Source organism: Deinococcus apachensis DSM 19763, assembly GCF_000381345.1.
Taxonomy (GTDB): domain Bacteria; phylum Deinococcota; class Deinococci; order Deinococcales; family Deinococcaceae; genus Deinococcus; species Deinococcus apachensis.
The window spans coordinates 1-114,517 of the sequence record NZ_KB906402.1 but is presented as its reverse complement, the minus strand read 5'-3'; the positions used below and the strand labels follow the sequence as shown (position 1 = coordinate 114,517).

The 114,517-nt window shown below is 70.2% G+C and carries 95 protein-coding genes and 1 pseudogene (1 of these 96 cut by a window edge); 46 read left to right on the top strand and 50 right to left on the bottom strand.

The features are described 5' to 3' along the window. The 4 genes from F784_RS0110300 to F784_RS0110285 form a co-directional block, all read right to left on the bottom strand. Positions 1 to 494: the 5' portion of a carbohydrate ABC transporter permease gene (locus tag F784_RS0110300; RefSeq protein WP_019586649.1), read on the bottom strand. The gene continues 448 nt to the left of window position 1, outside the view; only the first 494 of its 942 coding nucleotides appear in the window; its start codon is at positions 492 to 494; its stop codon lies beyond the left edge, outside the window. A gap of 239 nt (positions 495 to 733) precedes the next feature. Next, positions 734 to 2,038: an ABC transporter substrate-binding protein gene (locus F784_RS0110295; protein WP_019586648.1), complete on the bottom strand. Its 1,305-nt coding sequence runs from the start codon at positions 2,036 to 2,038 to the stop codon at positions 734 to 736. Positions 2,039 to 2,382: 344 nt separating this feature from the next. After that, a complete protein-coding gene (locus tag F784_RS0110290) occupies positions 2,383 to 4,005 on the bottom strand; it encodes a catalase (protein ID WP_019586647.1) in 1,623 nt (540 codons plus the stop codon). Between the two features lie 191 nt (positions 4,006 to 4,196). Continuing rightward, positions 4,197 to 5,033, bottom strand: coding sequence for a hypothetical protein (locus tag F784_RS0110285; RefSeq protein WP_019586646.1), 837 nt, complete (start codon positions 5,031 to 5,033; stop codon positions 4,197 to 4,199). Positions 5,034 to 5,117: 84 nt separating this feature from the next. On the opposite strand from F784_RS0110285, the gene F784_RS0110280 reads away from it, so the two are divergent. Both F784_RS0110280 and F784_RS0110275 read left to right on the top strand, forming a co-directional pair. Beyond that, complete coding sequence (locus F784_RS0110280) at positions 5,118 to 5,507, top strand: hypothetical protein (protein WP_019586645.1); 390 nt, start codon at positions 5,118 to 5,120, stop codon at positions 5,505 to 5,507. Between the two features lie 47 nt (positions 5,508 to 5,554). Beyond that, complete coding sequence (locus F784_RS0110275; protein ID WP_019586644.1) at positions 5,555 to 5,785, top strand: hypothetical protein; 231 nt, start codon at positions 5,555 to 5,557, stop codon at positions 5,783 to 5,785. Between the two features lie 149 nt (positions 5,786 to 5,934). Here the strand turns inward: F784_RS0110275 and hutH are convergent, their stop codons facing one another. From hutH to hutU, 4 genes are read right to left on the bottom strand one after another with little or no spacing between them, the layout of a single operon-like run. After that, a complete protein-coding gene (gene hutH, locus F784_RS0110270) occupies positions 5,935 to 7,449 on the bottom strand; it encodes a histidine ammonia-lyase (RefSeq protein ID WP_019586643.1) in 1,515 nt (504 codons plus the stop codon). After that, positions 7,446 to 8,666: an imidazolonepropionase gene (gene hutI / locus F784_RS0110265; RefSeq protein ID WP_019586642.1), complete on the bottom strand. Its 1,221-nt coding sequence runs from the start codon at positions 8,664 to 8,666 to the stop codon at positions 7,446 to 7,448. The genes hutH and hutI overlap by 4 nt, the downstream gene beginning before the upstream one ends. Beyond that, positions 8,659 to 9,570, bottom strand: a complete 912-nt coding sequence (locus tag F784_RS0110260; protein WP_019586641.1) for an arginase family protein — start codon at positions 9,568 to 9,570, stop codon at positions 8,659 to 8,661. The genes hutI and F784_RS0110260 overlap by 8 nt, the downstream gene beginning before the upstream one ends. After that, positions 9,567 to 11,246, bottom strand: a complete 1,680-nt coding sequence (gene hutU, locus F784_RS0110255; RefSeq protein ID WP_026332402.1) for a urocanate hydratase — start codon at positions 11,244 to 11,246, stop codon at positions 9,567 to 9,569. The genes F784_RS0110260 and hutU overlap by 4 nt, the downstream gene beginning before the upstream one ends. A gap of 108 nt (positions 11,247 to 11,354) precedes the next feature. Here hutU and F784_RS0110250 point away from each other — a divergent pair, with 108 nt between their 5' ends. After that, positions 11,355 to 12,107 carry an IclR family transcriptional regulator gene (locus tag F784_RS0110250; protein WP_019586639.1) on the top strand — a complete coding sequence of 251 codons (753 nt, stop codon included), beginning with the start codon at positions 11,355 to 11,357 and terminating at the stop codon, positions 12,105 to 12,107. A 127-nt stretch (positions 12,108 to 12,234) separates the two neighbouring features. On the opposite strand, the gene F784_RS0110245 is transcribed toward F784_RS0110250, so the two are convergent. After that, the gene (locus F784_RS0110245) at positions 12,235 to 12,939 is read right to left on the bottom strand and encodes a TetR/AcrR family transcriptional regulator (RefSeq protein WP_019586638.1); all 705 of its coding nucleotides are present in this window, start codon (positions 12,937 to 12,939) and stop codon (positions 12,235 to 12,237) included. 220 nt (positions 12,940 to 13,159) lie between these two features. Between F784_RS0110245 and F784_RS0110240 the strand changes: the two genes are divergently transcribed. Together F784_RS0110240 and F784_RS0110235 are read left to right on the top strand one after the other, a co-directional pair. Continuing rightward, positions 13,160 to 14,023, top strand: a complete 864-nt coding sequence (locus F784_RS0110240; protein ID WP_019586637.1) for an SDR family oxidoreductase — start codon at positions 13,160 to 13,162, stop codon at positions 14,021 to 14,023. A 68-nt stretch (positions 14,024 to 14,091) separates the two neighbouring features. Further along, positions 14,092 to 14,982: an aldo/keto reductase family oxidoreductase gene (locus F784_RS0110235; protein WP_019586636.1), complete on the top strand. Its 891-nt coding sequence runs from the start codon at positions 14,092 to 14,094 to the stop codon at positions 14,980 to 14,982. A 78-nt stretch (positions 14,983 to 15,060) separates the two neighbouring features. Here F784_RS0110235 and F784_RS0110230 read toward each other — a convergent pair whose 3' ends face one another. Both F784_RS0110230 and F784_RS0110225 read right to left on the bottom strand, forming a co-directional pair. Next, positions 15,061 to 15,969: a LysM peptidoglycan-binding domain-containing protein gene (locus F784_RS0110230; protein WP_019586635.1), complete on the bottom strand. Its 909-nt coding sequence runs from the start codon at positions 15,967 to 15,969 to the stop codon at positions 15,061 to 15,063. A gap of 984 nt (positions 15,970 to 16,953) precedes the next feature. Continuing rightward, complete coding sequence (locus tag F784_RS0110225) at positions 16,954 to 19,176, bottom strand: ATP-binding cassette domain-containing protein (protein WP_019586634.1); 2,223 nt, start codon at positions 19,174 to 19,176, stop codon at positions 16,954 to 16,956. Positions 19,177 to 19,573: 397 nt separating this feature from the next. Between F784_RS0110225 and F784_RS0110220 the strand changes: the two genes are divergently transcribed. Further along, positions 19,574 to 21,277 carry a glycoside hydrolase family 15 protein gene (locus F784_RS0110220; protein WP_019586633.1) on the top strand — a complete coding sequence of 568 codons (1,704 nt, stop codon included), beginning with the start codon at positions 19,574 to 19,576 and terminating at the stop codon, positions 21,275 to 21,277. Positions 21,278 to 21,367: 90 nt separating this feature from the next. Here the strand turns inward: F784_RS0110220 and cobA are convergent, their stop codons facing one another. Further along, entirely contained in the window at positions 21,368 to 22,903 is a 1,536-nt protein-coding gene (cobA, locus tag F784_RS0110215) for a uroporphyrinogen-III C-methyltransferase (protein WP_019586632.1), read from the bottom strand. Positions 22,904 to 23,174: 271 nt separating this feature from the next. Between cobA and mutY the strand changes: the two genes are divergently transcribed. Continuing rightward, the gene (mutY, locus tag F784_RS0110210; RefSeq protein WP_019586631.1) at positions 23,175 to 24,212 is read left to right on the top strand and encodes an A/G-specific adenine glycosylase; all 1,038 of its coding nucleotides are present in this window, start codon (positions 23,175 to 23,177) and stop codon (positions 24,210 to 24,212) included. A gap of 87 nt (positions 24,213 to 24,299) precedes the next feature. Here mutY and F784_RS0110205 read toward each other — a convergent pair whose 3' ends face one another. From F784_RS0110205 to F784_RS0110190, 4 genes are all read right to left on the bottom strand, one after another. Then, positions 24,300 to 24,779: a hypothetical protein gene (locus F784_RS0110205; protein ID WP_019586630.1), complete on the bottom strand. Its 480-nt coding sequence runs from the start codon at positions 24,777 to 24,779 to the stop codon at positions 24,300 to 24,302. Positions 24,780 to 24,867: 88 nt separating this feature from the next. After that, positions 24,868 to 25,245: a roadblock/LC7 domain-containing protein gene (locus F784_RS0110200; RefSeq protein ID WP_019586629.1), complete on the bottom strand. Its 378-nt coding sequence runs from the start codon at positions 25,243 to 25,245 to the stop codon at positions 24,868 to 24,870. A 24-nt stretch (positions 25,246 to 25,269) separates the two neighbouring features. Then, entirely contained in the window at positions 25,270 to 25,803 is a 534-nt protein-coding gene (locus F784_RS0110195) for a GTP-binding protein (protein WP_019586628.1), read from the bottom strand. Continuing rightward, positions 25,800 to 26,465: a hypothetical protein gene (locus F784_RS0110190; RefSeq protein ID WP_019586627.1), complete on the bottom strand. Its 666-nt coding sequence runs from the start codon at positions 26,463 to 26,465 to the stop codon at positions 25,800 to 25,802. The genes F784_RS0110195 and F784_RS0110190 overlap by 4 nt, the downstream gene beginning before the upstream one ends. 581 nt (positions 26,466 to 27,046) lie before the next feature. Here F784_RS0110190 and F784_RS0110185 point away from each other — a divergent pair. Then, positions 27,047 to 28,888, top strand: a complete 1,842-nt coding sequence (locus F784_RS0110185; protein ID WP_019586626.1) for an N-acetylmuramoyl-L-alanine amidase — start codon at positions 27,047 to 27,049, stop codon at positions 28,886 to 28,888. Between the two features lie 260 nt (positions 28,889 to 29,148). On the opposite strand, the gene F784_RS0110180 is transcribed toward F784_RS0110185, so the two are convergent. From F784_RS0110180 to F784_RS26120, 4 genes and pseudogenes are all read right to left on the bottom strand, one after another. After that, positions 29,149 to 31,095, bottom strand: coding sequence for a pectate lyase family protein (locus F784_RS0110180; protein ID WP_019586625.1), 1,947 nt, complete (start codon positions 31,093 to 31,095; stop codon positions 29,149 to 29,151). Between the two features lie 266 nt (positions 31,096 to 31,361). Next, positions 31,362 to 31,643, bottom strand: a pseudogene (locus tag F784_RS27800) (discoidin domain-containing protein); the annotation flags it as partial. Then, the gene (locus F784_RS26810) at positions 31,531 to 32,055 is read right to left on the bottom strand and encodes a glycosyl hydrolase (RefSeq protein ID WP_211211893.1); all 525 of its coding nucleotides are present in this window, start codon (positions 32,053 to 32,055) and stop codon (positions 31,531 to 31,533) included. The gene F784_RS26810 and the pseudogene F784_RS27800, both read right to left, overlap by 113 nt. Before the next feature lie 136 nt (positions 32,056 to 32,191). Then, positions 32,192 to 32,335, bottom strand: coding sequence for a hypothetical protein (locus F784_RS26120; protein ID WP_157465172.1), 144 nt, complete (start codon positions 32,333 to 32,335; stop codon positions 32,192 to 32,194). A gap of 434 nt (positions 32,336 to 32,769) precedes the next feature. Here F784_RS26120 and F784_RS0110160 point away from each other — a divergent pair, with 434 nt between their 5' ends. The 4 genes from F784_RS0110160 to F784_RS0110145 all read left to right on the top strand — a co-directional run bounded on the left by F784_RS0110160 (position 32,770) and on the right by F784_RS0110145 (position 39,056). Then, complete coding sequence (locus F784_RS0110160; protein WP_019586623.1) at positions 32,770 to 35,775, top strand: ATP-binding protein; 3,006 nt, start codon at positions 32,770 to 32,772, stop codon at positions 35,773 to 35,775. A 102-nt stretch (positions 35,776 to 35,877) separates the two neighbouring features. Next, the gene (locus F784_RS0110155; RefSeq protein WP_019586622.1) at positions 35,878 to 37,722 is read left to right on the top strand and encodes an SIR2 family protein; all 1,845 of its coding nucleotides are present in this window, start codon (positions 35,878 to 35,880) and stop codon (positions 37,720 to 37,722) included. Between the two features lie 65 nt (positions 37,723 to 37,787). Beyond that, a complete protein-coding gene (locus tag F784_RS0110150; RefSeq protein WP_019586621.1) occupies positions 37,788 to 37,991 on the top strand; it encodes a hypothetical protein in 204 nt (67 codons plus the stop codon). 174 nt (positions 37,992 to 38,165) lie between these two features. After that, positions 38,166 to 39,056, top strand: a complete 891-nt coding sequence (locus F784_RS0110145; protein ID WP_019586620.1) for a glutaminyl-peptide cyclotransferase — start codon at positions 38,166 to 38,168, stop codon at positions 39,054 to 39,056. 171 nt (positions 39,057 to 39,227) lie between these two features. On the opposite strand, the gene F784_RS0110140 is transcribed toward F784_RS0110145, so the two are convergent. From F784_RS0110140 to F784_RS24560, 4 genes are read right to left on the bottom strand one after another with little or no spacing between them, the layout of a single operon-like run. Beyond that, a complete protein-coding gene (locus F784_RS0110140) occupies positions 39,228 to 41,201 on the bottom strand; it encodes a LamG-like jellyroll fold domain-containing protein (RefSeq protein WP_019586619.1) in 1,974 nt (657 codons plus the stop codon). Next, a complete protein-coding gene (locus tag F784_RS24570; RefSeq protein WP_019586618.1) occupies positions 41,198 to 41,464 on the bottom strand; it encodes a tetratricopeptide repeat protein in 267 nt (88 codons plus the stop codon). Before F784_RS24570 ends, F784_RS0110140 begins: the two co-directional genes overlap by 4 nt. Continuing rightward, entirely contained in the window at positions 41,424 to 42,383 is a 960-nt protein-coding gene (locus tag F784_RS24565; RefSeq protein WP_026332399.1) for a tetratricopeptide repeat protein, read from the bottom strand. The genes F784_RS24570 and F784_RS24565 overlap by 41 nt, the downstream gene beginning before the upstream one ends. Next, on the bottom strand, positions 42,380 to 43,291 hold the full coding sequence (locus F784_RS24560; RefSeq protein WP_019586617.1) for an AAA family ATPase: 912 nt from the start codon (positions 43,289 to 43,291) through the stop codon (positions 42,380 to 42,382). Before F784_RS24560 ends, F784_RS24565 begins: the two co-directional genes overlap by 4 nt. A 74-nt stretch (positions 43,292 to 43,365) precedes the next feature. On the opposite strand from F784_RS24560, the gene F784_RS26115 reads away from it, so the two are divergent. Continuing rightward, positions 43,366 to 43,725: a hypothetical protein gene (locus F784_RS26115; RefSeq protein ID WP_019586616.1), complete on the top strand. Its 360-nt coding sequence runs from the start codon at positions 43,366 to 43,368 to the stop codon at positions 43,723 to 43,725. A 158-nt stretch (positions 43,726 to 43,883) separates the two neighbouring features. On the opposite strand, the gene F784_RS24550 is transcribed toward F784_RS26115, so the two are convergent. The 3 genes from F784_RS24550 to F784_RS0110105 are packed head-to-tail and all read right to left on the bottom strand — an operon-like array spanning position 43,884 to position 49,623. Continuing rightward, on the bottom strand, positions 43,884 to 44,477 hold the full coding sequence (locus F784_RS24550; RefSeq protein ID WP_019586615.1) for a hypothetical protein: 594 nt from the start codon (positions 44,475 to 44,477) through the stop codon (positions 43,884 to 43,886). After that, entirely contained in the window at positions 44,477 to 48,865 is a 4,389-nt protein-coding gene (locus F784_RS22850; RefSeq protein WP_019586614.1) for an alpha-2-macroglobulin family protein, read from the bottom strand. Before F784_RS22850 ends, F784_RS24550 begins: the two co-directional genes overlap by 1 nt. A gap of 50 nt (positions 48,866 to 48,915) precedes the next feature. Then, positions 48,916 to 49,623 (bottom strand): DUF1175 family protein, encoded by a 708-nt coding sequence (locus tag F784_RS0110105; RefSeq protein WP_019586613.1) that lies wholly within the window; start codon positions 49,621 to 49,623, stop codon positions 48,916 to 48,918. Positions 49,624 to 50,266: 643 nt separating this feature from the next. Here F784_RS0110105 and F784_RS0110100 point away from each other — a divergent pair. The 4 genes from F784_RS0110100 (at position 50,267) to F784_RS22845 (ending at position 55,394) form a co-directional block, all read left to right on the top strand. Continuing rightward, complete coding sequence (locus tag F784_RS0110100) at positions 50,267 to 52,012, top strand: ABC transporter ATP-binding protein (protein WP_019586612.1); 1,746 nt, start codon at positions 50,267 to 50,269, stop codon at positions 52,010 to 52,012. A 243-nt stretch (positions 52,013 to 52,255) separates the two neighbouring features. After that, on the top strand, positions 52,256 to 52,576 hold the full coding sequence (locus F784_RS0110095; RefSeq protein WP_019586611.1) for a hypothetical protein: 321 nt from the start codon (positions 52,256 to 52,258) through the stop codon (positions 52,574 to 52,576). A 429-nt stretch (positions 52,577 to 53,005) separates the two neighbouring features. Then, positions 53,006 to 54,172 carry an MFS transporter gene (locus tag F784_RS0110090; protein WP_019586610.1) on the top strand — a complete coding sequence of 389 codons (1,167 nt, stop codon included), beginning with the start codon at positions 53,006 to 53,008 and terminating at the stop codon, positions 54,170 to 54,172. Positions 54,173 to 54,428: 256 nt separating this feature from the next. Beyond that, positions 54,429 to 55,394, top strand: coding sequence for an SMP-30/gluconolactonase/LRE family protein (locus tag F784_RS22845; protein WP_019586609.1), 966 nt, complete (start codon positions 54,429 to 54,431; stop codon positions 55,392 to 55,394). Between the two features lie 6 nt (positions 55,395 to 55,400). Here F784_RS22845 and F784_RS0110080 read toward each other — a convergent pair whose 3' ends face one another. The 3 genes from F784_RS0110080 to F784_RS0110070 all read right to left on the bottom strand — a co-directional run bounded on the left by F784_RS0110080 (position 55,401) and on the right by F784_RS0110070 (position 58,161). Next, positions 55,401 to 56,525: an NAD(P)/FAD-dependent oxidoreductase gene (locus F784_RS0110080; RefSeq protein ID WP_019586608.1), complete on the bottom strand. Its 1,125-nt coding sequence runs from the start codon at positions 56,523 to 56,525 to the stop codon at positions 55,401 to 55,403. Further along, positions 56,522 to 57,343, bottom strand: coding sequence for an SDR family NAD(P)-dependent oxidoreductase (locus tag F784_RS0110075; RefSeq protein WP_019586607.1), 822 nt, complete (start codon positions 57,341 to 57,343; stop codon positions 56,522 to 56,524). The genes F784_RS0110080 and F784_RS0110075 overlap by 4 nt, the downstream gene beginning before the upstream one ends. Positions 57,344 to 57,522: 179 nt before the next feature. Continuing rightward, positions 57,523 to 58,161: a redoxin domain-containing protein gene (locus F784_RS0110070; protein WP_019586606.1), complete on the bottom strand. Its 639-nt coding sequence runs from the start codon at positions 58,159 to 58,161 to the stop codon at positions 57,523 to 57,525. Between the two features lie 100 nt (positions 58,162 to 58,261). On the opposite strand from F784_RS0110070, the gene F784_RS0110065 reads away from it, so the two are divergent. Further along, a complete protein-coding gene (locus F784_RS0110065; protein WP_019586605.1) occupies positions 58,262 to 58,669 on the top strand; it encodes an META domain-containing protein in 408 nt (135 codons plus the stop codon). Positions 58,670 to 58,866: 197 nt separating this feature from the next. Here F784_RS0110065 and F784_RS24545 read toward each other — a convergent pair whose 3' ends face one another. Both F784_RS24545 and F784_RS24540 read right to left on the bottom strand, forming a co-directional pair. Beyond that, the gene (locus F784_RS24545; RefSeq protein WP_157465169.1) at positions 58,867 to 59,190 is read right to left on the bottom strand and encodes a hypothetical protein; all 324 of its coding nucleotides are present in this window, start codon (positions 59,188 to 59,190) and stop codon (positions 58,867 to 58,869) included. Positions 59,191 to 59,202: 12 nt separating this feature from the next. Continuing rightward, a complete protein-coding gene (locus F784_RS24540) occupies positions 59,203 to 59,490 on the bottom strand; it encodes a TMEM175 family protein (protein ID WP_083939184.1) in 288 nt (95 codons plus the stop codon). 77 nt (positions 59,491 to 59,567) lie between these two features. Between F784_RS24540 and F784_RS22835 the strand changes: the two genes are divergently transcribed. Both F784_RS22835 and F784_RS0110045 read left to right on the top strand, forming a co-directional pair. Then, positions 59,568 to 59,942 carry a DinB family protein gene (locus F784_RS22835; protein ID WP_019586602.1) on the top strand — a complete coding sequence of 125 codons (375 nt, stop codon included), beginning with the start codon at positions 59,568 to 59,570 and terminating at the stop codon, positions 59,940 to 59,942. 148 nt (positions 59,943 to 60,090) lie between these two features. Further along, on the top strand, positions 60,091 to 61,008 hold the full coding sequence (locus F784_RS0110045) for an aldo/keto reductase (protein WP_019586601.1): 918 nt from the start codon (positions 60,091 to 60,093) through the stop codon (positions 61,006 to 61,008). A gap of 14 nt (positions 61,009 to 61,022) precedes the next feature. Here the strand turns inward: F784_RS0110045 and F784_RS0110040 are convergent, their stop codons facing one another. Further along, the gene (locus F784_RS0110040) at positions 61,023 to 62,828 is read right to left on the bottom strand and encodes a putative bifunctional diguanylate cyclase/phosphodiesterase (protein WP_019586600.1); all 1,806 of its coding nucleotides are present in this window, start codon (positions 62,826 to 62,828) and stop codon (positions 61,023 to 61,025) included. Between the two features lie 274 nt (positions 62,829 to 63,102). On the opposite strand from F784_RS0110040, the gene F784_RS0110035 reads away from it, so the two are divergent. After that, positions 63,103 to 63,639, top strand: a complete 537-nt coding sequence (locus tag F784_RS0110035) for a hypothetical protein (RefSeq protein WP_157465168.1) — start codon at positions 63,103 to 63,105, stop codon at positions 63,637 to 63,639. Between the two features lie 447 nt (positions 63,640 to 64,086). Further along, positions 64,087 to 65,133, top strand: coding sequence for a zinc-dependent alcohol dehydrogenase family protein (locus F784_RS0110030; protein WP_026332397.1), 1,047 nt, complete (start codon positions 64,087 to 64,089; stop codon positions 65,131 to 65,133). 105 nt (positions 65,134 to 65,238) lie between these two features. On the opposite strand, the gene F784_RS0110025 is transcribed toward F784_RS0110030, so the two are convergent. Continuing rightward, positions 65,239 to 66,366, bottom strand: coding sequence for a cytochrome P450 (locus F784_RS0110025; protein ID WP_019586598.1), 1,128 nt, complete (start codon positions 66,364 to 66,366; stop codon positions 65,239 to 65,241). Between the two features lie 330 nt (positions 66,367 to 66,696). Between F784_RS0110025 and F784_RS0110020 the strand changes: the two genes are divergently transcribed. The 3 genes from F784_RS0110020 to F784_RS27565 are packed head-to-tail and all read left to right on the top strand — an operon-like array spanning position 66,697 to position 69,673. Beyond that, positions 66,697 to 67,647, top strand: a complete 951-nt coding sequence (locus F784_RS0110020) for a tyrosine-type recombinase/integrase (protein WP_019586597.1) — start codon at positions 66,697 to 66,699, stop codon at positions 67,645 to 67,647. A 56-nt stretch (positions 67,648 to 67,703) separates the two neighbouring features. Continuing rightward, positions 67,704 to 68,819 (top strand): EAL domain-containing protein, encoded by a 1,116-nt coding sequence (locus tag F784_RS22830; protein ID WP_019586596.1) that lies wholly within the window; start codon positions 67,704 to 67,706, stop codon positions 68,817 to 68,819. After that, positions 68,816 to 69,673 (top strand): sensor domain-containing diguanylate cyclase, encoded by an 858-nt coding sequence (locus F784_RS27565; protein ID WP_019586595.1) that lies wholly within the window; start codon positions 68,816 to 68,818, stop codon positions 69,671 to 69,673. Before F784_RS22830 ends, F784_RS27565 begins: the two co-directional genes overlap by 4 nt. 448 nt (positions 69,674 to 70,121) lie before the next feature. Here the strand turns inward: F784_RS27565 and F784_RS27560 are convergent, their stop codons facing one another. Continuing rightward, positions 70,122 to 72,818 carry a GAF domain-containing sensor histidine kinase gene (locus F784_RS27560; protein WP_169405671.1) on the bottom strand — a complete coding sequence of 899 codons (2,697 nt, stop codon included), beginning with the start codon at positions 72,816 to 72,818 and terminating at the stop codon, positions 70,122 to 70,124. A 121-nt stretch (positions 72,819 to 72,939) separates the two neighbouring features. On the opposite strand from F784_RS27560, the gene F784_RS0110000 reads away from it, so the two are divergent. The 5 genes from F784_RS0110000 to F784_RS0109985 all read left to right on the top strand — a co-directional run bounded on the left by F784_RS0110000 (position 72,940) and on the right by F784_RS0109985 (position 76,701). Continuing rightward, positions 72,940 to 74,037: a DHH family phosphoesterase gene (locus F784_RS0110000; RefSeq protein ID WP_019586593.1), complete on the top strand. Its 1,098-nt coding sequence runs from the start codon at positions 72,940 to 72,942 to the stop codon at positions 74,035 to 74,037. A 161-nt stretch (positions 74,038 to 74,198) separates the two neighbouring features. After that, positions 74,199 to 75,194: a peptidoglycan-binding domain-containing protein gene (locus F784_RS0109995; protein ID WP_245557816.1), complete on the top strand. Its 996-nt coding sequence runs from the start codon at positions 74,199 to 74,201 to the stop codon at positions 75,192 to 75,194. 54 nt (positions 75,195 to 75,248) lie between these two features. Continuing rightward, positions 75,249 to 75,482 (top strand): hypothetical protein, encoded by a 234-nt coding sequence (locus tag F784_RS27070; RefSeq protein WP_019586591.1) that lies wholly within the window; start codon positions 75,249 to 75,251, stop codon positions 75,480 to 75,482. Further along, the gene (locus tag F784_RS22815; protein WP_019586590.1) at positions 75,479 to 76,342 is read left to right on the top strand and encodes a peptidoglycan recognition protein family protein; all 864 of its coding nucleotides are present in this window, start codon (positions 75,479 to 75,481) and stop codon (positions 76,340 to 76,342) included. The genes F784_RS27070 and F784_RS22815 overlap by 4 nt, the downstream gene beginning before the upstream one ends. Before the next feature lie 92 nt (positions 76,343 to 76,434). Continuing rightward, positions 76,435 to 76,701: a hypothetical protein gene (locus tag F784_RS0109985; RefSeq protein ID WP_019586589.1), complete on the top strand. Its 267-nt coding sequence runs from the start codon at positions 76,435 to 76,437 to the stop codon at positions 76,699 to 76,701. 39 nt (positions 76,702 to 76,740) lie between these two features. Here the strand turns inward: F784_RS0109985 and F784_RS0109980 are convergent, their stop codons facing one another. Then, positions 76,741 to 76,950 (bottom strand): hypothetical protein, encoded by a 210-nt coding sequence (locus F784_RS0109980; RefSeq protein ID WP_157465165.1) that lies wholly within the window; start codon positions 76,948 to 76,950, stop codon positions 76,741 to 76,743. A gap of 127 nt (positions 76,951 to 77,077) precedes the next feature. Between F784_RS0109980 and F784_RS0109975 the strand changes: the two genes are divergently transcribed. The 3 genes from F784_RS0109975 to F784_RS0109965 all read left to right on the top strand — a co-directional run bounded on the left by F784_RS0109975 (position 77,078) and on the right by F784_RS0109965 (position 81,046). Continuing rightward, complete coding sequence (locus F784_RS0109975; protein WP_019586587.1) at positions 77,078 to 77,857, top strand: ABC transporter ATP-binding protein; 780 nt, start codon at positions 77,078 to 77,080, stop codon at positions 77,855 to 77,857. Then, complete coding sequence (locus F784_RS0109970; RefSeq protein ID WP_019586586.1) at positions 77,854 to 79,380, top strand: hypothetical protein; 1,527 nt, start codon at positions 77,854 to 77,856, stop codon at positions 79,378 to 79,380. Before F784_RS0109975 ends, F784_RS0109970 begins: the two co-directional genes overlap by 4 nt. A 268-nt stretch (positions 79,381 to 79,648) precedes the next feature. Further along, on the top strand, positions 79,649 to 81,046 hold the full coding sequence (locus F784_RS0109965) for an alpha/beta hydrolase family protein (RefSeq protein WP_019586585.1): 1,398 nt from the start codon (positions 79,649 to 79,651) through the stop codon (positions 81,044 to 81,046). Between the two features lie 127 nt (positions 81,047 to 81,173). Here the strand turns inward: F784_RS0109965 and F784_RS0109960 are convergent, their stop codons facing one another. From F784_RS0109960 to F784_RS0109950, 3 genes are read right to left on the bottom strand one after another with little or no spacing between them, the layout of a single operon-like run. Continuing rightward, a complete protein-coding gene (locus tag F784_RS0109960) occupies positions 81,174 to 82,013 on the bottom strand; it encodes a carbohydrate ABC transporter permease (protein WP_019586584.1) in 840 nt (279 codons plus the stop codon). Beyond that, positions 82,010 to 82,924 carry a carbohydrate ABC transporter permease gene (locus F784_RS0109955; protein ID WP_019586583.1) on the bottom strand — a complete coding sequence of 305 codons (915 nt, stop codon included), beginning with the start codon at positions 82,922 to 82,924 and terminating at the stop codon, positions 82,010 to 82,012. The genes F784_RS0109960 and F784_RS0109955 overlap by 4 nt, the downstream gene beginning before the upstream one ends. A 9-nt stretch (positions 82,925 to 82,933) precedes the next feature. Then, positions 82,934 to 84,214, bottom strand: coding sequence for an ABC transporter substrate-binding protein (locus F784_RS0109950; RefSeq protein WP_019586582.1), 1,281 nt, complete (start codon positions 84,212 to 84,214; stop codon positions 82,934 to 82,936). Positions 84,215 to 84,401: 187 nt separating this feature from the next. Here F784_RS0109950 and F784_RS0109945 point away from each other — a divergent pair, with 187 nt between their 5' ends. Both F784_RS0109945 and F784_RS24525 read left to right on the top strand, forming a co-directional pair. After that, the gene (locus F784_RS0109945; protein ID WP_019586581.1) at positions 84,402 to 85,598 is read left to right on the top strand and encodes an ROK family transcriptional regulator; all 1,197 of its coding nucleotides are present in this window, start codon (positions 84,402 to 84,404) and stop codon (positions 85,596 to 85,598) included. A gap of 158 nt (positions 85,599 to 85,756) precedes the next feature. Next, on the top strand, positions 85,757 to 88,594 hold the full coding sequence (locus F784_RS24525) for a sensor domain-containing protein (RefSeq protein WP_019586580.1): 2,838 nt from the start codon (positions 85,757 to 85,759) through the stop codon (positions 88,592 to 88,594). Between the two features lie 67 nt (positions 88,595 to 88,661). Here F784_RS24525 and F784_RS27795 read toward each other — a convergent pair whose 3' ends face one another. Together F784_RS27795 and F784_RS0109935 are read right to left on the bottom strand one after the other, a co-directional pair. Further along, positions 88,662 to 89,081 carry an antibiotic biosynthesis monooxygenase family protein gene (locus F784_RS27795; RefSeq protein WP_425387108.1) on the bottom strand — a complete coding sequence of 140 codons (420 nt, stop codon included), beginning with the start codon at positions 89,079 to 89,081 and terminating at the stop codon, positions 88,662 to 88,664. Then, the gene (locus F784_RS0109935) at positions 89,082 to 89,597 is read right to left on the bottom strand and encodes an endonuclease V (protein WP_019586579.1); all 516 of its coding nucleotides are present in this window, start codon (positions 89,595 to 89,597) and stop codon (positions 89,082 to 89,084) included. Positions 89,598 to 89,761: 164 nt separating this feature from the next. Here F784_RS0109935 and F784_RS0109930 point away from each other — a divergent pair, with 164 nt between their 5' ends. The 8 genes from F784_RS0109930 to F784_RS27555 all read left to right on the top strand — a co-directional run bounded on the left by F784_RS0109930 (position 89,762) and on the right by F784_RS27555 (position 95,817). Beyond that, positions 89,762 to 91,447: a M3 family oligoendopeptidase gene (locus F784_RS0109930; RefSeq protein ID WP_019586578.1), complete on the top strand. Its 1,686-nt coding sequence runs from the start codon at positions 89,762 to 89,764 to the stop codon at positions 91,445 to 91,447. Positions 91,448 to 91,775: 328 nt separating this feature from the next. After that, complete coding sequence (locus F784_RS22805) at positions 91,776 to 92,222, top strand: DUF2239 family protein (protein ID WP_019586577.1); 447 nt, start codon at positions 91,776 to 91,778, stop codon at positions 92,220 to 92,222. 66 nt (positions 92,223 to 92,288) lie between these two features. Then, positions 92,289 to 92,633 (top strand): GIY-YIG nuclease family protein, encoded by a 345-nt coding sequence (locus tag F784_RS26110; RefSeq protein WP_157465163.1) that lies wholly within the window; start codon positions 92,289 to 92,291, stop codon positions 92,631 to 92,633. Positions 92,634 to 92,870: 237 nt separating this feature from the next. After that, a complete protein-coding gene (locus F784_RS0109915; protein WP_019586575.1) occupies positions 92,871 to 93,320 on the top strand; it encodes a helix-turn-helix transcriptional regulator in 450 nt (149 codons plus the stop codon). A 4-nt stretch (positions 93,321 to 93,324) separates the two neighbouring features. After that, positions 93,325 to 93,735, top strand: a complete 411-nt coding sequence (locus tag F784_RS0109910) for a VOC family protein (protein ID WP_019586574.1) — start codon at positions 93,325 to 93,327, stop codon at positions 93,733 to 93,735. A 40-nt stretch (positions 93,736 to 93,775) separates the two neighbouring features. Beyond that, positions 93,776 to 94,174, top strand: a complete 399-nt coding sequence (locus tag F784_RS0109905; RefSeq protein WP_019586573.1) for a hypothetical protein — start codon at positions 93,776 to 93,778, stop codon at positions 94,172 to 94,174. 78 nt (positions 94,175 to 94,252) lie between these two features. After that, the gene (locus tag F784_RS0109900; RefSeq protein WP_051086963.1) at positions 94,253 to 94,738 is read left to right on the top strand and encodes an iron chaperone; all 486 of its coding nucleotides are present in this window, start codon (positions 94,253 to 94,255) and stop codon (positions 94,736 to 94,738) included. 155 nt (positions 94,739 to 94,893) lie between these two features. Beyond that, positions 94,894 to 95,817: a LysM peptidoglycan-binding domain-containing protein gene (locus tag F784_RS27555; RefSeq protein WP_019586571.1), complete on the top strand. Its 924-nt coding sequence runs from the start codon at positions 94,894 to 94,896 to the stop codon at positions 95,815 to 95,817. Positions 95,818 to 95,905: 88 nt separating this feature from the next. Here the strand turns inward: F784_RS27555 and F784_RS24520 are convergent, their stop codons facing one another. Beyond that, on the bottom strand, positions 95,906 to 96,595 hold the full coding sequence (locus tag F784_RS24520) for an ArsR/SmtB family transcription factor (protein WP_157465162.1): 690 nt from the start codon (positions 96,593 to 96,595) through the stop codon (positions 95,906 to 95,908). Positions 96,596 to 96,637: 42 nt separating this feature from the next. Between F784_RS24520 and F784_RS0109885 the strand changes: the two genes are divergently transcribed. Together F784_RS0109885 and F784_RS26610 are read left to right on the top strand one after the other, a co-directional pair. Next, positions 96,638 to 97,894, top strand: coding sequence for an MFS transporter (locus tag F784_RS0109885; RefSeq protein ID WP_019586569.1), 1,257 nt, complete (start codon positions 96,638 to 96,640; stop codon positions 97,892 to 97,894). Positions 97,895 to 98,224: 330 nt separating this feature from the next. Next, positions 98,225 to 98,380: a hypothetical protein gene (locus F784_RS26610; RefSeq protein WP_019586568.1), complete on the top strand. Its 156-nt coding sequence runs from the start codon at positions 98,225 to 98,227 to the stop codon at positions 98,378 to 98,380. Positions 98,381 to 98,590: 210 nt separating this feature from the next. Here the strand turns inward: F784_RS26610 and F784_RS0109875 are convergent, their stop codons facing one another. The 8 genes from F784_RS0109875 to F784_RS0109840 all read right to left on the bottom strand — a co-directional run bounded on the left by F784_RS0109875 (position 98,591) and on the right by F784_RS0109840 (position 113,087). Next, positions 98,591 to 99,607, bottom strand: a complete 1,017-nt coding sequence (locus F784_RS0109875; protein WP_019586567.1) for a WD40 repeat domain-containing protein — start codon at positions 99,605 to 99,607, stop codon at positions 98,591 to 98,593. 90 nt (positions 99,608 to 99,697) lie between these two features. Next, positions 99,698 to 103,279: an NPCBM/NEW2 domain-containing protein gene (locus F784_RS0109870; RefSeq protein ID WP_026332393.1), complete on the bottom strand. Its 3,582-nt coding sequence runs from the start codon at positions 103,277 to 103,279 to the stop codon at positions 99,698 to 99,700. A gap of 385 nt (positions 103,280 to 103,664) precedes the next feature. Next, complete coding sequence (locus tag F784_RS0109865) at positions 103,665 to 105,107, bottom strand: exopolysaccharide biosynthesis polyprenyl glycosylphosphotransferase (protein WP_019586566.1); 1,443 nt, start codon at positions 105,105 to 105,107, stop codon at positions 103,665 to 103,667. 180 nt (positions 105,108 to 105,287) lie between these two features. Then, on the bottom strand, positions 105,288 to 106,457 hold the full coding sequence (locus F784_RS0109860; protein WP_483782813.1) for a glycosyltransferase: 1,170 nt from the start codon (positions 106,455 to 106,457) through the stop codon (positions 105,288 to 105,290). Between the two features lie 182 nt (positions 106,458 to 106,639). After that, on the bottom strand, positions 106,640 to 109,093 hold the full coding sequence (locus F784_RS0109855) for an NPCBM/NEW2 domain-containing protein (RefSeq protein WP_019586564.1): 2,454 nt from the start codon (positions 109,091 to 109,093) through the stop codon (positions 106,640 to 106,642). 97 nt (positions 109,094 to 109,190) lie between these two features. Beyond that, positions 109,191 to 110,408 (bottom strand): glycosyltransferase, encoded by a 1,218-nt coding sequence (locus F784_RS0109850; protein WP_019586563.1) that lies wholly within the window; start codon positions 110,406 to 110,408, stop codon positions 109,191 to 109,193. Next, the gene (locus tag F784_RS0109845; RefSeq protein ID WP_019586562.1) at positions 110,386 to 111,576 is read right to left on the bottom strand and encodes a glycosyltransferase family 4 protein; all 1,191 of its coding nucleotides are present in this window, start codon (positions 111,574 to 111,576) and stop codon (positions 110,386 to 110,388) included. The genes F784_RS0109850 and F784_RS0109845 overlap by 23 nt, the downstream gene beginning before the upstream one ends. Continuing rightward, complete coding sequence (locus F784_RS0109840; RefSeq protein ID WP_019586561.1) at positions 111,573 to 113,087, bottom strand: O-antigen ligase family protein; 1,515 nt, start codon at positions 113,085 to 113,087, stop codon at positions 111,573 to 111,575. The genes F784_RS0109845 and F784_RS0109840 overlap by 4 nt, the downstream gene beginning before the upstream one ends. Before the next feature lie 285 nt (positions 113,088 to 113,372). On the opposite strand from F784_RS0109840, the gene F784_RS22795 reads away from it, so the two are divergent. Then, the coding region (locus F784_RS22795) for an NPCBM/NEW2 domain-containing protein (protein WP_019586560.1) at positions 113,373 to 114,517 on the top strand (1,145 nt) is incomplete at its 3' end.

Here is a 114,517-nt window from a genome sequence, read left to right as displayed (position 1 = left end):
GGCTGCATGCCGAAGATGTCGGTGCGGATCGCGTTCACCAGGCCGATCTGGTTGTCGAACATCCAGCGCCACAGGATGCCCATCACCGAGACGGTGAGCACGCCCGGCAGGAAGAACACCGCCCGGAAAAAGGCCCGCCCGAAGATCGGCCGGTACAGCAGCAGCGCGAGCCCCAGCGACACGGCGATGAGCAGAGGCACGCTGATGACGGTGAACAGGGCCGTGTTCTTCATCGAGTTCCAGAAGAACTGGGCCTGCGGCGTGCTGAAGTCAAAGAGGTTGCGGTAGTACTCCAGGCCCACGAAGGGCCGCGTCTCGGCGAGCAGGTCCCAGCGGTGCAGGCTCACGTAGAAGCCGTACCCCACCGGGTAGACCACGAAGACGAGAAACAGCAGCGCGAAGGGCAGCAGGTACAGGTAGGGCGTCAGCCCGCTGTTCTCGAAACTGCGCCGCCGCCGGGGCGGAACATTCTCACGCGGCAAACTGAGGCTCATGGGCGGCCTCCCTGGGCGCGGCGCGGCGGGAAAGGCAGGCGCGAGCACCGTGGAGCGCGGCACTCGCGGGGGGCGTTCTGGAATGTGTGCGAGGTCATCAGGCACCTCTTCTTCCCTGGGGCGGGTGGCCGGGGATTGGAAAGCGCCGGTCACGGCGTCCACTTTGGACATCTGGAACTCGTCCTGGGCTGCGCGCGTGACCGGCGTGATGGGTGGGTAGATTCAGGCCGCCAGCGGCGTTACTGGAAGGACTTGCGGGCCTGCTGAATCTGCTTGTTCGACTCGCTCACCCCGGCGTCCAGCGCGGCTTTCACGCTCTGCTTGCCGCTGTAGGCGTTCGCCCAGGCGTTGTCGAAGGGCCCCAGCACCTGGCCGCCCCAGGGGAAGCCGCTGGTGGCATAGATGGAGCCCAGCTTCGAGAAGACGCCCGCGATGGGACGGCCCTCGAACTTCTGGTTGCTGGCGACGGTGGGCATCACGGGCAGGCTGCCCGCCTCCGTCCAGGTCAGGTTCTGGGCGGGCGAGGTCATCCAGTTCATGAATTCCAGCGCGGCGCGGCGCTTGTTCGCGTCGTACCCGGCGCGCTGCTTGGGCAGGGTGAGGTGGCTCGACCCGCCCCAGGCCGCGTCCTGCTTGGAGCCGATGCGCGGCACAAAGGCCACGCCGAAGTTCATCTTCTGCTGCTCGAAGCGGTCGGTGTACCACTGGCCGCTGGGGAAGAAGCAGACCTTGCCCTGGCTGAAGGCCGCCAGCTCGGCTTCCTCGGTGCTGTTGGGACGGGCGACGCCGTGCTTCTGCACCAGGTCGACCAAGAACTGCACGGCCTCGACCGCCTGCGGGGTGTTGAAGTTGGCGTTCAGGTTCTTGTCGACGAGCGAGCCGCCGTTTTGCAGGATGGCGGCGTAGGCCATGCGCGACCCCACCCAGTTGTTGTACAGGCTGACGCCCCAGGTGTTGAGGTTCCCCTTGTCAAAGCCCGCCTGACCGGCCTTCTTGCCGCTCTTGTCGGTCGTGCACTGCTGGGCGGCCTTCAGGAACTCGGCACGGGTGGTGGGCACCTTGGTGACGCCCGACTTCTGCATGAGGTCCTTGTTGTAGAACATCACGTAGGCGACCGAGGAGATCGGCACGCCATAGGACTTGCCCTCGTAGTCGGCGGTCTTGAAGAGTGGGCCGTAGAAGCGCGCCTTGTTGATCCCCGCCGTCTTGAGCTCAGCGTCGGTCAGGGGCGAGACGGCGCCGCGCGCGATGAACTGGGTGATCTGGTCCTCGTTGATCACGACCACGTCGGGCGCGCGGCCGGAGGCGACCAGCGAGGGGAGCTGCTGCCAGGTCGTGCCCCAGGGCTGGGCCTGAGCGCGCACCTGGATGTTGGGGTGCGTCGAGTTGAACTGCGCGATCAGGCGCTCCATCACCGGGCGGTCGGCGCCGGTGAAGCCGTGCAGGAACGAGAGCTGGACTTTGGGGCCGGTGTAGCCCTGGGCTCCGGCCGTGCCCAGCACGAGCAGGGCCAGCAGAGAGGTGCGGCGAAGGGGGTGAGCCATAACAGTGAATCCTCCTGAGAGCAAGCCCCCGGGTCGGGGGCGGCGGAGAGCCAAACCGGGACGTCCGGTCAACGAAGAAAGTTCAAGCGGTATAGATAGGTGTTCGCCTGGCAGACTACACCTCGCCCAGAACCGCGTCAAACCCCTCTGACACGGTTTTGTTGGGGGATGGATGGAGATGAACGGCACATGTAGGCCGAGCCGAGGCCCGGGGCTGGCGTGGACGTGGGCGCGGCTCCTGTTCCAGCTCGGCCCGTTCCTGACTTTGCAGCAGGATCAGGACATTGAAATACCCGGAGCGGCGGCCAAGTCCGCTCCGGGTATTCCAGCTGGCCAGGAAGGGGTCAGTAGGGCTGGGCTTCCCGGCTGCGCTCCTCGGCCTGGCGCACGGCGTCGCGTTCCTGCTCCTCGCGGCCCCGGCGCACCTGCTCCAGCCCCTCGGCCACCCGGCGGCCATAGTCGGGGTCGCACTGGGTGAAGAGCTCCACCATCCGCTGCTGCACCTCGGGAATGGCGGCCGAGATGTTCTCGACAAGGTTTTGGATCAGGTCGTCGCGCTCCCAGTCCTCGAAGGCGCGGTACTGCTCGCCCGCCTGCCTGAAGTTGTTCGTGCGCTCGAGGGAGGCCATCTGGAGGTGGCCCTCCACCCGGGGGGTGTACTCCACGACGTCGCGCGGCGCCTCCGTCAGGCCGTTCATCGAGCTGGGCTCGTAGTTCACGTGCGGGTTCTGGCCCGGCACCGTATCCACCCGGTAGGTCATCTGCCCGTCGCGCTGGTTGGTCGCCAGATGCTTTTTCGGTGCGTTGATGGGAAGCTGCAGGTAGTTCGGCCCCACCCGGTAGCGCTGCGTGTCCGAGTACGAGAAGGTGCGGCCCACCAGCATCTTGTCGTCGCTGAAGTCCAGGCCGTCCACCAGGACGCCCGTCCCAAAGGCGGCCTGCTCGACCTCCGCGAAGTAGTTCTCGGGGTTGCGGTCGAGCGTCATCTTCCCGACCGGGAGCCAGGGGAACTGGTCGCGCGGCCAGATTTTCGTGTCGTCGAGGGGATCGAAGTCCAGCTCCGGGTGATCGTCATCCGACATGATCTGCACGAACAGTTCCCACTGCGGGAAGTCTCCGCGCTCGATGGCCTCGTACAGGTCCTGGGTGGCGTGGTTGATGTTCTTCGCCTGAATCTGCTCGGCCTCGCGCTGGGTCAGGTTGCGGATGCCCTGCAGCGGCTCCCAGTGGTATTTCACGAGGACAGCCTTGCCCTGGTCGTTCACCCACTTGTAGGTGTTCACGCCCGAGCCCTGCATCTGGCGGTAGTTCGCCGGGATGCCCCAGGGCGAGAACAGCAGGGTGAGCATGTGCACCGCTTCGGGCGTGCCACTCATGAAGTCGAAGATGCGCCCGCCGTCCTGCCGGTTGGTCACCGGGTCGGGCTTGAGCGAGTGGATCACGTCCGGGAACTTGATCGCGTCGCGGATGAAAAAGACCTTGAGGTTGTTCCCCACCAGGTCCCAGTTGCCGTCTTCCGTGTAGAACTTCACCGCGAAGCCGCGCGGGTCGCGCATCGTCTCTGGCGAGTGGCTGGAGTGGATCACGGTGGAGAAGCGGACGAAAACGGGGGTCCGCTTGCCGGGCTGCTGGAAGAGCTTGGCGCGGGTGTACTTAGAGATGGGCTCGTCGCCGACCTTGCCGTAGGCCTCGAAGTAGCCGTGCGCCCCCGCCCCGCGCGCGTGGACCACCCGCTCGGGGATGCGCTCGCGGTCGAAGTGGCTGATCTTTTCCAGGAAGTGGTAGTTCTCCAGGGTGGCAGGGCCGCGCGTGCCCACCGTGCGCTGGTTCTGGTTGTTGCGGACCGGGTGGCCCTGGCGGGTTGTCAGGGTGCGCTTACCTTCGCCCTGGCCCATCCGGGGGTCAGCGGTGCCGCCCACGCCCTCGGCGGCGGTGTTGTGCTCGGGAAGCTGGTTCTGGTCGCTCATAGCGTCTCCTACGGGGACTGGCCGCGCGGGGCGGGGAGAAACGGTGGGGCCGGGGACCGTGGGGACTTTCCCGGAGAGAAGGGCCGCTGAGCTTCTCGGTCCCGTTGGGGCGCCGAAATCATAATTACGTGGCCCCACGCTGTCCACTCCGCAGCCCCCTGTCTAAAGGGAAAGCGAAGCCGCCGCGCGCCTCACTGCGCCGCCCAGTTCGTGCGGACCCAGGCGCGGAAGCTCGGGTACTGGGTGCCCAGCAGACGCCGCAGCCGCGCGTCCTGGCCTTGCAGAAAGGCCGTCATCCGCGTGCCCAGGGCCCCCGGATCGGAGGCCCCCCCGACGGGCGTGCTCCGCTGCACGAAGGCCGCGTCCTCCGCGACCAGCCGGTCGAAGGCCGCCCGCTGCGCCGGGGTGAGGTCCAGCCAGCGGTCCAGACCATAGGCGGCGCGCTCGTTCGCCCGCAGGAAACTCAGCACGGGTCTCAGGCCCCACACGTCGGGAAAGAGGGTGAGGAGGCGGGGGATGCGCTCGTCGCGGTACAGCCGCACGGTCAGGGCCCAGTCGGGCGTGCCCGCGCTCTGGGCCGCGCCCTCCACGACCTGCACGGTGTAAACCACCCCGCCGCGGGGCAGATGCACCACGAATGGGCTGGCGTTCTCCTCCCGCCCCCGGCGCACCTCACCCGGGGAAGCCCGGCTCGCCCGCCGCACGTCGCGCTCGGTCACTGGCACCCCCGTCGCGGCCGAGAGAAACTGCGCGATCACCGGGAACTTCGCCTCGCCGCCCCCCTCCGGCCGGTGCAGGACGTAGGCGGCGCCGGGCACCCCGGTCCCGTCCCGCCAGACCCGCAGCTCCGCCCGGCTGGGGCTGCGGAAGGTGTACAGCTCCAGCCGGGTGTCCGGCGTCACCGTCAGGCGGCCGAGCGCCACGCACCCGTACCGCTGGCAGAAGGCCGTGCTCTGGAAGGTGGGGGGAGCGGCGAGGGCGGTGGAGAGCACGGCGAGGACCGTCACGGCGGCGCGTGGGGGGAGCATAGGGATCAGGAAAAGTCTGCCACGGCGGGACCCCCACTGGGCCCGTCCTCAGCATCGGCGGCCCCGCGTCCACTACGGTGGGGCATGGGCAAACTGTGGGGCAGGCGGGGACACGCGCTGGTGGACTACCTGACGGCGCCCACGCTCTGTTTCCTCGCGCGCCGGGCAGGCCTGCGGGGCACGCCGCTGCGCTGGGCGAACACCTTCACGGCGCTCATCCTGCTCGCGGTGACGACCACGGGGACGCCCCTGGGGGTGATCCGCCTGGTGCCCTTCCGCTGGCACGGCCGGGCGGAACTCGCCAGCGTCCTCGTGCAGCTTGCCCTGCCCTGGCTGGCGGGCTTCGCGCGGGACCGCTGGGCACGGACCTTTTTCCTGGGCCTCGCCGCGTACAACTTCCTGGTGTGGTGGGCGACAGACTGGGAGGCCGGGGAGGCAAGGTCCTTCCGTAAGGCTCGCTCAAGGCTGCGCTGAGAAAATTCCATAGTCAGGCCCCCGCGCCCCCTCCTACCCTGACCCCCATGAACACGCCAGCGAACAAGGTCCTGGACCGAGCGTGGGACTTTCTGAAAAAGGCGCATTGCGAGCTGCGGGAAAGTGATGTCCGGGTCCTGTCGGGCGACTGCCTGGAGTGCATCGAGATCCGGCAAGGCGGCGTCCCCATCGCCAAGGGCTGCGGCCCGGATTTTGAGAAGGCCGCCACGCTGGCCTTTCTCGCGGCGGCGCAGAAGGTGCGGGACCCGGGCGCCTGAGACCGACTGGCTCCAGACCTTACCGGACAGCACCAGAGGGTCTTCCATCGCCGCCAGTCGGTCTTCTTTGCTGCACCCTCTGCTGCGCCGCTTGGCGAGTCCGGTCGCCCCTCGTCTTCGACTCACCGCCACGTCGTATGACCCGGCGCTCAGGCCTCCCGCGCGGCCCGCAACAGGTCCCCACCCGTGACCAGCTCGCGCAGCCGCAGCAGGTCCGGGCGGTAGTAGCGGTCCCCTCCCAGCGGGGCCACCTCCCGCCGAATCCGCTCGTGGGCCGCCCGCACGCCCCGCCCCGCCGCGAGGGGCTGGAAGTCCAGCGCCTGCGCCGCGCACAGCAGCTCGATGCCCAGCACCGTCCGGGCGTGCTCCACGATCTGCCGCAGTTGCCGCGCCCCGTGCGCGCCCATCGAGACGTGGTCCTCCTGATTGGCCGAGGTGGGGATTGAGTCCACGCTCGCGGGGTGGGCCAGCACCTTGTTCTCGCTGACCAGGGCGGCGGCGGTGTACTGCGCGATCATCAGGCCGCTGCTCAGGCCGCCCTCGGGCGTCAGAAAGCCCGGCAGTCCCGAGAGCGCCGGGTTGAGGAGCTGCTCGATGCGCCGCTCGGAGATGGAGGCGAGTTCGGCGACCGCGACCTTGAGCGCGTCGGCGGTCAGCGCCAGCGGCTGCCCGTGGAAGTTCCCGCCCGAGATCACCTCGCCCCCCGCCGGATGAGCACGGTCCGGGAAAATGAGCGGGTTGTCGGTCACCGAGGCGAACTCGACCTCCAGCACGCGCCCGGCCTGTGTGAGCGCGTCCAGCGTCGCCCCGTGGACCTGCGGCACCGCCCGCAGGCTGTAGGCGTCCTGCACCCGCCCGCAGTTCGCGTGCGCCGGGGCGATGGCCGAATTTCGCAGGAACTCCCGCAGGTCGGCCGCGACCTCCAGCGCCCCGGGATGAGGCCGCAGCCGCACCACGCCCTCCGAGAAGGGCCGGTGGCTCCCCGACAGCGCCTCCACCGTCATCGCGGCGGCGAGGTTGGCCGTGCCCAGCAGCGTGCGGGCGTCGTGCAGCGCGAGCGCGAGCAGGCTGCCCATCAGTTGCGTCCCGTTGATGAGCGCCAGCCCCTCCTTCGCCTCCAGCGCGAGGGGCGTCAGGCCCAGCTCGGCGAGCACGTCGGCGGCGGGCCTCACCTCGCCCTGGTAGGCGATCTCCCCCAGCCCGATCAGCCCCAGCGCGAGGTGCGCCAGTGGCGCGAGGTCCCCAGACGCCCCCACGCTCCCCTGCGCGGGCACGACCGGGCAGGCCCCCGCGTTCAGCAGCGCGAGCAGTAGGTCCACGACCTCCGGCCGCACCCCCGAGTGCCCCAGCGCGAGCGACTGTGCCCGCAGCAGCAGCATGCCGCGCACGACCTCGGTGGGCAGGGGCTCGCCCACTCCGACGGCATGGGACACGATCAGGTTGTGCTGAAGCTGCCGCAGGTCCTCCCGCGCGATCCGCACGGTGGCGAACTTGCCGAAGCCGGTGTTGACGCCATACACGGCGTCTGGGCCGTCCACGATGCGCTCGATGACGGCCCGTGCCCGCCCAATGCGTTCCCGAGCAGCGGCGGAGAGAGTGACTTGCTCGCCGCCGCGCACCACCCCGATGAAATCTTCGAGCGTCAGTTGCCGGTCCAGAATCACAGTCCATTCTCCTTGGTGAGACGACCGCCCACGAACACGTCGCGGACGGGGTTCGCCCCCAGCGTGTAGACCAGGTCGCGCCAGTCGGCCGAGTGCAGCGCCAGGAAGTCGGCCCGCTGCCCCGAGGTCAGTGCCCCCCGGTCCGTCAGCCCCAACGCGGCGGCGGCATTCACCGTGCCCGCCGTGAGCGCCTCGGCGGGCGTGAGGCCGTTCAGCCGCACCGCGAGCGCCAGGGCGAGCGAGGTGCTGAAGAGGGGTGAACTCCCCGGATTGAGGTCGGTGCCGACCGCCACACGGGCGCCCGCGTCCACCAGCCGCCGGGCGGGAGCGGCGGGCAGCCCCAGGTGCAGCGTCACGCCGGGGAGGATGGTCGCCACCGTGTTCGATCCAGCGAGAGCCTGAATCTGCCCCTCCCCGCTCGCCTCCAGGTGGTCCACGCTCAGCGCCCCCAGCCCGCAGGCGAGTTCCACTCCACCCAGCGCGTGAAACTGGTCGGCGTGCAGTTTCACGCCCAGCCCGCGTGCCCGCGCCGCCGTCAGGAGGGTGCGTGTCTCTGCCACCGTGAAGGCCTCGCGCTCGCAGAACACGTCCACGGCGGTGGCGAGGCCCCGCGCGGCGACGGCCGGGATCAGGTCCTCGCAGACGCCGCGCACGTACGCCTCGCGCTCCTCAGGGGGCGGAACGTGAATGAGCAGCGTGGGAACGAGGGCGCAGGGGAAGGAGGCCCCCACCTCGCGCACCGCCTCCAGCATCCGCCCCTCGGCAGCAAAGTCCAGCCCGTACCCGCTCTTGACCTCGGTGGTCGTGGCCCCGGAGCGCAGGAGCGCCTGAAGTCGGGGGGCAGCCAGCCTCGCCAGTTCATCCTCGCTGGCCGCCGCCGTCGCCCGCACCGTCGAGCGGATGCCGCCCCCCCGCGCCAGGAGGTCCTCATAGGGCACCCCCGCGAGGCGCGCCTCGAAGTCCGCCAGCCGATCCCCCGCCCAGACCGCGTGGGTGTGCGGGTCCACCAGGCCGGGCACCACCGCCGCGCCGCCGAGGTCGTGGGTGTGCTCGGCATTCGGGGCGTCCTTCGCGGCGCCCACCCAGGCAACCATCCCATCCCGCACCAGCAGCGCCGCGTCCTTCCACATCGTCAGCTCGCGCATCGCCGCGCCGCGCTGGGGACCCGGGGGGGGCGTCACCAGCCGCGAAATCCCCGTGAACAGCGTCTCAGGCATCCAGCGCCTCACCCAGCGTCTCCAGGATCAGCCGCGCCGCGATCAGGGCGCTGCGGCCGGTGGGGTCGAGGTTGGGGGCGAGCTCGACGAGGTCTATGCCGATCAGCCGGTGCCGCCGCACGACCTCGCGGATCACCCTTATCGCCAGGCCGTACGTGAAGCCGTCCGGCTCGGGGCTGCTCGTCCCCGGCAGCACGGCGGGGTCGAGGGCGTCCGCGTCCACGCTGAGGTAGATCGGGCGTCCGGCGGGCAGGGCCTGAATCACGTCCTGAAAGAGGTCCTCCACCTCCTCCATCGGCACGAGCGTGTGCCCGCGTGCCCCCGCCGCCGTCACCGCCTCCGGGTCGAAGCGCAGCCCGCGCAGCCCCAGCGTGGTGATATGGACGAGGTTCGGCAAGTCCTCCACCGCCCGCCGGAAGGGGCTGGAGTTGCTGTACCGTGTGTCGTTCCGAACGTCCGTGAAGTCGAGGTGCGCGTCGAGCTGGACGACATGCAGGTCGGGCACGTCGTGAAAGGCGCGCAGCAGCGGGTACGTGACGCTGTGGTCCCCGCCCAGAAAGACGGGGAGGCGGCAGCGCGACCGGACCTGCCCCCCCGCCTCCGTGATGCGCTCCCGGGCGAGTTCGGGCTCCAGGCTGGGCAGCACCACGTCCCCCGCGTCGGCGAAGGTCACGCCCGCCAGCCGGGTCCGGCCCGAGAGGTCGGTGAGGGGCGGGACGTAGCGCAGGCTGGCCTCCCGCAGCGCCCGCGGCGCGTACCTGGCCCCGGGCCGGAACCCCAGCGCGAGGTCGAAGGGAATCCCCAGCACCGCCACGTCGGCCCGCCATTCCCCGCCCGGCTCGACGACGGGTGCCCGGGCGAAGGAGGCGACGCCGCCGTACGGGAGGTGGGAGGGCAGGCTCATCGGTGGTCCTGAATCCCCAGGCTGGGCAGGTCCAGTCCCCGCGCGCGCGCGACGTCGAGCGCCCGCTCATACCCCGCGTCCGCGTGCCGGACCACGCCCATGCCCGGGTCGTTCGTCAGGCAGCGGCTGAGACGGAACGCCGCCTCCGGCGTCCCGTCCGCCACCGCCACCAGCCCCGCGTGCTGCGAGAAGCCCAAGCCCACGCCGCCCCCGTGGTGGAAGCTCATCCACGCCGCGCCGCTGGCGATGCCCACCCCGAAGTTGAGCAGCGGCCAGTCCGAGACCGCGTCCGAGCCGTCCGCCATAGCCTCCGTCTCCCGGTAGGGGCTGGCGACGCTGCCCGCGTCGAGGTGGTCGCGCCCGATCACGACCGGGGCCTTCAGCCGCCCGTCCGCCACCATCTCGTTGAAGAGCAGGGCAGCCCTGTCCCGCTCCTTGTAGCCCAGCCAGCAGATGCGCGCCGGGAGGCCCTGGAAGGCGATCTGGTCGGCGGCGTACGTCAGCCACGCCTGCAGCCGGGAGTCCTGCGGGAAGAGGTCGAGCAGCGCCCGGTCCGTCGCGCGGATGTCCTCCGGGTCGCCCGAGAGCGCCACCCAGCGAAACGGCCCCCGCCCCTCGCAGAAGGAGTCGCGGATGAAGGCGGGCACGAAGCCGGGATAGTCGAAGGCGTTCTCGACCCCCGCCTCCCGCGCCCGGTGCCGCAGGTTATTGCCGTAATCGAAGGCGACCGCTCCCCGGCGCTGGAGTTCCAGGATCGCCCGGACATGTGCCGCCATCCCCGCGTAGGCCCGCTGGCGGTACACCCCCGGCTGCTCGGCCCGCAGCGTGTCCGCGTCCTCGTCCGGCCTGAGGACGGGAATATACCCCCACATCGGGTCGTGCGCGCTCGTCTGGTCCGTCACGAGGTCGGGCGTGTAGCCGATCTCCACCAGCTGGGGCAGCAGTTCGGCGGCGTTGCCGAGCACGCCGATGGAGCGGGCCACGCCCCCCGCCTTGTACTTTTCTGCACGGGCGATACCGTCCTCCAGGCTGTCCGCCACCTCGTCCAGATAGCGCGTCTCCAGGCGGCGCTGGATGCGGTGCGGGTCGATCTCAATGGTGAGGCTCACCCCGCCCGCCAGCTTCACCGCGAGGGGCTGCGCGCCGCCCATGCCGCCTAGGCCCGCCGTGACGGTGACCGTGCCCTTCAAGGTGCCGCCGAAATGCTTGTTCGCCGCGCCCGCGAAGGTCTCGTACGTCCCCTGGAGGATGCCCTGCGTGCCGATATAGATCCAGCTCCCGGCCGTCATCTGCCCGTACATGGTCAGCCCGGCGGCGTCCAGGCGGTCGAATTCCTCCCAGTTGGCCCAGTGCGGCACCAGGTTGGAGTTGGCGAGGAGCACCCGCGGCGCCCACTCGTGCGTCCGCAGCACCGCGACCGGTTTGCCCGACTGGATCAGCAGCGTCTCGTCGTTCTCCAGCCGGTCGAGCGTCTCCACGATGCGCGCGTAAGCCTCCCAGTTCCGCGCCGCCTTGCCGCGCCCGCCGTACACGATCAGCTCGGCGGGATTCTCGGCCACCTCGGGGTCGAGGTTGTTCATCAGCATGCGTTTGGCGGCCTCCTGAATCCAGCCCTTCGCGGTGCGCTGGGGGCCGCGGGGGGCGCGGATCACGGGCGGGGCGGTGAGTTCGGTCATGGGTGTGTCCTTTCGGAAGAGGCGGGTGAGTGCGTCCATCGTCCCCCCACCCCTCCCTGCCCACAAGCGGACTTTCCGATATATTCGGAAAAGCCTAGGATGGGACCCATGCCCCGCACCCTCAGCACGGTCGACGGCGCCGTCCGCGTCCTGGAGGCGTTCGACGCCGATCACACGGAGTGGACGCTGAGCGGTCTGGCGCGTTACCTGGGGCAGCCCACCTCGACCCTGCACGAGCACCTGGGAACCCTGACGGCCTCCGGCCTGCTGACGCGGGTGGGGCGGGGCCGCTTCCGACTGGGGTGGCGGCTGCTCAAGCTCTCCAGCGCCCTGTATGGCAGCGTGCCCTGGTACGCCGCCGCCCACGACGCGATGACGGCCCTGGCGCGCGGGACCCACCTCCTCGCCTTCGTCTGCGTGCTGGAGCGGGGGGACGTCCCCCGGGTGCTGTGCATTGCCCGCTCGGTGCAGGGCCGCGACGGTCCCCCGGTCGTCGGCGAGACGCAGTTCGAGCTGCCCGCCCACGCGACCGCGAGCGGCAAGCTGCTCCTCGCCCTGCACGGGCTGCCCCTGCCCATGGACGCCACGCCCTTCACCCCCCACACCCTGACGGGCCCGGCGGCGTGGGAGGCTGAGGCGGCGACCACCCGCGCCGCCCGCTTCGCCCTCAGCCGCGACGAGTGGGCGCCCGGCACGAGCGGCCTGGCCGTGCCCCTGCTCGGCCCGGAGGGGGAGGTCCTCGCCGCCCTGGGCGTGAGCCTGCCCACCGGGCGCCTGCGGGGGCGCGAGACCCTGCTCCGGCGCCTGCGCGACGCGGCGGACGAGGTGGCCTGGAGCCTGGGCTACCGCGCGCCGTCCTGACCGTTCCCGCGCTGGGCGGGAATGTCCGGCAAAGATCAAACCTCGGCTGTTCTTCCTGTCTTGCTGGAGGTTCCCCAAAGGCAGCGGGGGTCAGCGCGACTCCCGAATCCCGCACCCGGCGCCCCCCTCACGTCAGGCGCCCCAGCCACTCCAGCAGGAGCTGCCGCTCCGCCTCGCTGAAGGGGGCCGCGAGGCCAGGCAGCAGGGCGATCAACGCGACGGCGTGGGCCGCCGCCTGTTGCTGGGTGGCGTTGCCGGTCGTGCCCCCCTCAGGTGTGAGGATCGCCCCCAGCGTCGCCTCGCGCATCCGCTCCGCCAGCCCGCGGTCCCGTTCCTGAGCGCCCAGCAGGGTCAAGGTCACCCCCACCGCCGAGGCGTGGATCATGGCGGCGGCGCGGTCCACGCCCACCGCCAGCCGCCCGGCCTCCGCCACCCGCCCCAGCAGGGCCCGCAGCATGGCGGCGGCCTCCCGGGCCGCAGGGGATTCCTCACCAGGCCGGAGTCGACCGTACATCAAGGTGTACAGGTGCGGATGGGTCAGCCCGAACTCCACGTGCCGGTCCCAGCCCTCGCGCAACACCTCCACTGGGTCCCGCGTGCCCACCCCCGACCGCGCCACCTTGTCCCGAAGGTAGGACCCGAATCCGGCACTCGCCACCGCATTCAGGAGCCCCTGCATATCGCCGAACTGCCGGTAGATCGTGGGTGGCTGGACATCGGCGGCGGCGCTCACTGCACGGGTGGACACGGCCTCCACGCCCCCCTGTTCGAGCAGGGTCAGGGCGGCCTGGAGGATACGTTCCCGGGGAGCTGGAGGAGCGACCGACGTCACGGAAGGATGGTAACACAGGGGGTGTTATCGACTTGACATATCGCTGATCGCTGGTTTAAGTTAGCGCTGTCAACAGTCGGCGGCGTTTCTTCTGCCAGCGGCGCTTGACAGGGGGTTCACCGCCAGACCGGGAACTGATCCAGGTTTGTCGTTTCAGGGACGACCGGGAAGTGGGGCGGCCTTGGTCCAGAAACTCCCGCGGGACTCACAGGAGGTCGCCATGATCATCGTCACCGGAGCCAACGGCAAACTTGGGCGGGCCACCGTGGAGCGGTTGCTCGAACGGTTGCCCGCCGACCAGATCGGGGTGAGCGTCCGCGACCCTGAAAGGGCGCGGGACCTCCAGCGGAGGGGGGTCCGTGTGCGTCAGGGGGATTTCAACGAAGCCGCGGGCCTCGCCCACGCCTTCGAGGGCGCCTCGCGGGTCCTTCTTGTCTCGTCCAACACGGGCGGCGAGGGGACAGTTCGCCAGCACCAGACGGCGATTGACGCGGCCGGGGCGGCGGGGGCTGGGCACATCTTCTATACCAGCCACGCCGGGGCCGACCTGATCTCGGCCTTTCCCCCCGCGCGCAGCCACGCCGCGACCGAAGTCGCGCTGCGGGACTCGGGCCTGGCCTACACCTCGCTGCGGAACGGCTACTACGCGCAGACAGCGGTCATGCTCGTCCAGGGCGCCCTGCGGACGGGCGAGCTGAGGGCTCCGCAGGACGGGCCGATCAACTACACCGCGCACCCCGACCTCGCTGAGGCGACGGCCATTGCCCTGACTGACGGGGGCGAGGGCGACACCATCCTCACCCTCACGGGACCGGAGGCGATGGACACGGCGGGGCTCGCGGCCCTCGCCTCGGAGCTGACGGGCCGCCGGATTCGCCGGGTCGTCGTCCCCGACGATGAGTTCCGCGCTGGCCTGGTCGCCCAGGGGGTCCCCGGACCCCGGGCCGCCCTGCTCCTGGGCATGTTCGTCGCTGCCCGCCAGGGCGCGTTCACCCGCGTCGACCCGACGCTCGCCCGCCTGATCGGCCGCCCGCCGACGTCCGTGCGGGAAGTTCTGAAAGCGGCGATTTCACCCGCGGGATGATGTTTCGTGCAGTCAGACCCACGTCCACGGCCCACGCCGAACTCCCGGATTCCACAGGAGGTCCACCCATGACCGACACGACCAGACCCGCTGGCCAGGCAGGCACATTTCTCCTCGGCGACCGCACCGTGAACCGGATGGGCTACGGGGCCATGCAACTCGCCGGTCCCGGCGTCGTCGGCCCGCCGCGTGACCCGGACGCCGCCGTGGCTGTCCTGCGCGAGGCGATCAGCCTCGGCATCAACCACATCGACACCAGCGACTTTTACGGCCCGCACGTCACGAACCAGATCATCCGGCAGGCCCTGCACCCCTACCCGGACGAGCTCGTCATCGTCACCAAGGTCGGGGCCCGCCGTCCGGCGGACGGGTCCTGGGTGCCCGCCATGTCCCGGCAGGAACTGACCCAGGCTGTGCATGACAACCTCCGAAACTTCCGGCTCGACGCGCTCGATATCGTCAACCTCCGCATGATGGGCGAGGGGCACGGGCCGTTGGAGGAGTCGCTCGTGGGGCCGCTGACGGTCCTGGCCGAACTCCGGGAACAGGGGCTGATCCGCCACCTCGGCCTGAGCAACGTCACGCCCGCGCAACTCGCGGAGGCGCAGACCATCACCGAGATCGTCTGCGTGCAGAACCTGTACAACGTGGCGCGCCGGGAGGACGACGCTTTTCTGGGCGACCTCGCCCGGCAGGGGATCGCCTACGTGCCCTTCTTCCCGCTGGGTGGATTCAGTCCCTTGCAGTCGGATACGCTGTCGAGCGTCGCCCAAACCCTGGGGGCCACGCCCATGCAGGTGGCGCTTGCGTGGCTGCTCCACCGCTCGCCCAACGTGCTGGTGATCCCCGGCACCTCCTCCGTTACGCACCTGCGTGAGAACGTCGCGGCCGCCGCCCTCGCCCTGCCCGCGGAGGCGCTAGCCCAGCTCGACACCATCGGCGTGCCCGCCCCCAGGTAGGAGGACCCCGGGAAGTCCGTTCATCGCGGGCGTAACTAGGCATGCGGCGGAGGCACGGCGCCGAGTCGGCCCCCGGCGTTACCCCGTCCGGGTGAGCTGCTGGACCGCCGCGTCGTAGCCCTTGGGGTAGACCGGGAACAGTTGGCGGCCCTGGGCGTTCCACAGGGCGTCGAAGCTGCGGTAACTCAGGTAGGCCAGCGGCCCGACCATGCTGTCACTCACCCAGAATACCCCCGCCTGGTCGTCGTACCCGCGCACCACCCGGAAGTGGGGAATGTGGCCGGGCCGGTCGTACCACTGCAGGACGATTACGGGGATGCCCAGCGCCAGCAGCCGTTTGACCTGCGAGAGTCGGCCCCCGCGGATGGTCAGCGTCCGGAGCCCGAACTTCGCCAGCTCCGGCGCGATGGCGCTGATCTGCATGTAGCCCCCGCCGGGCCGCGCGGTGCGCTGAATCACGTCCTGCCCGATCTTGACCCGGTAGAAGCCCAGCACCGCCGAGAGGGCGCTGGGGCCGCAGTTGTTGTAGGTCTGGAAATCGAACGCCAGCCCCCGCAGGTAGGTCCGCACCGGCAGCGCGTCCCCGATGGGCGAGGCGGTCAGCGGGAACCAGCCGATAAAACTGGCGACGGTCGGCGCCGGGGGCGTGGTCCAGATAACCGGCCCGGAGACCCGGGTGGCGTCCGGCCGGGGCAGGGGCGCGGCGGGCGGCGTCTTCGCCGGGCTGGCGGGCCGAACGGGCACTGCCGGTGCGGACGCCGCCCGGGCCGGAGGGGAGCCGGGCAGCCAGAGCACCTGACCCGGCTGAATCGCCGTTCCCGGAAGGCCGTTGAGCCTTATCAATTGCTGGACGTCCGTTCCGGCGCGCCGGGCCAGGCTGTACAGGGTGTCGCCCGCGCGGACGGTGTAGGCCACGGTAGGTCCCGCTTGGGCTGCGCCCCCCAGTGCGAAGAGGGCCAGCAGGGCCTGGACCGTACGGCGGACCATTCCGCCAGCCCACGGAGAGTGGAGCTGTTCACCATTCATGCGTGCCCACCTTACGACGGCGCGGGGGCCGGGCACCAGTCTGGTACGTCTGAAGGTCGTCTACCCCAGGCTGCTGCCCAGTGGGAAGCCTCTCGCCGCTTCCAAAAAATTAATACAAGTATAGGAAAGTACCCCAAAAAGAACAACCAAAGGACACCGTCAAAGCAATCCAGGAAGCAACTTACTTCACAACCCCGAAAAACAGCGGGCACGTTAGAGCCAAAGCCCAGCCAATGCACAAGCATCAAAGCCCCGCGGAATCGCCGGGTCGGCCTACGCCCAGGGGTAGGCTCGACTTCCTTTTCCAGTCTTGATGCATAAGAGGGAAAACAACACCTCAGCCCTGACCTTCTAACTGCTCCCCAGATGCAGGAGAAACTACAACCCGCAGAGCCAATGTAGAACAAGTGACGCAGACCACTCATCTGTACTCCCCCTAATTCCACATCTAACGTCCTCAACGCAACAAGTTAGGAGGCCAGCTCCCAGAACCGGGCTTCACACTCGCTCGAATCCAGACACTGACGAACGCCACAGGTGCGGAGGCGGCTCTATCGACGAACTCTCACCTTCAATCCGGAAACGAAGCCACCCAGCCAATACTGCTCCAGCAGGAAAGGAATTTCCCTAAAACAGAAGCAGCATTAGCCAAGGCCAGAGCAGACAGGACGGCCCTATGGGGGAAGGAGCGGCTCACCGCGCAGGGAGCTTGGGCCACCAATTGGCTGTCGTAAAGCCAGAGGCAGGATGCAGAAGCGCGGGCGAAAAAAAAGGGGGCAGGTAAATTTCCGTGAGGGAAGGAGGCTGGTGCTTCGTCTTGTATTAATTATTGCCTTTCTTTCGATGGGTGGCGGACGTATCAAGCCGCGCGGCACGGTGGCTGGTACCGCCCCACCAGCCACCCTTCGTCTTGCCTGCTCCCTCAAGCTGTCAGGTTCTGAGGAACTACAGGTATTGCCCGGTGACTGAACGCGATTCACTGACCAGTTCGCTGGGCGGGCCGGTAAACAGAACTTCTCCCCCGGCACTGCCGCCTTCAGGACCAAGGTCGATGACCCAGTCGGCCTGGCGGATGACGTCCAGGTGGTGTTCGATCAGAATCACGCTGTTTCCGGCGTCCACCAAACGGCCGATGATTCCCATCAGCAGACCGATGTCCGAGAGGTGCAGCCCGGTGGTGGGCTCGTCCATCACGTACACGCTGCCCTGCTTGTGCAGTTCCGTGGCGAGTTTCAGCCGCTGCCCCTCCCCGCCGGAGAGGGTGCCGAGCGGCTGCCCGAGGGTCAGGTAGCCCAGCCCCACGTCGCTCATGGCCTGCAGAACGGCCCTGATCTTTTTCTCACTGAAGAAGGCCAGGGCGTCCTCCACGGTCATGTTCAGCACGTCGCTGATGCTCCGGCCGCGCAGGGTGTGGGCCAGCACCCCGGGTTTGTAGCGCCTGCCCTCGCAGACCTCGCAGGGCGTGGAGATGCCCTCCATGAAGGCCAGGTCGGTGTACAGCACGCCCAAGCCGTTGCAATTCGGGCAACTGCCCTCGGAGTTGAAGCTGAAGAGCGAGGCGTTCATGCCACTGGCCCGGGCAAAAACCTTACGAATCTCGTCCATGATGCCGGTGTACGTGGCGGGCGCGGAGCGGCTGTTCGCGCCCACCCGCGACTGGTCGATGACCACGGCGCCCGGATGCTGCGCCACGAAGATGTCGTTGATCAGGGTGCTTTTCCCCGACCCGGCCACGCCCGTCACGACAGTGAGGACCCCGGTGGGAATCCGCACGGTCACGTCCTTGAGGTTGTGGAGGCGGGCCTGCTCCACGGTCATCCAGCCGGTCGGGGGGCGGACCTCCGGCTTGACGGGCAGGTGCTGGCTGAGGTGCCGTCCCGTGAGTGTGTCCGCCTGACGCAACCCCTCGTAGTCACCCTCGAAGACGACCTCGCCGCCGTGCGTGCCCGCGCCCGGCCCCATGTCCACGATGTGGTCGGCAATCCGGATCACATCCGGGTCATGCTCGACGACCAGGACCGTATTCCCCTTGTCCCGCAGTTTTCGCAGCAGGCCGTTCAGCCGGGCGACGTCGCGGGCGTGCAGGCCCACGCTCGGCTCGTCGAGGATGTACAGCATGTCGGTGAGGTTATTTCCCAGGTGGCGAATCATCTTTAGGCGCTGGGACTCGCCGCCGGAGAGCGTGGCGGTCCCCCGGCTCAGGCTGAGGTAGCCCAGGCCGATGTCCACCATGTGCGTCAGGCGCTCGACCAGGCTGTCCACAACGCGGCGGGTGTCGTTTTCCGGCAGTTCGTTCAGGAACCCGATCAGCCGCGTGACCTCCAGGTCAGAGAGTTCGGCGATGTTCCTGCCCTGAATCCGGCAGTGCAGGGCCTCCGGGTTCAGGCGCGCCCCATGACAGACGGGACAGGCCTGGGTGGTGGTGAACTGCTCGAAGACGGCCCGGTGACGGTCAGACATGGCCGCCGTGTCCTTTTTGGTAAAGCGCTCCACCAGCCCCAGGTACGTCAGGTTGAAGTCGGCGAACGCGACCTTGCGCCCGCCCGCCCCGTGCAGCAGGAGCCGCATCTCCTCGTCGCTGTACCGCTCCAGCGGCTTGTCGACATCGAAAAAGCCGGACTGGGCGTAGGTCTTCCACAGCCACTTGCCCGGCCTGAAGTCCGGGTGCAGGAGCGCGCCCCCATTCAGCGATTTGCTCCGGTCCAGGAATTTCTCCAAGTCGAGCCCCACCGCCACGCCGAGGCCCTCGCACTCCAGGCACATGCCCTGGGGGGTGTTGAAGGAGAAGAGATAAGCCGGGCCCAGATGGGGTTGACCGGCCCGCGAGAAGAGCAGCCGCAGCACCGCCGCGATATCCGTGTACGTGCCCACGGTGGAGCGCGCTCCGCCCCCCACGCGCTTCTGGTCGATGATGATCGGCGCGTTGAGATGCTCGATGGCGTCCACGTCCGGCTGGCCGTAATGCGGCATGAAGCCCTGCACGAAGGCAGTGAAGGTCTCGTTCAGTTGCCGCTGCGCCTCGGCGGCGATGGTGTCGAACACCAGGGACGACTTGCCGGAACCGGACACCCCGGTAAAGACCGTGAGCCGGTGCTTGGGGACGCGCAGGGTCACGTTCTTGAGGTTGTTCTCGCGTGCCCCGCGAATCTCGATGTGGGAACGGATCATGGGATTGACTCCTGCAAGGTCAGGGTGAGGAGGGGTGGCGGGCCAGGAAAGAGGGGGCAGGACTTGGCCCGGCTCTCTCCTGGCTGGGTTGCATCGGGGTCTGGCATGTGGGACTCCTTCGCCAAAGGGCGCGCCCGCTCCGGCTCACTCATCATTCCTGTGGAATATTTGAGAAGACCCCGCGTGTGATACTTATCAACGCTTAATTCTCAGCGGTATGGAAGTGAGCATGACCGGCCATGGCTCGGGCGGAACCTACCCGGACGGGGGAAAGGGCATGGGTTCACCGGCCGCCGGAACCCTCCCCCGGCCACCTGCTATGAAAAGACTCTCATGGAATTTGGGGAGGAGATTGACGAAAGGGCGGGGCCGCCCGGAGCCTCCCTACCCTGTGGTCATGACCCAGCAGCCTTCCAATATCGGCGACCTCGGCCTTATCGGGGATCGCCGCACCGCCGCGCTCGTGACCCGGTCGGGCAGCGTGGTGTGGTACTGCCCGGGCCGCTTCGACGCGCCCTCGCTGCTGGCGGGGTTGCTCGACCCGGAGCGGGGCGGCGAGTGGCGGGTGGAGGGAGAGTTCACGCCGTCGCGCCGCGCCTATCTGGGGGACAGCGGCGTGCTGGAGACGCACCTGGACACGCCGGACGGGGAGGTCACGCTGGTGGACTTCATGCCCTACGGGCCGGGGCTGCCGCGCGGAGTGTGCCGCCTGGTGCGGGGCGTGGGCGCCACCCTGGTTCTCACGCCCGCTCCCGACTACGCCCAGTGCCCCCCCCTGCTGGAACAGGACGGGGACGCGGTGCGGATCGACGGGGACTGCTGGCTCAGCGCCTCCCACCCCCCGCAGGTCGAGGGCGGCGCGGTACGGCTGAGCATTCCGCCGGGGGAGTCGGGCTGGGCGCTGCTGGGGGACCGCCCCTGCGGGGAAGCGAACCCGGAGACGTGGCTGGAGGCGACCCTGACCGGGTGGCGGGGGGTGGCGGCCGAGACGGTCTACAGCGGCCCCTACCCGGAGGCCGTGCGCGGCTCGCTGCGCGCCCTGCGGCTCCTGACCTTCGAGGAGACGGGCAGCGTAATCAGCGCGGCGACGACCTCGCTGCCGGAGGTGGTCGGCGCGGGGCGCAACTACGACTACCGCTACGTCTGGTTCCGCGACTCGGGGATGATCGTGCGGGCGCTGTCGCGGCTCAGCCCCGGCCACAACGGCACGCTCGGGCGGGGCTTTCTCGATTTCGTATGCCGCTCGGCCTCAGGCCGGGACCTGGGGCGTCCGCTGCCCCCGCTGGCGACAGTGAGCGGGAAGGACGCGCCGAGTGTGGAGGAGTTGCCGCTCGCGGGCTACCGGGGGAGCCGCCCGGTGAGGACCGGCAATGCCGCCGCCTCGCAGGTGCAGCTCGACGTGTACGGCAACATCCTGCTGGCGAGCGCGGCACTCTACCGCCAGACCGAGTTGGAGGAACACTGGCCCATGCTGGGCGCCGCCGCCGAGTACCTGTGCGACCACTGGGCCGACCCCGACAACGGCATCTGGGAGGAGGAGGAAGTGCGGCCCTACCTGTCGAGCAAGGTGCTGGGCGCGGTGGGCCTAGAGCGCCTCGCGGGCCTCCACCCGGACCCGGCGACCGGGGAGCGCTGGCGGGCCGTCGCCGGGGACATCCGCGCCTGGGTCTCGGCCCACGGCCTGACGAGCGAGGGCGCCTTTGCGGCGGTCGCGGGCGAGGAGACCGTGGACGTGGTGGCGGCCCTGTATCCCACCTGGGGCTACTGCGCGCCCGACGCGCCGGAGATGCGGGCGACCCTGCGGGTGCTGGAGCGCGACTGGTGCCGGGAGGGGCTGTACTGGCGCGCCCTGCGGGAGCGGGGGACCGGCGAGGGCGCCTTTCTGGCCGGAACGCTGTGGGTGGCGCTGTACTGGACGGCCCTTGACCCGGCCCGCGCCCGCCGCATCCTGGAGACCGTGCTGGGGTACGCTGGCGACCTGGGCCTGATCGCCGAGGAGGCCGACCCCGCCTCGGGCGAACTGCTGGGGAACTTCCCGCAGACCTTCGTCCACGCCGCGCTCCTGGGGGTGATCGCCGAACTCTCGGAGCCGGGAGCCTAAAGCGCTGGGCCGGGGAAAACCTCACCCCCCCGCCTCGCAGGGGCCCCTCTCCCCCACCCCGGCGAGGGCCTCTGCCCGCCCGAGCGCGACTCAGCGGCCGGGGGAGGGAGCGCCGTCCCTGTGCAGCACCGCCTGCGCGGCGGCGTCGGCCAGCGCCTCCAGGGTCGCCTCCCGCGCCACGGTGACGCGGGAAAACCCGGCCTCCCGCGCCGCGTCGGCCGTCTGCGGCCCCATCGCCGCGACCGTGAGGTCCGTCCCCGCCAGCGCCGCGAGGTGCCGGGCCGCGCTGCCCGAGGCAAGGGTCACCACGTCCGCGGCCCGCAGCCGTGCGAGCGCCCCCCCGTCCAGGGTCGCGGGCTCGGTGCGGTAGAGTTCGGCGCGCTCATACCGCACCCCCCGCGCCGTCAGGCCGCGTTCCAGCTCGTCCTCGGCAACCTGGCTGGTGAGGTGCAGGGTGACTGCGCCGGGCTGGGCGGGGAGTTCGGCGGCGAGGTGCCGCGCGCCGGGGGTGGAGGGCACGAAGTCTGCGTGCAGCCCGTGCTCGGCCAACGTCCGGGCGGTGCTGGGGCCGACGGCGGCGATGCGAAGCCCGGCCAGGTGCCGCGCGTCCAGGCCCAGCCGCCGCAGATGGGTGAACAGCGCCGTGACGGCCTGATTGCTGGTCAGCAGGAGCCAGGCCACCCCCGTCAGGTCGCGCAGCCGGGCGTGTAGGGCGGCCTCGTTCCCCGTCTCGGCGAAGCGGATCAGCGGCACCTCCAGCACCCCCGCGCCGCGTGCCCGCACCAGGTCCGCCAGCGCGCTCGCCCCGTCCCGCGTGCGGGTGACGGCGACGGTGCGGCCCGCCAGGGGACGATGGTGTTCAGGCACGGCGTCGAACCAGCGCAGGGTGTCCCGCAGCCGCGCGACCTCGCCCACGACCGTGACGGCGGGAGCCTCCAGTCCGGCCTCGCGCACCGCCCCCGCGATGGTGGCGAGCGTGCCCGTCGCCACCCGCTGCCTCGGCGTGGTGCCCCACTGGACGGTCGCGGCGGGGGTCTGCGGGTCACGCCCGGCCTTGATCAGGTCGGTGCTGATCTGGTCGAGGTTTCGCACCCCCATCAGCAGCACCAGCGTGTCCACCCCGGAGAGCCGCTCGTAGTGGGCGCCGCCCTCCTTCGTGTTGCCGGTCAGCACGGCGAAGCTGCGGGCTGCCTCACGGTGGGTCACCGGAATCCCGGCGTAGGCGGGGGCGGCGATGGCGCTCGTCACGCCGGGGACGACCTCGAACCCGATGCCTGCGTGCGCGCACGCCTCGGCCTCCTCGCCGCCGCGCCCGAACACGAACACGTCGCCGCCCTTGAGCCGCGCGACCCGCTTGCCGCCGCCCTCCCGCGCCTTGTCCACGATCAGGGCGTTGATCTGCTCCTGGGAGATGTAGTCGGAAAAGCCCTTCTTGCCCACGTAGATCGTCTCGGCGTCCGGGCAGTGGCGCAGCAGCTCGGGGTTGGCGAGGTAGTCGAACAGCACCACGTCGGCCTGCCGCAGCGCCTCGGCCCCGCGCAGGGTAAGCAGGCCCGGGTCGCCCGGCCCCGCCCCGATCAGGGACACGAACGGGCGGGAGAGCGGGGACGGGGTCTGGGCAGTCATGGCCTCAGGCTAGCGGGCGGCGGCGGGGACAAATGCGGGGAGGGGTCAGCGGTCCCCACCTTGAACTTCCGGCGTGGCTTGAAATGGTCCTTTGGCCTAATTTTGTAGTGCGCATCGAACGTTCAAGGGGAGGGAATTTTTTGCTGGATTGGACATCGTTTCCGTGCATCTCCCATCCACCAGAGGAGGTTTCACCAGCCCCCCCGGTTCAACCTCATCATTGGCGGAGAAATTGCCTTCCCCTCCTCCGCGGCCCTCTAGACTGCCCCGCGTGCCCCTCTCCCCCGCCGACCTGCCCGCCGTGCGCGGGGCGCTGCTCTCGTGGTTTGACCGGGCCGGGCGCCCCTTGCCGTGGCGGGTGGGGCCGGAGGGCAGGCGCGACCCGTACCGGGTGTGGGTGTCGGAGGTGCTGCTCCAGCAGACGCAGGTGGCGCGCGGGCGGGTGTACTTCGAGCGTTTTCTGGCGGCCTTTCCCACCGTGCAGGCGCTGGCGGAGGCCCCCATCGAGGCCGTGTTGAAGGCCTGGGAGGGCTGCGGCTACTACGCGCGGGCCCGCAACCTGCACCGGGCGGCGGACGTGATCGTGCGGGAGGGGATGCCCACGACCTACGACGACTGGCGGGCGCTGCCCGGAGTCGGACCCTACACGGCGGCGGCAGTGGCGAGCCTCGCCTTTGGGGAGGCCCGGGCGGTGAACGACGGGAATGTGCGGCGGGTGCTGGCGCGGCTGCACGGGGAGCGGCATCCGGCGGAGGCCTGGGTCCAGGCCAGGGCCGACGCCCTGCTCGACCCCGCCCGGCCCGGCGCCCTCAACGAGGCGGTGATGGACCTCGGGGCGACGATCTGCACCCCCAGGGCTCCGAAGTGCGGCGAGTGTCCGGTGCGGGCGTGGTGCGCCGCCTTCGCCTCCGGTCATCCGGCGGCCTTTCCCGCCCCCAAGGTGCGGGCGGCGGTGCGCGAAATCCGGGCCGTCGCCCTGCTGCTCGGCGACGCCCACGAGGCCGTCCTCGAACGCCGCGAGGGCAACCTGCTGGGAGGCCTGATGGGACTGCCCACCGAGATCATCCGCGACGGGGAGACTCCCGGGGAGACTCTGGCCCGGCTAGCCGAACGTCTGGGCGCGGGCGTGACCGGTGAACTCGGCACCGCCACCCACACGATGACTCACCGCCACGTCACGCTCACCGTGTACAGCGGCACGGGCGGTCCACCCCGCTCCCACGTGGCGGATGCCGCCCTCTCGCGGCTGGACCACAAGGCGCTGGGGCTGTGGGAGAGGCGGCAAGCGTCGCTGTTCGCGGGGGCGTGAGGGGAGAAACCACGGTGCGGCCGGGCGTCCTGCGGGCCGTGGCAAAGGCGCCCCCTCCCGAGCGGTGGGGGCGCCCAGGGGGAAGGCTCAGAGGGGGCTGAAGACGAACTTGTCGCTGGTGCCGCCCCGCAGGACGCTCTCGGTATGCTCGCCGAGGTACAGCTCGCCGGTGATGGCCTCCAGCGCGCCCCAGACCGCGCCCAGGGTGAAGGTGCATTTGCGGTCGCTGCCCAGCGGCTCGCCCGCCGAGCACACGGTGTCCTGGGTCTCGATCACGATGGTCTCGCCGTCCCGGTAGGACCGGGTGACAGCCGCGAGGCAGGTGCCGTTCCGGCCGATGGCGGCGTCCAGCAGGCCCGCGATCTGCTCCACCGGCACATTGCTCCCGGACAGGCCGAGTTCGCCGACAAGGGCGCGGCCGCGCACCTTTCCGGCGCGGGTGAAGACCACGGCGGCGCCGTCCGGGCCGAGGGTATCCTCGACGCCGACGATCACGGCCTTGAAGCAGACGACGGAGTTGAAGTCCCCGAGGTGGGGGCGCAGCGATTGGGTGGCAGTGGCCGTCATGGAAGATCTCCTGGGATAAAGGGTCGAAAGAAGCTGGGACAGGACGCTGGGCTGGGGGGCCATCGGGGCCTCGGGGGAGAACTGGCCCTTAGAGGATGCCAGCGACGCTCTGGGCGGCGTCGCGGGCTTCCATGTGCAGCAGGCCCAGGTTGGTGCCGGTGGGCGCCACGACGGCGAGTACGCCCTTGTGCCCGGCGGCGTAGATGTACACCTGGCCCTGGGCCCCGCCCACGCTCATGTCGGTGAGCTGGCCCGAGCCCAGGGTGTCGTTGATGCGCTTGCCCAGGCCCAGGGCGGTGGCGGCCATCGCGGCGACGCGGTTGGCGTCGGTGCCGTCCCCCATAGCCTGGGCGATGGGCAGGCCGTCCACGGTGGCGACGAGGGCGCCGCGCAGCTCGGGCATGGAGGCGCGCAGGGTCGAGAGGGTGGCGTTGAGCAGGTCCTGCTTGCTGAGGGTCGCGGTCATGTCTGGTCCTTTCGGGGTCGCTCGTCAGGCGAGCGGGCGGGAGGCGAGGGTCTGTTCCAGCAGGTGGGCGAGGAGAGTCCGGGCTTCCTGCGGGTCGGTGGCGTTCAGGCCGCATACCTGCTCCTGCGGGAGGCCGAAGTACAGGGCGACGTCGCCGGGGTGCCACACGCGCGGCTGGTCCTGGCGGGTGACCCCCACGAGAAAGGGCACCGGGATGCGGCTGGTAATGAAGTCGAGGATGGTGCGGGCGTGCCCAAAGTCCTGCGGGCAGTCCCCGGCGACGAGCAGCACCAGGCCCAGCGCGCCCTCGCACAGCACCTCCCACATGAAGGAGAAGCGGTCCTGCCCGGGGGTGCCGTACAGGTGCAGCTCCTGGCCGTCCAGATGCAGGGTGCCGAAATCGAAGGCGACGGTGGTGTTCGCCTTGCCGATGTCCTCGCTGGCCTCGGTCTCGGTGGCAACCACGGGGGTCTGGGAGAGGGTCTGGACGAAGGTGGTCTTGCCCGCCCCGACGGGACCGGAGACGACGAGTTTCAGGGGGGCGTGGGGCAGGATCACGCGGTCACGGCCCTTCCCGACAGTCGGCGCAGGGCCCCCAGCAGACGCTGAACGAGGGGAGCGGCTGGCGGGGCGGCGGGAACCGACTCCGGGGTGGTCCCGGCCTGCGCCTGGGCGGCGGCCCGCTGCGGCGCGATGAGGTCAGCGGCCCGCAGGCGGTGCAGCACCGCGAGGATCTCGCGCTCCGGGCGGCCCACCCGCCGGGCGAGTTCCGCGCCGCTCGCCCCGAACGTCAGGAGGGGCCGGAGCAGCGCCCAGTCGGCCGCCAGCGAGGGGGGAACGGCCTGCGCCGCGCGGGCGGGCACAAAGCGGGTCTCGGGGTGGGGCAGCTGATCCGCCGGGATGGCCGCTTCATTCGGCGCCTCAAGCAGTTCACCCAGCGGCAGGTCATAGAGGCCGGGTACCTGCGAAGGGTCCCGCCGCTGGAACTCGAACGCACCCCGGCCCTGGGCCTGAAGCTGGGACAGAATGCCCCGAACCTGGGTCTGCTCCTGGATGGGAAACCCGTCCAGGTACATCGCCCGCAGTCGCCCCTGGGCCAGCGTCAGCTCCACCGTGCGGCGCTGGTAGGCCTCGTGGAAGAACAGGGTGCCGCTCTGGGCTCGCAGGACTCTCACCAGGTCGGTGAGCGCGTGGTGTTCGAGATCACCGAAAAGGGCCATAGCAACTCCTTTACGTGGGGGAAGGGGAAGGGCGTCGGGTGGCAGCGCCGCGGGCACCGTCTATCTCCCCGCTGCTGCTGTGAAAAACTTACTAATCCTGTGATCACAGCTTCATCACACTTGGTCCGAGCAGGGCGCCCGTGGGGCGCAACGGAATAAACAACGTGCAGGAGGGCTTTTTGGCCTGGAGAGCCCGGTTAGGGCCACTTCACCGCCAAAGACACGAGACCCCTTTTGGCCACCGAAAGTGTGATTACCTACAGGTTTTTTCCCTGGAGCCAGGAAGTCCTGACAGGATCATGACAGCGCGGCCCGCGTCGGCGACTGGTAGAGGCGAGTTCCCGTAACTGGACCGAAATGGCCGCCCAAAGCTCAAGTTGCGCCGTGGGGCAGCAACGCCTCCGGACGACAGAGGGCTCCGGCGTTCCTTCGCCCGAAGCCGTCTTCCTGCGGGCACAGCGCCGTGTCCCCATCCTGACGCCCTTCACCCCCTCCTCCGGGTGACGCCCACACGAGTTTGACGCAGGGCCTGCGCCGGACGATTGGTACACTCGGCCACAGACTCACCCCCAGGAGGTTTCATGCTGCGCCGCTTTCTGCTCGCCACCCTGCTGCTGTCCATCGGAACGGTCGCCCTCGCCCAGACGGCGGCCCCCGCAACCACACCCACGACGACGGGGACGACCCTGCTTCCCCCCATCAGCGACGCGCCCATCTTCGTGGCCTACCCGCCGGACAAGTACACGGTGGCGTACGACCACGTGCTGCTGGAGGGCAGTGTCAAACCCGGGGCGACCCTCACCCTGAACGGTCAGCCCGTCGATGTCGGAGGCGACGGGCTCTTCATCGAGTGGGTGCCCCTGAAGTCCGGCGAGAACATCCTGACGCTGGAATCCACCCAGGGCGGCGAGACGGCCCGTCAGGACCTCCGGGTGACGAGCGCGCCGCCCGCGCCGCTCCCCACAGGCGCGGCCCAGATCGTGCCCGCCAGCCTGCTGCCCGCCGCGGACCGGGTGGCCTACGTCCAGCCCCAGAATCTGGAGCTGCGGGCGGTGCCGGTGGCCTTCACGGGCACCGCCGGGGGGAAGGCGTCCTTCAAGGTCGGCGACCTCGGTCCCTTGCTGATGGCGGAGACGGCGCCGGGCCGCTACGAGGGGACCTTCCTGCTGCCGGAGAAGCTGGAGGCCGCGCCCGTGGCGTTCACCCTGACGGCCACGGACGGCACCACGGCCACCGCGACCAGCCCGGGCAAGCTCAGCGTGACGGGCACCGGCCCCCGGGTGGCGGAGGTCACGGCGACCATCCCCGGGCGGGGTCTCCAGGCGGGGACCTTCGTGTGGCGCAACGGGGCGGGCCGCAACTACGTGGTCTTTCCGCGGCCGGGCGCGCTCGCCGTGGTCGTGGGCGAGGAGGGCAATACCTTTGCGGTGCAGGCGTCGGGGACACTGACGCTGAACGCCCCCAAGAGCACCCTCACCCTGCGGCCCGAGGGCACGCCCCTTCCCCGGGCGATCTTCACCCAGATTGGCGTGAAGACGGGGGACACCCACAGTGAAGTGCGGCTGAACCTGCCCACCCGGGTGCCCTTCACGGTGGAGCAGCAGGTGAACCCGGACAGCTCCAGCCTGGACCTGCGGCTGTTCCAGAGCATTGCGGACGTGGATTACATCGTCTCCGACTTCCCGAAAGGGCCGGTGCGCGACGTGCGCTGGACCCAGGAGAGTGACGGCGTGGCGCGAGTGCATGTGGACTTAAGCGCCGCCCCCTGGGGCTACGATGCCACCTACGAGGGCACGACCCTGGTGCTGCGGGTGCGGAACGCCCCGACCCTCGACGCCCGCGCCCCGTTGCGTGGCCGGACCATCGTCCTGGACCCGGGGCACGGGGGGGACGAGTTCGGCGGGGCCGGGCCGCTGCGGGTGCCGGAGAAGAACCTGAACCTGCCCATCGCGCTGCGGGTGGCCGAGCTGCTGCGGGAGAAGGGCGCCACGGTCGTCCTGACGCGCGAGGCGGACGTGACGGTGCCGATCTACGACCGCCCGCTGCTCGCCGAGACCAGCAATGCCGACCTGCTCGTGAGCATCCACGCCAACGCCCTGCCGGACGGGACGGACCCCCGCACCAAGCGGGGCAGCGGCGTGTACTACTACCAGCCCCAGGCCCGCGCGCTGGCGGATACGCTGCTCGCCAGCCTGGTGAGTGTGCTGCCCGAGGTGGGCAACGACGGGGTCCACTACCAGAACCTGGCGCTGGCGCGGCCGACCACCCAGCCCAGCATCCTGATCGAGACGGCGTTCCTGACCGACAAGGGCAACCTGCGGCTGTTGATGAGTGCGGCCGGACGCGAACGCTTCGCGCAGGCCATCGCCCTGGGCCTCGAACGCTTCTACCGCGACGCCGCGCTGGGCCGGGCCGGACGGTAGGTCGGGTGGGCAAGGGAAGTGGGCCGGAGCCAGGCCTGGATCTCCACCCAGGACAACGCTCTGGTGCCCCTTCCTCTTGCTGACCCTCTTCCCTCTTGGGAGAGGGCCTGGCGCCGCCAGGGGTGAGGGGGCGCCCACCCGGCGAGAGCGGCCCATCAGCGCAGCTTCCAGAGCTGGGACGGCGTGGAGGGAACAGCCAGGGCCGGAGCGAACTTCCTGCTCCGGCCCACTTCCTTTGTATTAATCCTGCCTCGTGTCGGTCACGGGGTCGGGTAGTCGGTGACGTAGACCGGCTGGCCGACCTTGCTGGTACCCGCCGCAGCGCCCACGCCGTTCACCACGTGGTTGATCGTGCCCGCGCTGAGGTTGACGGTCATGATGTGGTGCAGGCGGACCCCCGCGGTATTGGGCACCTCGAAGCCGTTTTCTGTGTGGATGGACGGGTTGTTCTGGTTGAAGACGTAGACGCCGCCGCCGTAGAGCCGGTGCGTTTTCACCCGGTCCCCGACCTTGTAGCCCGCCCAGCCCAGGGTGCCCCCATGCTGCCAGTCGGCCTGGGTGGGCGGGTCGTACGGCAGCTCGTTCTGGTACAGCACGGTCGTGCCGTTCTCGCCGTTCCAGATGGTGTTGTACTGCTGAAAGTGCTCAACGAAGAGGCCGGTGGCCGTCACGTTGTCCCCGTTGATCACCGCACCGTTGCGGCCAGTGTTGGTATTCCAGCGCTCGGTATCGCCCGAGAAGCCCTCGATCCCGTGGTCGGCGCGCCACACCCAGGCGTGGTCGATCAGCACGTTGTCGCTGTTGACCTCCAGCCCGATGTCCGCTTTGCCGACGTGTGGGCCGCCGACGCGGAAGTACACGTCAGTCAGAGTCGTGGGGTTGGTGGGATCGTTGTGCGGGCGGCCGTTGTTGCCGTTCTTCTTGCCAACCTGGAGCAGGGCGGGCGACTTCACGGGGCCTGCGTCCATCGTGACGCCCGCGATGACCACGCCCGGCACATCCGCGACGGTCACCGGCACGGCGCCGCCCACTGCCGTGAGCGTGGCGTGCCCCAGACCCAGGACAACCGTGTCGGCGCGCTTCACGTCGATGCTGCGGTCGATGTCGTAGACCCCCGGCGTGAGGAGCAGGTTCTTGCCGCGGGCGAGTTCCCGGTTGATGGCCTGCACGGAGTCGGACGGCCGGGCCACGAAGAAGTCATCCAGCGGGACTGTGCGGCCCGGCGTCATCCCGTTCTGCCAGGTGATGCCGCGGCTGTTTCGCGTGGCGGCGGGCACCCGGACCTGGTACGCCCCCTGTGCGTCCATGAAGAGGTAGGGCTTCTCGCGGCTGACGGGCGTCGTGTCCAGCGTCGTGTAGGGCGGGTTCGGGAATCCGGCCTCACCCGGCGCGCCCTCGACCCCCGAGAAGACCTGGTTCCACACGCCGTTCGACCAGCCGCCGATGGTGCTGTTGCGGATCAGGAACTGCTGCTGGGACCCGTTGATGATGAAGCCCGTCTTCGAATCGGCAATAAAGCCCCCGCTGGCGTACTGCGGCCCGGCGGTGCAGTAGTCCATCAGGCTGAGGTTGCCCCCCACGACGTTCACCCGCCGCATGGGCGCCGCCTGCGAGACCGCCCAGAAGTTGGCGGAGGCGCGGCAGCCGTCCTGGCCCGTGCCGTTCACGTTGATGGTGAGGTTCGACAGCGTGCGCCAGAAGTTGACGAGCGCGAGGCAGTTGCTGGTGCCGCCGCCCTCCAGACAGCGGTTGTAGACCTCGACCTTGCCGTTGATCGTCACGTCGCCCGGAGAGGCGCCCAGGCCCGCCACCTCGGTGTAGTAGCCGACCTGGATGTGCAGGGGCTGGGTGGCCGTGCCGTAGACACCCGGCCTGAAGAGCAGCGCGTACCGCCCGGAGCCCATCTCGTTGTCGACCTGCCGGGCACTGATCGCGTCCACCTTCGCCTGAATCTCGGCGAGCGGCATGTGGGGGTCGAAGATGATGACGTTGGGGCCGAGGTCGCGCTGGCCCCCCGGAGCGGCGAGCTGGCCCAGGGTCCGGCTGTCGGCCCCGGCCGCCGGGGTAGGCACCTGGCCACAGGCACTCAGGGCCAGGGTGAGGCCCGCCAGCAGGGTGACGGCCCGGTTTCTGGCCTTGCCCGCACGGGAACGGTTGGGCTTGGGAGCCGCCTGGGAGAGATGACGCGCTTGGTGATGGTGTCGCATCGGCATCCTTTCGGGGTGTGAACACCTGCTCGAACGGTGGGCTCTTGGCTGTGGCTGGGCGGCGGGCAATGGGTCCGGCGTGTTCTCCTTTCCGGTTCGGCGCCCTGTGAATGGCAGGGACGGCCATGACGTGAAGTCACGGGAATGTTCTGGTGGTGAGCAGGCTCAGGGCGCACCATACACCTGGAACTCGGGGAGGGAATAGCCGTGCTCGTGCCGCCCTGGGTCCCAGACATGCGGACGTACTGGCCCGTGCCGCTCACGTTCAGCGTCTGGGTGTCCCCCGTGCCCGTGGTGGACGAGTACACCGGAGTCCAGGTCTTCGTGTCGTTCGAGACCTCGATCTCGAAGGCCTTGCCGTAGGCCTCCTCCCAAGGCAAGGTGACCCGGCAGATGTTTCGCGGAGTCCCCAGGTCCACCTGCACCCACCGCGGATCACTCCACGCGCTCGACCAGCGGGTTCCGGCGTTGCCGTCGAGGGCCGCGCCCGCGGGCGCGGCCGCCGTTCTCGGTCGAGGAGGCGCTGGCGGGCCTGCCCAGCGCGAGATTGGCCGCGCCGCAGGTGCCCGTTCCGCCGGTCGCGCTGGAGGGCAGCGAGAGGTGGTACTGCCTCAGCTCGGTGGGCTGCCCGGTCCGCCCCAGCAGGCTGATGGAGGGCGAATCATTGTTCCAGCGCCCGGTGAACCAGGCGGGACGGAACACGTGGGCGCGGCCCTCCAGGGTCGCCACCATGTCGGCCATCCGCGCCTTCTGCCCTGCGAGCGTGTCGATCCGGGGGCCGTCCGTTCCGCCGTGCCTGTTGGAGTACCCGGTCACCCAGAAGGACTTGTCGCACTGCTTCAGGCGGTCGAGCTGCCCCGCGACGAGCCCGTCGTCGTACCAGTGAAGGCAAGGGAGTCGATCCGCGGGGCGCGGCCCCCGTTCCTCGCCCGGTAGGCCGAGTAAAAGGCGTCCAGCCACACACCGGGTCGTTTACCCAGAGATCGTGCCCCAGTTCATCGCCGGGCCGACCAGCCCCACGCCGGTGTCGCGCGCCACCTGTTGGAACGGGGCCACAGGACGGCGGCCTGAGAGGGGGTGAGGTTGGCCTGGTCGGTCAGTTGGGTTCGTTCAGGACCAGCAGGTCCTTGACGGCGGGGTTGTCCCGCAGCCTGCTCTCGATGCTAGCGGGGTCGAGGGTGCTGTTCCACAGCATGGGCAGGTAGTCCATGCCGTAGCGCGCGGCGTAGTCGGACGGCACGCCCACATTCGGGGAGGAGCCCCAGTACGACCCGGGGCTTCCCTCCCTTCCCCACCGAGCTGATCGAGCGGGAAGCGACCGCCCCCCCGCGCCCGGCCCGCTGAGGACCACTCCGGAAGGTTCAGAGAGCGCATACTGGGATTCCAGCGCGTCCGCTCCCACCACGCATGAGGAGGCGTCATGAACGCATCGGTCGCCGTTCCACGCGCCCGACCGGCCCCCGCCGGTCGTTCCCGGCCACCGGGTCGCAGTCGCCAGAGACAGGCCGCCCTAAGTTCGGAAGGTCAGGCCTGGTTGCGCCGCACGGGCGTAGGGAAACGGGGCTCGGAACGAGCGAGGCAGACGGGTCGAGAGCCGCCCGCCTTGAAAAGGCCAGCGTTGCCGGGTCCGGGCGCCTTTCCCCGGAGGTGGGTGACCTCCCAGAAAGCGGGGGTATGAGCGAACTTCCATTCGTGGGGCGGGAGCAGGAACTGGCGCGGCTGGAGACGTTTCTGGCGCGCGCCCTGACCGGCCAGGGGCAGGTGTGTTTCGTTACTGGCGAGGCGGGGGGCGGCAAGACCGCGCTGGTCCAGGCGTTCGCCCGCCGGGCGCAGGACGCGGACGAGCACCTCGCGGTGGCCTCCGGCAACTGCAATGCTCAGAGCGGGGTGGGCGACCCCTACCTGCCCTTCCGCGAGCTCCTGGGGGTGCTGGTCGGCGTGGCCGGGCGCGCGGCAGCCGAACCGCACCCTCACGAGGGCCGCCTGCGGCGCTGGCTGGTGCGCTCCACCCAGGTGCTGATCGAGGTCGGCCCTGACCTGGTGGGCACCATCGTCCCGGGTGGCGTGCTGGTCGCCAAAGCGGGCAAGGCCCTGGCGCAGAAGGCGGGCTGGCTGGACGAACTGGAAAAACTCGCCAAACGCAAGCCCAGTGCTCAGGCCGCAGTCCAACCCGAGCACCTGTTGGAGCAGTACGCCAACGTCCTGCGGGCACTCGCCTCCGAGCGGCCCCTCCTGCTGATCGTGGACGACCTGCATTGGGCGGACGCCGCCTCGGTTGACCTCCTCTTTCACCTGTCGCGCCGCCTGGAGGGCAGCACCGCGCTGTTGGTCGGTACGTACCGGCCCCACGAGCTGTATCGGCGCGGTACCGAGCGTCACCCCCTGGAGCGGGTGCTGGCCGAGATCAAGCGGTACGCCGAGGACGTGTGGGTCGATTTGCAGGTGGGCGAAACGGAGGGGCGCGAGTTCGTGAACCACCTGCTGGACACCGAGCCCAACCGGCTGGGGACGGACTTCCGCGAGGCCCTCTTCCGGCACACCGAGGGGCATCCCCTCTTCACCGTCGAGCTGCTGCGGAGCCTGCAGGAGCGCGGTGACCTGGTCCGGGACAGCGCGGGCTGCTTGGTGGTCGGCCCGAGGCTGGAGTTCGACACCCTGCCCTCACGGGTGGAGGGGGTGATCGAGCAGCGCATCGGTCACCTGGAGGAGGCCCAGCAGGAGGTGTTGCGGGTGGCGAGCGTGGAGGGCGAAACCTTCACGGCGGAGGTCGTGGCCCAGGTGCAGGGGCTGGCGCCCCGCCCGCTGCTGCGCGACCTCTCGCAGCACCTGGAGGGGCGGCACGGGCTGGTGCGGGAGGGGGGCGAACTGCGGGCCGGACGGCGGCGGCTGACGGGCTACCGCTTCGCCCACACCCTGTTCCAACACTACCTGTACGGGGAGCTGGGGCAGGGCGAGCGGCGCCTCCTCCACGGCGAGGTGGGGCAGGCCCTGGAGGAGCTGTACGCCGAGGCACCTGACCCGGTGGTGTTGGCCTGGCACTACGACCGGGCGGGGGAGGATGAGAGGGCCGCCGAGTTCTACCGACAGGCCGGGGAGCAGGCGATCCGCCAGGGCGCGCCGCACGAGGCCGAGCGCCTGCTGACCCGGGGGCTGGAGTTGACGCCGGAGCGCGACGTGGAGAGGCGTTTCGAGCTGCTGCTGGTTCGGGAGAAAGCCCTTGACCTCCAGGGCCAGCGTGAGCCTCAGCTCCGGGACGTGGCGGCGTTGGAGCGGCTCGCCGAGGCGCTGGACGACGACGGCAGGCGCTGTCAGGCGGCGCTGCGGCGGGTGAACCACGCGCAGCAGGTCAATGATCTGCCTGCTGCGTTCGCGGCGGCGGAGTGGGCGATGGCGCGGGCCGTCGCCGCCCGGCATCGCGACTTCCAGATGGAGGGTGACCTCGCCCGGGGCGGCGTCCTGCGCCGCCTGGGACGGCTGAAGGAGGCCGAGTCTCAGTTGCGGCGGGCGCTCCAGGTGGCCGGACCCGGGGCTGGGTGGATTCAGGCGGCAGCTCTCCACGAGCTGGGCTGGGTGGCTTTTCACCATGACCTGTGGGAAGCCCAAGCCACCTTTGAACAGGTCCTCGCGCTGTACCGCCAGATCGGCGACCTGCGGGGGGAGCAGATCGCCGTCAAGAGTCTGGGGATCATCGCCCTCAACCTCGGGGACTTCCCCCAGGCGACCACGCTTCTCAGGCAGAGCCTTGCCGGGGCACGGCGTCTTGGCGACCGCCGGGCCGAGGTTCACGCCGAACTGGCCCTGGGCGTGCTTGCCAGCAATCAGCGTCGTTTCCCGGAGGCACGGGCACTGCTGGAGACCGCACTGGAAGGCTCGCGCCAGATCGGGGAGCGCCAGCTTGAAGGCGGCGCGCTTCTTTACCTGTCGCGCACGAGGCTGGGGGAGGGCGAGTGTGTGGAGGCTGAGCGGTTCGCCCAGATGGCACTGGAGCTTTACCGGCGCACAGGTATCCCAGTGAAGATCGTCGAGGCGCAGCATCAATTGGCGTATGTGGAAGCTGTGCTGGGGAACTTGGTCGAGGCGCGTGCCCTTTTCGAGGCCGCTATCGAAGCCATTCGACCTCTTGACCGTGACATGCTCGGTCACCTTCTGGAGGACCTGGCCGAGCTCGAACTCTGCCAGGAGCACCCCGAACGGGCGCTGGAACTGGCGCGGCAGATTGGGCTGACACCCGTAATTGAGGAGGCCAGGGCCTTGCTCGCCCTGGAGCGGCTTGAGGAAGCCGAGGCGGCGTTTCATGCGTACCAGCGGCAGTACGCACATGAAGCGTTCAAGTGGATTCAAAGTCAAACCGGATTGATCCGGCTTGAGATGGCCAAGGCCCGTCCTGAGCGGGCACTGAGGCTCGTGGAGGCGCTCCTCCCCCTGCTGGAGCAAACGCACCTGCTGGACGACTGGTCGGAGACGTGCCTGGCATGCTTTGAAGTCTTGTGGGCATGCGGCGACGCGCGCGCGGCAAGCGTGCTGGAGCAGGGCTGGCGGCTTCTGGAGCGCCAGGCCAGCAAGCTGGACGGGCTAGACCGCGAGCGGTTCGTGAACAACATTCCGGGCCGCCGCGGCCTGGCCGCTGCCTGGAGGGCGGCCGGGGCGCGGGACCGGGTGAACTGGGGGAGGTCGCCGTGACGACGCCACGTGACGCGGAAACACCGGACAGGGCTGAGCGGTGGGACGGCCCCGTGCCCACCGCCCCCGAGCCGCTGATCCCCGGAAAGGTGAGGTGAGGCCATGCCCACTCCAGCGGTGGAGGGCCTGGAGTTCCGGCAGGTCGCCCCCCTGCTGGCCGCGCTGTACCGCGACGGCCTGCTCACCCCGTTCGTGGGGTCGGGCATGAGCCTGGGGGCGCCGGGGCAGCCCGCCTGCACGAGCTGGCGGACCTTTCTCGTCCGGCTGGCGGCGGGCGCGGGGCTGCCGGACGTGCCCCCCGACTTCCTGGACCCTGGCCGTCCCCCCACCCCGGAACAGTGCTACCGCCTGGCGGACAAGGTCACGATGGTGCTGCGCGCCCGCCCGCCCGGGGTCCGCGACGAGGTGTTCCGGCAGGCGCTCAAGGAGGCCCCGGAGTTCATCGCGCCGACGCCGCAGCTCCGGGCGCTCACGCGCCTGTACTGGCCGCTGGTGCTCACCACCAATTACGACGACCTGTACTGGGCGGCCCGCCAGGCCACGCTGCGCGCCGAGGGCCACCCCTCCGAGCCCCTGGCGGTGCTGGGCCGCTCCCTCCCGGACTGCCACCGGGTGCTGCGTTCCCTGTCCGAGCCCAGCCGCCCGGTGTTGTGGGCACTGCAGGGGTATCTGGGCGGCCAGTGCGCGCCGCCGGAGGCGTCGGTGCCCTCCGACGCCCGGCGCCGGACCCTGGCGCTGGAGGTGGTGGCCGGGCACCAGCAGTACCAGCGCGCCATCCACGCGGTGCCGCACTTCCGCCGGGCCTTCGGCGAGGTGTTCCGCCGCCGCTCCCTGCTGTTCCTGGGGTCGGGCCTGCTGGAGAACTACCTCGTGGACCTGTTCAGCGAGATCCTCTACCACCAGGGACCCGGCCAGATGCCACACTTCGCCCTGCTGCGGCGCACCGGCGCGCCGGACCTGTACGACCCGGCGTTCCTGCAAACCCGCCTGGGCGTCGTCCCCGTCTTCTACGACCGCCACGACGAGGTCCCGGCCTTTCTGGAGGACCTCGCGCGGGACGTGCGCTGGCCGCGCGACCAGCCGCCGCCGCCCGCCAGCTTCGCGCAGGTGGAGGAACTCCGCTACACCCTCCAGCCCCCCCCGGCCGACCACGCCGTGCGCCTGGTGCTGCGCCGGGGCCGGGTCTCCCCGGGCCAGGTGGACTGGGCCGCCGGGGACGCCCTGGTGCTCAGCGCGGGGCGCCGGGAAGGGCGACCGGTCCTGGGCAATCAGGCGCTGGCCCTGGACGCCCTCGCCCCGTGTCCGGGCGTGAGCCTTCCCCCGGAGCCCGGGGAGTGGGAGGCTACGGGAACGGGGCACCAGGTCTTCCAGTACGGGGACGCGGCGCTGTTCGCCGTGGTCGCCCGGACCTCGGACGAGGGGCGCAACGACCGCGACCTGAGCGTGATCGCGCCCGCCGTCTGCACCGCCCTCGCCGCGGTGGAGCAGACTGGGCGGCACGGGCGCGTCCATATTCTGCCGGTGGCGGCTGGGCGCAGCGCACACTGGAATCCCATCCACCCGTTCGCGCAGGTGCTGCGGGGGGTGCGGCTGTTCGTCACCGGGGTGCCTGTGCGGACGCTGCGGGAGATCATCCTGTACATCGACCATCCCGGGGTGTGGCACCCGCTGATGGCGGGCAAACTCCCGGTCACCGCGCTGCTGTCCTCGGACATCCAGCAGTACACCGTGGACCTGCGCGACGCGGCCGGGGAGTCGGAGGTGCTGAGCGTCACCTCGCCGGACGCCACCTCCACCGTGGTGAGGCTCCTGGCGACCTGCGGGCTCACCAACCCCGGGGAGTGGGACATCCAGCTCGACCCCCCGCTGGCGGCGGCCCTGCCCGTCACCCCGGAGACGGTCGTCGTGCCCACCATGAACCTGCGGCTGCGCCCCCGCCGAGCGTGAGGAGGTGAGGGGCGCCGCACCCGCACGTCATGCCCCGATCATCCACTCCCGGCTAGGGTCCGCGTATGGACGCCCTGATCGACCTGAGTCTGCGCGCCGTGTTCCTGGCCCTCCTCCATCCCTTCACCCGGGGCCTGCTCCTGGTGCTGGTCGCCCTGTACGGCGGGGGCAGCGGCTGGCCCGGGTGGGGAGCCGGGTTGTGCGGGATGCTCGGCGTGGGTTTCTGGCTCGCGCCCCTGTGGCGGAGATGGCGGGACAGGCGGCGCTGATCGGCGGGAACATCCCCGGGAGCGGGTGGCGGCGATGGCCTATGCTCAGGGCGCACCGACCAGGAGAGCCACATGCGACGTGAAGAGGGGTTCCGCAAGCCAGGGCTGGCCGCAGCAAGCGCAACGGCGGCCGCCGCATCCAACTGGAGGCACCCCGTCCGGCGCCTCGTGGGCATGGTTCTCATCGTCGTCGGGACCTCCCTCCCCCCCGCCTGTGCGGGCGGGCCGGAGACCCGCACGGACGCGCCGCCCTCCAGCCCGGCGCCCCCAGCTCCACCCCCGCCCCCTGTCCAGATCGGGGTTCCCGTGGTCAGCCCGGTGGTCCTCACCCGGTATCCCCACGACCGGGACGCCTTTACCCAGGGCCTCCAGTACCTGGGGCAGGGAGTCCTCGTCGAGAGTACGGGGCTGGTCGGGGCCTCCGGGGTGCGGCGGGTGGAGCTGGGGACCGGGCGGGTGCTGCTGGGGGTGCCCACGCCCATCCGGGAAGCGTTCGGCGAGGGCGTCACTGTTCTGAACGGCGTGGCGTACCACCTGACCTGGCGGACGGGCGTGGCCTTTGCTCTGGACGCGGTCACCCTGCGCGAGCTGGGCCGCTTCGCCTACCCCGGCGAGGGCTGGGGCCTGACCCACGATGGCCGGAGCCTGGTGATGAGCGACGGGTCGAGCACGCTCTTCTGGCGTGATCCGCAGACCTTCGCCGTCACCCGCCGCGTGCAGGTGACCGATGGGGGACAGCCGGTGGACCACCTCAACGAGCTGGAGGAGGTGCGGGGGAGCCTCTACGCGAACGTGTGGCTCACGAACCGGATTGCCCGCATCGACCCCGCGACCGGGCGGGTCACCCTCTGGCTGGACGTGCAGGCTCTGACCCGGGAGGTGAGCGCGGCGGCCAGCAGGGCGGGGCGGCCCCTCACGGCGGAGGACGTGCCCAACGGCATCGCCTACGTGCCCGAGCGGGGCACCCTGCTGCTCACGGGCAAGCGCTGGCCCACCGTGTTCGAGGTGCAGCTTCCCGGCGAGCAGGAAGAGGGGAAGACCCCCGCCGAGGACCCCTTGCGGTGACGGGCGGGGTTATTGCGGCGCAGCGGGAGGCCCGTTCCGGAGAGCCCGGACCCGCCTCCTTTCCGCGTGCCCCGGTCCATCACAGGTGGATGAGCATGATGACCTCCGCGGCCCTCGCCATCTTCGTGGGGGCCACCCCCACCCAGGAGGTATCACCGCATGATCCAACGCTCAACCCAGGCCCTCTTGCTCCTCGGCGCTGCCGCCCTCGGCCTGTCCGCCTGCGGAGTCACCGCCCGGCCGGACCCCACCGCTCAGGGCGTGGCCCCGGCCACTGTTCTGGATGCGGAGGCGTCCACTTCGGCCCCCCTGCAAGCCCTCAGCGGCGTGAAGCTGTCCGACGCCGAGGCCCGCTCCCGCGTCAGGGCCGCCGGGATCACCATCTCCTCCAGCGGGAATTGCAGCGACCGCAACACCAGCACCTGCACCTCGCTGGAGCAGGTGAACTCCGGCACCATCGACGGCATCCTCACCCTCAAGCGGGCCTCGGGCTGCGCGATCAACATCACGGGGGGCACGGAGACCGGGCACGCCAGCGGCACCTACAGCCACTGGAACGGGTACAAGCTCGACATCAGCAAATCCAGTTGCATCGGCACCTACATCCAGAACAGCTTCACGCGCATCAGCAACCGCGGCGACGGCGCCCCGAGGTACCAGAGTGCGGCGGGCAACATCTACGCCGACGAGTACTGGGCCAACCACTGGGACATCCTGTACTACTGAGCCGCGGGAGGCTCCCACACCAGCAGGGCGCCCCGGCTTGTCGCCAGGGCGCCCTGTGCAGCGGTTCTCGTGATAGAGCGTGGCGATCTCCTCGTCGCTCAGGGGGCGGTTGTAGACGCGCACGTCGTCCGCCTGACCGCCGAAGCTCGTCGGGGTCAGGGCGCCGCCGCAGGTCGTCGGGGCGATGCCCGGGCCGACGATCAGGCGGCCGCACTCGAACGGGGCGAGGGTGGTGACCCCGGCGGGGAGCACGCTTTCCCCCACCTTCACGCCGTCCGCGAAGAGGCCCAGCACGTACTGACCGTTCACGAAGGCCGTGCGCCCGACCACGAACACCCAGCGCCCCCTCGGCATGAACTCGCCGTTCTGGGGTCCGCTCGTGCCGATGTAGTTGTCCTGCGGGTACTTCGTCCGCACCTGGTACTGCAACCGGCCGCTGGCGCCGCTCAGGGTCGGCCCTTTCTCCAGGCCCATGATGTACTTGCTGCCCTCCCGGCTGTTCCAGTCGTCGGCCTTGACCCAGGCGGCGAGCGTGATCTGGTTGTCCACCATCGCGCCGGTGCCCAGATTCGCGGTGAAGGCGGTCGGGACGTTCCCAGTTGCTCCGGCGTTGACGAAGGTGAAGGCTTCCTGCGGGTTGTCGAAGCGGTCGGCGGCGGGCAGGGGGTCGGGCGTGATGGCGCCGTTCAGGCCGTTCGGGCCGGAGTCCTGGGCGCTGTTGTTGAACCGGTAGTAGGCGCGCAGGCCGTTGACCAGCAGGCAGGTTACGTCGGCGTTGACGGCGGCGGTGGTCGTCCCGCCCCGGGTGTCGGTGGCCGTCACGCGGATCGTCTTCGTGCCGCAGATGGCGTAGTCGTGGGTCAGTGAGAAGGGCGCGAAGCCGTCGTTGAGCACGGTCGGGGTGCCGCCGTCGCCCCAGTCGATGGAGACGGTCTTCAGCGTGCCGTCGGGGTCGCCCGCCTTGCCCGTCAGCCTCACCTGGAACCCGAAGGGCGTGGCGGCCACGTCGCTCACCACGGGCGGGAGGTTGCGCGGGACCAGGGGCTCGGGATCGGCCGCGTCCTTCAATCCGTCGCCGTCGGTGTCGGCATTGCGGGGGTCGGTCCCCTGGGCCTTCTCCTGCGCGTCGGTGAGGCCGTCCCCATCCGTGTCGGGGACGGCCGGGTTGGGGTAGACCGGGCGGGTATAGCGGGGCACGCCCTGGGCGTTCACGATCCAGCCCACCCGCGCCTCGTCGGCGTCGGAGAGGCCGTCGCCGTCGGTGTCGGGGTTACCGTCGTCGGTGCCGTAGAAGTACTCCTCGGCGGCGGTGAGGCCGTCCCCGTCTCGGTCCTGCACGCGTAGCACCCGCACCTCGCTGCCCGCCGTCAGCACGATGTCGTCCACGTGGGTCGTCGGCGTGACCGTCAGGCCGTTCACAGCCGGGCGAACTGGGCGAGGGCCACGGCGAGCGCCCGCCGCCGCCCCAGGCCCCAGAACAATTCCAGCGCCTCCCCGAGCTGCGCCCGCGCCGCGCCCAGGTCCCCCGCGCAGAGGCTGACCTCCGCGAGGTTGTACAGCGAGTTCGCCATGCCCTGCCGGTCCCCCAGCTCGCGCTTGATGGCGAGGCTGCGTCCGGTGAGCTGACGGGACTCGGCGGGGTCATCCGAGGCGTTCCCCAGGTTGGCGAGGGCGTAGGCCACCCCGTGCCGGTCCCCGATGGCCTCCTTGAGGGCCAGGCTCTCCTCGAAGTGACGGCGGGCGCGCGCCCTCCCCCCGCAGCAGCCAGGTGATGCCCAGGTCGTTGAGGGAGGTCGACAGGCCCCAGCGGTCCCCGACCTCGCGCTGAATGGCCTCGGCGCGGGTCAGGAAGGCCTGGGCCTCCTCCAGCCCGCCGAGTCCACGGCTGTTCAGGCCCAGGGCGTGCAGGACTTTCGCTTCCTGAGTCCGGGCTCCCGCCCCCTGAGAGAGCAGGAGGGCCTCATCCAGCCGGGCGCGGGCGGCCGGGTACTCGCCCAGCTCGCGGGCAGCTCCGGACACCCTCGGCAGCGCCAGCGCCGCCTCCAGCAGGGCGAGCCCCTCGCGGTGGTGGCCGCGCACGTACCAGAACCAGTGCAGGGCCGCCGCCAGACGCAGGGCGGCCCCCGCGTCGCGACGTTCCAGCAGCCAGGCCAGGGCCGCGCGCAGGTTGTCGTGCTCGGTGGACAGGCGCTCCAGCCAGCGCGCCTGTTCGGGGCCGAGAAGCTCCGGCGCGGCCTCCTCGGCGAGGGCGAGGAAGTGCGCGGCGTGGGCGCGACTCGCGGCCCCGAACTCCGCCGGGTCCATCCCCAGCGCCTCGGCGGCGTACTGGCGCACGACTTCATGCAGCGCGAACCGCCCCTCGCGGTCCCGGCGCAGCAGCGAATGGTCGGCCAGCCCCAGCAGGGTCCGCAGCGGCGCCCCACCCACCTGGGACCCGGCCGGGCGCTCGAAGCCGCCCCGGAAGACCGAGAGCCGGGCCAGCGCCCGCTGCTCGCCGGGCGTGAGCAGCCCCCACGAGGACGTGAAGGCCGCCCGCAGGCTGTGGTGCCGCTCCGGGCGGTCGGGCGCCGCGCCCTCAGCGAGGTCCAGGCTCTTGCTCAACTCTCGGGCGCCGAGAGGCTGCCCGCCCAGGCCGCCGAGAGCTCCAGCGCGAGCGGCAGGCCCCCGCAGAGCTGGCAGATTTCGACCAGGGAGGCCACGTTCCCGCCGCCCAGGGCAAAACCGGGCCGCACCCGTCCCGCCCGCTCGACGAAGAGCCGCACCGCGCTCGACCGGGCCGCCGCCGCGAGGTCCGGGTGGCCCGGATACGCCAGCCCGCCCAGCGCCATCACCCATTCGGCCTGGAGGCCCAGCCTGCGGCGCGAGGTAACGAGCAGCGTGACCCCCCCGGTGCCCTCCAGCAGCGCCAGCACGGCGGCGAGCGTCTCCTCCCGCACGCCGGGCTGCTCGAAATTGTCCAGCACCAGCAGGTGCCGCCCCGACCCCAGGAAGGCGAGCAGTTGCCCCAGCGGCGGCTGGGCCCCTCCGAGCTTGAGCCCAGTGGCGGCGGCCATCGCCGAGACCAGCGCCGCGGCCGAGTCCGCCGCCTCCAGGGGCACGAAGTGGGCCGCGGCGCCAAAGGTCTCGCGCGCTCCTTCCAGCGCCTCCCGGGCGAGCCGGGTCTTGCCCGCTCCCCCGGGACCACTGAGGGTGAGCAGCCGGTGGTCAGGGCGGGCGAGATGCGCGCCCAGGCTCTCCAGTTCCTCCTCGCGCCCGAAGAAGGGGGTGCCGGAGGCGCGGCGTGGTCTGGGGACGGGCGCGACCGCTGTGGGGGACGCTTCCAGCAGGGCCGCGTGCAGCCGCACCGTGGCCGCCTCGGGTTCCAGCCCCATCTCCTGGCGCAACCCCAGACGGAAGCGCCCAAAGACCCGCAGGCCCCGGTCCCGCTGCCCGGCCCGCGCGGCGCAGCGCAGGTAGGCCCGCACCGCCTCCTCGGCGAGGGGGTCGGCGGCCAGCGGCGGTCCAGCCACGCCAGCGCCTCGCCGGGCTCCCCCGCCTGATCGAGGGCGGCGGCCTGGCCCAGCAGGGCGTCCTGCCGGGCGGCGTGCAGGTCCTCGCGTTCCGCCTCCAGCCACAGCTCGAACTCGGGGAGGCGCTGGGGCCGCACACCCTCCAGCAGCGGCCCGCGGTACAGGTCCAGCGCCCCGGCCCAGTCCCCGGACGAGCAGGCCCGGCGAAAGCGGCGCACGTCGAGGGCCGAGGTCCAGCCCAGCCCGTCGCTGCCCGCGTCCAGGCCGCCGCCCCAGGGGAGTCCCCGAACACGGTGCAGCAGGTTTCGCAATCGGTTGCGCGCCGCGCCCGCCTCGATACCGGGGTAGAACAGCTCCACGACCTCGTCCCGCGTCACCCGCTCGCCCGGGCAGGCGAGGTAGGCGAGGAGCCACAGGGGGGCCTCGTGCGGTAACGGTGTGGTCACGCCATCCGAGTCGTGCTGCGGGCGCCCAGCAGCCGGATCATGCCCTCCAAGTACCGCCTCCTCCCCGTGCGGGGCCTCGCCCGGATTGTCACATACCGGCCAGCCCAGGGGCGGAAGGTCGGGGGACGAAGCGGGCCGTTTCCCCCTCACTTCCGCGCGAGAACCTTCGCCCAGCCCCGCGTCTGCACGAGCTGCCTCGCCCGACGCGTGGCCTCCCGGTAGGCGGCGGACAGGTCGCCCTCCCCCCGCGCGGCGAGCCGGGCGCTCAGCGTCCCCTCGGGCAGCCCCTCCAGCCCGGTCGGTCCCCGGGGGTCGCGCTCCGCCTCCCCGCTGAACAGCCGGGCCAGCCCCTCGGCGAGCCAGCGCGGGAGACTGCGGGGCTGGGCGGCGTGAAAAGCCTCGTGGCGAATGGTGAGGGGCAGGGTTCCACGCGCGGCGAGGGCGCCGAGGCGCTGGGTGTGGATGACGGCCCCGCGCGTGGTCGCCGCGACGAACCAGGGTTCACCCGTGCGGCGCGCGAAGTCCGAGGCACTCGTCGCCGCCTCCAGCCGCGTGTCCGGCAGCGTGAGGCCCAGGGCATGCAGGTCCCGACCGACGCCGCGCCAGGCCCCGAACACCGCGGGGAGATAGGCGCGGTCGCGCGGGTCGCCCACCTCCACGCTGAGCTGCCCGCCCCGCGCGGAGGCGATGCCCAGCAGCCCCGCGAGCAGGACGGCCAGACCGCGCCTCTTGGAGGGCACTACTGCCCCCGGTCGCGCACGGTGAGGGTGGCGGCGGGCGCGTAGCCCTCCACGTCGGGCTGGTACATCAGGAAGGCGTGGGTGGGCAGGGCGGTGAAGGTGCCGGGCGTCTGGGCGCGCAGCACGTACGTCATCTTCCCCGTCCCGCTCAGGAAGTCGGCGTACAGGTCCACCCGGTCGTCTTGCAGGTCGCGCCCCGCGTACCAGTAGTTCCAGGCGAAGGGGTCGTCCTCGTCCACGGCGTTCAGGCCACGGATGTCGAGGGAGCGGTCGTCGAGCGCCTTCATGCCCGCCGGGATGGGGTCGCTCACGAGGAGGTAACGGGCGTCCCTCTCCCGCGGCTGCACGGTGAGGGTGACCAGAATCAGGTCGCCGACCGTGACGGGCTGGAGCCGTCCGCCGCGCAGGAGCGGCGTGCGCGCATAGCTGTAGCTCTTCTCCTTCGCGTCCCAGGTCGGCACGAGCTTCTCATAGGTCCGGGCGAGGGCGAAGCCGCGCGAGGGGTCGCCGGGTAAGGCACGGGGCTCGCGGGCAAAGGTCAGCTCGGCCGAGAAGGAGGCGCCGCGGGCTCCGGTGACCTGCAGGGTGTTCTGCCCGCGGGTGAGGCGGGCGAGCTTCGCGCCTGCAAGGTTGACCTCGCCCGCGCCCGTCACTGTTCCGGCGGGCTGGCCGTTCAGGCTGACCTGCGCGGGGACGGCACTCTCCGACGTGCGTTTCAACGCGAGTGCGGCGACCACCACGCTCGTGGTGTCCTGGGTGCTGATCCAGCGCGGTCCCCGGCGGTTGGCGAGGAGCCCCTGGGACGTGCGGGGAATGAGGGGGCTCCCCGGGTCCAGCCGCGCGAGGGCTTCCAGGGCGGCGGCGGTCGTCTGGATGCTGTTGTCCTCCCAGTACCAGAACCAGTCCGCGCGGCGGGGGGCGTCCCAGTGGACGGGGGCGCCGCGCCCGCCCTCGACGCGCCGGGCCTTCAGGCGGTCGAGCAGGTCACGCGCGGCCTGCCCCTGCCCGGCCTGTTCGAGGGCCAGCGCCGTGTGCGACAGGGCGTAGGGGGCGAGTTCGGCGCGCTGAGAGAAAGCGGCGAGCTTCGCAGGATTCACCCGGCCCGCCTCCGCCAGGGCGCGGTACGCGGTGGCGCGGGCGCCCTGCGGCTCCTTCCCGTCCTCCACATGCCGCGCGAGGTACACCAGGGCGCGGTCGAGGACGCGGTTGTCCACCCGCACGCCGAGCCCCCGCGCCCGCAGCAGGCCGCGCGTCACGTAGGCCGTCATCTCCAGGGTCGAGTCGTCGAACTGCCAGAAGCCCCAGCCGCCGTCGTCATGCTGGAAATCGGACAGGCGGGCGAGGCTGAGGTCCATGATCCTGGGGAGGTCATTCCGCACGTCGGCGGGTAGGGCGTCCGGTCCCAGCGCCTCGCGGGCGAGCAGGGCGGGCAGGAAGCGGCTCATCGTCTGCTCGGTGCAGCCGTAGGGGTAGCCCACGAGATAGGTCAGCGCGGGCGTCACCGCGTCGAGCAGCGACGGCGTGACGAACACACGGAGCTGAGCCGTGGCGAGGTTGGTGTCCTGGGGAACCCGCAGCGTGGCCGTCTCCCCCGCCGCGCCCGCCAGCGTGAGACTCGTGTCGTATCCGCGCGCCTTCACGGGCAGGGGGAGCCTCAGGCTGTCGCCCGCGTTCGCGGTCTGGACGCCGAAGGTGACGCGGGCCGTCCCCACGGCATCGGCCCCTACGCTGAAGTCCTGCCGAACCCGTCCTCCCGCGCCCACGGCGACGGGAGAACCCGCCCCACTGAACAGCCCGCGGGGGGAAATCGGCGTGAGGCCCTGCACCCGCGCCGTCACCTCGCCCTTGACCGGCTGGGGCAGCGTGTTGTTCACCACGCCCGCGAACGTCGCCGTGTCGCCACGCACCAGGAAGGGCGGCAGGCTCAACCGCGCGATCACGTCCTTCGTCGTCATGGTGGTGGTGGTGGTCTGCCCGAAGCGGGCGGAAACGGTCTGCGCCCGGGCGGTCGCCACCCAGGTCGTCAGGTTGTCCGGGAAGCGCACGCTGAGTTCGGCGCGGCCCGCATTGTCGGTCACGAGGTTGGGCACCCAAAGGATCGTGTCGCGGAAGTCCTCACGCGGGGTGCCCTCCTGCGGGCGGTCCCCGGTCTTGGCCTGCCCGAAGGCGGCCTCGGTCATGGCCGGGGCGGGGGCGGGCAAGCGGCCGGTCTCGAAGTAGAAGGACACACTCGAATTGGTGCCCACCACGTTCTCGCGCGGCGCGCGGAAGACGTTCAGCATGGGCGTGCTCGTGTCCGCGCGGATCAGGTAGATGGACTGGTCCACCACCCCGAGGGTCAGCTCGGCGGGCACACCTTTCCCCGAGGCGTCGCTCACCTGCACGGCGAGGCGCCCCGTCTCGCCCGGCCGGTACTCCGCCCTGGCCGGGGTGACCCGCACGCTCAGCTCCGCGCCCCGCACAGGCACGCGCACCCGTGCCGCGTTCGAGTAGAAGTTGCCGTCCCCCAGGGCCGCCGCCCCGACGAACACGTCCCCGCTCATGTCAGGCGTGACCGGGAAGGAGTAAGTGAGGGCCGAGCCGCGACCGCGCAGCACTGTGGAACGGCGCAGGCGGTCGCCCTCGATGGTCACCAGAACTGGGGCGCCGGGCCGCGGGTTGCCGATCAGGACCGTCGCGGTCTCCCCTGGCGCGTATGACCTCTTGCCCGGCCGCAGGGTGAGGTCGCGGTAGTTCCAGCCCCAGTCCTCGCCGGGCTTCAGGACCCACGCGAAATTCTCGAAGGTGGAGGTGCGCCCCTTCTCGTCACGCACAGTGGCGCGCAGCAGGTAGCCACCACCTCGCCGGGCCGTGAGGGTGGCGCTTCCCTCCCCCCTCGCATTGGTGCGGGCGGTCACGCGGGCCTCGCGGGTTTCGCGCAGGGTGTACTCGCCGCGCACCTTCACCCACTCCTGCCGCACGAGGTCGAGAGTGACGGGGGCCGCCCGTCCCGCCCCGGCGAGGTCGCGGGTGTCCAGTGCCACCCGGATGGGCTTCCCGGCGTCGTACAGGTAGGCGTCGGTGCGGGCCTCGACATTCACGCTGGCGGGGAAGGCCAGGACCCGGGCGAAGCCGCTCACCGGACGCCGCGACTCGTCCTCGACCTCGGCCTCGACGCGGTAGCTCAGCGGGCGGCCCTGCGCGTCCCGCTGTAGGGGCAGGGTGAGGTCGAGGTTGCCCGCCGCGTTCAGCCGAGTCTCGCCCTGCACCACGAGGTCGGAGCCGTAGTCGCTCCCGTCCATGTCCGGGGGCAAGTAGTCCTCCGTGTCGAAGCCGGGCGGGTAGTAAGGAGCGCGGGTGACGTTGTAGGTGACGCGCGCCCCGCCCACGCTCCCGCCGAAGAGGTAGCGGGCGCTGACCCGCACGCTGAGCCCCTCGCCCTGCACCGCCCGCCCCTTGCTCGGCGTGACCGTCACCGCGTACTCGGGTTTCTGGTACGCCTCGACCGCGAAGGTGCCGCCCACATCCGGGCCGTCCTCGCCCACCCCGGACACCCGCGCCTCGAAACGGTACTCGCCGAGCTTGGCGCCCGCCGGGAGGTCGAACCCCGCGTTGAAGGAGCCGTAGCCATTCGTGGTCAGGTTCTTCTGGAAGACGCTCTCGTCGAAGGGGGAAAAGACCGTCACCCGCACCGCCCGGTTTGCCAGGGGCTTCAGGGTCTGCCCGCTCCGCACCACGCCCTTGAAGTCCACGTGCTGCCCGGGACGGTACACCGGGCGGTCGGTGTAGACGAAGCCCCTCACCCTCGGCGCGGCGTAGCTGTTCCAGCTCGCGCCCGACACCGCCCACTGGTTGCCGAAGCGCGCGAGGAAGAAGTCGCGGTTGCTGGCGGGGGCCGTGAACTTCGCCAGGCCGTCCGGGCTGGCGAGGGCGCTGGTCCCCCCCGCCCCCAGCCGCCACACCCGCGCCGCCCGTGTCGCGCCGCTCGCCCGGTCCGCCGCGTAGACGAGCGCGGTATTCCGGTCGCGCTTCACCACCAGCCCGAGGTCACTCACCAGGATCAGGGTGCCCGCCCGGCCCGCGCGCAGAACGTACAGGCCGGGGGAAAGCCGCCCCAGGTTGACCTCGCCGTAGCCCTTGCTGCCCGTCCGCAGCGTTCGCACCGGGGTCGTCCGTGTTCCGGGCGGCAGGTCGGGCTGGTGGGGATCGGGGGTGGCGCTGAACACCGCGAGCGGGTCGGCCACGCGCTCCAGACGCAGCTCAGTGCGGGCGGGGGCGCTCACCCCGATGGTCACGCTCTGACCGGGACGAAAGACGCCCCCGTACAGGCTGACGGGGGGCTGGGCGGGCGCGAACGTGACGGTGAGCAGGGCGGCGAGCAGACCGATTCGGGCGGGGGTTCCCTTCATGCGTCCTCCGGGGCTTGACGTGACCTCAGCGTACAGCCGAGCTGGCCCCGTTACCGCAGAATCTGCCAGCGGTACACCCCCAGGAAATTCGGGTTGCCCGGCGTGGGGTGAAAGGCTGGGTTGGGGTGGCGCATCAGGGTGGCGAGGGTGACGAGCCGCACCTCACCGCCCTCGCTGGGGCGGGCGCCGGTGTGGTACACGACCCGCCCGTCCCCCAGATAGACCATGCTGTGATAGGCGCCGAGTTCGGGGCGCAGGAAGAACAGGAGGTCGCCCCGCTGCGCCCGTGACGGATCGCGCGTCACCAGGGCGGCCGAGAAGTTGGCGAGGAAGCGCGCGGAGGTGCGGCCCACCAGCCGCCCGGCGTCCACGTCCCCGGGGCGATACGGGCCGGGCGCCACCCGGAACACCGAGCGCGACACGAGGGGCGCCGGGTACGTGAGCCCCCGCACCTCCGGCAATCTGGGGCGCGGCAGGAATTTGAACTTCGCCCACCACGCCGCGTCGTGCCCCATCAGCGCGTTCACGAAGGCGTAGCGCACCAGCCCCGCGCAGTCCTGGTCCTCCACCTTCCAGTCGGGGGAGAGGCCGTAATACTGGCTCTCGGCGATACTGGCGAACCAGTCCGCAAAATACGCCCGGTCCTGCCCCACGAGTTCGAGCGCGTCCGGGTAGCCGTCGCGGTCAGTGTCGGTGGTACTGACGGCAGGCACGCTCCCGGTGAGCAGCGCGGCGAGCGCGAGGATGGCGGCGAGCATGCCCCGAGTATTACGCTTCTGGAAATCACCCCCACGGCACAGGCCCCACATGGATAGGCAAATCGGCCTACTGGACTACGCCAAAGCGCGGCTGGTCTTCCCGCCCCGCACCCCATAAGTTGCAAAGGATTTCCCGAGCAGGCCAGAAGGAGCCCCCCATGCCTCAAGGATGCCGATTCGTCCAGCCACACCAAGCCCCCTTCGCTGGAGGTCGTGACGTTTCATGCATACCCTTGACTTTGGGGGTCTCGCCCAGGTAGACGCGGGAAAAACCAGCCCGATTCCCCGCCCCGCCCTGCGAGCGCGGAATTTTCTTCCGGCCCGCCGTGGTCTCCGTTAGCGGCGTGACCGCCAGCCCGGTTGACACCCAGGGTTTCATGGCGGGGGCAGGGCGCACGGTGCGGCTCCTGACTGCTCCCGTGGCCTGGGCACCTACCGGCGTTCGCTCACGGGCGCAGGAGGGCCGCGCCGCGTTTTTGGCCGCCACGCACCTGTCGCGGCTCCTTCGCCGACCCGACTCCGGGTGGGCGTCATTCCACTGCGCCGCGAGAACCCTATGCCGGGGCTTTGCCGGTGGTTCTGACCCACAGCATGGGGGCAACCCCGAACCTTTTCCCACCCCCTTCGCACGGAGGAGTTTTCCTTGAATTCCCGACTGGGCATCTTCCTGTCGTACTACCGACCCTACCGGCGCACGCTGGTCATCGACCTCGTCTGCGCCTTTCTCGTCGCCGGGATCGCGCTCGTCTTTCCACTGGGCGCGGGATACATCACCCGCACGCTGCTTCAGCATCCCGATGAGGGGACGCTGGGACAGATCGTGACCGTGGGCGCCTCGATGCTTGGGCTGGTGGCCCTCCAGATCGCCGCGAACACCTACGTGGACTACCAGGGGCACATGATGGGCACCCTGATCGAGCGGGACATGCGGCGCGACCTGTTCCGGCACCTCCAGTCGCAGCCCTTCCAGTTCTTCGACGGGCAGCGCATCGGCCAGCTCATGAGCCGCCTGACGAACGACCTCTTCGCCATCGGGGAACTGGCGCACCACGGCCCCGAGGACCTCGCCATCGCGGTGTTCAAGTTCGTGGGGGTGTTCCTGATCCTGCTGGGCCTCAACGTGAAGTTGACGCTGCTGCTGTTTTGTTTTATCCCCTTGATGGCCGTCTACGCCCTCTCCTTCAACCGCCGCCTGAACGCCGCCATGCTGGGCAGCAAGGCCCGCATCGGGGACGTGAACGCGCAGGTGGAGGACTCGCTGGCGGGCATCCGCGTGGTGCAGTCGTTCACGGGCGAGGCGGTCGAGCAGGGCCGCTTCGACCGCGCGAACGACCTGTTTGTGGAGAGCCGCCGGGAGGGCTACCGCAGCGAGGCCTACTTCTACCAGGGGATGACGGCCTTCACGCAACTGATGACGGTCGCAGTCCTGGTGTTCGGCGGCCTCGCCATCCTGCGCGGGGAGTTGCGGCTCGACGCGCTCGTCACCTATCTGCTGTGCGTCGGCATCCTGATCGAGCCCATCCAGCGGTTCGTGAACATCGCCCGACTGCTTCAGGAGGGCCTGACCGGCTTCGAGCGTTTTCTGGAACTCATGGCGATCAGGCCGGAGCTTCAGGACGCCCCGAACGCGCTGGAACTGGAACACGTGCGCGGGGGCATCCGGTTCGAGCACGTCTCCTTCGAATATCCGTCGGGCTCTGGCCCAGTGCTGAGGGACATCAATCTTTATATCCGGCCGGGAGAATTCGTCGCGCTGGTGGGCGCTTCAGGGGTCGGGAAAAGTACCCTCTGTGCCCTGATCCCGCGCTTTTACGACGTGACGGAGGGCCGCATCCTGATTGACGGCGTGTCGGTCCGGGACATCCGCCTGCACTCGCTGCGGCGCCAGATCGGCGTGGTGCAGCAGGAGGTCTACCTGTTCGCCGGAACGGTCCTGGAGAACATCCGCTACGGGCGCCCGGAGGCCAGCGAGGCGGAGGTTATCGAGGCGGCCCGGCAGGCGGGGGCGCACGACTTCATCCTGGCGCTCCCGCAGGGCTATCACACCGACATCGGCCAGCGCGGTGTGAAGCTCTCCGGCGGGCAGAAACAGCGCCTGAGCGTGGCGCGCGTCTTTCTGAAAGACCCGCCCATCCTGATCTTCGACGAGGCGACGAGCGCCCTGGACAACGAGAGCGAGCGCGTCGTGCAGGACGCCCTGGAACGGCTGGCACGGCGGCGCACCACGCTGGTGATCGCCCACCGCCTCTCCACCGTGCGAAACGCCGGGCGGATCGTGGTGCTGACGGGGGACGGCATCGCCGAGGAGGGCACCCACGACGAGCTCCTGCGCGCGGGTGGCGTCTACGCCACGTTGCAGGCTGCCGGAATGGAGCTGTCCGGCATATAAATGCGTTGTGGCGCGGGTTTTCTCCCCCTTGGGACCAGGCTTCACAAGACGGTCCGATAAGCATGCGAGATCGCCAAAAACTGCGTTCAGGACGGGAAAAATAACCCTTTCTTCTGTTAAAGGTCAATCTAATCAATCGATTATGTTGTTAGCGTAATATGGAGGCACCTAAGGACGGCACAGGCTGGTAGATCGCCGAGTTGCTGCTGGTGCGCCGAGCGCCGCGGAAGGAGAAGGTGGAGCATGCTGGACGTGACCCTCAGGCGGAAGTTCCCGGCGTACACCCAGGACGCGACCGGCACGCAGCGGTTCATCGACGGCATGCAAGCGTTGGGCGAGCGGCTGGGCGACAGGGCGCACGGACTTTACCTGCGCGGCCCGCGGGAAGCGCGCGTCCTGTCCATGCAGCCCCTGAACGCGGAGATGTTGATGATGGAGTGCCTCGACGACGACGGCGGCACCTTCCTGGTGCTGAGCGCCGCGGAGCTGGTGCAGTTCGAGGTGCGGCCGACCCCGGTGATGCCGGAGGCTGTGTCACTCGAACTGGTGGGCGTGGGGCGGTAGGCGGGCTGTCCCAGGGCAGAGGTTAGCGGCGAGCCGTACCGGGCACGGGGCTCACGGCCGTCCCGGACGCACTCACGGTGGGAAGAAGAGAAGGGATGCCCATAGTTCGCCGGGCATCCCTTCTCGCCGTCTGGGCCAGCCGTTGAGCTTTGTGGGGAGGGAATGTGGGAGGCAGCCTGGTCCACGCGATCAATTGCCGCTTCACGCCGACGTGGCACGAGGGGTATTCAAATCGTCCAAGCCGGAAGGGCGAAGCCAGACGTGCCCGGGCCTGGTGGCGGCCCAGCCCCTATCCTGTCGGGGCGTCTGCCTCTATCCCGATCAGGCGGCCCAAGGAGAAACCCCCTGCGTACCCTTCAACTCCGGCGCCCCTGGCCCTCGCTCAAAGGCCTGCCGCGCAACGCCCGCGGCGCCATCATCACCGAGCCCTTGTGGGCGGTCTTCGGCGTCGTGGTGCTCTACTACGCGCCCCTGTACATGCGCGAGGTGGGCCTGACGAGCCCCCAGATCGGGTGGGTGGGCTCGATCACGCTGGCCTGCTCCTTCGTGTTTCAGGTGCTGGCCGCGCCGGTCACCAACCGCCTGGGCCGCAAGCGGGCCACCCTGCTCGCCGACCTGATCTCGTGGACCCTGCCGATGTTCGTCTGGGCCGTCGCCCGCTCGTTCGAGGCCTTCGTGCTGGCCGCCGTCCTCAATGCGGTGGTCCGCATCGCCAGCGTCTCCTGGAGCCTGCTCACCATCGAGGACGTGGAGCAGTCGCAGCGGGCGCGGGTCCTGGGCATCCTGAACCTGATCGTGGCGGGCTGCGGCCTCCTGACCCCGCTGATCGGGCTGCCGATGTCGCGCTACGGGGTCGTGCCGACCATGAGCGTGTTCTACGCCCTGGGCGGCGTGGGCATGACGGTAATGTTCCTGTGGCGCAACGCCATCACGCAGGAGACCCAGGTGGGCCAGGCCGCGATTCAGGAACACCGCGAGCTGCACCCCTGGCAGAGCGTGAGCCTCACGCTGCGGCAGGTCCTCGCCATGCGCCAGCATCCGGGGCTGCCCGCCGTGGTGGCCTTTTACACGCTCAGCGTCTTTCTGGAGCAGTTGGGGCTGTTTCAGATTCTCTTCTACCGGGAGGCGCTGGGCTTCAGCGTGGGGGCGCTGTCGTGGGTACCGGTGGCGACGGCCGCCGTGACCGCGCTGATGTACGGGCTGGTGCTGCGGCGCCTGGCCGGAGTGCCCGCCGAGCGGACCCTGGTCGGCACGCGGGTGCTGGGGCTGGTCGGCGCGGCCCTGGTGCTGCTGATTCCCGCCGGGAACCTGGCGGTCCTGCTGGGAGTGGTCTGCGTGCTCTCGGCCGCAACCTTCCTGACGCAGACCTACCGGGACGCGGTGCTGTTCGGCCGCCTGCCGCAGCGCGGGGGGGCAGACCTGTACTCGGGCGTGCAGCTCCTGAGCCTGCTGCTGTCCATCCCGGCCGCGGGCCTCGGGGGCCTGCTGTACCACGGGCAGCCCCGGGTGCTGTTCGAGGTGATTGCCCTGCTCAACGTGGGGCTGCTGCTGCTCGCCATGGGGCTGGCCCGGACCCGGACCGCCACTGCCGGGTAAAAGAGTGCCCACCCTCCTCGCAGGGTGAACTGAGGGTGGGGACGGGACCCTTGGGCCGCTTCACGCTCGCCCCCGGCGCCGTCGTGCTCACACCTCGCGGCCTGGATGTGCACCTATGGCGCTGGTCACCCAGGGTGGGGAATCTGGCTCCCCCCGGGGCAGAAGGTCGCAGTAGCAGGGGCTCAGCTCGACAGGGGTGAAAAGAGAGTCAACTCGCCTTTCACCCCCTGACTGCCAGGCGGCATATAACCAGAACATGCCTCCGCGCAAAGCTGCTCTGCTGCTCCTCGCCGCTGCCGCTCTGACGGGTTGTGGCGCCCTCCCCCGTCCCGCCGAGGTCACCCGCTACATCCTTCCCGACACGCCGACCAATGCGGGCGCCGTGTTCCCCGAGGGCGTGGCGCTTCGGCCGGATACCAGGAACTTTTACGTGACCAGCACGACGGATGGTACGGTCTACCGCGGCACCCTCGGCACCCCCACCACAGAAGTGTTCCTGCCGGGCGGCGCGGATGGGCGCACCACCGCCGTGGGGCTGAAGGCGGACGGGGCGGGCCGCCTGTTCATCGCGGGGGGCAGCACCGGCAAGATGTTCTCGTACGACGCGAACACCGGGGCGCTGCTGCGGGCCTACAGCACGCCGACGGGCGCGAGCTTTATCAACGACGTGGCGTTGGCGGGCGACTACGCGTATTTCACGGACTCGCTGCGGCCGGTCATCTTCCGGGTGCCCAGGACGGCGGGGACGGGGGGCAGCGGCGCGGCCGAGGCGTGGCTGGACGTGAGCACGACCATTCCGTACTCGACGGCCCCTGGCGCCTTCAACCTCAACGGCATCGCGGCGACGCCCGACGGCCAGTACCTGATTGTGGTGCAGTCGTACAACGGCAAGCTGTTCCGCATCGGGGTGACCGACCGCTCGGTGGCGCCTGTTCAGATTGACGGGAGCGTCGTGAACGGCGACGGCATTCTGCTCGACGGCCAGACGCTGTACGTGGTGCGGAACGCGGACAAGATCATCGTGCCGATCTCGCTCGCAGCGGACTTCGCCAGCGGCACCATCGGGACGCCCTTCTCGGACGCGAGCTTGCGCTACCCCACCACCATCGCCCAGACGGACGGGCGGCTGCTCGTCGTGAATTCGCAGTTCAACAGGCGCGGGCCTGGCTTGACGCCCGAATTGCCCTTCACGGTGTCGAGTGTGCCCATCCCCGGGAAATGAGGACGCTCAGACCTGAATGTCCGGTGACAGCAGCGCACCGGCCGTGAAGCGCTCGTACCGCAACGGGGAGATGTCGATGAATGGCGCTTCTCCCAGGGCTTCCTGCGCGATCACCCGGGCGACGGCGGCCGCCTGCATGACGCCGTGCCCCGAGAAGCCGCAGGCGTTAAGCCACCCATCTACGCCCGGCATCCGGCCCACGACGGGCTGATGGTCCGGCGTGACCTCGTAGTAGCCCCACCAACTCGCACGGCGGTCGAGGGAGGCCGTCTCCAGCCAGGGAAAGCGTTCGAGCGCGCGGTCCAGGGTGGGTTCGAGCCACGCCCAGTTCATCCCCTCGCGCCAGCCCACATCGGCCTCGTCGGCGCGCCCCAGGATCAGGCGTTCCCCCTCGGAGCGCAGCCACACGCCGCTCTCCAGGTCGAACACCATCGGCAGCGGGCGCAGCAGGTTCAGGGGTCCGGTGGTAAACACCATGCGCCGGGCAGGCCCCACCGGGACCTCCAGCCCGGCGAGCGCGGCCACCTCACCGGACCAGGCGCCCGCGGCGTTGAGGACCTGCGGCGCCTCGACCTCCCCGGTGGGCGTCGTGACGCGCCAGCGGTCCCCTTCACGGGTAATGGCCGTCACGGGCGTATTCAGGGAGAAACAGGCCCCGGCCTCGCGGGCCAGGCGGACATATTCAAAGGTCAGGCCGTGCGGGTCCACGAAGCCGTCGGTCGGGCCGAAGGTGCAGCCGCCGAGGCCATTCGTCTCGAAGGAGGCGTGCCGCTGCGCCTGCGCGGGTGTGAGGACTTCCGTGGGCACCCCGTGCGCGTGCTGGCGCTCCACGCCTGTCAGGTGCGCCTCCCACTGCCCCTGGGGCACCAGCATCAGGTACCCGGCGGGCCGGTAACCGGAGGCGGGCATGGCGGCGTACTCCTCGATGCTGCGCTTTGAGAGCAGGATGTTGCTGTCGGTGGCGAACTGGGCGCGGACCCCGGCGGCACTCTTCCCGGTCGAACCCCCGGTGGGACTTCCCTGTTCCAGCACCCGCACCCTCAGGCCACGCTCGGCCAGACGCCACGCGCACGCTGCCCCAATAATGCCCGCCCCGATCACCACCACATCCCACTCAGCCTCTGCCGTCACACGAGGTCCGCCTCGACCTGAGGAAAGCCCTCGACGGGGAAGGTATCCACGTTCGCCGACCGCTGCTGGACGAGCACCCCGCCGTCCACCACGATGAGCTGCCCGGTGATGTAGGCGGCGTCGCCAGACGCGAGGAACAGTGCCGCCCCGGTCATATCCTCGGCCACTCCGTAGCGGCCCAGCGGCACGGTCTTCTCGCGGACGCGGAGCTGCTCCTCGGTGAGCCCGTAGGTGTTGATGAACCCCGGCACCACCCCGTTCACCCGCACCCCGTACGGCGCGAGGTCCAGCGCCATCGCCCGCGTCATCGCCTCGATTCCGCCCTTGGTCGCGTCGTAGGCGACGTTGCCGCGGTGGGCGCGGGTGGCGCCGCCCGACGAGGTGCTGATGATCACGCCGCGCCTGCGCCGGACCATCACGCGCGCCGCCCGGTGGGAACACAGGAACACGCTCTTCAGGTTCACCCGCACGACGCGGTCCCACCAGGCCTCGTCGCCGTCCAGGAAGTGCCGGGCTGTGTCGATCAGGCCCGCGTTGTTGTACAGCACGTCCACGTGGCCGAGTTCCGCCTCGACGCGGGTGAACATCGCCTCCACCTGGGCGGCATCCGAGACGTCGGCGGGTACGGCGAGGGCCGTGCCGCCCACGGCCGTGATGCCCCCTACGACCGCCCGCACGGCGTCCTCCTTCACGTCGTTCACGGCGACCCGGGCGCCCTCGTTCGCAAACCGCTCGGCGACGGTGCGGCCGATGCCGCCACCAGCACCGGTGACGAGTACCACTTGGCCTTCAAATCGTTTGGGGAAGTCATTCTTCATCAGGTTCTCCTTGAAAAGTTGGCAGGAATGAACGGGCAGGGGGAAAGACGTGCGCCTCCCACCCTCCGCGGCGCAGCCGCGCTCCTTGAGTGCTGGCACTCTAGCGCCGGGGGGACGCCCGGCTGGGCGAAAGCGGCCAGCGTCTCCCGCCCGCCGTCCCACTCCCCTTCCCGTCTGGACTACCGTTTCGCGGCGTCCGGGTCGTCGAACTGATCGACGGCGCCAGCCATGCGAATGAAGACCTGGCGCATGCTCTGGCCGTACGGGTAGAACTCCGCCTTCTCCCCCCGCTCCCACTTCGCCCGCATCTCCGGCGTGTCGATCTGGTAGTCCGGCCGGATGCGCTGGGTGATGCTCCGCAAATCCTGGTGCAACTCCGCCGTCGAGGGCCGGCCCCAGTACCAGTACCCGTTGTAGATCTTGTAGATCCTCAGCCCCGGTTCCAGCACGAAAGTGTGCGGGATCATCGGGTTGTTGTGCGGGTCGGTGTACTCCTGGATGCCCAGGTCCTGCTGCAAGATGCGCTCCGGGTCGTGCAGGAAGGGCCAGTGGGCGCCCACCCCCAGCCGCAGGTCGTTGCTGAGGATCAGGCTCTCGGCCGTGATGGTCACGATGCGGGTGAAGCCCACATCACACTGGGCGGAGAAGCGGACGAGTTCCATGAGCTGCTGGCGGTCCTTGGGGCAGTACACGCCCCGGCCCAGCATCAGGATCATGGGGTCACGGCCCTGCAGGAAGGAGAGCTTGCGCTTCACCCCGGTGTGGTCGGGGAGCTCGTAGTCGGGAAAGATTGCTCCTGGCTGGATGTCCTCGCGCATGCGTCCTCCTGAGGCCTGCGAATGGGGTGACTTCGGCCTTCAGCTTAAAGGGCGGGCCTGCGATCAGCCGCGTATCACGGAGCGGGAGCAGACTCCAGCCATGCGAGTCCTACCCCTCCTCACGGCCCTCTGCGTCAGCGTCGCCCAGGCGGAGGTTCCCGCCGCGCTCAACGGGATCTGGACGGTCGAGCAAACCGCCCCCGTGAACGGCACTCCGGCGCCCAGAGTCGAAGTGTTCATCAGCGGCTCCTCGCTGCGCGGCTCGTTCGGGTGCGGGAAGTTCGCGGGGACCCTCAGTGCCGGGGACAACCGGGTGCGGATGGCCGTGGCCTCGCTTCCGCCCGCGCCGAACGAGCGCTGCCTGTACGCCGCGAACCTGCCGCTGGTGCGCGAGCTAAACGTAGCCACGCGCTACGTCGTGACGCGCGACCACCTCGTGCTGTTCTCCGGCACGTCGCGGCTGGTCCTGACGCGCATCGGCTTCGTCACCCCGGTCAGCCCCAGGTAGGGCGGGCCAGGCGTTGATCTCCACTGCCCCCCAGCTCTGGAAGCTGCGCTGGTGGGGCGCTGTTGCCGGTGGCGTGTCCCCTCACCCCTGGCTGCGCCAGGCCCTCTCCCACGGGGGGAGAGGGTCAGCACATCCCTAGAGGGAGGGGCACCAGAGCGTTGGACTGGGTGGAGAGCAAAGCCTGAGGGCGGGCCGCCTCACACGGGGAGCGCCCACCACGTCCAGACGGCGGCGACCACCAGCAGGGAGAGCACCGGCGACAGGGAGGCCAGCGCCCCCGCCGCCGCGAAGATCAGCACGCCCAGCCCGGCCTTGAGGGTGTGCAGCCGAAACCCCGCGCTCGCCGTCTCCCCGGCGACGCGCACCTCCCGTTGCAACCACAGGAACATCAGGCTGCCGAAGGAATTCACGGCCGCATAGACCGCCGCCGCCACCGGCCCGCTGGACTGGCCCAGGAGCGCGGCGACCAGCGCGGTGGGAAAGGGCAGGAAGGTGATCGTCAGGAGAAAGAGCCCGTTCACGAACACCACGCCTCAGGTCACGGCACGCAGGTTTTGCAGCAGCAGGTGGTGACCCACCCAGGCGACGAAGATGGTCCCGAAGCCCAGCACGAACGCGAAGTACGACAGCCAGCGCGCCAGCAGGGCGGCCCACAACTGCGCCCCACCGCCACCACCCGCCTCAGGCACCCGAATTTCGAGGATGAGCAGAGTGATGGCGATGGCGAACACGCCGTCACTGAAGGCTTCCAGGCGGCTGGTGTGGTGGAACACCGGGGGCGACTCCTCCCTGGGCACCGGACGCTGATCCCGTGTAAACATTCGCTCCACCCTCCCCTTCCCACTGTGCCACGCCCCGCGGGCGCCGATTCCGACCAAGGGGGCGCTGCATCAAAGATTTGGTCGCACACGTCCCCGTCGTCGAAGACGGCTGGTTTCGCCTGGACCTGCTCGGCCGGTCCCCGGTCTGGGAAAACTTCGGTGGGGAGCCTACCTCGGCGGACGAGTACTGGCACCATGAGGACGAGTCGTTGGACTCACTGCTCGCCTACTGGGACGCGATGGAGACCGACATGCTGCGCCGCTGGCCCGCGCTGATGGAAGTCGCCTCGTCGGGCCGCAGGATCAGGGTCTCGGATGACGGCCCGGAGACCCTCTCGGCGGACGAGGTGATCTGGCACGTCATGCAGCACGAGGTGCGCCACACCGCCCAGATCGTGCAGAGGCTCCGCCTGCTCGGGCAGCAACCCCCTCGCTGGACCTGGTGTTCCTGACGGCGCGTTGACGGGCTAGGCCAGCGGATTTTCTGCCGAGGGTGGAGTTCTGCGGTACAGCTCGGCATGGACGGGAACCCGGCCTTCTCGGGTAGAGTCACGGGGCAGGTCCCTCATCCTCGCCCACTCCCCCCGGAGGTCACCCATCATGCGAACCCTGAAGCTCGGCCCCAGCTCCCTGGACGTTCCCGTCATCGCCGTGGGGTGCATGCGCCTGGACTCGCTCGACCGGTCCGAGGCGGAACGCTTTGTCCACGCCGCGCTCGAGGAGGGCGCCACCTTCTTCGACCACGCCGACATCTACGGCGGGGGCCGGTGCGAGGAGGTCTTCGCGGATGCCATCGGCATGAACGGCACGGTGCGGGAGGGGATCATCCTGCAATCCAAGTGCGGCATTCGGCCCGGCATGTTCGACTTCTCGAAGGAACACATCCTGGCGTCAGTTGACGGGATTCTCCAGCGGCTGAGGACCGATTACCTCGACATCCTGCTGCTGCACCGCCCCGACACGCTCGTCGAGCCCGAGGAGGTGGCGGAGGCCTTCGACGAACTGGAGCGCTCGGGCCGGGTCCGCCACTTCGGCGTCTCCAACCAGCACCCGCGGCAGATCGACCTGCTGAAGAAGTACGTCCGGCAGCCCATCGTCGCCAACCAGCTTCAGCTGAGCCTCACGAACGCCACCATGATCACGAGCGGCTTCAACGTGAACATGGAAAATGAGGCGGCGATCAACCGCGACGGCTACATCCTCGACTACTGCCGCCTGCACGACATCACCATCCAGCCGTGGTCGCCCTTTCAGTACGGCTTCTTTGAGGGTGTGTTCCTCGACAACCCCAAGTTCCCGGAACTCAACGCGAAGATCGACGAGGTCGCGGCGAGCTACGGGGTCAGCAACACGACGATTGCGATTGCCTGGCTGCTGCGGCACCCCGCGCGGATGCAGCCGGTGATCGGCACGATGAATGTGGGGCGCCTGCGGGACTGCTGCCGGGCGAGCGAGGTTCACCTGACGCGCGAGGAGTGGTACGCCCTCTACCGCGCGGCGGGCAACGTGCTGCCCTGAGGAAAAGCGGGGCGTCAGGGGCGGAGGTAACGCGCCTCGAAGTTCTCCGCCCCCACCGGGCGCCCCAGCAGGAATCCCTGGCCGACCGTGCAGCCCAGGCGCCGCAGGGCCGCGAGTTGCGCCTCCGTCTCGATGCCCTCCCCGACCACCGCCGCGTTCAGGCCCTGGGCCAGCGTAATCGCGCTGCGCACGAGGGCCTGATCCTTTTCCTCGCCGGGCAGGGGCTGGACGAAGGATCGGTCGAGCTTGAGCTGGCCGATGGGCAGATGTTGAAGCTGCCGGAGGTTCGAGAAGCCGGTACCGTAATCGTCCACCGCCACCCGCACGCCCAGGGACGCGAGGCCCAGTGCCAGCCTGCGCGCGCCCTGCGGGTTGGCGAACAGCACGCTCTCGGTGACCTCCAGCACCAGCCGCTCGGGCGGCAGCCCGGCGCTGCCCAGCACCCGCCGCACCTGCTCGGGAAAGCTGGGGTCCTCCCACTGGCGGGCGGAGACATTCACTGACACGTCCACCTCCGGGCAGCCCTGCTCCCGCCAGCGCCCGAGTTGCGCGCAGGCCTCCCGCAGTACCCAGGCCCCCAGCGGGACGATCAGGCCGCTGGATTCGGCGAGCGGGATGAACTGCCCCGGCGGAATCCAGCCCCCGTCCGGCTGCGGCCAGCGCAGGAGCACCTCCAGGCCCACGACCCGGCCGGTGGCGAGGTCCACCTGCGGCTGGTAGTGCAGCCGGAATTCCCCCCGCTCCAGGGCCTGGGCCAGGCGGCCGCGCAGGTGGAGTTTCTCCTGGGCGGCGCGCGTCATCTCCTCCTCGTAAAAACAGCACTGCCCCTTGCCGACCGCCTTGGCCTGATACATGGCGGTGTCCGCCGCCCGCAGCAGCGTCTCGGCGTCCCGTCCGTCCGCCGGGTAGAGGCTGATGCCCACGCTGCAATTCGTGACCAGGGTGTGATTCCGGACCCCAAAGGGCGCCCGCAGCGTTTCCTGAAGCTTGAGGGCCACATTCGCCGCGTCGAGCGTCCCACGCAACTCCGGCAGCAGCACCACGAACTCGTCCCCGCCGAAGCGCGCGACCGTGTCCTCGGCCCGCAAGGTGTGCGAGAGCCGCTCCCCCACCGCTTGCAGCAGCGCGTCCCCCACCGCATGACCCAGGGAGTCGTTGATCACCTTGAAGCCGTCGAGGTCGAGCACCAGCATCCCCACGGGGGTGCCGCGCCGGTCCGCCTGCCGCAGGGCCTGCTCGGCACGGTCGAGCAGCATCAGGCGGTTGGGCAGGCCGGTGAGGGCGTCATGGTGCGCCAGATACTCGCTGCGCTGCTGGGCCTGTTTCCAGCTCAGCACCATCAGCCGCAGCTCCAGCGTGTCGATCACGATGGCGGCGAGGTCTCGGAGAAAGGTCCGCTGCTCGAGCGTGAACTCTCGGGGACGGTGGTCGTACACGGCGAGCGTGCCGATCCTGTAGCCGTCCGGGGTGATCAGGGGGGCACCGGCGTACGAGCGTCCCCCCGCAAATTTCACCAACGGGTCGTTCTGGAACCGGGGGTCGGCGTGCAGGTCCTCGACGACGAAGGGGTCGTCCCGCTGAACAGTCTCCCCGCAGCAGACGCTGTCCCGGTCCATCTCGTGGAGATTCGTGCCGACGCTCGATTTGAGCCAGACCCGCCGCACGGCCACGAAATTGATGATGACGACCGGGACCTCCAGCAGGTGCCTGACGAACCGGGTGATGCGGTCGAATTCGGCCTCAGGCGGGGTGTCGAGGACCTGATACCGGTGGAGACACTCCAACCGCTGCGCCTCGTGAGGGTCCACCGTAGGGTCCATTCTCAAGTATGTGTTATTTCCCTCACATGCCCGTCAGATTCACGGGCCTGAATTCGCGAGTAAAGAGAGAATTAAGACTTCGAATAGGTGTTTCGCGCGGGCAGAGCGGGAGGGCGCGGACACCTCCGCTCAGATAAACGGGGGTGAACGTCTTCATCGCCAGCCGCCTCTCCCCGTGAAGGGGCGGAACGCTGCTCCGGCCGCACGGGGGAGGAGGTTTGCCTCCTGGCCCTGTTGAGCCCGCTGGCAGCGAACCAATGACCCGCCGGAACCCTTGTCCACCGAAGGCCCGCCCCGGCGTGAGACGGCTCGGCCCAAGCTCGCGCCCAGGGATGTGGATGAAGACAGGAACGCGACCCCCAGGCTGGTCCTCGCGCTCCTGTTCATGGCCCTCGCGCACCTCGCGTGGCTGCTGTGGCCGCCTCACCCGGGCACCTTGAGCCGCTGGCCCGGCGAGACGTTCTACATCCCGGCTTTCCTGCTGGGTGCGGCGCTGTGCTGGCGGGCCGGGACCCGGCTGGAGGTGGGAGCGCGCTCAGCGCGGCGATTGTTCGGGACCGGGCACCCGGCGCTCGCCCACCTGCCGCGCCCGCCGGTGAGCAGCTTGAAGATCGACCGGGTCTTCGTGCGGGACCTGGGGAACGTGCCCGGCGCCGAGCGGGTGGCGGCCACGCCCTGGGCCTCGACCTGGTCGGGGAGGGTGTGGAGACGGCGGCCCAGCTCCGCAGCATGCACGCCCTGGGCCGCGAGCGCACCAAAGGGTTGCTGCACGGACGCCCGCTCCCCGCTGAACGGGCCCGCGAGGTTCTGAGCGGTGGGAGGCCGACGGGGACCCGGTCCGCCAATCCGGGCAAGGGGACCGCCTAGGGCGCCGGACCCGGGCGGGCCACAGCACCCATTTACCCCCTCCCTGGGCACAAGCGAACGTGGTTGGCCCGGGCTTCACCAGCAGTGAAGGGAGCGCGGGGCTCCCTCCTCTGACACCATGCGGGTGACTGGACTCGAACCAGTCCGGGGCCTACACCGACCCGCTTGCGCGCCCGTTGTAAACAGGTGGACGCCTTCCCTTGATGCTGTGGGGAGGAGTATGGCGGGCCGCCTCGTACAACAACATGACAGGGCGCGGGAACCTTTCCGGCCTCTCGCCGCACTGGCCTTCCTGCGAGGGGGGTTGGCCGCCCATACGGGGGACGAACGCGCCATGAGGCTGAACAGGAGTCCTCGGGAGCACACCTCCCCCACCCGCTACAGTCTGCTCATGCAGGCCGCCCTGTACCGCGAGTTCCAGACCCGCCCCGAGGTGCTGACCGTCCCCGACCCCACTCCCCCCGAGGACGGCGTGGTCGTGAAGGTCGGCGCGACCGGCGTCTGCCGCAGCGACTGGCACGGCTGGATGGGCCACGACCCCGACATCACCCTGCCGCATGTGCCCGGCCATGAACTCGCCGGAACGGTTGTCGCGGTGGGCCGGGACATCCGGGGCTGGCGGGTGGGCGACCGGGTAACAGTGCCCTTCGTCTCGGGCTGCGGGCGCTGCCCGGAGTGCCGGTCGGGGAATCAGCAGGTGTGCGAGCGGCAGTTTCAGCCCGGCTTCACCCACTGGGGCTCCTTTGCCGAGTACGTCGCGCTGCACCACGCGGAAGGGAACCTCGTGCGGCTGCCGGAGAGCCTGGATTTCGTGACGGCGGCCAGCCTGGGGTGCCGCTTCGCCACCTCGTTCCGGGCGGTGGTCCAGCAGGGGCGGGTGCGGGCCGGGGAGTGGGTGGCGGTTCACGGTTGCGGCGGGGTGGGTCTCTCGGCGGTCCTGATCGCCCATGCGCTCGGGGCGGGGGTGATCGCGGTGGATATCGACGACGAGAAGCTGGAGTTGGCCCGGGACCTCGGGGCCGACCTCACCGTCAACGGGCGTACCACCCCAGACGTGGCGGGGGCGATCCGGGACCTGACTGGGGGCGGCGCCCACGTGTCGCTGGACGCGCTGGGCCATCCCCAGACCTGCTTCAACTCCGTGGCGAACCTGCGGACCCGGGGGCGGCACGTGCAGGTGGGGCTGCTGCTCGCCGGGGAGCGCCACCCCCCGATTCCGATGGACCGGGTGATCGCCCGGGAGCTGGAGATTTACGGCAGCCACGGAATGGCCGCGCACGCCTACCCGGAGATGCTGGGGATGATCGAGCGGGGAGTGCTGCGGCCCCAGCGGCTCATCGGGCGGCGGATCAGCCTGACCGAGGCCCCGGACGCCCTGATGAGAATGGACCACTTCCCCGGCACGGGCGTGACAGTGGTGGACTGCTTCGGGGACTGAGGCGGGGCGCAAATACCTTGTCCTGCTGAGCGAATGCGAAGCGTCTCCAGGCCGGACCCTTCGCGTTGCTCAGGGTGACAAACTTGTTGAGCTCTGCCGTAAGTTCTAGCCGAAATGGACCGGGAGCCGCTTCACGCCCGAGACGATCTGGCTGGGGATGGGGTCGAGCACCGTGCCGGGCACCAGGCGCAGGTTAGGCAGACGGTCGAGCACGGCCCTCAGGGCGATACTCGCCTCCAGCCGGGCGAGCGGCGCGCCCAGGCAGAAATGCACCCCGTGCCCGAAGGCCAGGTGCCGGTTGGGCGTGCGGGCGGGGTCGAAGCGGTCCGCGTTCGGGAACTGCGCCTCGTCACGGTTGGCCGAGCCGATCCAGGCCAGGACCGGGCTGCCCTCGGGGATGAGCTGCCCACCCAGCTCCACGTCCTGGGCCGCCACCCGGAACATGGACTGAACGGGCGAGCGGAAGCGCAGCGACTCCTCAATGGTGCCCGGCAGAAGTTCCCGGTCGGCGAGGACCCGTTCATATGCCTCCGGCGCGTCCCGCCAGCACAGCACCGTGTTGGCGAGCAGGTTGGTCGTGGTCTCGTTGCCCGCCACCAGGAGCAGGATGCAGAAGCCCAGCAGTTCCTGCGTGTTCAGGTGCTCGCCCTCGACCTGCGCGGCGATCAGCCCGCTGATCAGGTCCTCGCCGGGCGCGTGCCTGCGCTCCTCGATCAGGCGGCCGAAGTAGGCGGCCATCTCGCGGCTGCCGCTCATGTCGCCCGTCACCACCGCGTCCGACCAGCGCTTGAAACGGTCGCGGTCCGAAGCGGGGATGCCCAGAATTTCGGCGATCACGATAACCGGGAGGGGATAGGCGAAGTCGAGGACGAAATCCATCCGCCCGGACGCCTCCACCGGGGAGAGAAGTTCGTCGACGAGTTCCTCAATGCGTGGGGCCAGGGCGCGGACCTGCCGCGGGGTAAAAGCCTGCTCGACCAGGGCGCGCAGCTGGCGGTGCCGGGGCGGGTCGGTGGAGATGATGCTCGACGACAGCGCACTCTCGGCATTCTCGCCGCGCGGTCGGCCCCGTTCGGAGGAGAAGGCTTTCCAGTCGGAGAGCGTGCGCTGCACCCCCGCGTAGTCGAAGACCATCCACATACCGGAACGGGGGTCGCGGACCACGGGGGAAGCCCGCCGCATGTCGGCGTACCAGGGGAAGGGGTCGAGCAGGGTGAAGCTGGAGGCAGTCATGGGCTGGTCCTTTCGGGGGTGGGGGCGGACGTGGAAACTCGCCGCCCAGCCTCCGCTATTGGAGCGGGGCGGAGTGAGTTCCACCGCGCAGTTCAGACTGTGGAGTGCTCATTCCTGACGGGACGCCCTTCACAGGTTCTTGAAGAGCGGGGCAGGCGTACCGGTTGCCCCGCCCCCACAGGGCGAGCGGAGCCGAACCGATTTCACAAGGGCACGGGGGACAGATACACTGCCTGCACCCATGCTCGTCACCGGTGACCTCTTCCCACCCCTGTCGGGGACGCCGGAAGGCCCCCACGTCTCCGTCCCGTTCCCGAAGCCGGAGGTCCCGTGACCCTCGTTCGTTCGCAGGACACGCTCGCGCTGGCGAACCTCACCGACCAGGCGCTGCGGGTGAGGGCGGTCGAGGCGGCGAGCACGTACGACGCCGAGACGCTGGTGGGGGTCACCCGGGCGTACATGACGACCGCCAGCCGCAAAGGGGCGCGCACGAGCGAGAAGACGCTGGAGGCGTACAGCCTGGCCGTGCGGGACTTCGTGCCGTGGGCGCGCGAGAACGGGGTGCAGCTCCTGCGGCCCGGGCGGCGGGACGGGGGGCGGTACGTGGCACAGCTTCAGACCCGGCCTTCCCAGGGGCGCGGGAAAACGGGCGTCCTCTCGGCGGCGACGGTGGCGCAGTACGTCGCCGGGGCGCGGGCGCTGTACCGGGCGCTGCGTTGGGCGGGCGCGACCGAGGCGCAGCCCTTCGAGGACGCCCACGTGCCGCCCGACCCCACCCCCGGCATCGTCAAGAATCCCCCCTATATGCGGGAGGTGGACGCGGTGCTGGAGCAGTGCGAGCCCCGGCTGGCCGCCCTCCTGCTGCTGTGCGCGCACGCCGGACTGCGGGTCAGCGAGGCGCTGGGCGTGAAGGTCACGGACATCCAGGGCTCCCGCCTGACCGTGCGCGGCAAGGGCGGGAAGGTGCGGCGGGTGCCGCTGGGCAAGCGGGTGCGGGGGGCGCTGGCGGGCCTCTCCCCCGCCCTTCCTGACGGGTCGCTGTTCAGTTGGGAATACGCGCAGGTGACGTACCGGATGCGGGCGGCCTTCCGGGCGGCGGGGCACGGGGACGCCTGGCGGGGTTTTCACGCGGCCCGCAAGCACTCAGGAACGCGGCTGTACAGCGCGACGAAGGATTTCACCCGGGTGGGCCTCTTCCTGGGGCACGCCTCGGTGGACACCACCCGCCGCTACGTCGCCGTCGAGGAGGACGACGTGGCGGGCGAGGTGGAGGACTTCTGAGGGGGCCGGGCCGGAGAGAGAAAGCTGTCAGGCTGGGGGCCGTACAACAGGGAGAGATGTCTGCCTCCGCCGTTCCACCCCTGCCCGCCCCCAGCACCGGCCACGCGGCGGGCTTCACGGCCTGCGACTGCCACGCGGTGCAGCCCCTGGACTGCTCGGCCCTGACTGCCCTGTCGGTCCACGCCGCCTCGCGCCACCTGCACCGCAAGCTGGCCCTGCTGCTCGCGGCCCACGGCCTGCCGCTTACGCCTCAGGACGACGCCTTCGTGATTCCCGCGGCCGGATTCGACCGCCTGGGGGATGTGCTGGCCGCCTTTTCGGGTACCGAGCGCCCGGACGTGCTTGCCATCCCGCATATGGGGGAGCGGCGGGGCCTGTGGCACGTCGCGCCGCTGGAGCAGTGGGTGGGGCGGCTGTCGAGCCGCTGGTTCGGGGCGGCGAGCGAGCGGCTGCGCTTTCACCTCCAACCCATCGTGGAGTTGGCGAGCGGCCGGGTCCACGGTTACGAGGCGCTGGTGCGGGCCGAGTGGGAAGGGCAACTGATCGGGGCGGGGCCGCTGCTGGAGGCTGCCGCCGCGCACGGGCAGTCGCGGGGTTTTGACGCCCACGCCCGGCGGGGGGCGATCCGGCAGGCTTACCCGCTCCTGGGGCCGGGGCAGGTGCTATTCATCAACTTCGCGCCGGGGGTGGTGTACAACCCCGACATCTGCCTGCAAACGACCTTCGAGACCTGCCGGGAGGTTGGGGCCGACTTCTCGCGGCTGCTGTTCGAGGTCACCGAGAGCGAGGCCTTTCCCGATCTGCGGCTGCTGAAGGCGATTCTGGAGCGTTACCGGGCCGAGGGTGCCCGGGTGGCGCTCGACGACCTGGGAGCCGGGCACACCAGCCTGACCTACCTCGCCGAGCTGCGGCCCGACCTGGTGAAGCTCGACCGCGACCTCGTGCGCGGCCTGCACGGGGCCGACCCCCGCGTGCCCCTGGTCTCGGCCCTGGTGCGCTACGCCCACGACCTGGGTATCCAGGTGGTCGCCGAGGGCATCGAGACCGAGGGGGAGCTGCGGATGGTCGTGGACCTCGGCGCGGACTACGCGCAGGGCTACTTCCTGGGCCGCCCCGCCCCCCGGCCGGATGGCCTCGCCCCGCAGGCGGCCCACTTCTGGGCGGCGAGGTGACGGCCCTGCCCGTGGCGGCGCCCGCCGATCTGGGCGAGGAGATGCTCTGGGAGGTGCTCGCCGCCGCCGACATCGGCCTGCTGGTGACGGACGCGCAGCGGCGCATCCTGTACGTCAACCCGACCTTCACCCGCGAGACGGGGTACACCGCCCAGGAGGTGCTGGGCCGCTCCTGCACCTTCCTCCAGGGACCCGAAACCGACGCCGCCGACATCGCCGCCATCCGGGCGGCGTTGAACCGGGGCGAGCCCGTCTCACGGGTCGTGCTGAACTACCGCAAGGACGGCAGCACGATGCGCTATCGGCTGCGGATTCGCCCCATCCGGCAGGGGGGCGCCGTGCGCTACTTCGTGGGCGTGCAGGAGGACTACTCGGCGGCCCACGCCGCGCAGGCCCAGCTTGAGCGCCTGGCCTACCTCGACAGCCTGACGGGGCTGGGCAACCGCCGCGCCTTTGACGCCCGGCTCGCGGAGGCCGCCAGCTGCGGCGAAGGATTCGCCCTGGTGCTGCTCGACCTCAACGACTTCAAACAGGTCAACGACGGGCGGGGGCACCCGGCGGGCGACGCCCTGCTGATTCAGGTCGGAGACTGCCTCCAGCGAATCCTTCCAGAGGACGGGAGTGCCTTCCGCCTGGGTGGGGACGAGTTCGCCGTGCTGCTGCCGGGCGGCGCCGAGCAGGCCGGGCAGGCCCAGCGGGTGCTCGCCGCCCTGGAGGAGTTGGAGGGCGGCAAGCTGCGGACCGGGCTGGGCTGCGCCCACTTCCCGGCCGAGGCGGGGGACATCCCGTCGCTGCTGCGTCTGGCAGACCGGCGCCTGTACCAGCACAAGGCCGCCGTCAAGGCCAGGCGGTAGGGCGGGCTCTGGAACATTCGCGGCCGAAGACGGGGCGGGCCGCGTGGTGCGGCCCCGTCAAGTTCCTCAGCAGCGGGTTCCCCGGCACTTTTGGACAAGTAGGGAACAAAGCACGATGGACACGTGTTTTTCTCCCTCTCCCCTTGCGGGAGAGGGGTGGCAAGCACCAGCTTGCCCTGCCGTCGTGGCCCAACTGGGGGTGCCTGAATACCGTGATGGGTCTCTGGTCGCCCGGCCCGCCCACCCCCTCTGCGAGTCCCGGCCTCCCCCTTGAGGGGGAGGGGCTTTTTGCCATCCCACACGCCTTTTCTCTTCAGCGAGAGGCTTTTGTGTATTACCCAGTCCTCAGGGGGAGAGGGACTGAACACAGCGTGTTGAAGCGGCGTCCTGAAGATTACGTCCAGAAGGCGCCCACATTGACCGGACTGTTGCTGGAATTCCGCCCGCCTCAGCGTGGCCGGGGCAGGGTGAAGCCGAAGGTGGCGCCCTCGCCCGGGATGCCCTGCGCGAACACCGTTCCGCCGTGCCGGTTGATGATGCGGCGCACATTCGCCAGCCCCACACCCGTGCCCTCGAACTCCTCAAAGCGGTGCAGGCGCTGGAAGACCCCGAACAGCTTGTCGGTGTAGCGGGGGTCGAAGCCCACCCCGTTGTCGCGGACGAAGACGGCCCACTCGCCGGGGCGCTCCTCTGCCCAGACCTCGACCTGTGCCGGGTCCCGGGTGCGGGTGTACTTCAGGGCGTTGCCCAGGAGGTTCACCATGACCTGACGCAGGGTGCCGGGGTCGCCCGTCACCGGGGGCAGGGGAGCCACCCGCCACACCACCCGCCGCCCCGACTCGTCGGGCTCCAGCTCCGCGCGCACGGCGGCCACCAACTCGCCCAGGTCCACCGGGGCGGGCCGCAGCGGCAACCGGGAGGTGCGCGACAGGTCGAGCATCGCGTCGATCAGGGTGTTCATGCGCCGGGTGGCCTCGTCCACGATCCCCAGGTAGCGCGCCGTCCGGTCGTCCAGGTGGTCGCCCAGGCTGCGGCGCAGCAGGTCGTTGAAGCTCCCGATGTGGCGCACGGGCGTCCGCAGGTCGTGGGAGACGCTGTAGGCAAAGGCCTCCAGCTCCTCGTTGGCGGCGGCGAGCGCCCGGGTGCGCTCCTCCAGCTCGCGGGCCTGCTCGGCGCGTTCCAGGGCGAGGCCCAGGCTGTAGGCCACCGTCTCCAGGGCGGCGCGGTCGGCGCCCGACCAGACATGGGGGTCGAAGAGGCCCACGCCCAGGACGCCGCGCACCGCGCCGCCCACCTTCACGGGGAGCGTGGCCGCGGCGCCGAAGGGTTCCGTCAGGGTCGGCTGGCCGTCCAGATCGGGGTCGTGGACCTCACGGTAGAGGGGTTGGCCGCTCGCCCACGGCAGGGACAGGCTGCGGGTCTCCCCGAAGGGCAGCCCGTGTTCGAAGGCGGCCCGGACTCCCGGGCTCCGGGGGTCGCCCACCAGGGACCGCAGGCGCCACAGCCCGTCCCCCAGTTCGTGGTAACCCGAGAAGCCGGGTGGGAGCAGCGTCAGCACGAGTTCCTGCGCCCGGCGCACCAGCGCGTAGGGGTCCGTCTCGAAGGCGAGGTCGCGCGCGAGTTCGGCAAAGGCCTCCAGCACCCGGTTGCGGCGTTCCAGCTCGTCCTTCTGGGCGCGGAGCTGCCCCGCCGTGGCCGTGCGTTCCAGCGCCAGGCGCAGGCTGTCGCCCACCGCGCGAAACACCGCCCGCTCGCGCTCGGACCACTGCCGGGCATCGTGCAGCGCGGCGGCGAGGAAGCTCCCCACCTCGCCGTTCACGGTCAGGGGATAGCAGGCGACCGCGCCCACCCCACCAGAGCGGGGCACGTGTTCGCGCACCGCATCCCAGCCCTCGACGAAGACGGGCTCCCGGGCGCGCAGCATCCGCGCGATGATCGGCGTCCCGCCCGGCAGCCCCACCTCGATGACCCGCCGCAGGGGCTCGGGGCTGTCCCCGCTGCCCACCCGGCCCTTCCACACGTCCCCCTCGCGCTCGTAGTACCCCACGCTACCCTGCGCGAAGGTGGCGCGCAGCACCTGGATCGCCCGCCCCGCCAGGGCGAGCACGTCCGTCTCGGCCCCGACCGCCTGGGTCAAGGCGACAAAGGCCTCCAGCGCCGCGCGCTCCTCCTCCAGCCTGCGGGTCTGCTCGGCCCGCTCCAGCGCCAGCCCCAGGCTGCGGCCCACCGCCCGGATCACGGCCTGCTCGCGCGCCGTCCAGCCGGGCCGCGCGGGCGTCCCCACCGAGAGCACCGCGCGGGGCTCGTCCCCCCGGAAGTACGGGTAGGTCGCCATCGCGGCGTAGGCGCGCGTGCCGGGCAGGTTCTCCGGCACGGGGTCCCAGACGGCGAGGAAATGCGGCTGGCGCCCGCGCACCGCCTCCGCGAAGCGCGGGGTATCCCTCGGAAATCCGGCGCGCATCCGGGCGATAAAGTCGGGCGGGACCTCCTCCGACCACACCCGCGCCCGCCAGAGGTCCCCCTCGGGCTCGTAGTACGCCACGCTGACCTCGCCGAGGGTGGCGTTCAGCACGTCGGCCGCGCGCGTGATGAGGGCCTGAACGTCCGTCTCGCCGTCCACCCGCTCGGCAAAGGCGACGAAGGCGTCGAGCGCCTCCGTTCTCTCCTGCGCGGCCGACCCGCGCGTCCGGCCCAGGGCGAGCGCTCCCAGGGCGGCGAGCGTCTGCAGGAGGCGCCGCTCCTCTCCGGTCAGGTGGCGCTCCCGAGTGAAGGTCAGGGCGACCACGCCGCAGGGCTCCCCGCCGAGGAACAGGGGCAGGAGGACGGCGGCAGTCTCCTCCTCCGGGTGGTCGCCGCCTCCCAGGAGGAGCGGCTCCCGCTGTCTCAACGCCTCCCCGGCGGGGGTCTCCTGGCGCAGCGGTCCCTCCTGCCATAGCCCCTGCAGGCCCACCCCGTCGCCGCGGGTCGCCGCGAGGTCCAGCCGGTACGCCCCGGCCTCCACCCGCAGCAGGGCGCCCGTGCTGGCCTCCAGGGCGGCGAGGATCACGCCGAGCACGTCCTCCGGCGTCCGGGCGGCCGTCAGGGCTTCGGCAACGTCCTGCAAACGTTCACTGTGAAGGGTGAACGATCCGGGCGGGCGGGACATGGAGTCACGATACCGTCCGCCTGGCGCGAAAAGAGGGCCAGCACCCGCCTCGCGGGATGCGTTAAGGTTCGGCTCACGCCGGGTGTGCGTCGGCCCGCTCTGCCCCAGGTACAACACGGGCATGAGCGGCGTTCCCCTCCAGACGGCCCTGCCCCAGGCGCAAGCGGCGACGCGGGCCTTTCTCGACGCCCTCGACCCGGCCCGCCGCGTGGTGGTGTTCTGCCATTTCGACGCCGACGGCCTCTCGGCGGGGGCGCTGTTCGGCCGGACCCTGCCGCGACTGGGCTTCCGGGACGTGCGGGTGATTCCGTCCGGGCGCGGGGAGTCGGCCTTTTCGGACGAGGCCCGGGCGCGCCTGGGGGCGCTTGACCCGCAAGGACTCATCGTCACCGACCTGGGGGTGAACAGCCGAGGCGTCCTGGCAGAGGTGCCGACGCTGTACGTGGACCACCACCAGCCCGACGGGCTGCCCACCGGGAACGTCACGGTCGTCAGCGGCTACACCTGGGACCCCATTCCCACCAGCGCGTGGCTCGCGTATGACCTCCTCGCGCCGCTGGCGGACATCGAGGACCTGGCCTGGATCGGGGCGGTGGGGACGCTGGGCGACCTGGGCGACAGCGCGCCCTGGGCCGCCTTGCCCGGGATCAAGAAGCGTTACACCGCCAAGTGGCTGCATGAGGCCGTGGCGCTCGTGAACGCGGCGCGGCGGTCGGGCGCCTTCGACATCGAGACGCCGCTGAACCTGCTGCTCAAGGCCGCTGGCCCGAAGGAACTGGCGACGGACGACGCACATGGGGCGGACCGGCTGCGCGCCTACCGGGCAGAGGTGAACGCCGAACTCGCCGCCGCCCGGCGGGCGGCCCCCAGGTTCAGCGCCACGGGGCCATATGCCCTGCTCCGGCTGCATTCGGGGGCGCAGATCCACCCGCTGATCGCCCAGCAGTGGCGGGGGCGGCTCCCCGGGCACGCGGTGATTGCCGCGAACACGGGCTACCTGCCGGGCACCGTCGCCTTCAGCATGCGGACCGCGCGCACCGACCTGAACCTCCCCGCGCTCCTGCAGGGCATCGAGGTGGGCGACGTGGGCGGCAGCTACGGGCACGGGCACGACCAGGCGTCGGGCGGTCAGCTTCCCCCCGGGGCGTTCAATCAGGTCCTGGAAGCCCTGGGCTTCGACGAGGGCGTGCGGGTGGAGGAGTCGCTCCGCAGCGGCTGAGAGGAATTCATTCGGGGCAGCAGTCTCGCCGGTTCCGTCAGCGGCCGGGCCTCTCCCCGTCCCAACCCGCTGCCCCGCTTCATCACAGGTGGCCGTTTAAGGTGACCGGGGCAGCAAAACGTCAACGCGTTCCACCCCACAGGGGGTGGGAAGGGAGCCTTATGCAAAGAAGTTGGATGCTGGTCGGCCTGGCCCTGGTCCTGGCGGCGTGCGGGGCACAGAACACCGCGCCGGTCGCCGCCATTCCCTCCGGGACGCTGGGCGCGCAGTCGGTGCTGAGCTGGCAGGCCCTGCGGCAGGGGGATTCGGGCCGCGACGTGGTGACCCTGCAATACCTGCTGCGCCACGCAGGGCAGATCCTCAGCGTGGACGGCGCCTTCGGCAGCGGGACGGACACGGCGGTGCGGAACTTCCAGCGCGCGAGCGGCCTGACGGTGGACGGCATCGTGGGCGGCAACACCTGGGAGAAGCTGATCGTCACGGTGCGGCAGGGGGACAGTGGCAACGCCGTGCGGGCGGTGCAGGACCAGCTCCGCAGCGGGTATGGGTACAGCGGCGTGACGGTGGACGGCATCTTTGGGAGCGGCACGAACACGGCGGTGCGGGACTTTCAGAGTAAGCGCGGCCTGACCGTGGACGGGGTGGTGGGCTTGAACACCTGGCACGCCCTGGTGACTGGCAGCAGCACGGGCGGCACGGCCACGACCTCCAGCCTCGCCTCGCAGATTCTGAACAGCGGCCGGATCACGCTGGGCACGAGCAGCAGCACCTCCGGCGGCAACCCGCGCCAAAACATCGTGGACACCGCGAACGGGCTGGCAGCCAAGCGTGGCTGCGCGAGCGACGCGAACTGCGGCCTGACCGTGTACCTCAAGCGCTCCATGCTCCAGGGCATGCTGGCCCTCGCGAACGCTGGGAACTCGTTCTACGTCACGTCGGTCGCGGGCGGAGTCCACTCGACCTACTCGGACCACTACGCGGGGCTGGCCTTCGATATCGGCATCTGGAACGGCGTGAGCCTCTCGTCGCCCAACAGCGCCCACACCGCCGCGCGCAACGCCTGCATCGCGGCCGGGTCGGACCCGAGCCAGACCTTCAACGCCTACAACGACCCGACGGGCGGGCACAAGAACCACGTCCACTGTGCCTGGAACTGAGAAAACCTTGGGCGGAGCTGACGTGAAGTTCCGCCCTTTCCCCAAGGAGACGAGATGAACACACCCACGAACCGCCGCGAGGTGTTGCGGTGGGGCCTGACCCTGGGCGGCGGCCTGCTCCTCGCCAGTTGCGGCCTGAACAAGGTGACGGTCCTCAGCCCGCCGGAGGGAACCAACGATCTGGGTGCCCTCGCCGTGACTTCCCCCACCGTGGCGGGCACCGCGACCTGGAAGGCGCAGCCCCCAGGGAGGCAATCACCCTGCTCACCACCCGGCCCACGCGGGTGATCGTCCACCACACGGCGACAGCCAACGTCACGGACTATTCGCAGGCGCAGGGCTACTCGCTCGCGCGGTCCATCCAGCAAGCCCACTTCGACCGGGGCTGGATCGACTCGGGGCAGCACTTCACGGTCAGCCGGGGCGGGTACGTGATGGAGGGCCGTCACCGCAGCCTGGAGGCGGCGCAGGGTGGCAGCCAGCATGTGCGCGGCGCCCACTGCGAGGGCTTCAACGACGTGTCGGTGGGCATCGAGAACGAGGGGACCTACACGAGCACCACGTCCCCGGCCGCGCAGTACGACGCCCTGGTGCGCCTGTGCGCGTGGCTGTGCGGGCAGTATGGAATTCCCGCCACCGAGCTGTACGGTCACCGCGACTTCGTGAACACGAGCTGCCCCGGGGACGCGCTGTACGCCCGGCTGCCGCAGCTCCGGCGGGACGTGGCCGCGCGGCTGGGCGTCAGCGTGCGGGTCTGGCCCACCACCCGCGGCGGGCAGAGCGGCGAGCGGGTCAGGAGCGTGCAATACCTGCTGCGCGCCCGCGGCCAAACCGTGACGGTGGACGGGGCGTACGGGAGTGGCACGGGAACGGCGGTCAGCGCCTTCCAGTCGGGGGCCGGACTCACGCCGGACGGGGTGGTCGGTTCGGCCACCTGGGAACGGCTGATCCTCACCGTGCGTCAGGGCGACAGCGGGGACGCCGTCCGGGCGGTGCAAAGCCAGCTTGGGGCCAGGGGCTACACGGTCACCGTGGACGGCGCGTTCGGCCCCGGCACGGAGAGCGCGGTACGGGGGTTCCAGTCGAGTCAGGGGCGGACGGCGGACGGCGTGGTGGGGCCGAACACCTGGCTGGCGCTGGTGAGCTGAAGGGGACAACGGGGGGACAGGATGCTGCGGCTTCCCGCCTGCTCCTCCCGGCTTGCCGCTTTGCCCCTCCCCCGGACGCGCTAGCGTGGGGCATGCGCCCCACCGAGCTGACTCCCGGAGAGATTGCCGACTTCCTCGACACCGCCTTCCAGCACGAACGGGGCGGGGACAGGATCGGGCTCACCCTTGAGCAGCGCATGGTCCTCGCCGACTACCTGGGCTGCCATGAGGAAGTGCGCGCGGCGGCCTGGGACGTGTGGCAGACGAGGCTGGAGGCGAGCGGGACGGACCTGGGGGACGCGGAATATTGGCTCGACGTGGAGTTTATCGAGCCGTGCCCCCAGGAGCGGGAGGCGTGAGGGGCTGATCGGGAGGTGGGGGGAGTGCGCGGCGCCCCCTCACTCCCCCGTCTTCTCGTCCAGCAGGGTCAGGTCCTCGTCCAGCCGGTCGTCCAGATCGTCGATCCCGCCGCTCGCCTCGCCCAGCGTCGTCTGATTCGTGCCGACATCCACGAGATCGTCGTCGGTGATGTCGCGGTATTCCTCGGTGACTCCGTCGGGAAGATGCCTGCTGTCGTCCATGTCCGTCATGTCCTGGGGGTCGGTCATACCTGTTCCTTTCGAATCCCCCAGAGGGTAGAAGACCCGCAGGGCGGCGGACATCTCACCTCCATAAACGGACGTTGACCCTCGGCCCGGTGGAAACCCCCGCGGCATCCACGGCGTACCGGACGGCATGAGTGTCCTGCCGTCGGCTCCCGCCGCCCTCGAACTGCGCGACCTGCACAAGAGCTTCGGCGGGCGGGCGGCGGTTTCCGGGGTGAACTTACAGGTGGAGGCGGGCGAGCTGTACGCCCTGCTGGGGCCGAACGGGGCGGGCAAGACCACGACCATCCGCATGATCGCGGGCCTGACGCGCCCCGACCGCGGGGAGGCCCGGATCGGGGGCTTCAGCGTGCAGGGGGAGGCGCGGGAGGCCAAGCGGCTCCTCGCCTACCTGCCGGACGACCCGCTGCTGTACGGCAAGCTCACGCCCCCGGAGTACCTGGAATTCGTCGCGGGGCTGTGGGGGATGGACGCGGAGCGGGCGGCGCGCCGGGCCGAGGAGTTGCTGAGCTGGCTGAACCTGTGGGAGCACCGCGCGGAGCGGGTGGAGGGCTTTTCACGCGGGATGAAGCAGAAGCTCGCGCTGGCGGGCGCCCTGATCCACGACCCGCGCCTGATGCTGCTCGACGAGCCGCTGACTGGGCTGGACGCGGCCGCGGCCCGGCAGGTCAAGGACGCGCTACGGGCCTTCGTGGCGGGTGGGGGCGCCGTGGTGCTGACCACGCACATCCTGGAGGTGGCCGAGCGCCTCGCCGACCGCATCGGCATCATCGCCAGTGGGCGGCTGGTCGCGGAGGGCACCCTGCCCGAACTCCTCGCCCGCACCGGCACGGCGAGCCTGGAGGACGCCTTCCTGCACCTCACCGGGCTGGACGCCCCACCGGCCAGCGTCCCCCTGGAGACGCCGTGAGGGCCTCCCCCGGCAGCCTGAGGTGGCTGGTGGGCCAGCAGCTCGCGTGGCAGTGGCGGGGCCTGGGCGGGCGGCAGCGCCGGGGGCTGGTCGCCGCGCTCGTGATCGTCGCGCTGCTCACCCTGGGGGGCTACGTGGGGCTGCGGCCCCTGCTCGCGGGGGCGAACCTGAATGCCCCCCTGCCGGACCCCGTGCTCGGCCCGGTGCTGCTCGCCGAGGGGTTTCTCCTCACCGTGATGGTCTCGGCGGCGGTGAGGGCGGCCCTGGAAGCGCTGTTCACCCGGGGCGACCTGGACCTGCTGCTGCACTCGCCCGTCCCGCCGCGCACCGTGCTCGCGTCCCGTGCGTTGGGGGTCGCGCTCTCGGCGGGGCTGGCCTCGGCGCTGATCCTCGTCCCGCTCCTGCTGATCCTGCTCGTGCTGGGAGCGTGGCGGGGGATTGGCCTGCTGAGCTGGTGGGCCAGCGCGTCCCTCCTCGCGGGCAGCCTGGGGCTGTGGCTCACCTTGGGGCTGGTGCGGTGGTTGGGGGTGCGGCGCACCCGGACCGCCGCCTCGGTCGTCGGCGCCGTGCTGGGCGCAAGCGTGTTTCTGCTCTCCCAGTGGGGGAATCTTTCGGGGGGTGATGGGACGGCATTGTTCGCCGCCGTCTCCCGCTTTGCCCCCGGAGTTGGGGGGTGGCCGGGTTCGCAGAGTCCGCTGTGGTTCCCCGCCCGGGCGGCCTGGCTGGAACCGCTGCCGCTGCTCGCCCTCCTCGTGGCCTCGGGGCTGATCTTCGCGGGCACGGTGACGGCCCTGACCCGCCAGTTCACGCGGGGTGTGCAGGAGGCGGGCGAGTCCGGCGGGCGCCGGGAACGCCCGGGAGGAAGGACGCGGCCCCTGCGCTTCGCCCCGGGCACGCGGGCCACGCTGCTCAAGGAGTGGCGGCTGATCGGGCGCGACCCGGAGGTGCTGTCGCGCACCCTGCTGCAACTCGTGTATTTGGTCCCGCTGTTCGTCTCGGTGGGCCGCGCGAGCGTGCGGGGGGCGGCGGGGGCCGCTGCCGTGCTCCTGACCGCGAACCTCGCCTCCAGCCTCGCCCGCCTCACCCTGGACGCCGAGGACGCCCCCGACCTGCTCGTCTCGGCGCCCCGCAGCCCGGCCGCCCTGCGGCGCGAGAAGTGGCTGGCCGCCGCCCTGCCCCCGGCCCTGCTGGGCACCCTGGCCCTCCTCTCGCTGGCGGCGCGGGGGGTCCTCGGCCCGGGCGCCCCGTCCGGCCTGCCCCTCCTGGGGCTGGTGCTGCTGGGCACCGGGGGCGCGGCCCTGATGGTGCTGTGGCAGCCCCTCCCCCTGCGGCGGGCGGACGCCTTTCGCAAGAGGGAGGCGCGGCCCCTGGTCAACGTCATCTTCAGCCTGGTGTTCCAGCTTGCCCTGAGTGCCGCCGCTTACGCGACCACCCGGGGGCAGGCGTGGGGGCTGGCGGCCCTCCTGGTGGCGCTCCTCGCCCTGGGGGTCGTGTTCGGGCTGCGGCGAAGCGACGTGCGGTGAGGGGAACGGACCTGCCCCAGTTCTTCAGGCAACGAGCAACCGGGCGTCGGCTTGTCGGCGAAAGATGATCCTCGTCCCGCACCCTCAAGGACTGGACAAGATGGTTCGCCCGCGAGGGGATATATAGTGTGCGGGCAGTTGCAATTCAGTGGACGGCAGGGCCGGGTGCGTCGTCGACAAGGGTCGTTGAATGACGGCGCGGCGAGACGGTACCACGTCCCCCTCGTCCAGACCGTTTCCCCAGCCTGTTCCCCCGGAGGTCCCCACCATGCCCCATCTGCCCCTGCGTTCCTGTGCCCTCGCCCTGACCTCGCTGCTGGCGCTGTCCGGCGGCGTTACCCTGGCCCAGATGGCGCCCGCGTCCACAGCCGTTTCCCAGGCCGTCTACCCCGGTGACCCCCGGCCCGACGCCCCCGAACTCAGCGCCCGCGGCCCCTATATGGTGGGCGTCCGCACGCTGACCTTGACCCGCAAGGACGTGCCCGACATCGCCCGGGCCGCCGCCACCTCCCCGGCGCCCAATCCGCTGCCCCGCTACGACCGCCGCCTCACCGTCGAGGTGTGGTATCCCGCCACGCTGGCCCCCGGGCAGGTGCAGTCCACGATGTACCAGGACGCCCTGGGGAGCGGCCCCGGTGACCCCAAACGTCCGGTCGTGCCCTTCACCTTTCCGGGCCGGGCGACCCGCGACGCCGCGCCGAATGCCACAGGTGGCCGTTACCCGCTCGTCATCCTCTCGCACGGCTACCCGGGCAGCCGCTACCTGATGAGCTACCTGGCGGAGAACCTGGCGAGCAAGGGCTACGTGGTCGCCTCCATCGACCACACCGACAGCACCCACGCGGACAAGGCGGCCTTCGCCTCCACGCTGCTCAACCGCCCGCAGGACGACCAGGCGGTGCTGGACGCCGTGGCGGCGCTCTCGACCTCGGGGACCAGCTTCCTGAACGGGCTGGTGGACGCGAACAACACCGCGCTGGTGGGGTACAGCATGGGCGGCTACGGGGCGCTCAACTTCGCCGGGGCGGGCTTCGCCGATCAGGTGCTGGGCTTCGTGCCGGGCGGGGCGCTGAAAGCCCGCCAGAGCGGGAACTTCAGGGTCGATCCGCGGCTCAAGGCGGTGGTGGCGTTCGCGCCGTGGGGTGGGGACGCGGCGGTGCGGTCCATCGGGGTGAACACGGCCGCCGAGTTCGGCTTCTGGAACGCCGCCGGACTCGCCGCGATCCGGGTGCCGACCCTCTTCATCGTCGGGGACCACGACGACGTGGCAGGCTACGAGCGCGGCGTGAAGGCCCTGTTCGAGAACGCCGTGAACTCCGACCGCTACATGGTCGTGTACCAGAACGCCCGCCACAACTCCGCGCCCAACCCGCCCCCCGCCGCCAGCCTGGACAAGCCCGAGGACTACGGCCACTACGCCGAGCCTGCCTGGGACATGGGGCGGCTGAACAACCTGAACGAGCATTTCGTGACGGCCTTCCTGAACTACCGCCTCAAGGGGCAGGAAGGTGCCGCCGCCTACCTGAACGTGCCCACCCCAATTGCCCAGAACGGGGTCTACAGCCGCAATCCGGACGGCACGCCCAAGGCTGACGACACCTACTGGAAGGGCTTTCCGGCCCGCAGCGCCCTGGGGATCGAGCTGTACCACCTGAAGCCCCGGTAGGGGTAAGGGGAGCGGGGCTGGGCTTCCAGGCCAAACCTCACCCAGAAGACGAAGTTGGGGTTCTCCTCCAAGCGTTGAGCGGTGCCGATCAGGTTCAGGGGGCCCGGCGGGGCGCCTTCTGCGGAGGTCATTCCTTCACCGCCCCGGCGCTGAAGCCGCCGACCATGTGGTTCTGGAAGAAGGCGAAGAGCAGCAGCGGCACGAGGGTGGCGACGATGGCCGCGGCCGACACGACCTGCCAGGCGTTCGTGCCGTACTGCCCCTGGAACATGTACATGCCGGTGGCGATGGTGCGGCTGTTCACCGACGACGTGAGAATGAGCGCCAGGAAGAACTCGTTCCAGGCGTTCACGATCACCATCGTCCCCGCGGCGAGCAGGCCGGGGCGCACCAGGGGCAGCACCACCCGCCGGAACGCGCCGAAGCGGGAGGCCCCGTCGATCATCGCGGCCTCATCCAGGGTGGCGGGAATGCGGTCGAAGGAGGCCTTCATGATCCAGATGGAGAAGGGCACGAAGGCCGCCGAGTAGATCAGGATCAGGGCGGACAGCGTGTCGAGCAGGTGGACCTGCCGCATCATCATGTACAGGGGAATGACGTTGCTGACACCGGGGATCATCTGAGTGCCCAGCAGAAGCAGCAGCCAGGTGCCCTTGTGCCGGAAGTTGAAGCGGGAGAAGGCGTACCCGGCGACGGTGGCGAGGCCCAGGGCCAGGGCGGCGGTGCAGCATGCGACGACCGTGCTGTTGAGGAACAGGCGGGGGATGGGCGTGCCGAACAGCACGAAATGGTAATTCTCCAGAGTGGGCCGCGCAGGGATCCAGCGGGGCGGGACGGTGAAGAGTTCGTCCAGCGATTTGAACGACATTGACACGACCCAGAGGATCGGCAGGGCAGCGAGCAGGCCGACGACGAGGTAGGCCGCGTAGACCAGGGGGGCGGCGCGGCGATGGGCGAGCCGGGTCATAGGGCGCCCTCGCTGGTGTTGCGGAAAAGGCGCACGTAAACGACCACCAGGGCGACGTTGATCGCAAACAGCACCATCGCTATGGCCGCCGCAAAGCCCAGGTCGTACTGCTTGAAGGCGGCGTTATACATGGTGAGCGCCAGCACCTCTGTCCCCCGCGCCGGGCCACCGTTCGTGAGGGCGAAGACCAGCGCCGTGACGTTGAAGGTCCCTAGGGTGTTATTGACCAGATTGATGAGCAGCGTCGGCGTGATCATCGGCAGGGTCACGAAGCGGAAGAGTTGCCGCCCGTTCGCCCCGTCGATGCGGGCCGCCTCGTACAGCTCGTCGGGGATGGCCTGCAGGGCGGCGAGCTGCAGGATCACCGAGAAGGCCGTGCCGCGCCAGACGTTGACCAGGATCAGGGAGAAGAGGGCCACGGCCGGGGTGCCCAGCCACAGCACCGGACCAAGGCCGAACTTCGCCAGGAAGGCGTTGAGCAGGCCGTATTCACCGCCCGCCAGGATCATCTGCCAGGTGAACCCCACGACCACCTCGGGGATGATCCAGGTGGCGAGGATCAGGGTGCGGACGAGGACGCGCCCGCGGTACGGCAGGTTGAGCAGCAGCGCGAGGCCGACCCCCAGCCCGATCTGGAGGAGGACGCTGCCCGCCACGAACACGAAGGTGTTTCGCAGCACGAGCACGATGCTCTGGTCGGCGAAGAGCCGCGCGAAATTCTCGAAGCCGACGAAGCGCGCGCCGCCCTGCAGCAGCGAGGTGTTCGTGAAGCTGAGGTACACCGTGTACGCCGCCGGGATGAACGTGAGCAGGGCGATGAACAGGAAGGCGGGCAGCAGGTAGGGGAGCGCGAGCGGAAACCGCCCCCGGGGGGGGCGGCCAGCGGCAGGCCTGGACGTGCTGGTGAGCATGGGCGGGCCTCAGCGGTTCTGCTGGCGGGTATACTGGGCGGTCACGGCCTTGCCCGCGTCGTCGATGGCCTGCGCCGCCGACTTCTGCCCGGTCAGGTAGGACTGGATGGCCTGCTGAATCTGCTCGGACATCACCGGGTAGATGGCGACACCCGGCCGGGTCTGCCCGGCGGTCACGGCCTTGTTGACCGTCTGCCAGAAGGCCGAGGTGTAGAACTTGTCCTTAGAGGTGGAGAAGCGCACCGGCACCTGGGCGGTGGGCTTGTAGCGCTCCAGCTGCACTGCCGGGCTGTTCCAGAAGGAGATGAACTTCCAGGCCGCCTGCTGCTTGGCCGGGTCCTTGGTGAAGATCGCCCAGGTGAAGCCGCCGTTCATCGCGGAGGGCTTGCCGCCGGTGGGGGCGGGGAGCACGGCCGCCCGCCACTGCTGATACGTGTTCGGCGCGATGGGCTTGAGCCCCCCCTCCACCGCGTTGTTGTTGCCGATCACCATCGCGTAGCGGCCGGAGGCCATGCCCGCGTACAGCGAGTCCCCGCCCTTGAGTTGCAGGGCGTCCGGCGGGATGACCTTGCTCTTCTGCAGGTTCCCGAAGAATTCAAGGGTCTTGATCGCGGCGGCCCGGTTGCTGCCCTGCGCGAAGACCGGACGGCCCTGCGCGTCGATGAGCTTGCCGCCCAGCCCCCAGAACTGCGTGAGGAAGAGGTCGGCGGTGAGGTATTCGTGCGGCCCGAAGGCGATGCCCACCCCGTATACGCCGCTCCCCGTCAGCTTCTTGGCGTCAGCCATGAACTCCGCCCAGGTCCGCGGGGGTTTGTTGGGGTCGAGCCCCGCCTTCTTAAAGAGCTCGGTGTTGTACCACAGGACGCGGGTGTCGGTTTCCGACCACACGGCGTACAGCTTGCCGTTGTACTTCGCACCCGCCAGGAAGGGCGGCTTGTAATCCGCGCGGTCCTTGGCGCTCCAGAGGTTGTCGAGGGGTTGCAGGGCGCCCAGCGACGCCAGGCGCTGCACCCAGATGGAATCCACGTACGCGAAATCGGGCGGGTTGCTCGCCGCCGTGGAGGTCAGCAGCTTCTGCTCCAACTCGTTGTAGCCCTGCGGGTCCCAACTGATCTTGATATTGGGGTTTTCCCGCTGAAAACGCTGCATCAGCGCGCGAACCGTCGGGTCGGTGGTCGGACTGTTCGGGTCGAGCCAGTTGCCGATGGTCGCGCGAAGCTCCACCGTCCGCGCATTCTGCGCGAGGGCGGCGGTCCCCAGGGCGAGCGTGAGGGCCAGGGCGTACTTCATGACGTCTCCTTCCGCGCCCCGTGCGGACAGGGCGGCGTGGCCTGCGGGCAGGCAGCGCGAGGTCGTGAATTGTCGCTCTATACACCCCCAGCGTAACACCCGCATTTCTGATCGTCAATCTTTTTTTAATTTGATAAAGTAAGAGAATCTCCCCCGTCTCCCCTGTGCTGCCGTCGAAAGGACCCGTGTGAACACGTCCCTCCATGCCCTGCGCGGCAGCAATGCGACTCTGGTCAAGGCCCAGAACCTCTCCAGCGTCCTGATCGCCATTCACCACCTCCAGCCGGTCTCGCGCACGGACCTCGCCGCCAAGCTCAATCTCACGGCCGCGACCCTCACCAATCTGGTCGGCGAACTCACGAGCCTGGGGTTCGTCGAGGAGACCCAGAGCCCCCACCGGCAGATCGGGCGGCGGCCCCGGCTGCTCACCCTGAATCCGGCCACAGCTCACTTCGTCGGCGTGGAGATCTCGCGCACCCGGGTGCAGGCCCTCTACGTGGATCTGGGAGGCACCATTCATGGTCGGGTGACCTGCCCCCTCCCGGCCCAGCAGCCGGGGCGTTTCGTCCTCCAGACGACCATCGACGCGGTCCGGGCCGTGACGGAGGGCCGCCCGCCCATCGTGGGCATCGGGGTCGGGGTGCCTGGGCCCATCGACCTGGAGCGCGGAATGGTGCTGACCCCGACCAACTTTGGCGGCTGGGCCCACGTGCCGCTGACGGGCCTGCTACAAGGCGAATTCGGGGTTCCCGTCTTCATCGACGACGACGCGCGCACGGCCGCGCTGGGCGAGCACGCCCTGGGCGCCGGGCAGCACGTGCCCAACATGCTGTATGTCTCCTTGGGCAAGGGCATCGGCTCGGGCCTGATCCTGAATGGCAGCCTGTACCGGGGCACCCACGGCCTCGCGGGGGAGATCGGGCACACGGTCCTCGACGTGCGCGGGCCGCGCTGTGACTGCGGCAACCACGGCTGCCTGGAGACCCTCGCCAGCATCCCGGCCGTCCTGCAGCGGGCGCGGGACGTGGGCCTGTCTGTGGACGGCATCGAACAGCTCCTGAAAGCCGCTACGGGGGGCAACGCCGCCGCCGCAACAGTTCTGGAGGACACTCGGACGTACCTGTCCGCCGCGCTCGTCAGCGCCGTGAACTTCTGCGACCCGGACCTCATCGTGGTGGGTGGGGCACTCGTGCAGGCCTGGCCCGGCCTCGTCCCGCGACTCGGCGCCAGCGTTCGGGGCCATTCCTTTCAGCAGGTGTCCTCCGATGTTCAGATCGTCGCGTCCGCCACCGGGGAGGATGCCGCTGCCCTCGGCGCCGCCACGCTGGTGCAGCAGCATGTCCTGCTGCGCCCCGACGTCGTGCGCGGCGTGACCCGCTCCTGAGCGCCTGAACGAAGCCCCACTCCCGTGTCCGCTTCCCGGGCGAACCGGGTAAGAGTTCTGCAAGGGCCAGGGCAGCCATTATGGAAGGCGCTCCCCGGGTGGGCGGCTTCCCGGCACCGCCCACACCTCCCGTTTCCTCTCCTCGGCCAAGGGTGGCTATGTCTGCGGCACCGCACAACCCCTCCCCACTTCCCGCTCCTCCAGAGCCCGCGTTTGCGGCACTCCTGGAGCTGTACGCGCGCCTCGCCCACGCCCAGGCCGCCTGGCTGACGCTCACGGACGGCGAGACGACCTGGGCGGGCGGCTGGCCGGGGAATACGGTGCCGGGTCCCCAGGTGCAGGCGTCCGCCACGATGTTTACCTTTGAGCAAGGCGGGCTGGGCGGAACCCTGCGGCTGTGGGGGGTGGAGTCCGGGCAGGAGGCCGCGCTGCACTCCCTCGTCACCTGTCTGCGGCACGAGTGGGCGCTCCATGCCGAGAGCGCGGCCCTGCGCCAGGCACACGACCAGTTGCAGGCGATGGTGCAGGCCGCACCCCTGGCCGTCTACTCGCTGACGCTGGAGGGCCTGGTGAGACACTGGAACGCGGCGGCGGCCGAGACCTTCGGGCTGCCCGGCGAGCAGGTGCTCGGGCGGGAGGTCGAGGACGACCGCCTGCGCGGGGCCTTTGCGGCCCTGCGGCGCAGCGCGGCCCGGGGGCAGCACCCCATCGCGCCCCAGCACCTGCAACTCGAGCGCCCCGACGGCGCGCAGGTCGACGTGACCCTCACCGCCGCGCCCCTGCCCGGCGGCCTGGTGGGCACGGCGCAGCGGGTCCCGCGCGAGGAGGGCGAGCGGCACCACACCCTGCGCCAGCTCGCCCTGCTGGAGTCGGTCCTGGCGCACGCCAACGACGCGGTGCTCATCACCGAGGCCGAGCCGCAGGACCTCCCGGGGCCGCGCATCGTCTATGCCAATGCCGCCTTTACCCGGACGACCGGCTACGCGCTGGAGGAGGTGCTGGGCCAGACGCCCCGCATCCTGCAGGGGCCGCGCACCGACCGCCGGGCGCTCGACAAGATCCGCGCGGCCCTGAAGCGCTGGAAGAGCGTGCAGGTCGAGGTCGTGAACTACCGCAAGGACGGCAGCGAGTTCTGGGTCGAGCTGTCCATCGCGCCCGTCGCGGACGAGACCGGCTGGTACACCCACTGGATCTCGATTCAGCGCGACATCTCCGAGCGCAAGCAGTTCGCCGAACACCTCGACCGTGAGCGCGCCCGGGTGCTCGAACTCGCCGCCAAGAACGCGCCCCTCTCCCAGGTGCTCGCCCGGCTGGCCGGAACCCTGGAGCGCCAGTTCGAGGGACGGCGGGCCGCCATCGTGCTGCCCGGCGAGCCCCCGCAGGTCTACACCGTTCACGGCGATGCCGAGGCCGAACGCGAGAGCTGGGGGCTTGTCGCGGCGCGCCCTGGGGAACCCAGCTTCACCCTGGGCTTCGGGGCCGCCCCGAAAGAGTGGCATGTCTGGCGTCACCCGGTGCGGGGCGGTGACGGCGCGGCGCTGGGCGGCCTGATGCTGCTGGGCAGGGGGACCCAGCCGCCGAACGCCGACGAGCGCGCCCAGCTCGACGGGGGCGCGCAGCTCGCCGCCCTGGTGATCGAGCGTTACCAGGCGCACTCGGCCCTGGAGCCCCACGCTCTGTACGATTCCCTCACCAACCTGCCCAACCGGGTACTGTTCGAGCGCGAGCTCAAGCGCACCCTGGCCGGGGCCCAGGCGGCGGGGCGGGCGGTGGCCGTCGGGCTGATGGACCTCGACCGCTTCAAGCTGATCAACGACACGCTGGGGCACAGCGTCGGCGACGCCCTGCTCCAGCAGGTCGCCGCCCGGCTGCGGGGGGTGCTGGGGAGCGGCGACCTGCTCGCCCGCATGGGCGGCGACGAGTTCCTGCTCGTGCTGGGGGGCGCGGCCACCTCGCCGGGTATTCAGGCGGCGGCCACGCGTCTGCTCCACACCTTCACCCAGCCCTTCACCCTCTCGGGCCACGAGGTCTTCGTGCGGCCCAGCATCGGGTTCACAGTCTTTCCGCACGGGGCGACGGCGGTCGAGCACCTGCTCCAGCAGGCCGACACCGCCATGTACCAGGCCAAGCGCCGGGGCGGGGGCTACGCCGTCTACTCGCCGGAGGGGGAGGAACCCCTCGCCGCGATGACGCTGGAAACGGCCCTGAATCGCGCCCTGGAGCGTCAGGAATTCGTGTTGCACTACCAGCCGCAGTTCGCGGCCCGCACCGGGCAACTCGTGGGGGTGGAGGCGCTGCTGCGCTGGCAGCATCCCGAACTCGGCCTGGTGCCGCCCGCCGACTTCATCCCCCTCACCGAGGTGACCGGGCTGATCGTGCCCATCGGGGCGTGGGTGCTGCGCCAGGCCTGCGAGCAGGCGGTGGCCTGGAGCCCCCTCGCGCCGGGTCTGCGGATGGCGGTGAACCTCTCCGCGCGGCAGTTCCAGGAGCCCAACCTGATCGAGACGGTGACCTGGGCGCTGCGGACCTCGGGCCTGAGCCCGGGGCGGCTGGAACTCGAACTCACCGAGAGCATGCTGATGCAGGCGCTGGAGGCCAATGAAACCCTGCAACGCCTCAAGGACCTCGGCGTGCGGGTGGTCGTGGACGATTTCGGCACCGGGTACTCCAACCTCGCCTACCTCAAGCAGTACCCCATTGACGGCCTGAAGATCGACCGCTCCTTCACGGCGGGCGTGGCGAGCCGCCTGCCCTCGGCGGACCGCGACGAGGCCCTGGTGCGGGCGGTGATGAATCTCGCCCAGGCGCTGGGGCTGGAGGTCACCGTGGAGGGCGTGGAGTCGGCGGGCCAGCTCGACTTCCTGCGCCGCCACGCCTGTGACTATGTGCAGGGCTACCTGACCGGGCGGCCCCAGAGCGCCGAGGAGTTGGGCCGCCGGCTCAGGGAGGGTGCCCTGGGCCTCGCCGCCGAGGAGGAACTGGGCGGCGCGCGGTAGCGCGCTCCCCGACCCCACAATGCCCGTCACGGGTTCTGCCAGCGCGTACCCGTGAAGTTTTTTCCCCTCAGCTTCCGGGCACGCCTTGCCAGCGGCGCTGAATAGCCGTCACCTCGTCGTGGCGCCTCTCCTCGATGTCGTTCACAAAGGGCCTCACGTCCCGGAAAGAAGTCCGGAACTCCGGGCTGTGGCGAAACCCCTCCAGGTGGCCCGGCAGAGAGTCCCACTCGGTCCGCAGGATGGAGTGCGCAGGCTCCTCGACGCAGCGCGAGCGTTCGTGACCCAGGCAGTGGGGGGAGGCGTCCAGGGCCGCGCGGGCGCTGGTCTTGGGACTCTCTAAGGCGTCTGCCGCCTTTCCACCCGGTAACGGATGTATTCGACGATCATCAGGTGTCTCCCCTCCCCGGCTCTTTCCCGGGCAGCCGGGCCGCTGCGACTGTAGGCGAAAAGGAGACGGTGCACCCCCTCCACACGAGCAGGTCGCCACTCAAGCCCGTCGGCAGAGCTGATCCACCTGACGAAGCAGGGTGGGCAGGCGGTACTCACCGTGCATCTCCCGGATGTGTCCGGCGGCCTCCTCGGCGCTCATGCCTGCCGCCGTCACGTACAGGGGTCGCCTGCCCGGACCACGCTGTACAGAGGTGGCGGGTGCGCCGTGAAAGGCCGACTTGGCGACACCGATCACCGCCGCCCGCCGTCCCAGCGCTTCGTACAGACGCGCCCCCAGACCGAGGGCCTCTCCCAGCCAGACGTAGCCGTCCACGATCACCACGTCCACCAGAGAGATGAACGGGCGCAGCGTGGCGAGCAGGCAGGGGAGTTCCCGCCGGTAGAACTCGCCGGGCACATAGGGGGCAACAGGGGCGATCCGCTCGACCAACGTCCGCGTGGGCCGCTCCGCCTCCCACCGCCCGAAGAGCAGGCAGGCGGAGACGGCCTCCTGCTCCCGGTAGTCCACGTCCACGCACGCCTTGAGGAAGGGGACCGGGTGTTCTTCCGACATGACGCGATTCTCGGCGAAGGCAGATCCCGCACCACGGTCCGGTCTAAACCCCGGTTGTGCCCCACCCCTGGCCGCTGTTGTGGCAGTCTGGCGGGGAAGACGAACACACCTCCCGCGGGCCTTTCGGCCTCGTCTGCCCATTGATTCCCCTCCCAAGGAGCCCCATGACCACTGCACCTGCCACCACCTGGACCACCTTCCCCCCCCGCTACGAGGCCCTCGCCACCGAGCCGCTGACCCCGCGGGACATCCCCGCTTGGCTGGAGCGCTGGAGCGACCTGGAAAAGGACGTGATGGAGATGCAGGCGCAGCTCACGCGCGCCAAGGACGCCGACCCCACCGACGAGGGTGCCGAGCGGGCCTTCGTGGGCTTCGTGCAGGAGGTGCAACCCGAGGTTCTGCGGGCCGGGCAGCGTCTCAAGAACCGCCTGCTGGCCCAGACCGGGTGGGAGCCGGGGGAGCCTCACGTGCAGATGCTGCGGCGGCTGCGAAGCGAGGCGGCCCTGTACCGCGAGGCGAACCTGCCGCTGCTCACCGAGATCACCACCCTCGCCAACGAATTCAACAAGATCACCGGAGCCCTGCGCGCCCGGGTGAACGGCGAGGAATTGACCATCCCCCAGGCCCAGCGCCTGCTCCTGGAACCGGACCGGGCCGAGCGGGAGGCCGCGTGGCGGGGCATCGCCGAGGCCAACCTGGGGGCCGCGCCGGAGCTCGACGCCCTCTTCCTGAAGCTGCTGGCGCTACGCCGGGAGGTCGCCCGGAATGCAGGCTTCGGGAATTTCCGGGACTTCGTGTGGCAGGCCATGAACCGCTTCGACTACACCCCCGAGGACACGCGGGAGTTGCACGCTGCGGTGGAGCAGCATGTGGTGCCCCTCCAGGCGCGCATGAACGACGAGCGGCGGGAACACTTGGGACTGAAGACGCTCCGCCCCTGGGATACCCAGGCCGACCCGCTGGGACGCCCCGCGTTGCAGCCCTTCAAGACCACCGAGGAGTACATTGACGCCGCCGAGCGGATCTTCCAGGCCCTGGACCCGGAGCTGGGGGCGCAGTTCGCCGCGATGCACACCGGCGGCTTCCTCGACCTGGACCCCCGCCCGGAAAAGGTGCCGGGCTACGGGTACTGCAACTACCTGCCGCGCACGGGCTCCCCGTACATCTACTGGAGCGCGGTGGGGACGGACACGGACGTGCGGGTCCTGCTGCACGAGGCGGGGCACGCCTTTCATTTCCTCGCCTCGGGGAGGCCCGGCGACCTGGTGTGGAACCTGCTCTCCCCCATCGAGTTCGCCGAGGTAGGCAGCCAGGCGATGGAGCTGCTGACGCTGCCCCTGCTGGAAAAGCCGGTGGGCTACTACTCGCCGGAGGACGCCGCCCGCGCCCGGCGCGACAAGATCGAGACGGTGTTGCGGCAGTTTACCGGGCAGGCGACCGGGGACGCCTTCCAGCAGTGGCTCTACGCCGAGGCGCCGGGGGACGTGACCATCGAGCAGATCGACGCGAAATGGCTGGAGTGCTCCGAACGCTTTGACTCGGGGGTGGACTGGCGGGGCCTGGAGGACGTGCGGGCCAAGGGCTGGCAGTTCGTCCACATCTTCGCCATTCCGCTGTACCTGCTGGAATACTCGCTCGCCTGGATGGGGGCGCTGCAGGTGTGGCAATCGGCCCTGCGTGACCCGGAGGAGGCGCTGAGGCAGTACAAGGAGGCCCTCGCCCTGGGCGGCACCCGCCCCCTGCCCGAGTTGTTCGGGGCGGCGGGCGCCCGCCTCGCCTTCGACGCGGAGACCATGCGTGGCCTGATGGCCCTGCTGGAGGAGCAATTGGAAGGGGCCGGGCGGGCCTGAGCGACCCGTTTCATGAAGAGGGGGCGCCCGGAGAAGGCAGCACAGACGCGCGTCCGTCCCGCCCCCCCGTGCGGCGCATCAGGAATGGCGGGGGGACCCGGTCACAACGGTGCCTGAGCTGGTCCCGCACCTCACGTTCCGTTTGCCCAGGGTCACCACGCGCCGCGCGCCAGGTACTTTGGCCGGGTGATATTGACACCTCTTTTTACCCGGATAATACTCGGGTCATGAGCGACCCCACCTACACCGCCTTTCTCGGGGAGCGGCACTGGGTCACGGCCCCCTGCCTGAGCTCCTGCGCGTCCTCAAACCCCACCACGACGCCCCCATGCTGATCTTCAAGGACCAGACCGGGCGGCAGGTGGACTTCGACCCGCGCGGCAGCCTGGACGACGTTCTGGCCCGCCACGTGCCCGAAGCGCCGCGCAAGGGTCCCGGGCGCCCGAAGCTCGGCGTCGTGGCCCGCGGGGTGACCCTGATGCCCCGCCACTGGAGCTGGCTGGACGAGCAGCGCGGCGGAACCTCGGCCACCCTGCGCCGCCTGATCGACGAGGCCCGGAGACACGACGGTTCCAAACAGGAGGCCGCCCGCGCCGCCGAGGCTGCCGGGCGCGTCATCACCGCCCTGGCGGGCAACATGCCGAACTTCGAGGGGGCCAGCCGCGCCCTGTGCGCCGGTCAGGGGGGACGCTTCGCCGGGCTGACCCGCACCTGGCCGGAAGACGTGCGGGCCTATGCCCTGCGCCTCGCCCAGCCCGCCTTCGCCCGGGCCTGATGCTCCGCCGAACCCGCCCGCACCTCCCCCCAAGGACGATCATGAATAATCCGCAACCCGCCCTGTTTGCCCCGGCGCGCCCCTCCAAGGATTTCGAGCCCGTCATGTGGGCGTGGGCGATCCGCAACACTGCGAACGGCAAGGTTCTGCTGGGCGAGTCCGCACACCGCCGCGCTCAACCGGCACCTGTTCAGCCCGCAGCTCGGCGACCATCGCAACGCCGCGCTTCAGCGGGACTGGCGCGAGCAGGGCGAGGCGGCCTTCGTCACCGAGGTGCTGCACGTCCTCGAACGCCGGGAGGGCCGCCGCGATGGTGACTATGCCCGCGACCTTGCGGAACTCGAACGCCTGTGGTTGGACGAACGCCAGCCATTCGGGGACGCCGGGTATCACACTCCTCCCCGACGCTGAGCCGGACAGGTTCGGGCATCCGAAGTTGAACGGAGGCGGCACCGCGGCGCCCGGGATAAGCCTCGCCCCTCCCAGGTCCGGCCACCCCCGCGTGAACTCCAGTGTCTGCGGCAACACGGCCCCCTTCCCGCAGACCCACTGCCTGCCCAGGCGGAGCTTCCACCACATTCCATGTGGTGCTCCTTCCGTGGTCAAGCCAACTTGAGCCCAGCGGCGGGACGTGGCACGATCATGAGGATGTCCAACAGTCCCGCCGCCACGCCGTCCCTGCGCGACCTCGCGCGGCTGCGGCGCGTGCGCGACCGGATCGACCGGGAGTACGCGCGGCCGCTGGACGTCGAGGCGCTCGCCCGGGGCGTGAACATGTCGGCGGGGCACCTCAGCCGCTCATTCCGGCGCGCCTACGGCGAGTCGCCCTACAGCTACCTGATGACACGGCGCATCGAGCGCGCGATGGCGCTGCTGCGGCTGGGCGACCTCAGCGTCACCGAGGTCTGCTTTGAGGTCGGCTGCTCGTCGCTGGGCACCTTCAGCACGCGCTTCACCGAGCTGGTGGGGATGCCGCCCAGCGCCTACCGGAACCACGCGGCGGGCGAGACGGCGGGGATGCCGCCCTGCGTGGCGAAACAGGTGACGCGGCCGATCAGAAATCGAGAAGCGCCGGACCCCGCGCCCCGCCTAGAGTGAGGGTATGGACCTCACCATTCACCAGACCTTCCTCCCGCACGACGACCCGGACGCCTCGCTAGCCTTCTACCGTGACATCCTGGGCTTCGAGGTCAGGGGTGACGTCGGCTATGGCGGGATGCGCTGGATCACGGTCGGCCCGGCTGACCAGCTCGGCCCGTCCATCGTGCTCTACCCGCCAGTTGCCACCCCCGGCATCACCGAGGGCGAGCGCCGCACCATCGCCGAGATGATGGCGAAGGGCAGCTACGCCACCATCGTCCTCGCCACCCCAGACCTCGACGGCACCTTCGAGCGGGTGCAGGCCAGCGAGGCCGAGGTCGTCCAGGAGCCGACCGAGCAGCCGTACGGCGTGCGGGACTGCGCCCTGCGTGATCCCGCGGGCAACTTGATCCGCATTCAGGAGCGGCGCTGAGCCGTCCGGCGGACGCGGGTCAGCAACGAAAGGAGGAGACATGAGCGCGCTCGACCGGCTGCTCGGAACCTGGGAATTCACGATGCAGCACTCGGCCATGTCCGGGCCGGTCACCGGCAGGCAGCGGTACGAGCGGGTGCTGGACGGGGCGTTCGTGCTCCAGCACTGGACGTACGACCACCCCGACTTCCCCGACGCCCTGGGGCTGCTGTCGGAGGACCGCTACCACTACTTCGACATCCGGGGGATCATCAGGGTCTTCACCCTCGAAATGGACAACGACGGCTGGTCAATGATCCACCTGGACGAGGAGTTCTCACAGCGCTACGCGGCACGCTTCCGCGGCCCGGACATCATCGAGTCAACCGGAGAGAAGTCGGACGACAAAGGCGTGACTTGGCAGCCCGACTTCACCGTGACCTACCGGCGCACCGAGTAGGAAGCCGACGGGGACCGCAAAGGAGCCCGCACACGACGCACGTGGCCCCCGTCACCCACCCCGACCGGAGGACGCATCATGACAGCAAACACATCCAGGAAGCCGACGAAATCTGCCACGAGCGAGACTGCACCGGACCAGACATCCCAGGGCTTCACGGCCGAGGAACGGGCCGCGATGAGGGAGCGCGCCAGGGAGCTGAAGGCGGAGGCGCGCGCGGACAAGGACAGGGCGGAAGGGGAACGCGACGTGCTGGCAAAGATCGCCGAGCTGCCGGAAGCGGACCGCATCCTGGCCGAGCGAATCCACGCGATCATCCAGGCCAGCGCGCCCGCCCTCTCGCCGAAGACCTGGTACGGCATGCCCGCGTACGCCAAAGGCGGCAAGATCGTCTGCTTCTTCCAGGCCGCACACAAATTCAATGCGAGGTACGCGACGCTCGGCTTCAACGACACGGCGAATCTCGACGAGGGCGCGATGTGGCCGACCTCCTTCGCGCTGAAGGAGTTGACCGCCGAGGCCGAGGCCAGGATCGCCGCACTTGTGAGGCAAGCGGTGAGTTGAGGACGGGGTGCGCCACAGTGTTCCGCATGAGGTGGGAGGTCTCGTGCTTTGGCCCGTCGAGGGAAAACGAACAGCCTGCCACCGGGATCTCTCCCAATGGGGAAAGCCTGCCCGTCAGGTTTCAGTGACAGACCTGATCCAAAAATAAAAACTCCATGAAGGCGCTCGCCCTGTTCCTCCTGCTGGCCCTCGGCGTGTCCCAGGCGCAGACCACCCACACGGTTCGGGCAGGCGATACCCTCAGCAGCCTCGCGCGCACCTACCACACCACGGCGGGCCTGCTGCTGACACTCAACGCCCTGACGACCAGTACCCTCCAGGTCGGGCAGATTCTCCGGCTCCCGCAGACGGGGTACACCGTTCAACCCGGCGACACCCTGTACCGCGTCGCCCGGCAGTACGGGATGACCCCGGAACTGCTCGCCGAGCTCAACGGGCTGACCTCCAGCACGGTCCAGGTCGGGCAGGTGCTGCGCCTCCCGGAGGGCGCGTCCCCGGTCACGCCCACCCCGGCGCCTCGCGTCCAGGGATCGACCGGGCTGGACCGCGGCCTCTTCACCCCCTCGCGGCTCCCCCCCGTCCAGGCCCTGACCTTCCGCACGGCGGGGACGGGCACCCTCCGCCCCCCCAGCGTCTACCTCCAGGACGTGGGCTTTGCGTACCAGACACGCAACAACTGCGGCCCGGCCGCCATCGCCGCCGCCCTCCGGCACTACGGCGTCCAAGCGGACCAGACCACCTGGCAAGGCGAGCTGCGCCCGGGGGGCCGGAACATGCGCTTTCCCGACGCGCAGCGCCTGCTACGGGATCTGGGCTTCGAGGCACCCGTCCTGACGGGCGGCACCGTCGAGGACATCAAACGGCAGGTGGCGCAGGGGTTCCCGGTGGTCGTGTTGCAGTTCCACAGCGTTCTGGGGCAGACGCCGCATTTCCGGGTGGTGCGCGGGTACGACGACGCGCAGGGCATCCTGATCATGAGCGACTCGCTGAGCGGGCCGAACGTGGCGCTGACCGAGCACGACTTCGACCTGCTGTGGAACACCCAGGGGCGGCAGTACCTGGTCGTGCGTCCGGGTTGAGGAACGCTGCGGCAGGGGATGAGTCAGGGAAGTTGCGCTGAGCCGCAAGGCTCCCCCTCCAGTTGGTGAAGCTGGACCGACCCACTCGTCAGGGGACAGGGGCAAGCGTGAGCCGCAGGATGTACGTCTCCCCAGGCGTGTCCTGCTGCAACGTCTGATACTTCACGTGCAGGTCATGCAGGTCACGTTGCAGCCGCTTCGCGTTCTCCCTGGAGAGCTGGACGGGAGCCGTGTTATCCCACACGGCGGGCACGTCCTCCTGGAGAAGCCACTGCAAGAGCCCCGGGGCTGGCGAGGCGGGTGAGGCGGGGCGCACCGGCAGGAGCGTGTGACTCTTGAGACCCTCCGCGTCACCGTAGGTGTACAGCCCGAACCACCGGGGATCATCCGCGAGGGTGCTCCACGCCCGCGTCAGGAGGGACAGGACCGAGCGGCGCGTGTGGTCCAGGGAGGACTCGTACAGCGCGTGGATGGACTCAGCTGAGGTCGCGGCGTACGGGACGAAATAGCCCGGCGATGAGGACCGGTAGTACCGGATCGCCCGGCCCGCCCTGGGTTCCGCGCGGGTGACCTCCAGCAGGCCCAGCCGGAGCAGCTTGTTCACCTGGTACAGCATGACGTTCTTCGTCACGCCCAGCTCCGCAGCCACGTCCGTCACCCGCCGCTCCCGCCAGATGAAGGGCTCGAAGTACTGCCGCGACTGCGCGTCCGCCAGGACCCGCGCCGCCCGGGGGTCGTCCAGGCGCTGCCACACCCTGGGTAAATCGTCCCGTGTCATTTTCACCAGGGTACCGCGCACGCTGCTTCCCATGAGGCTGCCATGCTCGCCGCGCTGACCCTGCCCAACTTCCGCAAACTCTGGCTCGGCGAGGTGATCTCCCTCATCGGGGACCGGGCGCTGCTGCTCGCCCTGCCGTACTTCCTGTATCAGGAGACCGGCTCCACCCTCGCCACCGCCCTGCTCGCGCTGTCCTACTACCTGCCGGGCCTGCTGTTCGGCTCCTTCGCGGGCGTGCTCGCCGACCGCTGGGACCGCCAGCGGGTGCTGGTGGTCACGCATCTCATCCAGGGGGCCGTGGTGACGCTGCTGCTCCTCGCCCCGCAGCCGGGTCTGGTGTGGGTGGCGTACGCGGTCACCTTCGCGGAACTCACGGTCAGCACGCTGTCCACCCCGGTCGCGGGCGCCCTGCTCCCCTCCCTGGTCGGTGTGGGGGACCTGATGAAGGCCAACGCCGCGCTGTCCCTGGGCACGACGGGCGCCCGCCTGCTGGGATCGGTGGTCGGGGGTGCGCTCATCGCCACCTTCGGCATCCCCGGGGTCGTGCTCTTCGACGCCGCGTCGTTCGTCCTCGCGGCGCTGTGCTTCCTTCGCCTCCGAGTGGCCGCGCGGGTCACGCCGGACGTGCCCGTCCAGGCCACGTCACTGCTGGAGACCTGGCGTGACCTGGGTCACCAATGGCGTGAGGGGCTGCACGTCATCCGGCGCAGCCCAGTCATCCTGGCCCTGCTGGCAATCCTGAGCATCACGAGTCTCGGGGGCACGCTGATCGACCCGTTCTACACGCCGTTCCTGGTGTCCGTGCTGCACGCCGACGCGCGGACGATAGGTCTGCTGAGCACCCTGGGCGGCCTGGGCGCCCTCCTGGGGAGTGCCGCGTCGGCGTGGCTGGGCGGCCGGGTGCCCCCGCGCCTCCTGATCGCATTCGGCACGCTCCTGGTCGGCGTGCTGATGCTGCGGATGTACAGCGGGTCATCCCTGCCGCTCCTGTTCGCCCTAGTGCCTCTCCTGGGGGTGCCGATGGTGGTGTCGAACGTCGCCCTGTCGACCATGATCCAGACGGTGACGCCGGACGCTTACCGGGGCCGGGTATACGGCGCCCTGGGGACGACCAATGCCCTCGTCGGGGTGCTTGCCACCGCCGCGGCGGGCCTGATCGGGCCGCGGGTGGGAACCATGCCCATGCTCGTCATTGCCGCGTGCATCACGCTCCTCGGGGGCGTCGTGGCGCTTGTGTTCCTGCCTGCCCGGGCGGAGGGGGCGGCCACACAGGCTGAGCGGAGTTCGTCCGCGAGGTGAGGCGGCCTGGGCTGGACCCGAGGCATTCCAACCAAACCGTTTGACACGCCGGGGAGATGAGCAGACCATACGCCCGCTTCTCCCAACTTTCCGGGTGGGCGCTCTTTCCCTCACGCCACGCTGAGCCCACGCTGCTTCGGAGCGGCAGGGGGACACGGGAACGCCCTGGGGTGGCCGGGCAAGTGGCAGCAACTAAGCCTCTTGTCCCCGCACGTCTGCCATTCGGCGCAGCCCCCCTTGCGCCACTGCGCCGATGCCCACCGTTAGGCCCATCCGGCACCATGAGGGCAGCCGAGAAGGAAAGACCGACCGGCGGAAGGAGACCTCGCCGTGAACCCCAACCTCATCCTCCTCCAGAACCGCGCCCAGGAACTCCGGGACGAGGTCAGGCGCGACCGTGAAGCCCGCGCCGCCCGCAGTGACCGCGCTGGCCTGCTCCAGCGGGTCAGGCTGATGTTCCTGTTCCGCCAGCCCCGACTCGCCTGAGCCCCGCTTTCCGGGAGATAAAGAGACCCCCAGGGCGTTGTCAGAATTCTGTAGATGCTTCCAGCTACCCTGAGTTCAGGCCTAAAGCTGACCCGACCGAGTGAAGTCGGATGAACCCGCCCCCGCGTGCCCCGCCGCACCTGGGGGCTTTTTCCGTTCACCTTCCCCGGACCGGACAGCCTCAGGACCTTTTTGCCGGGGGGCCGCCCCTCAGCGCCAGGTCCACAAGCGCACGGTACGGTCGCGGCCCCCACTCGATGCCAGGAGGGCGCCGTCCGGGCTGAAGGCCAGGGCGCTTACCACGCCCGTGTGCCCGCCCAGCGTGCGGGTGTGGCGACCGGTGGTCACGTCCCACAGCCGGACCTGCCGGTCCTCGCCGCCCGAGGCGAGCGTGCGGCCGTCGGGGGCGAAGGCCACGGCCTCGACAGGCGCGCTGTGGCCGCGCAGGATGCCCAGGTCGCGGCCGTCAGGCACCGACCACAGCCGCAGATCGGTGTCCCAGCTCGCGGTGGCGAGCGTGCGGCCGTCGGGGCTGAAGGCCAGGGCACTCACGTAGTCGGTGTGGCCGCGCAGGGTGCGCGTCTCACGACGGGCCGCGACGTTCCACAGCCGGGCGGTCTTGTCGCGGCTCGCGCTCGCCAGCAGGGTGCCGTCGGGGCTGAACGCGACCGCCGTGACCACGTCGGTGTGGCCCCGCAGCGCGGCGAGAAAGCGCCCGGTCGCCACATCCCACAGCCGCACCGTGTTGGCCGGGCCCGACAGGGCGGAGTTGTCCCCGCTGCCGGTTGCCAGCAGGCTGCCGTCGGGGCTGAAGGCGACAGACGTGACGTAGTAGGTGTTCAGCACTAGCGTGCGCCGCAGCGCCCCCGCCTTGGCGTCCCACAGCCGCACCCGGCCGTCGGTGCCCGCCGCGGCGAGCAGGCGGCCGTCGGGGCTCCAGGCGACGGCGTTCACGATCCCGGGCTGCGTCAGAGTGCGCTCGACCACCCCGGCAGGCAGGCGCCACAGCCGGAGCTGCCCCTGACCGTTCCCGATGGCGAGCAGCCCCCCGTCGGGCGCAAAGGCCAGCGGACCCGCGTAGAGGGAGGCCACCTGGAGGACGCGGGGCGGCGGGGTGGTCGCCGGGACGGGCGAGGAGGCGGCCAGGGAGAGGGTTCCGCCCAGGGCCGCCTGAAGCGCGAACGAGGAGGCGAGGGCCAGCAGCCTGAAGTTCTGGAGTGGACTCATGACGTTCCTCCCGGAAGGGCGGCGCGCCGCCGGGCGGGAACCAGGCGGCGCGCGGCATCCTCCTTGTAGCGGAGGCGGGTGACCGGGGGCTTACTTGGGACGCACCAGCGTGATCTTACCGCTGCCGGTGCGCTCGTCGAGCTGCGCGACGTACAGGTGGCCGGTCGAGCGGTTCTCGGTGAGGTCCAGGGGGCTGGGGTTGAAGTTGGTCAAACCGGTGACCTGGGTTTCGGCCTTCACGATGTCCTGGTTGGGAGCGCCGGGGGTCAGCACGATGATGTCCTTGCCCGCGCTGTAGCGCACGACGAGCAGCTTGCCGTTGAGCTGGGAGTTCCCGACCGTGGTGTACTCCTCGATCACGCCGTTGGACGAGGCGTGCTCGCCGAAGTCGTAGGCGAAGCCCTTCCAGTTGCGGTCGGGCTGGGTGCCCACCGGGTACTCGGGCACCTCGCCCCGATCAGGTCCCGCCGTCGGGTTGCCACCGTTCATCACCCACTGGCAGCGCAGCGGGTTGGGGTGGCCGTAGTAGCCGTCCTTCTCGACCCGGAACAGGAAGTCGTGCTGCACGGATACGTTGTTGAGGGCCGGGACGGCCGGGCCGGTATAGGGGCCGTCGGCGCGGGTCTTGCACGAGTCCGGCAGCGGGTTGGGGGTGCCGGGCGTGTTGCCGCCTGCCGCCGAGCCGTTGGTGGGCACGTACAGTTGGCCGTTGGTGTGCCACACCATGTCGTAGGCGTTGCGGATGCCGCTGGCGTGGATGGTGACGGGCGCACCGAGCGCGTAGGGATTGTACACACCGCCGTCGCCGGTCTTCACGTCGAGCGGCGGGCTGGTGATCTTGGTGAGATCCACCCGCAGCAGCGAGCCGTTGAGCAGCCGCTCGGGTCGGTTGCCCCAGGCGGTGTCGGGCGCGCCCATCGCGGAGTTGCTGCCCTGAAGCACGTACAGCGCGCCCGGTTCGCCGGGGTGGAAGGCGATGGAGTTCGTCGCGTGATCGCGGATTGAGCGCGGCAGCCCGACCACGTAGTCCTGCACGTTCTCCAGGTTGGGGCCGCTGAGGCGGGTGATCTTGCCGCTCCAGTCGGGTGCGTTGGTGGTGCCGTCCCAGAAGTAGTTGTTGCTGATCCACAGGGTCGGGTTGGCGGGGTCGGAGACCGGGTCGAACTTCATGCCGATGATGGTGCGCGGCCCGCCGTTGGCGGTCTGCACCGAGGTGATCGTCTGCGGCGCGGTAAGTGTGCCGTCGGGCATGACGCCGAAGCGCAGAATTTCGCCGGTCAGCGTTCCAGCGTACAGGTTGCCGTCCGGCCCCATCTCCACAGTGGTATACGGCATAGCCGGGACGTTCGGCAGCGCGACCTGCTCGAAGCTGTAGGGGCTGGTGGTGCTGCTCGCGCCCGTCACGAAGCTGGAGCGTAGCGGCAGGAATGCCACCCCGCTCGTGTCCTTGACGCCAGCAGTGACCTCGAAGATGTACCGGGTGTTGGCGCTCAGCGGCGCGTTGGGCTTGAGCACGATCACGTCCCCGCCGCCCGAGGTGTTCACCGTGGCGGGCACCGCCACGTTCGTGCCAGCGTCGACCAGCCGCACCGTCGAGGACGTGAGGGTGCTGAGGTCGATGGCGCTGTTGGGCAGGTTCACGTCCGCCGTGATCGACACGGTGGTGGGAACCATCGTCTGGGCGTCCTGCGGGCCCGTCGAGCGCACGCTGGGCCGGTCGCCCGGCTGGATGGTCACGTAGTCGATCTTGGTGTTCGAGCCTCCGCGCGCGTCCACCGTGAGGCGGCCGTCGGTGACGTTGGCACGCAGGGTGGCCGCCGCGAACTTCTTCGTCGCGTCGGGCTGGAAACGGGAGATGGCGAGCTGCCCCTCGATGTTGATCTGGTGGGCGCTGTCGTAGACGTTGCTGGCGTCGCCCACCCCCACGGTCACGGTGTACACGCCGTTGGGCAGGGCGTATTCCCAAGCGGCAGGAGTCTTGACGGCGGTGGAGTTGCTGGTGCTGGCCGGGAACTGCATGTGCGCCAGGGTGTTCAGCCGAGCGTCCACCCCGGCGAGCGCGCGGTCCCGGGTGTTCGGCGTGATGTCGAGCGGCACGCCGGTGCCCGTGCCCACGCTGTCCTCCCGGATCCAGCCGAAGCCGCGCCCCGCGTCGTAGGCTGCGCCGGTGTCCTTCGTGTAGCCGGGGGGCGTGGTCGAACCGGCGGGCTGGAAGTTGATCAGGATGCCGCCTGCAGGGAGGGTGGAGGCCGGGTTGACTGTGACCTGCGAGCTGCCCGACTTGCTCGTGTCGAACTTCGAGGTGGCGGTGATCGTCGCCGGACCCTGGGCAACGGCCGTGACCAAACCGGTGCTGCTGACGGTGGCGACCGCCGGGTTGCTGCTCGTCCAGGTGACGTCCGAGCCGTACGCCCCGCTGCCCTGCACCTCGGCCGTGAACTGCCGGGTCCCCCCCACCGTCATCACGGCGCTGCCGGGGTTGACCGTCACGCTGCTGACCGTCGGCTGGGCCACCGAGCAGCTCACCTTGGCGTTGGCCCAGTCGGCATGGTCGTAGTTGACCCCGTCGCCCGCGTCCGTCACGGTCAGGGTCAGGCGCTGCTTGCCCGCCACGTCGACGCTGACTGAGCGGGCCGGGTCACGCCCGGTCATGGTCCCGCTGTCGTAGACCTTGGTGCCGTCGGTAAGTACCTGGAACACCACGCTACCGCGGTCCCCCACCTCGTCGTCCACGCCCACCTCGGCGGTGAAGGTCACGCAGGTGCCGCTCAGGTCGTAGGTGAGCGTGGAGGCGGCGTGAGCGCCCAGCCCCTTGGAGTAGTTGGTGCCGCCGATGGTGAGGACACGGCCATCCCCAGCTGCATTCTGACCGTTGCTACGGTCTTTTTCGTAGGGGCCGTAGCCGTTGACGGGCGTACTCACCGGGGTGAGGTCACTTAGGAACTTCTCGCCGGAGGTTTCGGGGACCGTGCAGCCGAGCAGGCGGGTGGCGGCCCAGTCGGCGTGGTCGTAGTTGATGCCGTCGCCCGCGTCTCGGATGACCAGCCGGAGCTGCTTGACACCATTTAGCGGGACCGAGATGTCCTTGGCCGCGTCGGCTCCGCGCATGACACCGCTGTCGTAGAGCCTGGTCGCGGTGGGGTCCGTGGCGCTGCCGCTCCAGACCTCGAAGACGACGCTGCCCCGGTTGCCCACCTCATCGTCCACGCCGATGCTGGCGGTGAAGGTGGTGCACTGGCCGGGGAGGGTGTAGAGGATGTCGGCGTTCGCGTGAACACCCAAGCCCCGGGCGTAGGTCACGCCGCCGATGGTCAGAGTCTGGCCGTCATTGCCCTTGTTGGTGTTGTTGCTCTTGTCCACCTCGACCGGGCCGTAGCCGTTGGTGGCCGAGTCCCAGCTCCCACTCGTCAGGTCGAGGTCGGTGGGCTGCCCCGCCGTGCTCACGGCCAGGCCGCGCCAAGGATAGCCCTGGTTGCCCGGGTACGGGTCCCCACCCTGCGGGGCACTGGTCCACGAGTAGTCCGTGCCCGGCTCGTAGGGGTAGGCGGCCACCGGATCGTGCGTGGGGGGCGTTTCGCCCTGGGGTGACGAGCAGGCCGCCAGGCTCAGGGTCAGCGCAAGTGTCAGACCAAGACGCAGGGACGAGTGAAGGCTCGGCTTACGTGAAGACATGCAGAGGGTCCTTTCGGGGTGGCAAGCGGGTGCCACGGGTGGGAACGGGGGAGGCAGCGAAATCCGGGACAGTATGCAGGATGGCACCCCGCCCGCTAACGTTTCGTTACGGGGAAGAAACGCCCTCCCATCCTCCCCGCAGACACCCATGCGCCAGCACTCTACCCCGCCGCCTCGCGGTCCGGGCGGCACGGGAAATTGGGGATGGTGTCAGGTCTTCCCACACCATCCCCAATTTCCCGTGGACTGCACGCCCGTATTCGGGAGGCTATTCGGTTGCCGGGAGGGTGCGGATGGGCCGACTCCTTTCCCGGTGGCCCTGCTGTTCCTCCTGCGCCCCTTCGGCCGGGCCGAACAGGGCTGTCCACCGTTGAACAGGAAGTTGTCAGTACGCCCCGCTGCCGCGCAGCACCACGCGCAGGGTTCGCAGCAGGATCACCATATCCAACCACAGGGACCAGTTGCGGACGTAGTAGGGGTCCCAGCGCTCCATACCCAGGTTGCCCGCCTCCGAGCGGCCAGACACCTGCCACAGCCCAGTCATGCCGGGATACACCCGTTCGCGCAGCCGCTGCACCTGCCCGGAAAGCTGCTCCTGGTGGTAGGGGGGCAAGGGACGCGGCCCAACGAGCGACATCTGGCCCAGCAGGACATTCAGGAGCTGCGGGAATTCGTCAAGGCTGGTCTTGCGCAGCACGGCTCCCACCCGGGTGACGCGGGGGTCGCGCCTCAGCTTGTAGTTGGCCTCCCACTCGGCGCGCAGGGCTGGGTCCTCAGCCAAGCGCCGCTGCAAGACCGCCTCGGCGTTCGGCACCATCGTTCGGAACTTGTAGGTGCCGAACAGCCGCCCGCCGTAGCCCACCCGCGGCTGCACGAAGAGCGGGTTCTGCCGGTCCTCCAGCCAGATCGCCAGCGCGACGAGGCCGCACAGGGGCACCCAGAAGGGGGCACTGAGCAGCACGGTCGTCAGGTCAAAGGCCCGCTTGACGGTGCGCGCCACCGGATCGAGCAGGTTGCGGCTGACCTCCAGACCCAGGACGCCGCCGAAGTCGCTCGCCTTGACCCACAGTGACTCCATCTCGAACAGGTCGGGGATCAGGACCACGCTGCGGTAGCCCGAGAGGGGGCCTTCCAGCAGTTCCAGGGTGCGCTCGCGACCGATGCCCGGCATCGCCAGCACGGCGATGGGCGCCTGGGGCAGGGTGCCCGAGGCCGGACCCAGCACCGGGACTCCGCGGATCTGGGAGCCGCGCAACCCGGGATCGTCGTCGAACACGCCGACGGGCCGGTAGCCGTAGCCGGGGTTTTCCTGCAAAGCGGCGATCAGAAGCTGGCCCGTTTCCGCGCCGCCATACACCACGGTGGGGACGCCCCAGAGGCCCGCCCCCACGAGCAGCCGCTTGGCCCCGTAGCGCAGCAGCAGCACCAGCGGCCAGGCCAGCAGCACCCCCAGCACGAGCGCCAGCCGACCCGGCCCCGGCTCGTCCTGGGCAAAGTACAGCGCGACGACGGTTCCTGCGAACACCAGCAGCGTGAGTTCGGTCAGGCGCTTGATCTCGGTGGGGGCACCCAGCCCCCAGCTCGGGAGGAGTTGCAGGAAAAAGGCGCCGCCCAGCCAGGTCACCAGCACGAACCAGACCCAGGCGCTCACCGGCGTGGCGCTCAGCTCGGCATGCTGCCACCACGCCACACAGACGAAGGCGGTACCCAGTGCCAGCAGGTCTCCCAGTGCGAGCACGAGCGCGTTGAGCACCTGCCGGTTGCGAAAAAGCCGCGCCGCGTCACGGGTAGCGCTGAAATACTGAAGGCGGTCACTTGAGACTTGCATGGGGTCACTCCTCAGGCGGCTGGCGTGAGAGTCAGCTCGGTTGTGCCCCATGCTGCGCCTCACCTCGTTACGTGAACGCAAAATGGGACTCCGCGCCTGTAGGGCCGGGCGCCGGGGGAGACGTGGCGAAAAGCGGGCCAGCCGGTGTCTTCCCGACTGGCCTGAGGCGGGTGGAGGCCGTCATGCCCGCACCCGGCTCCTCCCCGTTCGCCGCCTGCCCCGCCCCGGCTGCCGCGCCGCGCCGCGCAACACCGCTTCCCAGGCGGGGACGATGCGTTCGGGAGCAAAATCCTGCGCGCGGCGCAGGCCCACCTCGCGCAACTGCTGCCGCAGCGCCCCGTCCTCCAGCACGCGGCCCAGGGCCTGGGCGAGGGCCGCGCTATCGTTCACGGGGACGAGCAGGCCGTGGCGCCCGCCCTCCAGAATCTCGGCGGGACCCGAGGGACAGTCGGTCGCCACCACGGGAGCGCCGCAGGCCATTGCCTCGGTGATCACGTTCGCAAAGCCCTCGTAGCGTGAGGACAGGGCGAAGACCGCCGCGTGCCGCATGAACGGGTAGGGGTTGGCGGTGTAGCCGGGCAGGTGAACGCTGCCCTCGACCCCCAAGCGGCGCGCCAAGTCCTGGAGCTGCTCCTGCTCACCGTCGCCGAGGATCAGCAGGTCATGCTCCACGCCCCGGGCACGCAGCGCGGCGTGGGCCTCGATCAGCAGGTCGAAGCCCTTCTGCTTGGTCAGCCGCCCGACCCCGAGGACGGTGGCGCGCCTTGTCATGAACGCCGCCCACTCGGGCAGTGGCTCCGCGGCAAGCGCCCGCACCCGCTCGAGGTCCAGCGGGTTGTGGATGACGCTCAGGCGCTCCTCCCGCAGGGGGAACATCCGGGACAGCGTGTCTTTCAGCCCGTGCGAGACGAAGACCAGGCGGGGCAGGCGCGGGTAGATCAGGCGCCCCAACCACCGGTGCAGGGCGGGCAGTTGCCCCAGCACGCGGTCCAGCGAGTTCCGCACCCAGCCCACCACGGGCTTCCCGGTCAGCAGCCCAGCAAAGAAGCCGAAGTACGTCGGCATCAGCTCCACAGTCGCCACAATCACGTCGGCCTGCGCCGCCTCCCTCAGCAGGTCCCGCGGAACACTCCAAAGCTGGTGCCGGATGCGCTGATCGGGCCGCAACGCCACGTGCGGCCGCACATCGGGCGGCACCTCAGCGGCTAGGTCGTTCACCGAGCGCAAAATCCAGATGCGGGGCTCGAACTGCTCGCGGTCCAGTTGGGAGGCCAGACTCAGGGACACGCGCTCAGCCCCCCGTCCATACAGCCCCTCGAAGAGAAAAAGGACCCTGATCTTCCGTTGCACATTCACCTCGCCGGACGGGGGAGTGCTGCGCGGGAGGCAGGTGGGCGGGCTGGACCCGGAAGAGCCCAGGCCCGGAGCTCCGCCCACCTGTCCCAGCACACCCCCGTGGTGATGGGTTCCCCGGGATCACCGGGGGGAGAAGGGCTTGCGGCAGAACGCCGCCTGTTCGTCCTGCCTGGGGCTTAGCGGGTGCCGGTCCAGGTCGTCGCCTTGATGCCGTCGGGCAAGGAACCGCCCGTCACCACCAGCTCGCCGCCGATGACGTCCGCAACCGGGGACTGCCGGGCGGCGGGCAGCGGCGTGAGCGCGGTCCAGGTGTCCGCCGCCGGGTCGTACTCTGAGATGTTGGCGACCTCCAGGGACTTCTGGGTCACGCCCGCCACCACCACGATCTTGCCGTTCCAGACCACGGTCGACGCATTAATGTGGCCCAGCGGGAGCGGCAGGTTCGCGCGGGGGACCCAGGTATCGGTGGCGGGGTCATACCGCTCGACCGAACGCTGGTTGCCCGCCTCCTCGTCCCCCAGGTGCTGGCCGCCGATGGCGTAGATCTGACCGTTCAGGACCACGGCCGCCGTGTGGTTGCGAGGGTTGGGCAGGGGTGCGGCCCGCGTCCAGGCCGCGGCGCCGTCGAGGTTGAGCACCCAGTGGTCCGCCGAGTCCCGCAGGTAGGTTTGGGTATTCTCCAGGTCGCGCTCAACCCCCCCGAAGAAGTGGAGCTGGCGGCCCAGGCGCACCATCGCGCCGCCGCCCCGCGCGCCCGGCAGCGGCACACCCGCGCTCCAGGTCTGGGCGGCGGTGTCGTACTTCCAGACATGGTTCGTCTGCGGGCCGGGATGGTTGCCGATGAAGCCCCCCGCGATATACACCGTGGTGCCGTCCACCGCCACCGCCCCATGCGTGATGGGCTCCGGCATGGCGGGAATTTCCGCCCAGCGGTCCGCCGCCGGGTCGTAGACCTGGGAGCGAGTGGTGGCCCGCAGTCCCGTCTCGAAGCCCCCGAAGACGTACAACTGCCCGTTCACGGCCGCGCCCTGCGCCTCGCTCACGGCGATGAGGGCAGACTTGCGCAGCGTCCACCGGATGGTTCCGGCGGCGGCTTCGGGCTTCACATTGCTCACCACGAAGACGTAGTCCTGGTAGTCCCCGTTGACGGCGGGCTCGAAGGCGACCAGGTAGGTGTTCGCCAGCGGCTGGCCCGCGCGATTTTTCAGGGGATAGATCCGCGCAGCGTGCTGGACCCGGGCGACGTTGAGTTCGTCCTGGGTGTAGCTGTTCTGCGGGGCGTAGCTCGTGGCCCCCACGTACAGGCCGAAGGTGGCGCTGCCCGGGTCGAAGGTCTCCCGCCCGCCGGGGCTGAGGGGGGGGCCCAGCCGCTGCTCCCCGCCCCGCGCGATCTCGGCGACCGGGTGTAGCGCGGGGCTCCCGCTCCCCGGTGTGTAGTACCCGAAGGGCAGGGGGTCGTCGGGCGAGTAGCGGGCGACAGGCCGCAGGGTGACCGGCCCCGGTCCCGCCTTGGTGAAGAGGGGGGCGACCACCTCGTCGCCGATGGGGGCGGACCCCGTGCCCAGGATGAGGTTGGTGCCACCCACATTGACGGTGTACCCCAGCGTCTGCACGATTTGCGCCAGGGGCGGCTCCAGGTTGCCCTGCTCGCCGCGGGCGCTCAGGCCGTACAGACCCACGGTTTGGGTCGGCTTCCCGGCGGCATCACTCGTCACACGCAGCGCGGCCTGAAGCGCGCCCACCTCATTCGGGGTGAAGCTCGCCTGCACCTCAGCGCTCGCGCCCGGCGGCAGGGTGAGCGGCCAGGCGGGCGGGTTCACCAGGCGGAAGTCGTCAGCATTCTTCCCTGTCAGCTCCACGCTGTTGATGTGGAGGGGGGCGCTGCCCCGGTTGCGCAGGGTCACGGACTGGGGGGCGCCCGTGCTGTTCACCACACCGCTGAAGATCTGCTCGGCGGGGGTAAGGGCCAGGTCTTGCCCCTGGCCAGGCGGGGTCTGGGATGGGGTGCAGCCGCGCAGCGTGGGCCCCCCCCAGTCGGCATGGTCGTAGTTGATCCCGTCCCCGGCGTCGGTCACGACCAGCTGCAGCTCGTTCCGGCCACCCACATCCACGCTCAGCGCCCGGGCCGGGTCCGCCCCGCGCACCACACCGCTGTCGTACAGCTTCTCGCCGTCGGCGTAGACCTGAAAGATCGCGCTGCCCCGGTTGGCCACCTCGTCGTCCATGCCCACGCTCGTCGTGAACGTCTGGCACTGGCCCGCCAGCGCGAAGGCCATGCTGGAGTTCGCGTGGGCCCCGAAGCCCCGCTCGAACTTCACGCCGCCGATGCTCAGGGGGTTGCCGTCGTTCCCGTGCTTCTCGCCGTTGCTGCGGTTTCGCTCGATGGGTCCCCAGCCGTTCGTGGCCGAGGTCCAGGTCTCGTAACTCAGGGAGTTGTCTCCCGGATTGATGGTCAGGGGCTGGATCGCCGACGCGTCGCTGGTCCAACTGTAGTCGAGGCCGTCGTAGACGAAATCGGGTCCGGAGGACGGGGTGGAGGTGGGACCGGCACAGCCCACCAGCAGGGCGGCGATGGTCAGGGCACGTCCGGCGCGGCGCGGGTGGGCGACGAAAGCCCGGGAATTTGGCATAGGCAGACTCCTTGGGAAGAGGCGAGCGGGGACGGGAAAACGCCGGGCACCAGCAGGACCGGGGGGCTTCTCGACCCGCAGCCCCTGGCCCCCAGCCTCACGAGAAGGAGCCGCGTGTTGGCAGGGCCTCGGCCTGGCCGCGCCGCGCAACGGCCTGCCGGTAGATGCCCAGCAGCTCCTCGACGTTGCGCCCGGCAGTGTAACGGGTCTCGTACACGTGTCGGGCGGCCGCGCGCATCCGGGTGTGCTCCCCTGGGTGGTCGAGCATCCACCGCACCTGCGCCGCCAAGTCGTCGGGGTCGCCCGGGCGGAAGAGCCGCCCCGTCACCCCATGCTCGACGATGCCAGGCATGGAGCCGTGCCCGCTCGCCACGACCGGGAGCCCGGCCGCGAACGCTTCGAGCAGCGTCATCGGGAACCCCTCGTACCACTCTGAGGGAAAGACGAGCACCTTCGCCCCGCGCATCAGCTCCGCCACCCGGGCCGGGGGCTGACGGCCCAGCCACTCCACCCCCGGCAGGTCGCGGGCCGCCGCCTCGACCTGGGGACCGAGGGGACCGTCGCCCACCACGCGCAGGGGAAGCCATGCGCCCAGCTTACGCCAGGCCCGCAGCAGGGTTCCCGTGCCCTTTTCCGGGGAGAGCCGCCCCACGAACAGAGCGTAAGGTTCCGCGGCCTCCGTCCTCACCGTCACGTCGGCGGCGTCCCCCGTCAGAAAGTTGGGCTTGACCGCCAGCTTGTCCCCGGGCAGGCCACCCTCAATCAGTTTGCCGCGGGCGAACTCGGTGAGCGCCACGTAGAGGTCCACGTGGCGCTCATAGGTCCGCAGCAGGCGGTGAGTGGTGAGCATCGCCGCGACCACGCCGGAGCCAGCCCGGCTGCCCCGGTAGCAGGCATGCTGCACGGCGGGCAAGGGCGGGGTGCGGCCCACGCAGGCCTCGCACACGTGACCGTCGCGGAAGAGCGTGCCGTTCGCGCACAGCAGCCGGTAGTTGTGCAAGGTTTGCACCACCGCCGCCCCGCGCGCCCGCACGGCCCGGTACGCGGCGGGCGAGATCAGGGGAAAGGTGTTGTGAAAATGCACCACCTCGCTGCCATGCCGCTCGACCAGATCAGCCAGCGCGCGCGCCGCCCGGGCGTTCCACACTGTGCCCAGCGCGGTGCCCAGCCGGTTGCCTTCCCCGATGCTGTCGTTGTGAACGGTATGGGTGACGACGTTCACCCCGTGCCCCCGCAGCGCCTCGGTCTCGGCCCGGAACACCGCGTCCTCGCCGCCGCCCTGCTGGTAAAAGTTATGCACCACGAGCACGTTCATGGCTGACTCCCTTCAGGTCGCGCCGCAGCAGGTCACGGTAGACGCCCCGGTACCCCTCCAACATGCCCGGAAGCCCGAACCTCCGCTCAATCTCGCTCCGCGACTCCCGCGCCAGTTCACGGAACGGTTCCGGGTCATCCACCACGGCGGCCAGGTGCCGGGCGAGCGCCTCCGTGTCCTCCGGCGGCGCGAGCAGCGGGTACTCCGTGGGCAGCACCTCCCGCAGCCCGGCGACATCGGTCGTCACGACGGGCGTGCCCGCGAGCAGCGCCTCCCCCGCCAGCAGCCCGAAACCCTCGAAGCGCGAGGGCATCAGCACCACGTCGAAGTCGGCCAGCACGCCGGAGAGCCCGGCCCGCGGCGGCCCCAGCGTGACCGGCCAGCGCAGGGAGGTGGTCTGAGCCCAGTCCCGCAGGAGGGACCCCAGGCTGCCCTCCCCCAGCATGGTCACCTCGGCGTCCCGCCTCGTGAGCGCGGCGGCCCGCTCCAGGATGGCGGGCAGTAGGTCGGCGCCCTTCTGCGGTTCGAGCCGGGCGGCGAACAGGACACGGACCGGACCGGAAGACGGCGCCTGGGGCTCCTGCGGCCCGGCCAGGGTCACCGCGTTGTGGACGACATGGCAGCGGTCACGGGGCAGCGCGGGCAGGGCGTGGCGGGCGCGGAAGTCCCGCAGCCCCTCCAGAGCGGCCTGGGACACGGCCACGGCGCTGACCGGAGTGAGCTGACGCTCCACCCAGGCGCCGACACGCTGCCAGACCGGCCAGAGGGTGGTGTTGTGGATGGTCCGCACGGCAGCCGGGGAACGTCCCCCCAGCGGAGCGCCCAGCAGGGCCGCCAGGGCGTAGACCGCCTCGGGAATATCGGTGTGCAGGTGAACGATGTCGGGGCGCGTGCGCCGCAGCAGCGCGGCGAGCTTGAGGGCCGCGTGCAGCAGGCCGCCGCGCTTGACGTCCAGCCGCGTACCGCTGTGGACGGGCACCCCCAGCGCGGCCAGGCGGGAGGCCATCCCCTGCCCGACCTCGGTGTCGGCGACGCCGTAGACCGCGAAGAATTCGGGCTTGTACTCGCCGCCGAGCCCCCCGGCGAGTGAGATCGCCACCTCCTCGGCCCCGCCCAGGTCGAGGTGGGTGACGACGTGGAGGACGACCGGCCTGCCCGCGCCCCTCACCTCGCCCCCCGCGGCAGGGCCGGGCGCCCCGCGAAACGCCGCCGCTGGACCTCCAGCAGCGCGATCCCAAAGCCGAAGAGGCTCCAGAACCAGATGCCCCCCTGCGGCCCCTCCAGGAACACGTCGAAGGCCGCGTTGATCATGAAGGCCGCCCAGTACGCCAGCACCCAGAGGTTGAGCCGTGCCCAGAGCTCCTCCCCCGCGGCGGCGGCCTGGCGGTAGGCCCGCAGCAGGCTCAGGGCGAAGAGGCCCTGGAGCAGCACCCAGGCGGTCAGCCCCGGCACCCCCGAGCGCGCCAGGATGTTGAGGTGGCCGTTGTGCGGGCTGCGGAGCGAGCTGTCCTCGTTGACCTGGAAGCCGTCGGCGTCGGCGAGGTTGATGCCGTAGCCCTTGCCGGTCCAGAAGTACGGCCCGTGCACGGTGTAGTTCACGATGTTCTGCCACCACTCCAGCCGCCAGCGGCGCGAGCCGTCGCGGTAGCCCTCGCCGGTGTTCCCAGTGATGCTCTGGACATTGAGCAGCAGCGACTGGGCCGAGATGGTGTTGCGCGACTCGCCCAGCTTGATGCTCACGTTGAAGGTCAGGAAGCAGGTCACGATGAAGGCGAACAGCACGAGCGGTTTCCACCAGCGGGTGCCGGGCCGGAACAGCAGGACTACCAGGACAGCGGCGGCAATCGCCAGCAACCCCGCCCGCACCCGGAAGACCGGAATAGCCGCCGCCGCGAACCACAGGGTCCACCACAGCCAGTCCAGCCGGGTGAGGCGCAGGCGGCGACCGCCCAGCCAGCGGATCGGGGTCTCCCGGTCGAGCAGCCGGGGCAGCCCCAGCAGCAACAGGGCGGCGACCCCTGCCAGATGCACCGCCACGTCGCCGCCCTTCAGGTCGAGCAGCGAGGCGTTCGCGCCGGGCAGTTTGGGCAGCGGGAAGGGAGCGAGCTCATACAGGAGCAGCGCCGGGGGAAGCCACAGCAGCAGCAGTGGCACGAAGCGGGTGTACTGCCGCGCGGCTTCCAGCACGCCACCTACACGCAGCAGCAGCGCCGCGACCACGAGCGCGAAGAGGCCGTAGGCCCACAGCACGGCGTCCCGCAGCGTGTCGATGCCGTAGCGGCCCAGGTAGGGCAGGGTGGCCGCGGCCCCGATCAGCAGGAACGCCAGCAGCGCGTACATCACGGGTGAGGCCGCCAGGCTCCGCACCCGGCCGTCCAGCGCGAGTACCAGCAGCCCCAGAAAGAGCGCCGCCTCGCCGATGTACAGCGGGGGGGCGCCCAGGTAGGCAAAGCCGCGGCCCAGCAGGGCGTAGCCCAGCAGGCAGCCGCCCAGGATGCCTAGCGCCAGGCCGGGGAGCCCCCGCCGCTGGCCCAGGACCGCCAGCACCCCGCTGCCAGCGAGCGTGACCACGATGGCTCCCGCAGGGTTCCACAGCACCAAGGCGCTTACCAGCAGTCCCAGCAGGGCTGCCAGCCCCCAGGAAGACCTCGTCCATTCGCCCGAAACCGTTCTCAGCACAGCGCCGCTCCTTACCTCGCGCCGGGGCCAGGAAGCACCTCCGGCTGCCGCTCCTCAAGTTCTCCTGGGGACGACCCGCTCACACCGTATTCAGGGGGCGCTAAAGAAATATAAATGGCCCTTCCCCTTCCAGTTTGTCCAGCACGTGATCATGCTGGCCCTGACCACCCGGGACACGGGGGCAGGGTGCCGCCGCTCAACGAAAAATTTACGCTGCTCGTCCCATGGTGGGGCGCACCGTCAATCCATCTCCCGCACAACTCGCAAGCTTTCCAGGAGGAAAAGATGAAGACAACCCCACGATGGCAGGGCCGCGCAGCGCTGCTGCTTGCCCCCCTGCTGGCGCTGGCCGCCTGCTCCAAAGCCCCGGCACCTGACGACTCGGACCCCTACGCGGGGGGAGTGAGCTACCCGTGGAGCGACCAGGTCCAGTCCAACTCCGCTGATCCCTACGCCGGAGGGGTCAGCTACCCCTGGTCCGGTCCCGGTGCCCCCGCTGGCCTCCACGCCACCGCCATCACCGCCGACAGCTACCTCTCCGACGCCACCTGGGACCCCGGCTCCGCCACCAACGCCTGGGGTCCCATCGAGCTCAACCGCTCCAACGGCGACAAAAACGCCGGTGATGGCAAGACCCTCACCATCGGTGGCCAAACCTACGCCAAGGGGCTGGGCACCCACGCCAACTCCTCGGTCTCCTACTCGCTGGGCGGCACCTGCACCACCTTCTCCGCCACCCTGGGCCTCGACGACGAGGTCGGCGACCGCGGCTCGGTGATCTTCGAAGTCTGGAGCGGCAGCGCCACCGACCCCAACGCCACCCGGCTCTACGACAGCGGCGTGATCCGGGGCGCCGACGCGCCCCGGGACATCTCCCTCTCGGTCAGCGGCGTCTCTACCCTGCGCCTGGTCGTCCGCGACGCGGGCGACGGCATCAACTACGACCACGCCGACTGGGCCAGCGCCCGCGTTACCTGTCCTCCCCCCGCCCCCAGCGGCGATCAATACGTCTCCGACCTGGCCTGGTCCACCCCCACCAACGGCTGGGGTCCCATTGAAAAAGACCGCTCCAACGGCGACAAGGCCGCTGGCGATGGTCGGGTCCTCACCATCGGCGGCGTGACCTACGCCAAGGGGCTGGGCGTTCATGCCAACAGCAGCGTGAGTTACGTGCTGGGAGGCCGTTGCACCACCTTCACCGCCTCGGTGGGCGTGGACGACGAGGTCGGCGACCGGGGCAACGTGCTGTTCCGGGTGTACGGGGACGGGGTGGAGCTGCTGCCCGCCGTTTCGCGGCGGGGCAGCGACGGTGCGCAACCCATCAGCGTGAACGTCAGCGGCGTCAATGAACTCAAGCTGGTGGTGAATGACGGCGGTGACGGCGTCAACTACGACCACGCCGACTGGGCCGACGCCAAACTGAGCTGCTC

What these genes read in the sequence shown, in the direction of transcription:
- F784_RS0110030 (WP_026332397.1), top strand. Translation starts at nt 64,087, where the DNA reads ATGCAGGCCGCCCTGTACCGCGAGTTCCAGACCCGCCCCGAGGTGCTG.
- F784_RS0110285 (WP_019586646.1), bottom strand. Translation starts at nt 5,033, where the DNA reads ATGCTCCCCCCACGCGCCGCCGTGACGGTCCTCGCCGTGCTCTCCACC.
- F784_RS0109985 (WP_019586589.1), top strand. Translation starts at nt 76,435, where the DNA reads ATGCGCCCCACCGAGCTGACTCCCGGAGAGATTGCCGACTTCCTCGAC.
- F784_RS27555 (WP_019586571.1), top strand. Translation starts at nt 94,894, where the DNA reads ATGAAGGCGCTCGCCCTGTTCCTCCTGCTGGCCCTCGGCGTGTCCCAG.
- F784_RS22805 (WP_019586577.1), top strand. Translation starts at nt 91,776, where the DNA reads ATGCTGATCTTCAAGGACCAGACCGGGCGGCAGGTGGACTTCGACCCG.
- F784_RS0109910 (WP_019586574.1), top strand. Translation starts at nt 93,325, where the DNA reads ATGGACCTCACCATTCACCAGACCTTCCTCCCGCACGACGACCCGGAC.
- F784_RS0109870 (WP_026332393.1), bottom strand. Translation starts at nt 103,279, where the DNA reads ATGTCTTCACGTAAGCCGAGCCTTCACTCGTCCCTGCGTCTTGGTCTG.
- F784_RS0110250 (WP_019586639.1), top strand. Translation starts at nt 11,355, where the DNA reads ATGCCCCGCACCCTCAGCACGGTCGACGGCGCCGTCCGCGTCCTGGAG.
- F784_RS0110065 (WP_019586605.1), top strand. Translation starts at nt 58,262, where the DNA reads ATGCGAGTCCTACCCCTCCTCACGGCCCTCTGCGTCAGCGTCGCCCAG.
- F784_RS0109960 (WP_019586584.1), bottom strand. Translation starts at nt 82,013, where the DNA reads ATGACCCGGCTCGCCCATCGCCGCGCCGCCCCCCTGGTCTACGCGGCC.
- F784_RS0110220 (WP_019586633.1), top strand. Translation starts at nt 19,574, where the DNA reads ATGACCCAGCAGCCTTCCAATATCGGCGACCTCGGCCTTATCGGGGAT.
- F784_RS0110200 (WP_019586629.1), bottom strand. Translation starts at nt 25,245, where the DNA reads ATGACCGCGACCCTCAGCAAGCAGGACCTGCTCAACGCCACCCTCTCG.
- F784_RS0109975 (WP_019586587.1), top strand. Translation starts at nt 77,078, where the DNA reads ATGAGTGTCCTGCCGTCGGCTCCCGCCGCCCTCGAACTGCGCGACCTG.
- cobA (WP_019586632.1), bottom strand. Translation starts at nt 22,903, where the DNA reads ATGACTGCCCAGACCCCGTCCCCGCTCTCCCGCCCGTTCGTGTCCCTG.
- F784_RS0110275 (WP_019586644.1), top strand. Translation starts at nt 5,555, where the DNA reads ATGAACACGCCAGCGAACAAGGTCCTGGACCGAGCGTGGGACTTTCTG.
- F784_RS0110000 (WP_019586593.1), top strand. Translation starts at nt 72,940, where the DNA reads ATGAGCGGCGTTCCCCTCCAGACGGCCCTGCCCCAGGCGCAAGCGGCG.
- F784_RS0110295 (WP_019586648.1), bottom strand. Translation starts at nt 2,038, where the DNA reads ATGGCTCACCCCCTTCGCCGCACCTCTCTGCTGGCCCTGCTCGTGCTG.
- F784_RS0109865 (WP_019586566.1), bottom strand. Translation starts at nt 105,107, where the DNA reads ATGCAAGTCTCAAGTGACCGCCTTCAGTATTTCAGCGCTACCCGTGAC.
- F784_RS0110185 (WP_019586626.1), top strand. Translation starts at nt 27,047, where the DNA reads ATGCTGCGCCGCTTTCTGCTCGCCACCCTGCTGCTGTCCATCGGAACG.
- F784_RS22845 (WP_019586609.1), top strand. Translation starts at nt 54,429, where the DNA reads ATGCCTCCGCGCAAAGCTGCTCTGCTGCTCCTCGCCGCTGCCGCTCTG.
- F784_RS0110190 (WP_019586627.1), bottom strand. Translation starts at nt 26,465, where the DNA reads ATGGCCCTTTTCGGTGATCTCGAACACCACGCGCTCACCGACCTGGTG.
- hutU (WP_026332402.1), bottom strand. Translation starts at nt 11,246, where the DNA reads ATGACCGAACTCACCGCCCCGCCCGTGATCCGCGCCCCCCGCGGCCCC.
- F784_RS0109950 (WP_019586582.1), bottom strand. Translation starts at nt 84,214, where the DNA reads ATGAAGTACGCCCTGGCCCTCACGCTCGCCCTGGGGACCGCCGCCCTC.
- F784_RS0110230 (WP_019586635.1), bottom strand. Translation starts at nt 15,969, where the DNA reads ATGGTCCGCCGTACGGTCCAGGCCCTGCTGGCCCTCTTCGCACTGGGG.
- F784_RS0110280 (WP_019586645.1), top strand. Translation starts at nt 5,118, where the DNA reads ATGGGCAAACTGTGGGGCAGGCGGGGACACGCGCTGGTGGACTACCTG.
- F784_RS0109905 (WP_019586573.1), top strand. Translation starts at nt 93,776, where the DNA reads ATGAGCGCGCTCGACCGGCTGCTCGGAACCTGGGAATTCACGATGCAG.
- F784_RS0110290 (WP_019586647.1), bottom strand. Translation starts at nt 4,005, where the DNA reads ATGAGCGACCAGAACCAGCTTCCCGAGCACAACACCGCCGCCGAGGGC.
- F784_RS0110075 (WP_019586607.1), bottom strand. Translation starts at nt 57,343, where the DNA reads ATGAAGAATGACTTCCCCAAACGATTTGAAGGCCAAGTGGTACTCGTC.
- F784_RS0110180 (WP_019586625.1), bottom strand. Translation starts at nt 31,095, where the DNA reads ATGCGACACCATCACCAAGCGCGTCATCTCTCCCAGGCGGCTCCCAAG.
- F784_RS0110235 (WP_019586636.1), top strand. Translation starts at nt 14,092, where the DNA reads ATGACCGACACGACCAGACCCGCTGGCCAGGCAGGCACATTTCTCCTC.
- F784_RS0109965 (WP_019586585.1), top strand. Translation starts at nt 79,649, where the DNA reads ATGCCCCATCTGCCCCTGCGTTCCTGTGCCCTCGCCCTGACCTCGCTG.
- F784_RS0110025 (WP_019586598.1), bottom strand. Translation starts at nt 66,366, where the DNA reads ATGACTGCCTCCAGCTTCACCCTGCTCGACCCCTTCCCCTGGTACGCC.
- F784_RS0110150 (WP_019586621.1), top strand. Translation starts at nt 37,788, where the DNA reads ATGGACGCCCTGATCGACCTGAGTCTGCGCGCCGTGTTCCTGGCCCTC.
- F784_RS0109900 (WP_051086963.1), top strand. Translation starts at nt 94,253, where the DNA reads ATGACAGCAAACACATCCAGGAAGCCGACGAAATCTGCCACGAGCGAG.
- F784_RS0110070 (WP_019586606.1), bottom strand. Translation starts at nt 58,161, where the DNA reads ATGCGCGAGGACATCCAGCCAGGAGCAATCTTTCCCGACTACGAGCTC.
- F784_RS0110160 (WP_019586623.1), top strand. Translation starts at nt 32,770, where the DNA reads ATGAGCGAACTTCCATTCGTGGGGCGGGAGCAGGAACTGGCGCGGCTG.
- F784_RS0110225 (WP_019586634.1), bottom strand. Translation starts at nt 19,176, where the DNA reads ATGATCCGTTCCCACATCGAGATTCGCGGGGCACGCGAGAACAACCTC.
- F784_RS0109980 (WP_157465165.1), bottom strand. Translation starts at nt 76,950, where the DNA reads ATGACCGACCCCCAGGACATGACGGACATGGACGACAGCAGGCATCTT.
- F784_RS24540 (WP_083939184.1), bottom strand. Translation starts at nt 59,490, where the DNA reads ATGTTTACACGGGATCAGCGTCCGGTGCCCAGGGAGGAGTCGCCCCCG.
- F784_RS0109930 (WP_019586578.1), top strand. Translation starts at nt 89,762, where the DNA reads ATGACCACTGCACCTGCCACCACCTGGACCACCTTCCCCCCCCGCTAC.
- F784_RS0110095 (WP_019586611.1), top strand. Translation starts at nt 52,256, where the DNA reads ATGCTGGACGTGACCCTCAGGCGGAAGTTCCCGGCGTACACCCAGGAC.
- F784_RS27070 (WP_019586591.1), top strand. Translation starts at nt 75,249, where the DNA reads ATGAACACACCCACGAACCGCCGCGAGGTGTTGCGGTGGGGCCTGACC.
- F784_RS0110260 (WP_019586641.1), bottom strand. Translation starts at nt 9,570, where the DNA reads ATGAGCCTGCCCTCCCACCTCCCGTACGGCGGCGTCGCCTCCTTCGCC.
- F784_RS24520 (WP_157465162.1), bottom strand. Translation starts at nt 96,595, where the DNA reads ATGACACGGGACGATTTACCCAGGGTGTGGCAGCGCCTGGACGACCCC.
- F784_RS24525 (WP_019586580.1), top strand. Translation starts at nt 85,757, where the DNA reads ATGTCTGCGGCACCGCACAACCCCTCCCCACTTCCCGCTCCTCCAGAG.
- F784_RS0109855 (WP_019586564.1), bottom strand. Translation starts at nt 109,093, where the DNA reads ATGCCAAATTCCCGGGCTTTCGTCGCCCACCCGCGCCGCGCCGGACGT.
- F784_RS0109995 (WP_245557816.1), top strand. Translation starts at nt 74,199, where the DNA reads ATGCAAAGAAGTTGGATGCTGGTCGGCCTGGCCCTGGTCCTGGCGGCG.
- F784_RS0110145 (WP_019586620.1), top strand. Translation starts at nt 38,166, where the DNA reads ATGGTTCTCATCGTCGTCGGGACCTCCCTCCCCCCCGCCTGTGCGGGC.
- F784_RS0109875 (WP_019586567.1), bottom strand. Translation starts at nt 99,607, where the DNA reads ATGAGTCCACTCCAGAACTTCAGGCTGCTGGCCCTCGCCTCCTCGTTC.
- hutI (WP_019586642.1), bottom strand. Translation starts at nt 8,666, where the DNA reads ATGCCTGAGACGCTGTTCACGGGGATTTCGCGGCTGGTGACGCCCCCC.
- F784_RS0110240 (WP_019586637.1), top strand. Translation starts at nt 13,160, where the DNA reads ATGATCATCGTCACCGGAGCCAACGGCAAACTTGGGCGGGCCACCGTG.
- F784_RS0110045 (WP_019586601.1), top strand. Translation starts at nt 60,091, where the DNA reads ATGCGAACCCTGAAGCTCGGCCCCAGCTCCCTGGACGTTCCCGTCATC.
- F784_RS0110155 (WP_019586622.1), top strand. Translation starts at nt 35,878, where the DNA reads ATGCCCACTCCAGCGGTGGAGGGCCTGGAGTTCCGGCAGGTCGCCCCC.
- F784_RS22830 (WP_019586596.1), top strand. Translation starts at nt 67,704, where the DNA reads ATGTCTGCCTCCGCCGTTCCACCCCTGCCCGCCCCCAGCACCGGCCAC.
- F784_RS0110105 (WP_019586613.1), bottom strand. Translation starts at nt 49,623, where the DNA reads ATGCTCGCCGCCATCCTCGCGCTCGCCGCGCTGCTCACCGGGAGCGTG.
- F784_RS0109885 (WP_019586569.1), top strand. Translation starts at nt 96,638, where the DNA reads ATGCTCGCCGCGCTGACCCTGCCCAACTTCCGCAAACTCTGGCTCGGC.
- F784_RS22850 (WP_019586614.1), bottom strand. Translation starts at nt 48,865, where the DNA reads ATGAAGGGAACCCCCGCCCGAATCGGTCTGCTCGCCGCCCTGCTCACC.
- F784_RS27560 (WP_169405671.1), bottom strand. Translation starts at nt 72,818, where the DNA reads ATGTCCCGCCCGCCCGGATCGTTCACCCTTCACAGTGAACGTTTGCAG.
- F784_RS0110205 (WP_019586630.1), bottom strand. Translation starts at nt 24,779, where the DNA reads ATGACGGCCACTGCCACCCAATCGCTGCGCCCCCACCTCGGGGACTTC.
- F784_RS0110040 (WP_019586600.1), bottom strand. Translation starts at nt 62,828, where the DNA reads ATGGACCCTACGGTGGACCCTCACGAGGCGCAGCGGTTGGAGTGTCTC.
- F784_RS0109955 (WP_019586583.1), bottom strand. Translation starts at nt 82,924, where the DNA reads ATGCTCACCAGCACGTCCAGGCCTGCCGCTGGCCGCCCCCCCCGGGGG.
- F784_RS0109935 (WP_019586579.1), bottom strand. Translation starts at nt 89,597, where the DNA reads ATGTCGGAAGAACACCCGGTCCCCTTCCTCAAGGCGTGCGTGGACGTG.
- F784_RS0109850 (WP_019586563.1), bottom strand. Translation starts at nt 110,408, where the DNA reads ATGAACGTGCTCGTGGTGCATAACTTTTACCAGCAGGGCGGCGGCGAG.
- F784_RS0109915 (WP_019586575.1), top strand. Translation starts at nt 92,871, where the DNA reads ATGTCCAACAGTCCCGCCGCCACGCCGTCCCTGCGCGACCTCGCGCGG.